Here is a 109,359-nt window from a genome sequence, read left to right as displayed (position 1 = left end):
GTGGAGCGCTCCACGACGACCACCACCGTCCGCGCCACCAGCGGCGCGGGGTTGCTGTACGGCTTCCACCACGTCGTGCGCAAGGGCGGAGCCGCGTTCACCGGCACGTGGACCGAGGAGGTCGCGCCCCGGCAGTCGATCCGGATGCTCGACCACTGGGACAACGTCGACGTGCACCCCGTGATGGGCCAGGTCGAACGCGGCTACGCGGGCGGTTCCCTGTTCTACGACAACGGCGTGGTCCGCGCCGATCTCAGCCGGGTCGCCGCGTACGCGCGGCTGCTCGGCTCGATCGGGATCAACCGGGTGAGCCTCAACAACGTCAACGTGCACCGCACCGAGGCGCGGCTGCTGACGGACCTGCTGCCCGACGTCGTCCGGCTGGCCGCGGTGTTCCGCCCGCACGGGATCAGGGTGAGCCTGTCGGTGAGCTTCGCCGCGCCGATGACGCTCGGCGGTCTGGGCACGTCCGACCCGCTCGACCCCGAGGTCCGGGACTGGTGGGAGCGCACGACAGCGGCCGTATACGCGGCGATCCCCGACTTCGCGGGCTACGTCGTCAAGGCCGACTCCGAGGGCCAGCCGGGGCCGTTCGCCTACGGCCGCGACCACGCCGACGGGGCGAACCTGCTGGCACGGGCCTTGAAACCGTTCGGTGGCACGGTGTTCTGGCGCGCGTTCGTGTACAACCACCGCCAGGACTGGCGCGACCGCTCCACGGACCGGGCGCGCGCCGCGCACGACCACTTCGCCCCGCTGGACGGCCGCTTCGACGACAACGTGGTCCTCCAGGTGAAGGCCGGACCGCTGGACTTCCAGCCGCGTGAACCGCTGTCGCCGGTGATCGCGTCGATGCCGCGCACCCGGCTGGCGGTCGAGTTCCAGGTGACCCAGGAGTACACGGGGCACCAGAAGCACGTCTGCTACCTCGTGCCGCTGTGGCGCGAGATGCTGGCGTTCCGGCCGGACGAGGACCGCGCGGTCGCCGACATCGCAGGCGGGCGCACGAGCGCGCCGACGGGTGGCGTGGTGGCCGTGTCCAACGTCGGCGACGACCGGTTCTGGACCGGGCACCCGTTGGCGCAGGCCAACCTCTACGGGTTCGGCAGGCTCGCGTGGGACGACCGGCTGACGTCCGAGCAGGTGCTGGACGAGTGGATCGGCCTGACGTTCGCCGATCCGGGCGTCCGGGAAGGCCTGCACCAGGTCATGGACGGCTCCTGGCTCACCTACGAGCGGTACACCGCGCCGCTGGGCGTCGGCTTCATGGTGCGGCCCGGCCACCACTACGGCCCGGACGTCGACGGCTACGAGTACTCCCCCTGGGGCACCTACCACTTCGCCGACCGCGACGGCGTCGGCGTGGACCGCACGCGGGCCACCGGGACCGGTTTCACCGGCCAGTTCCCGGAACCGTGGCGGAACGTCTACGAGTCGCTGGAAACCTGCCCGGACGAACTCCTGCTGTTCTTCCACCACGTCCCGTACGGCCACGTCCTGCGCTCCGGCGCCACGGTCGTCCAGCACATCTACGACACCCACTTCGACGGTAACGACGAGGTGGAGAAAATGGCCGCCACCTGGGCGGGGCAAGAGGGCCGGGTGCCCGCGGCCACGTTCGACCGCGTCACCGACCTGCTCCGCGAGCAACTCCGGTGCGCGGCCGAGTGGCGCGACCAGGTGAACACCTACTTCCGGCGCAAGTCCGGCGTGCCGGACGGGCGGGGTCGGCGGATCTACTGACAGCGCAGCAGGACCACCGCCGCCGGGGCGAGTTCCAGGTCGTCCCCGGCGGCGTGCGCGGTGCCGCGGAGCAGGTCGACGCCGTCGGCCGGGCACGGCACGGTGACCTGGGAACCGCCGTGGTTCAACAGGAACAGGTGCCGCGCGCCCTCCGCCGTGACGCGCTCGGCGACCTCGACGTCCGGCACGTCGGCCAGCGGCCCGGCGAGGCCGTGCTCGTCCAGCACCGACCGCACGACCGCCGCGACGCCGGGGTCGTCGAGCAGGGTCCCCACGTACCAGGCACTTCCGCGCCCCCGTGCCGCACGGGTGACCGCGGGCGTCCCGGCGTAGAAGTCGGCACCGTAGGTCCCGAGCACCTCCGTCGACGGCTCCGGCACGATCACCTCGAACACGTGCCGGGCGTCGTGCTCAACCTCCCCCAGCGCCACCGGGTTCACCACGTCGGGCCGCTGCGCGTCGGTCTCGTCCACCCGCAGCCCGAACAGTCCCGCGAACGGCCCCGGAACGTCGGCCAGGAACGCGTTGTCGTCCTCGTCCACCCGCCCGGACAGCGCCGTGGCCAGAAAGGAGCCACCGCGGTCCACCAGGTCCCACACCCGTTCGGCCAGGTCGTCCTTCACCATGTGCAGCACCGGCGCGACGACCACGTCGTAGCCGCCGAGGTCCGCCGTCACGGGCACCACGTCGAGCGGCACGTTCGCCTGCCACAGCGCACGGTGGTACGCGGCGAGCACGTCGACGTACCGCACGTTGCGGTTCGGCCCGTCAGACATCTCGACGGCCCACCAGCTATCCCAGTCCACCAGCAGCGCGACCCGCGCGGGCGTCCGAGCGCCGAGCACCGCGTCACCGACTCGGGTGAACTCCGCTCCGAGCGCGGCGACCTCGCGGAACACCCGCGTGTCGGTCCGGCCCGCGTGGTCGAGCACGGCGCCGTGGTACTTCTCGCAGGCTCCGCGCGAGTGGCGCATCTGGAAGTACAGGACGGCGTCCGCCCCGTGCGCCACCGACTGCCACGACCACAGCCGCAGCACACCGGGCCGCTTGACGGCGTTGACGTCACGGCTCGCGGTGGTCGACGGCGTCTGCTCCATGACCCAGAAGGGCTTCCCGCCCTTCAGCCCGCGGATCAGCCCGTGCGCCAACGCCATCCGCGCGGCCGTCCGCACGGGGGACGGGTCCTCCGGCGGGTAGTTGTCCCACGACGCGAAGTCCAGGTGCGGGGCCCACCGGTGGTAGTCGACCGGCTGGTACAGCCCCATGAAGTTCGTCGTGACCGGGGTGTCGGCCACGTGCTCGCGGATCGCGGCCTTCTCCGCGACGAACCCGCCGAGCAGCGCGTCGGACATGAACCGCCGGTAGTCCAGGGTGATCCCCTGGAACGCGGTGTGGTTCGGGCCGCGCCAGTGCTCGGACAGCGCGTTCGGCGGCGGGACCTGCTCCCAGTCGGTGAACGTGTGCGACCAGAAGGTCGTGTTCCACGCGTGGTTGAGCCGGTCGAGGCCGCCGTAGCGCTTCCGCAGCCAGTCGTGGAAGGCGGCGCCGCACGCGGGGCACCAGCACGCGCCGCCGTACTCGTTGCCGACGTGCCACGCCACGACCGCCGGGTTGTCCCCGTACCGCCGCGCGAGCCGCCCGGCCAGCGCCACCGACAGCCTGCGGAAGTCCGGATCGGACGGGCACGCGTTGTGCCGCTGGCCGTAGACGTGCCTGCGGCCCTCGAAGTCCACCCGGCACGCGTTCGGGTAGGCGTGCGCCAACCAGGGCGGCATCGCGCCCGTGGGCGTGGCGAGCACGATCCGCCTGCCCTCGGCCGCCGCGCGCTCCACGACCGCGTCCAGCACGTCGAAGTCGTAGCGGTCCTCCGCTGGTTGCAGGTGGGCCCACGCGAACACGCCGACGGTGAGCGTGTCGATGCCCGCCAGCTCGAACGCCTCGTAGTCCCGGTCCCACACCTCCTCCGGCCACTGCTCGGGGTTGTAGTCACCGCCGTAGGCGATCCGCTTCATCCGGTGAACCTCTCGGTGGCGTCGCGCAGCACCGGTTCCGCGGTGCGCAGCAGGAGGTACGTGAAGGGGGAGGCGAGCAGCACGAGGACCCAGTCCGACGTGAGCACCACGATCCCGGCCGCCGCCACGAGCAGCGACAACGTGCCGAGCGCGGCGGCGGGACGGGCTCCGAGGTAGTGGCCCGCCAGCCGGACGAGGTCGCGCGTCCGCAACGACAGCGCGGAGGACAGGACGAGCGCCTGCGCCGACCACAGCAGGATTCCCAGCGCCACCAAGACCAGGAGCAGCCCGTGCGCGGCGGGAACGCCCGCCGCGTCCAGGTTCGCCAGCGTGAAGCCGACCACCGTCAGCGCCACCAGCGTCGGCACCCACCACCGCAGCACGTCGAGCCAGTTGAGCCGGTAGCCGCGCCGGAAGTGCCTGGCCGGGGCCAGGTCCCGGTCGGTGAGGAACACCCGCCAGGCGAAGACCGCCGCCGACAGCGCGGGCGCCACCGGCACGAAGCAGAGGCCGATCAGCGGCGCGTTCCCCTCCCCTCCCGCCAGGAGCACGACCGCCGCCAGCGCCGGGGCCGTCGTGACCACCACCAGCACCTCGATGACGAGCGCCCAGTACACGACGGCCGCCGCGCGGGCCAGGAAGCCCGCGCCGATCTCGGCCGCCGGATCGGGTGCGGGCCTCACCGCTCGTGCTCCGCGACGAGCCGGTCGTCGGAGGCGCCGAGCAGCCGCCGGTCGTCCAGGCCGGTGTGCTCCTGCGGGCGCACCGGCAGCACCTCGACGAACGTGACCTCGTGCCGGGCCAGGGAGAGGCGCAGCTCGACCCGTCCGGCCTCGACCGCGACCGACCGGTGTTCCACCGCCGGGCGGGCGCAGTCGCGCAGCACGTCGAACGTCCTGGTGTCCGGCGAGGCCGGTCTGCCCAGTTCCCGCCACGCGGCGAAGGCGTTGCCGTCGTGCTCGTTCACCCGCTCCCGGCGGACGAACGCGCGCGGACCGCGCAGCGCGAAGGACACCCGGACCTCGTGCCGCTCCCCCGCGTCCGGGCCGTCCGTGCCGCCGACCGGCTGCCACGCCAGCACCGTGACCCGGCCGTCGCCGTCCACGCAGACCAGGTGGTCGTCGCCGCGCGCGAGCACCCAGGCGCCCATCCGGGCCAGGAACGCGTACAGGTGGTAGGTCGGCTTGGGCACCTGGCGGTGGGTCAGCAGGCCGAACCCGCCGTGGAACACCGAGGTGGGCACGTTGTCCTCCTCGAACACGTCGCAGAACGTCCAGTAGGAGTAGGAGTCCGCGAGGTCGAGGCCGCCGACGAGGACGGGCGCCAGGTAGGCGGCGTTGTAGGCCGTGTCGTGGATCGGGTTGTCCGGCCGGTAGGAGGTGTTGAACTCGGTGATGTGCACCGGGAGCCCGGCGAGCCGCGTGCCCGCCAGGTGCTTGCGGGGAGCGTCGAACTGGTCGAGCAACGCGTGCGGCGCGTCCAGCGTCTGGTAGGTGCCGAACGGGATCTGCTGCGCCGGACCGGACGCGTAGGCGTGCCTGCTGACGAAGTCGACCGGCACGTCCCGGCGGGACACGAAGTCGGCGAACGGCGCCCACCAGTCGTCGGCGCCGGGCGACAGCGCGGGACCGCCGACCTGGAGGCCCGCGTCGACGTCCTTGACGGCCCGCGCGGTGGTCTCGTAGAGCCGGAAGTACGCGTCCTGGTCCGCGTCCTTCCAGAAGTTCACCAGGTTCGGCTCGTTCCACACCTCGACGGGCCACGTCCGCACCTCGTCGACGCCGTAGCGGTCGACGAGGTGCAGCAGGACGGCCCGCACCAGCGCGGCCCACTCGGCGTGGTCGCGGGGCGGGGTGATGTTGCCCTTCCACCAGAAGACGGTGTCCTCGCCGGAGGCGAGCGCCGTCGGCATGAAGCCCAGCTCCACGAACGGCCGGATGCCCAGCTCCAGGTAGGTGTCGAACACCTGGTCCAGGTACGTGAACGAGTAGCGCACACCACCGTCCACAGCGGACTTCCGGTGCACGCCCATGTCGTCGGACAGCAGCCCGTGACCGCGGATGTGGCGGAAGCCGATGTCGCGCCGGACGAGCGCCAGCGACTCCCGGTAGTCCGACCGCAGGGCGAGGTTGATCCTCCCGGTGCCCACGCAGTGGCGCCAGGAGTCGGACAGGGGTTTCACGACGGCACTCCTCTGCCTCGGTGCGGTGCGGGCCGGCCGCGGGGACGACCGGCCCGCCGCGGTCAGCCGTTCTTCTGCTTGTACCGCTCGTGCGCGGCGTTGACGAGCTGCGTGTACTGGCCCATCCCCTTGCCGTCCATCTCCTGCACGTAGGCGTCCCACGTGGACAGGTCGCGGTCACCGAGGATGAACTGGAGCGTCGCCTGCTTCATGGAGTCCTTGAGCGGCGTCTCCCAGAGCGTCGCCTGTTCGCGCTCCTCGTCGCTGAACGGGGCGGGTGGCCCCAGCGACAGGCTCTTCTTCCCGGAGATGGCCTTCTGGAAGGCGATCTCCTCCTCGGTGAACATCGACTGGAGCAGTTCGGTGCTGCCCCCGTAGGCGAACACCCCGCCCTGGAAGCCGAAGTCCCTCTGCAACTTCTTCGGGGCGTCGGGGTTCATGCCGCCGAAGCCGATGTCGGCCTTGAGGGCGCGCTTGCCCGACGCGTCCTTGTCGTACGTGGTGCCCTTGACGCCCCACTTGACGAACTCGGCGCCCTCGTCGGAGTACCAGAGCCAGTCGATGAACTGCATCATCGAGACGAACCTGTCGCTCTCCGCGGCCTTCGCGGAGATCATCAGCCCGTTCTCCAGCCGGGACACGCGCAGCACGTCACCCTTGGGACCGGCGGGGACCGGGATCTTCGCGACGGTCGCGCCGGGGATGCCCTTGATGGCCGGGCGGTAGTCGTTGACGATCGTCTGCGCGTTGCTGCTGATCGCGTAGGACTTGCCGGTGGCGAACTTCTGGATCGCGGGCTCGTCCTTCTGCGTGAAGCTCTCGGGGTCCATCAGGCCTTCGGCGACGAGCTTGTGGAAGAACTCGACGAGCTTCTTGTACTCCGGGCTCGTGCCGGTGTACTGGAACTTCTTCGTGCTCTCGTCGAACTGCGCCTGCTCGTAGCCCCAGCCGGCGGTGGTGCCGAACGACTGCGCGGCCACGTTGAGGATGCTGTTGCCCTCGAACCGGTCCGACAGCGGGTAGACGTCCGGGTGCGCGGCCTTGAGCGCCTTGAGGACGCCGTACACCTCGTCCCACGTCTTCGGCGTGGCCAGGCCGAGCCTGGTCAGCTCATCGGTGCGGAACGCGAGGGTGTAGTCCTGCCAGCGCTCCTCGTGCACACCGGGCAGCAGGTAGAACTTGCCGTCCTCCTGGCGCAGCGTGTCGAACTCGGGTTGCAGCTTCCACTTCTCGATCTTGGCCTTCAGGTTCGGCATCAGGTCGAGGTAGTCGCTCACCGCGAGGATCGCGCCGGAGGCGACGAAGGCGTCCTCCTGGTTGGGGTAGGTCTTGGCGATGATCTCCGGCGCGTCCCCCGCGCCGACGACCAGGCTGCGCTTCTGCTCGTAGTCGCTCGACGGCACGATCGTCGGCGTGACCTTCACGCCGGTCCGGCTCGCGATCTCCGACCACAGCAGCCAGTCGTTCTTCACCGGGTAGTTCGGGTGGTCGCTGTAGAGCACGCGGAACTCCACCGGCTGGGTGGCCTTGAACTGGTCACCCGCCTTGAAGTCCGTCATCGCGCCGACCTTCTTGCCCTCCAGGTCGACCCCGCCCGCCGTGCCCTCCTCCTCGCCGCACGCGGTCAAGCCGACCACGAGGCAGGCGGCCGTGAGCGCCGTCAGCACTCGGTTCCACTTCGTTCGCATCGAACTCTCCTCAGGGTGTGACGTCGTCGTCGACGTCCGGAGTGCGAGCTACTGCTTGACCGCGCCGAGCATCACGCCCGACACGAAGTACCGTTGGATGAAGGGGTAGATCGCGAGGACGGGCAGCACCGTGAGCACCATCGTCACGGCCTTGATGTTGGAGTTGACCTGCGCGACGTCGCCCTGCTCGCTGCCCATGGACGCGGCGGTGGTGGCGCCCGCGACCATGTTCCGCAGGTAGACGGTCACCGGGAACAGGTCCGAGCGGTCGAAGTAGAGGAACGCGGAGAACCACGAGTTCCAGTTCGCCACCGCGTAGAACAGGACCATCGTGGCGATCACGGCCTTGGACAGGGGGAGCACGATCCGGAACAGGACGCCGTAGGTGTTGAGGCCGTCGACGGTCGCGGCCTCCTCCAGTTCCTTCGGCAGCCCTTCGAAGAAGGCCTTCATCACCAGCAGGTTGAACACGCTGATCGCGTTGGGCAGCACGACCGCCCAGAGCGTGTTCTTCATGCCCAGCTCGGAGATCAGCACGTAGTTCGGGATCAGGCCGCCGTTGAAGAACATCGTGAACACCGCGATGCCGACGAGCGTGCCGCGTCCCTTCAGGTGGTGCTTGGACAGCACGTACGCGTAGGTCGTCGTCAGCACGAGCGAGATCGCCGTGGCCGTCACCGTGTAGACGACCGTGTTGAGGTAGCTGTTCCAGAACGCCGAGTCCGAGGCGATGATCTCGTAGGTCTTCACGTTGAACCCCTGCGGCAGCAGGTTCACCCGGCCGGTGCGGATCGCCTGCTCGTCGCTGAAGGACTGCGCCACGATGTTGACGAACGGGTAGAGCGTGAGGGCCACGACGACGAGCAGGACGAAGACGTTGACCGCGCGGAAGACCCGGTAGCTCCGCGTGTCCCCGATGCGCGGGGGTCGGACGACCGCGGGCTTCTGCTGGCGTTCGGTGATCACCACAGGCTCGTCCCCACGGTGCGGCGCGAGATCGCGTTGGCGGACAGGACCAGCGCCAGGCCGATGACCGACTCGAACAGGCCGATCGCGGCGGCGTAGCTGAAGTTGTTCGACACCAGGCCGACCCGGTACAGGTACGTGGAGAGCACGTCCGCCGTCGGGTAGGTCAGCGGGTTGTACAGCAGCAGGACCTTCTCGAAGCCCACGGCCATGAACGTGCCGATGTTGAGGATCAGCAGCGTCACCATGGTCGGCCGGATGCCGGGGAGGGTGATGTGCCAGGTCTGCTTCCACCGGTTGGCGCCGTCGATCCGGGCCGCCTCGTAGAGCTGGTCGTCGATGGTCGTCAGCGCGGCCAGGTAGAGGATCGTGCCCCACCCGACGGTCTGCCAGACCTCCGAGGAGACGTAGATCGTGCGGAACCAGTCCGCCCCCTGCATGAAGGCGATCGGTTCACCGCCGAACGCCCCGATGATCTGGTTGACCGTGCCGTCGATCGAGGTCAGTTGCAGCACCATCCCGGCGACGATCACCAGCGACAGGAAGTGCGGCAGGTACGACACCGTCTGCACGAACTGCTTGAACACGCGGGTGCGGACCTCGTTGAGCAGCAGCGCCAGCACGATCGGCAGCGGGAAGCAGAACAGCAGCGTCAGCGCGCCCAGGACGACCGTGTTGCCGAACACCTGCCAGAACGTGGGGTCGTTGAGGAAGATCTTGACGTAGCGCAGGCCCACCCACGTCTCGCCGAAGAGGTTCCCACCCGGCACGAACCGGCGGAAGGCGATCACGTTGCCGAGCATCGGCAGGTAGCGGAACACCAGGAAGAACAGCAGCGGCAGGAGGGCGAGCGAGTAGAGCTGCCAGTCCCGCCGCACCGCGTTGCGCCAGGTGCGCCGCACCCGCTTCGGCGTTCGGTCCTTCGTGGACGGTGCGGGTCGGGTGGCGGGCTCCTTCGTGTCGGTGATCACGCGACCACGACCTCCTGCTCGACCGCGGTCACGACCACCGCGGTGGTCCAGCGCCGGGTGTGGTCGACCTCGCGCAGGGACCCGGTGAGCACCAGGTCCACCTCCGCGTGCGCGTCGGCGCTGGACCGGGACACCAGCAGCCGCACCGCTCCCGGCTCGACGACCCGCCGCCCGTCCCGTCCGGTGAACGCCGTGACGTCGGCGGGGACCCGGAACGAGACCCGCGCGGCGCCTCCCGGTTCGAGCGGCACCCTGGTGTAGCCGACGAGCCGCACGACCGGCCGGGTGACCTGGGCGACGGGGTCGTGCAGGTAGAGCTGCACGACGTCGGCGCCCGCCCGGTCACCGGGGTTGCGCACGTCGAGTTCGACCTCGACGTCGCCGTCCACGGTCCAGGTGGAGCCGGACACCCGCGGCGGCGACCAGGTGAACGTGCCGTAGCCGAGCCCGTGGCCGAAGGGGAACACCGGTGTGGGGTCGACGGTCGACACCTCGGAGCGTCGACCGAGCGGCGCGGACAGGTACGTGCCCGGCTGCCCGGAGGGGTCCGCCGGGATGCCGACGGGCAGCCTGCCCGATGGCGACACCACGCCGGTCAGCACGTCGGCGACGGCCTGACCGCCGAGCTGTCCGGGGAAGAAGGTCTGCACGACCGCGGCGACCTCGCCCGCCAGGTCGCCGATCGCGTACGGCCTGCCGGTGATCAGCACCAGCACCACGGGCGTCCCCGTCGCCGCGACGGCCCGCACGAGGTCGGCCTGCGCGCCGGGCAGGACGAGGGAGGTCGCGTCGCACCCCTCACCCGACGTGCCTCCCCCGAACAGGCCTGCCAGGTCGCCGACGGCCACGACGCAGACGTCCGCTTCCCGTGCCACCGCGACGGCTTCGCCGAAGTCCGCCTCGTCCGACCTCACCTCGCAGCCCCGCGCGTGCGTCACGGTGCCGACCGCTTCGCGCAGCGCCGACAGCACGGTCGGGACCTCCAGGCCGAGCGGGGAGTCCGGGTGGCGCACGCCGATGTGCGCCGGGAACGAATAGCAGCCCAGCAGCCCCACCGGGTCGTCGGCGAGCGGTCCGACGACCGCCACCCGCGCCCCCGCCCGCAACGGCAGCACGTGGTCGTCGTTCGCCAGCAGCACCACGGATTCCCGAGCCAGCCGCAGCGCGACCTCGCGGGACCGCGGCGTGTCCAACTCCACCTCGTCGACGTTGTCCGGCAGGGCGGACCAGTCCGGGTCCAGCAGGCCCAGGTCGACCTTCTGCGCGAGCACGCGCCGCACCGCCCGGTCGACCAGCGCCTCGTCCACGTCACCGCGTTCGACGGCTCGGAGCAGCGGTTCGCCGAAGCAGCGGACCGTCGGCAGTTCGACGTCGACGCCCGCGGTGAGCGCGAGCCCGGCCGCGTCCGCCTCGTCGGCGGCGACCCCGTGCAGCGTCTGGAGGAACTTGACCGAGAAGTAGTCGGACACCACCGTTCCGGAGAACCCCCAGGTGTCGCGCAGCAACCCGGTGAGCAGGTCGCCGTCGGCGGCCGTGGGAACGCCGTCGACCTCGCTGTAGGAGTTCATGACCGACCGCGCGCGACCGTCGCGCACGGCCATCTCGAACGGCGGCAGCACGACGTCCGCGAGTTCCCGCGCGCCGATCGCCACCGGTGCCAGGTTGCGGCCCGCGCGGGACGCCGAGTACCCGGCGAAGTGCTTGAGCGTGGCGACGATCCCCGCGCCCTCCAAGCCGTGGACGTACGCCGTGCCAACGGTTCCTACGAGGTAGGGGTCCTCGCCGATCGTCTCCTCGGTGCGCCCCCAGCGGTAGTCGCGCGTGACGTCGAGGACCGGCGCCAGCCCCTGGTGCACGCCGACCGAGCGCATGGACTCGCCGATGAGGCCCGCCATCTCCGCCACCAGCGCGGGGTCGAAGGACGCGCCCCAGGACAGCGGCGCCGGGTACGTCGTCGCCCGCCAGGCGGCGAACCCGGTCAGGCACTCCTCGTGCACCAGCGCGGGAATCCCGAACCGGCTCGCGGCCACGACCTGCCGCTGTGCCAGCGCCAACAACCGGGCTCCCGCGGCGGGCTCCACCGGCCGGGTGCCGAACGGGCGGGTGAGCTGGCCGAGGCCGAGTGCGACGACGTCCGGCCACGGCACGGGTTCGCCGGTCAGGTCCGACTGGTGCGGCGCCACGGCTCCACCGGACGGGTCGGCCCCCACCCACACCCCGACGAGCTGGGCGAGCTTCTCGCCCAGGGTCATCGCGGCGACGAGCGCGTCCACCCGGTCCGCGGCCGGACGGTGAACGTCCTGCCACACGGGTGTCTCGCCGTCGGCGCCCCCGGTCGTCCTGTCCGTCATCGACCAGGCACCTCCGATCACGTCGTCGTGAAAGTCGAAAGTATCGAGATCAACACCGATACTTAGGTCCGGTGAGGAGACCGTAGGGGGCTGAACGAAGAGCGTCAACAGCTCACCTGGACTAATCGACGCAGCGCCCGACCCGACTATCAGCGCAGCTCTGTTCATATATGTGACCAGGTACCACGCTAAAGATCGCTGGCCTTGGACCGCTTTTACGTTTACGCTCCAGCACCGAAACTTTAGGCCGACGCCGAGGTGCCGAGATCGACGCAGGACAAGGGGTCAGCATGAGCACGCCGCTCGGAACAGGCACCAGCCCGTCGGACGCCGACAACCCCCAGCCCGCCTCCATCGCGTCCATCGCCGCGGAGGCGGGTGTCTCGATCCCCACCGTCTCCAAGGTCCTCAACGGCAGACCGGACGTCGCGGCGGACACGAGGGCGCGCGTCGAGAGCGTCATCGAGCAGCGGCGCTACCGCCGCAGACGGGCCCGCGAGTCGTCCCGGCCCGCGCTCATCGACCTGGTGTTCCACGAGATGCACTCGGCGTGGGCCACCGAGATCATCCGCGGCGTGGAGCAGGCGGCGGCGGCCGAGCGCGCGGCCGTCGTGCTGTCCGAACTGGGAGGCGAACACCGCCCGCGCCGCGAGTGGTTCGACGACCTGCTCACCAGGCGCCCGCTCGGGGTCATCCTCGTGCTGGCGGGCCTGGACGAGGAGCAGCGCAACCAGCTCACCACCCGCACCATCCCGTTCGTCGTGCTGGACACGGCGGGCGAACCGCAGCCGGGCGTCCCCACCGTCGGTTCGGCCAACTGGTCCGGCGGTCTGGCAGCCACCCGCCACCTGATCTCGTTGGGCCACAGCAGGATCGCGGTCATCTCCGGCCCCACGACGATGATGTGCAGCAGGGCGAGGGTCGACGGCTACCGCAGCGCGCTGGACGAGGCGGCCCTCCCGGTCGACCCGGACCTGGTGCGGCACGGCGACTTCTACGTCCACGGCGGGTACGACCACGGCCTGGCGCTGCTGAGCCGCCCGGACCGCCCCACCGCCATCTTCGCGGGCTCGGACTTCCAGGCGCTCGGCGTCATGCGGGCGGCCCGCGAACTCGGCCTCTCCATCCCCGGCGACCTGTCCATCGTCGGCTACGACGACCTGGAGGTCACGGAGTGGATCGGCCCGCCGCTGACCACGGTCCGCCAACCGCTGCGCGACATGGCGACCACCGCGGCCGAGATGGTCTTCACCCTCGCCAGGGGTGAGCGCCCGCGCAACGAGCGCATCGACCTGGCCACCGAGCTGATCGTCCGCGAGAGCACCGCTCCCCCACCATCCTAAGAGGACGAGACGTGGCACTCTTCGACCTTCCCCTGCCAGAGCTGGAGAAGTACCGGCCCACGACTAGGAAACCGCCGGACTTCGACCACTTCTGGACCACCACGCTCGCCGAGGCCGCCAAGCACGACACGCTGGTGGAGGTGACCCCGACGCCCACCGGCCTGGCACTGGTCGACACGTGGGACGTGACCTTCACCGGTTTCGGGGGTCACCCCGTCAAGGCCTGGTACTCCAGGCCCTCCGGCACCGCGGGCCGTCCCCTCCCCGCCGTGGTCGAGTACACCGGCTACGGGCGGGGCCGCGGCCTGCCGATCGAGCGCCTCCTCTGGCCCGCCGCGGGTTACGCCCACCTGCTCGTGGACACCCGCGGCCAGGGCGGCCAGTACGGCAGCGGCGGCGACACCCCGGACCCGGTCGGCTCGGGCCCGTCCGCTCCGGGCTTCCTCACCCGCGGCATCACCAACCCCGGCACGGCCTACCTGCGCCGGCTGCTCACCGACGCGGCCCGCGCGGTGGACGCCGCCGCGGCGCTCCCCGACGTGGACGACACCCGGATCGCCGTGGTGGGCAACAGCCAGGGCGGCGGGCTGGCGATAGCCGCGGCGGGGCTGAACCCCGCGGTGAGCGCCCTGCTCGCCAGTTCCCCGCTGCTGTGCCACGTCGAGCGCAACATCACCATCACCGACGCCCACCCGTACGCCGAGGTCGTGCAGTACCTGGCGGTGCACCGGAATTCGACCGCCGCCGTCCTCAACGCGCTGTCCTACTTCGACGCCGTCAACTTCGCCCCGCGCACCACGGCCCCGGCCCTCTTCGCCACCGGCCTGCGCGACACCATCTGCCCGCCGTCCGGTGTCTTCGCCGCCTTCAACTCGTTGAGCACCGAGGACAAGACCATCGACGTCTACCCGTTCAACCACCACGAGGGCGGCGAAGCCCACCACAACGCCCACCAGCTCGCCTGGCTGCACGACCGCTTCGGCACGTGACCCCAGCCGCCCGGTCACCCGGACGGCCGGGACCCGGCTAGCGCCAGAACGTGTCGCCGACGGCGGCCCGGACGCGGTCCGCCTTGGTGTCCCGCACCGCGCTCCTCGCGCCGGCGGCGAAACCGTCGGCCGGGACGGCGGGACGCGGTTCGTCCGCGCACTCCGACCGCGACGGCGGCAGCACGCCGTGGATCAGGTAGTCGTCGACCTTCTCGGTGACGCACCGGTTCGTGCCGTAGTGCCCGTGCACGCCGCTGTCGCGGACGGAGATCAACTGGTTGCCGAGCTTCGCGGCCATCGCGGGCCCGCTGTCGTACTGGGTGGCGGGATCGCCGTCGGCCTGGATCACCAGGCCCGTGGGATACCCGTCGCGCCGCAACGGGACCAGCTTCTCCGGCGGGGTGAACGAGCGGAACGTGCAGTTGTCCGGCGCCGCGCCGATCACGCCGCTGCCGTTGCCGTCCGAGTACGGGTAGCGCTCGCGGAACGTCCGCATGTCCCGGTGGTAGGTGGCGAGGTCGGTCGGCCAGTCGGCTTCGCAGGTGACCGTGTCGTACACACCGTCGTCGACCTTGACGATGCCCTGTTCCTGGACCAGACCGACCGCGGTGCTCGCGTCGGCCGACACCGCGGTGCCCTCCTCAGCCGCCCGGCGGACCTCGGCGACCACCTCGGCGGTCACGTCCCAGACGGAGCGCGGTTGTGTCGCCCTGGCCAGGAACTGGTCCAGGACGGTGCGGTCGAAGGCCCTGGGCCAGTAGGTGGGCCAGTTCTCCGGCCGCTCCAGGGTGAGCGGGACCGATCGCGTGGCCAGCCGGGCGGCCAGCGCCTCGGTGGTCGCCAGCACCTCCGCCAGGGTCTTGCCCAGGTGGTAGGTGTCGTCCCGCCGCGCGACCCAGGTGGCCCACTGCTCGACGTTGAACCGGGCGGCGACCGACTGCTGCTTGCCCTGTTCCCGCCAGAGCCAGTCCGGGTGCACCGACGAGTCCAGCACGCTGCGGTTCAACCGCCGGGGGAAAAGGCTGCCGTACACCGCTCCGAGGTAGGTGCCGTACGAGTACCCCACGTAGTTGATCTTCGATTCACCCAGCACGGCGCGGATGACGTCCATGTCCCTCGCCGTGTTGGCCGTGTTGATGAACGGGCGGATGCCACCTCCCGCACGACGGCACGCGTCCTCGTGGGCACGGGCGTACTCGGTGTACGCCGCGAACTCCTCGTCTGTGGGCCGGGTGGTGCGCGGCCGCGTGTCGGGGATCCGCTCGCACTTGAGCGCGCTGGACCGGCCGACTCCGCGCGGGTCGAACCCGATCACGTCGAAGTGCTTCGCGAGTTCCGACCCGCGCGTCTGGAGGGGCATGGAGAGCCCGCCCCCGCCGGGACCGCCGGGGTTGAGCAGCACGACCCCCTTGCGCAGCGCGGGATCCGCCGCCTTGATCCGGCTGATCCCGATGCTGAGGCTGCCGTCGCCCGGACGGCGGTAGTCCAGCGGGACGATCACGGTCGCGCACTCCGCCTGCCCCCACTGGCCCTGCCAGGGGTCGAAGACGATGCCCTCGTCCGGTTCCTCGGACGGGTCGAGCGGCGGGCGTTCGGCGCACGCGCGCCACTCGACCCGCTGGTCGGTGAAACCGGCGATCCCGTCGCGAGCGGCGGTGGCGGTGGGGACCACCCCGGCCACCAGCCCGCCGCCGAGCGCGGCCACCACCCCGGCGGTGAACCACCTTCGCCTGTCCCTGCTGGACATTCTCACTCCCTTGTGCCGAATCTGTTGGGGGAAGGGGATTTCACGAGCTCAGCGCGGCCGTCGGCGGTGTTCTCGCCGCCCGGATCGCGGGGTAGAACCCTGCCACGGCGCCGATCACGAGCGTCGACGCGACCGCGGCGGCGATCGTCACCGCGGGCAGGGTGAACGGCCAGTCGTTGACCAGGGCCATCACCCCCGTCACGGCGGTGCCGAGAGCGCACCCGAACACGCCGCCGAGCGCCGAGAGCAGCAGGGCTTCGCCGAGGAACTGCACCAGGACGTGCCACCGCGTCGCGCCGAGCGCTCTTCGCAGCCCGATCTCGCGCCGCCGTTCGAGCACCGAGATGACCATCGTGTTCGCCACGCCGATCCCGCCGACGAGCAGCGCGATCGACCCGAGCCCGACCAGTAGGCCGGTGAAGGCCTGGTTCGCGGCGTTGCGGGCGGCGAGCGCGTCGGACGGCCGCGAGACCTCGACGTCGCTCGGGGACTGCGGGGTGATGGTCGGGCCGAGCAGCGAGCGGACCCGGTCCACCGCCGCGTCGTCCGAGCGCTCGTAGACCGTGGTCGGACTCCCGTCGAAGCCGAACAGCTCCTTCGCGACCGGGCCGCCGATCAGGGCGGCCCGGTCGAGGTCCGGGGCGAGCGGCACGGGGTCGAGGATGCCGACGACCGTGAAGTAGTTGCTCCCCAACCAGATCTGCGTTCCGGGGGAGACCACGCCGAGGCGTTCGGCGGCGGCGTGCCCGAGGACGACCGCGGGGAAGCCGGAGGTCGCGGGGTTCAGCCAGTCGCCGCTCCGCACGCTGCCCGACACCACGCGCAGCAGCGCGTCGTCCGCGACCGTGGTCGTGATCCCGCCCGTCGCGTCGGGGTCCGACAGCGGGCTGCGGAACACCGGGACGGACAGCACGGCGATGCTGCTCACCGACTGGACGCCGTCGATCCTGCCGATCTTCCCGACCGCGTCGGCGGGCAGGGTCGTGGCCTTCCCCAGCAGGCTCTTGCCCGGCGTCGCGGTCAGCAGGTTGGTGCCGAGCCGGTCGAGTTCGTCGTTCAGCCGCGCCTGGCTCGACGCCGAGATCCCGACGACGGCGATCATCGCGGCGATGCCGATCGCGATGCCGAGCGCCGACAGGACCGCGCGCGTCGGCCGCGCGCGGAGCCCGGTCGTGCCGAGTCGGAGCACGTCGCGGCCGAGCAGCCGCGAGCGGGCGCGCGGCGGTGCGAGCGCCGTGCTCATGCCGCCACCCCCGGCTCCGCGAAGTCGTCGACCACGCGGCCGTCCCTGATCGAGATCCGCCTGGGCAGCGTCTCGGCCAGCTCGACGTCGTGGGTGATGACGACGACGGTCGTGCCCTGCCGGTTCAGCTCGTGGAGGAGTTCGACGACGGCGGCGCCCGACGCCGAGTCGAGGTTGCCGGTCGGCTCGTCGGCCAGGAGCAGCGGCGGGTCGCCGACGACGGCGCGCGCGATGGCGACCCGCTGGCGTTCACCGCCCGACAACTGGTTCGGCCGGTGGCCGAGGCGGTGCGAGAGGCCGACACGACCCAGCGCGGTGACCGCCCGGCGGCGGCGTTCGGCGCGCGGGACCCCCGTGTAGAGGAGCCCGTCCGCCACGTTGTCGACGGCGGTCACGCCTTCGGCGAGGTGGAACTGCTGGAACACGAACCCGATCCGGTGCGCCCGCAGCGCCGACAGGGCGCGGTCGTCCAGGTCGGCCACGGCCAGCCCGTCGATGCGCGCGACGCCCCCGGTCGGGCGGTCGAGCGTGCCGATGATGTTCAGCAGCGTCGACTTGCCGGACCCGCTCGGTCCGACGATGGCGACGAGCTCGCCCCGCTCCACCGTGAGCGTGACACCCGCGCACGCGAGCACCGGCGGCTCGCCGTAGGAGCGCTGGACGTCCTCGAGCGAGATGATCGCGTTCATCGCTTCGGCACCACCACTCGCTGACCGGCCTCCAGGCCGTCACCGGAGACCTCGACCCGGCCGCCCGCGAACAACCCGGTCTTCACGGCGACCTTCCGCGTCGTGCCGTCGGCCTGGACGACCTCGACCCCGAACTCGTCCGGGCTGATCGCGAGCAGCGCGCCGACCGGGACGGACAGGACGTCCTCCCGCCGCGCGCTCGGCACGCTGACGGTGACCGACGCCTCCTGGAGCGACCCGGCCGCCGCCGGGTCGTCGAGCGTGACGACGACCGGGATGACCGTCTCCTTCTGCTCCCCCGCGCCGGGCTTCTCGGTGGGCGTCCCGACGGAGGAGAAGGTCCCGGTGGTCCTGGTGCCGCCGGGCAGGTTCAGGCCGACCTTCGCCCCGACGACCGCGAGCTGCTGGTTGGCGAGCTTGAGCGTCGCGTCGACGATCCGGGTCGTGGCCGTCGTGGCGAACAGCTCGCCCCCCTGGCCCGTCTGGTCGCCCACCTTCGCCTTGACCGTGCCGATCCGGAGGTCGCCGCCGGAGAACAGCACCGAACCGAGCGGAAGGCGGCCGGTGACGGCGAGACCGTTCGCCTTCTGCCACCGCTGGATCGCGTCGGTGGTGAACCAGGAGAACTCCTGGTCCGGCGGCTTGGTGAAGAAACCCAGGTCACGCAGGCTCTCCTCGAGCTGCTGCACGTCGGGTCCCTTGTCCATCCCGGACTCGAAGTCGCGCCACGCGGGCATCCCGCCGCGCAGCAGGAAGACCGGGACGTTGTCGACGGCGTACAGCTCGCCGCCGAACGTCACGACCGCGCCCGGCGTCGGCAGCCCGGTGACCACCCCGCCGCGGCCGGACTGGATCGTGCGCGCGTCGGCGAACCGCAGGGTGCCGGACGTGCTCGTGCTGCTTTCGAGGTCACCCCTCGAGACCTCGTCGGTGGCACCTCGGAAGGTCTGCGCGGTGTCGTCCCCACGGTCGCCCGCGCCGACCGTGGCGACGATCGCGACCCCCGATCCGACGGCGGCGACGACCACGGCCGCGGCGAGGCCGACGACGAGGCGACGTCGTGAGCGCCGGGGTTGGTCCGGCGTCCCGACTTCCGGCGGGTGCTCGGCCACGTCGGACATCACTTGAGCCCCGTGCGGCCCACGACGCCGTTGGGCGCGCAGGTCGTCAGCACCTCTTCGGGCGCGTTCTGCGGGATGTCCATGGGCGCGTTCGCCGAGGGGTCCTTCACGTCGACGCCGTGCTCGCGCAGGCACTTCGCGATCTTGAGCTGGTCGGCCAGCAGTTCCTCGTCGGACTTCCCCTTGTCGCCGCCCTCGCGAGGGGGCGGGTTGCCGACCTTCTCCCGGCACTTCTCCGCCGCCTCGGTGAACGCGGTCATGTCACCGCCGTTGTCGACCTTGAGGCCGCCGTCGGCGCCGGGGTCGGGCATGTTCACGCCCTGCTCGCGCATGCAGCCGGACAGCGCGAGCTGGAACTCCTCGAACGACTCGTACTGCCGCTTCCCCTCGGACGTGGACGAGCTGGTCGTCGGTTTCGCGGCGGTGTCGGCCGTTCCGCACGCCCCCAGCAGCGAGACGAGCAGGGGGACGGCCGCGACGGCGGCGAGGGTCGAGGTCCAGTTCCTGGCCATGTGGACGCTCCTTCGGTGTCGGACCGCGGCGGTAGTGCCGCGGACGCCGAGCAGTCGACCAACCGGCCCGTTCCCGTGACGTTCAGGAAATCGTTTATGAATCCCGAACAGGCGGTGTGGTTGCCTGGGGCGTCCCGGAACAGGCAGAGGAGCACCCGCATGCGCGTCCTGATCGTCGAAGACGAGCCGTACCTCGCCGACGCGATCCGCATCGGACTCCGCCGTGAGACCATCGCCGCCGACGTCGTCCACGACGGCACGACGGCGCTGGAGTCCATCGCCGTCAACGACTACGACGTCGTCGTGCTCGACCGCGACCTGCCCGGTGTGCACGGCGACGAGGTCTGCAAGATCATCGCCGCCGACCACCCGCTGGTGCGCGTGCTCATGCTCACCGCCGCCCGCACCCTCGGCGACCGCGTGGGCGGCTTCGAACTCGGCGCCGACGACTACCTGATGAAACCGTTCGAGTTCCCGGAACTCGTCGCCAGGCTGCGCGCGCTCGAACGCCGCACGCAGCCCGCACGACCGCCCGTGCTGGAGTCGAACGGCGTCAGGCTGGACGCGTTCCGCCGCGAGGTCTACCGCGAGGGCAGGCTGGTCCGGCTGAGCAGGAAGGAGTTCGCCGTGCTCCAGGTACTCATGAACGCCGAGGGCGGGGTGCTGAGCGCGGAGGTGCTGCTGGAGAAGGCGTGGGACGCGAACGCCGACCCGTTCACCAACACGACGCGGGTCACCATCTCGAACCTCCGCAAGCGCTTGGGCGAACCGTGGGTCATCCAGACCGTCCCCGGTTCCGGCTACCGGTTCGGGGCCTGACGTGCGCCGCTCGGGGGACCGCAGGCTGCCGATCCGCGTCCGGCTGACGTTGAGCTACGCGGGCATGGTCACCGGCTGCGGCGCGGTCTTCGTCCTGGTCGTCTACCTCTTCATGCGCTTCGTGCCGAGCTACCTGATCGCCAAGGACCCGGTGGTGCTGGACCCGTCGCAGATGGGCAGGACCAGCCCCGTCAAACCCGACGGGATCGCGATCACGAACCCGACCGAGTTCCTGGACGTGCTGCTGGTCATCTCGGTGGTCGGGCTGGTGCTGCTCGCGGCCGTCAGCGGGGTCGTCGGCTGGGTCGTCGCGGGTCGGATCATCAAACCGCTCGCGGTCATCAACGCCGCCGCCACCCGCGCCGCGACCGGCGACCTCGACCACCGGGTGGGGCTGGAGGGTCCGAGGGACGAGATCCGCGACCTCTCCGACACGTTCGACCGCATGCTGGTGTCCCTGCAACGCGCGTTCGCGACGCACCGCCGCTTCGCCGCGAACGCGTCGCACGAGCTGCGCACCCCGTTGGCCACCACGAAGACGATGATCGACGTCACCCTGGCCAACCCGGACGCGGACGCGGGCGAACTCCGCGCGCTGGCCGAACGCGTGCGGGAGGTGAACCAGGCGAGCATCGAGACGGTGAACGCGCTCCTCGACCTCGCGGACGTGGACAGCGGAACGCTCGCGCGCAGACCGGTCGACCTCGCACCGATCGCCGCCGCCGTCGTGCGGGAACTCTCGGCCGAGGCCAGGTCCGGCGGCATCGACCTGTCCGCCCCGACCGGCACGACGACCGCCGTGGGCGACCCCGTGCTGATCCGCCAGGCCATCTCAAACCTCGCCCGCAACGCCGTGCGCCACAACAGGTCCGGCGGCAACGCGAACGTACGGCTCTCCGCCCACAACGGATCGGCGCGCGTCACCGTCACCAACACCGGCCCACCCGTGTCCCCCGCGGCCCTGGAATCGCTCACCGAACCGTTCGTCCGAGGAGCGGGCCGCGCCCTCACCCGCGGATCGGGCCACGGACTGGGCCTGGCGATCGTCTCCGGCGTGGCACTCGCCCACGACGGCGCACTACGCCTCCACCCCAACCCGACCGGCGGCCTGACCGTCCACCTCGATCTCCCACACGCCGCCGCGGCGGGCTAGGGATGCCTACCCGGCCGAGCGCGGCAACGGGTACTTCAGCTCGCTGCTGTCCACAGTGGGCCTGATGCGGCCGCAGGGGAACACGCGGAAGCCCCCCACCGTCACGAGCTGATGACCGCCTCCTCGGCCGAGGCATTGCCAGGGTACCTACTGGCTTCGTTCCGCTTCGAGCAGGCGCCGCTCCACCATGCTTGCCTGGGGCATGTCGATCTCCTGAAAGATGCGCGCCGCCGCGTGCCAGAGAGATCGCGCCCCTACGAGGTCGCCGCTGCCTTGACAAGCCTGCGCGAGAATGTCCAGCGCCACCGCCTCCCAACGCGGAGACCCCAACTCCTGGAACGCTTCCAATCCGACCTGCGCGGTGCGAGAAGCGTCCGCATGGCTCCCGCGGCGCAGGTGGTACTGGGCAAGGCTCATGCGCGCGGTTGCCAGGAACACCTGCTGCCGCAGTTCTTCGGCACCTGCCGCGCTCCGGTCGATCCAGGTCTTCGCTTCGTCGAGGTCACCGTGCCGAGCTTGGCCCCACGCGATCGCGTCCACGACGAGCGCCACGCAGAAGCGGTCGCGGAGTTCGGTGAACATCCGCAGCGCGCTTTCGAAAGCCTTCATGGCCTGGTCGAGGTGACCTTCGTCGGCGTGCAACTCGCCGATGTTCCAAAGCGTCAACGCGAACTTCCGGACATCGCCGATGTGCTCGAACACCGCCGTCGCCACTTGGAAACGCTCCAGCGCGAGTTCTCTGCGTCCGCAGATCGAATGCACGATACCGATGTGCCGGGCCGTGTTCGCGTCCCACATCGTGTCGCCGAGTTCGCGGAAGATCTCGCCGCACTCGCCGAAGCACTCCATCGCGTCGGCCCATCGCGATTTGAGGTGGTAGACGTCACCGAGGCTGACAAGGGTGATCGCCGTCTGCCTACGATGCCCATGCGCACGGAGCACTGGCAAGGCTTCCAGGAACGCTGTGACAGCGGCATCCCATCTGGCCTGTGTTCGGTAGACACCTCCGATCGTGGACAACGCGTACGCCTCGCCGAGCTCGTCGCCCAGATCGACGTAGAGCCCCTTCGCCTCAACCATGTGCCGGAGAGCGCCGGTCCTGTCTCCCAGGAAACGGTGAGCCTCACCAAGCCGGAGCAACGTCGCGGCGCAGAGCCCAAACTCACCCTCCTGCCGGAAGATCTCGACACTCTCGAGCAGATCCGCCTTGGCTGCCTGGCGTCGTCCCGTGTACATCCTCAGGTCACCTCGGCGGCGCAACATGATCGCTTCCGCCCTGCCGTTGCCCGCACACCTCGCCGCGGCCAAGCCCGGCTCGACCACGCGTTCCCACTCCGCCCACAGGCTCGAAATCTCGAGCAGCGGGATCAACACCTCGCACAGTCGCCACGTCTGTTCCCACAGCTCGAACCGCGCGGCCAACTCCACCGCGTCAACGAGGTTGAGGACCTCCTCCGCGAACCACTTCGCCGGATCGCTCCGCACCGCCTGAAGCGCGTGGGTATCCGCGCTTGCCCCGACATGGTGACGAACGACCTCGGTGGCGTCGGTGGGCTCGTAAGCCTCCAGGGCGTTCGCGGTGAGTTCGACGTAGTCGCGGATCAACCGTTCGACCGCACAGGCCTGGTCTTCGAAGGTGTCCTCCGCGGCCGAGACATCTCTCGCATACGCGCGCACGAGATCATGGAAGCGGTAGCGGAACCGTCCGTCAGTGCTTTCCGCCACGACTTCGAGCAAGTGAGCCGCATCGAGGAGGTCTACGGTCGCCTCGGATTCGTCGGGTGAGATCGCGAGGAGCGGTGCGACCACCCAGTCCGCGAAGTCGTCAGCGCCGATCAACCCGAGAAGGCGGAACGCGCGCTGTTCCCGATCGCCGATGCTGTTCCGATAGCTGAGGCTGAAACACGCACGCACGTCGAGGTCCCCGACCGCGAGCGCACCAAGTCGTCGTGTCTCGTCTCGGAGGAGATCGCCGAGACGGCGCAGCGGCCACCTCGGTTTCGCCGCCAAGCGCGCTCCGCAGATCCTGAGCGCCAACGGGAGTCCGCCGCACAACTCGACAAGCGACCTGGCCTCCGGCAACTCTGCGGCTACTCGTTCAGCGCCAACGAGCTGGCCGAGCAGATCGACGCCTTCCGATTCGCTCATGAAGTCCAGCGGTATCTTCCGGGTGCTCTCCAGAGCGGCCAGGGACGAGCGGCTGGTGACCACGGCGACCGCGTGGGGAGCACCCGGAAGCAGCGGTAGCACCTGGGCCTCGTTCGCCGCGTTGTCGAGCAGAATGATCATTCGTTTGCCCGCGATCCGGGTGCGGTAGAGTGCCGCGCGCTCGTCCAGTCCCAACGGGATCGACTGACCGTCCACGTGCAGAGCCCGGAGGAACTCGCCGAGCACGTCCTCCGGTGCCCGCACCTGGTCCGCGTGGTCGACACCGCGCAGGTTCACGTAGAGCTGGCCGTCGGGAAAGCGGTCTTGAACCAGGTGTGCGACGTGGATCGCGAGCGCGGTCTTCCCGATGCCGCCCTGACCGGTGACCGTCGAGATGACGATCGCCCTGGATTCACCGGTCAACGCCTGCTCGATGAACGAGCACAACCTCTCGACATCGGCGCCGCGTCCGGTGAACCCGTCGATGTCGTGCGGGAGTTGTCGAGGAACGGTGACGACGCCGTGGTCGTGGAAGTGCAAACCGCCCGCGATCGACTTCGCTTGCACCAAGATCCCGTGCACATCGCCGTGCACGAGATTGACCCCGTCGTGCGACGAATCATCATCGAGCATCGGCCGATTATCACCACTCAGGAGCACGCTCCGGCCCATGCCGACCCACCAGTACCCGAACGGCCGATCTTCGGCCCGCCTACCCGGCCGAGCGGAACGTGGTGCGGTAGACGCTCGGCGCCACGCCCAGCGACGCGCTCATCTGCGCCCGCAGCGCGGCACCCGTGCCGAAACCCGAGTGCCGTGCCACCTGGTCGATCGACAGGTCGCTCGTCTCCAGCAGGTGCCTCGCCCGCTCGACCCGCTGCTGGGTGATCCACTTGCCGGGGCTCACGCCGGTCTCCTCGCGGAACCGCCGGGTGAACGTGCGCACGCTCATCCGCGCGTGACCGGCCAGCGCGCGCAGGTCCAGGGGCTCGTCCAGGTGTCCCAGCACCCACGCGCGGGCGGCGGCCGTGGAGTTGTCGGTCGCCTCGGGGATCGGGCGCACGATGTACTGGGACTGGCCGCCGGGCCGCCACGGCGGCACGACGCAGCGCCGTGCGGCCATGTTCGCGACACCGCTGCCGTGGTCGTCGCGCACGACCTGGAGGCACAGGTCGACGCCCGCGCCGACGCCCGCCGACGTGAGGACCTCGCCATCGTCGACGAACAGCACGTCCGGGTCGAGGTCGACGTTCGGGAACAGCCGTCGGAAGGTGTCCGCGTGCGCCCAGTGCGTGGTGGCCCGGCGGCCGTCCAGCAGCCCCGTCGCGGCCAGCACGAACGCGCCCGTGCAGACCGACATGACCCGCGTCCCCCGCCGCGCCGCCTCCAGCAGGGCCGCGCGCACCGGTTCGTCCAGCGTCCCGTCGACCATCACCCGCGTGCCGTAGTGGACTCCCGCCACGAGCACCGTGTCCGCCTCGGCCACCAGTTCCAAGCCGTGCTCCGGGGTGAGGGTGAACCCGGCGGCGCTGCGCACCGGCTGACCGCCGGGGGTGCAGACCCGCACCTCGTAGAGCCGCTGCTCCTGCTGGTCGCGAGCCGCCTGGAAGATCTGCGTCGGCGTGCCGAGGTCGAACGCGATCACCCCGTCCAACGCGAGCACGGCGATCAGGTGTGGTCGGGTCATGGCCCGATCCTTGCACAGTATGGCCTTCGAGCCACTTACCCGAACCGCAGCCGCGGAGCACGCTTGCGCGGTGATTCGCAACAGGCAGCAGCTATGGCCCTGGATGATCGCGGGCATCGGTTTCGTCGCGCTCGTGGGCGCGGCGGGCTTCCGGGCCACGCCGGGCGCGCTGGTGGAGCCCCTCCAGCGGGAGTTCGGCTGGTCGACCGGGACCATCGGCTTCGCGATGTCGGTCAACCTCGCGCTCTACGGCGTCACGGCGCCGTTCGCCGCCGCGCTGATGGAGCGCTTCGGCGTCCGCCGGGTGACGGCCTGCGCCATGGCGCTGATCGCGCTCGGCAGCGGTCTGACGATCTTCATGACGCAGGCGTGGCAGCTCGTGATGCTGTGGGGCGTGCTGGTCGGCTTGGGCGCGGGCTCGATCTCGCTCGGCTTCGTGGCCACGATCGGCACCCGCTGGTTCGTCAAGCGCCAAGGCCTCGTGACCGGCGTCCTCTCCGCGGGTGGCGCGACCGGCTCCATGGTCTTCCTGCCGCTGGTGGCGTCGATCAGCGAGTCCGACGGCGGCTGGAAGACCGCCGCCCTCCTGGTGTCCGGGGCGTCGCTGGTCACGGTTCCGCTGGTGTGGCTGTTCTTCCGCGAGCACCCGGCCGACCTCGGCATCCCGCCGTACGGCGCGGACGAGGTCGTGCCCGCTCCCCCGGTCACCGGCAACGCCGCGCGGCTCGCCGTCGACGGCCTCAAGAGCGCCGCCAGGACCAAGCCGTTCTGGTTCCTCGCACTCGGCTTCGCCATCTGCGGCGCCACCACCAACGGCCTGGTGGCCACGCACTTCATCCCCGCGGCGCACGACCACGGGATGCCCACCGTGCACGCGGCCGGCCTGCTCGCCCTGATCGGCGTCTTCGACCTCATCGGCACGATCCTGTCCGGCTGGCTCACCGACCGCGTCGACTCGCGGATCCTGCTGGCGGTCTACTACGCGCTGCGCGGTGCCTCGCTCCTGGTCCTGCCGTCCCTGTTCGGCGAGGCGATCACCGGCTTCATGATCATCTTCGTCGTCTTCTACGGCATGGACTTCATCGCCACGGTGCCGCCGACCGTCGCGCTGTGCCGCGAGCACTTCGGCCTGTCGACGGGCATCGTGTTCGGCTGGGTCTTCGCCTCGCACCAGATCGGCGCCGCCTTCGCCGCCACCCTCGCGGGCATCACCCGCGACAGCTTCGGCGACTACGCACCGGCCTGGTACGTGGCGGGTTTCCTCAGCATCGGCGCGGCACTCCTCTCCACGAGGATCAAGCGCCCGTCCGCCGAACCCCGCGCCGAGGCCACCGTCACGGCCTGACCCCGCGCACCCCCTGCGGCCGACCGGCACGGGCGGAGAACCTCAGGTTCGCGTCCTCGACGGGAGTTCGCCGCAGGAGCTTGACGTCTGCGTGGTAGTCCCTGGACGTCAGCCAGGGCGTCCGGTCGCCCTGGCGCGGCAACTGGTCGATCGCGCGCTGGACGTAACCCGAGGCGAGGTCGAGGAACGGCCGTTTCGGCATGGCCGCGTCGGGCACCGCAGGCACGCAGACGTCGTGCCCCCGCTCGTCCATGTGCGCCAGCAGGCGGCAGAAGTGCTCGCACAGGAGGCCGACCTTGAGCGTCCACGACGACGCGGTGTAGCCGACCGCGAAGGCCAGGTTGGGCACACCGGACAGCATCATCCCCTTGTACGCCACCGTGTCCGCCAGCACGACCGGCACGTCGTCGACCGTGACGCCGATCCCGCCGAACGGCCGCACGGTCAACCCGGTCGCCGTGACGACCACGTCCGCCGCGAGCTCGCGGCCGGAGTCCAGCAGCACGGCCGATTCGGTGAACCCGGCGATCCGGTCGGTCACCACCGACGCGTCACCCGCGCGGATCGCCTTGAACAGGTCGCCGTCGGGTGCCAGGCACAGGCGTTGGTCCCACGGGTCGTACGGCGGGTTGAAGTGCTCGTCGACCGGATAGCCCGCGGGGAGTTGCTTGGCGTTGATCCGGCGGATCAGCCTGCGGGCGAAACGGGGGAACCTCTGGCACACCCACCAGATCCCGCGCTGCTGGGCGATGTTCTTGCGCCGGATGACCCGGTAGGCGCGTTCCTCGCCGAGCAGCGCGCGCATCCTGTTGCCGATGGCGTCCTTCGACGGCACCGGGAGGATGTAGCTCGGGGTGCGCTGGAGCATCGTGACGTGCGCGGCGGTGGCGGCGAGGGCCGGGACCACGGTGACGGCGGTGGCACCGCTGCCGACCACGACCACGCGCTTCCCGGCCCAGTCCAGGTCCTCCGGCCAGTGCTGCGGGTGCACCACGGGTCCGGCGAAGTTCTCCCGGCCGGGGAGGACCGGCGAAAAGCCCTGGTCGTAACGGAAGTAGCCCGTGGCGAAGAACAACCAGGACGCCGTGAACGCGACCACGTCACCGACGTCGGCGCGCTCGACCTCCACGGTCCACCTCGCGTCCGCGCTCGACCACGCCACCCCGAGCACCCGGTGCCGGAAGCGCACCCGTTGGTCGATGCCGTGCTCCGCAGCCGTTTCCCGCAGGTAGTCGAGGATCTTGTCGGCACCCGCGATGGCCTGCTCGTCCCGCCACGGCTTGAACTCGTAGCCGAAGGTGTGCAGGTCGGAGTCGGACCGGATTCCGGGGTAGCGGAACAGGTCCCACGTCCCGCCCGTGGCCGTGCGCGCCTCGAGGATCGCGTAGTCGCGGTCCGGGTGTTCGCGCTGGAGGTAGTAGGCCGCACCGATCCCGGAGATCCCGGCGCCGATGATCAGGACGTCGAGGTGTTCGGACTCGACGGGTGCAGTGGTCATGAGGGCGACTCCCCGGCCTGGCGGACGAACCCGACGGATCCATCGTGTTCGGCCGCCACAGCGCGGGCAAGAGCACGCCCACCAGACCAACCTGACGGACGACTCCGAGGAGTCCTTACCGAACTCCCGCCAGGTTCCGGGCCGCGTCGCGCAGCGAGTCGTCGATCGGCCTCGGCTTGAGCCCGAACGCCTCCGTGGACGCCGAGGAGTCGAGCACGAACGGCCGGGAGAACTGGTACTCCGTGGTGCGCAACTCCTTCACCATCGGCGAGAACAGGCCGATCGCGCGCAGGACCGGGGTCGGGATCGTGGCCAGCTTCGGCGCGCCGACGCCCGCCACGGCGGTGAACCGGGTGGCGAGTTGGCGCACCGTCAACGGCGGTTCGGTGGGCACGGGCCACGCCCTGCCCCACGCGCGCTCGTCGGTGGCGACGGTGGTCAGGAGGGTCGCGACGTCGTTGATCGACGTCCAGCTATGGGGCACGTCCAGCGGGGCGGGCGACCACGCCCTCTTCCCGGCGAGCAGCGGCTTGCCGAGCGCGACGGAGAAGATCGAGTTGGCCTCCACGTAGTCGCTGCCCCGGACCTCGACGGCCCGGATCCGACCCGCGTCGTGGGCGGCGAGCGCGTCGCGCCACATGTCCGCCTTCAGCTTCAGCTTCGGGTGGGTCGCGGCGAGCGGCGTGGACTCGGTGATCGGACCGTCCACCTCGCCGTACCCGTAGAGGCTGCCGGTCATCACGAGCACCGCGCCGGACCGTTCAGCGGCGGTGAGCAGCGCGGACGCGACCGGCGGCCAGTCGGTGAGCCAGCGGTGGTAGGCCGGGTTGACGCAGTTGTAGAGCGCGACCGTGCCCTCGGCCAGAGTGCTGAGCCGCGCCACGTCCCCCGCGTCGGCGGCCACCCGTTCGATGTTCGGGTGCTCGGGCCCACCGCCCGAGCGACTGACCACCCGGACCCGCTCACCACGCGCGGCGAGCAGCGAAGCGGCAGTGGACCCGACCGGTCCGGCACCGACGACCACGTGCAACGACATCAGGATCCTCCTCGGGAAAGAGCAGTGCTCTCCAAGTAGAGCACACTTTCCGAGAACAGTGCTCTCTTTTTTGTGCAACACTCTCGTCATGTCAGCAGGCTCCCTCCGCGCCCGCGTCCGGGCCGAGATGACCGAGGAGATCAAGGCGACCGCCCGCCGCCACCTGGCGACGGACGGCGCGAACCTCTCCCTCCGCGCCGTGGCCAGGGACATGGGCATGGTGTCGTCCGCCCTGTACCGCTACTTCCCCAGCCGCGACGCCCTGCTGACCGCGCTGATCCTCGACGCCTACAACGCGCTGGGCACCGCGGCCGAAGCGGGCGACACCGCGGTCACCGACCGCACGGCCCTGCGCGCCCGCTGGCTGTCGATCTGCCACGCCGTCCGCGCCTGGGCACTGGCGAACCCCTCCGAGTACGCACTGCTCTTCGGCAGCCCAGTCCCCGAGTACCACGCCCCGGAAGCCACCACCGCCGCCGCGTCCAGGACCCCGCTGACCCTCATCACCGTCCTCAAGGACAGCGTCGACGCGGGCTTCTCCACCCCCACCGACCACCTGCCCCCCACCGTCCACGCCGACATGGCCCGCCTGCGAGCGGGCACCGCACCCGGCATCCCGGAAGAACTCCTGGCCCGCGGCAGCATGGGCTGGATCCAGTTGTTCGGCGCCGTGAGCTTCGAACTCTTCGGCCAGCTCAACAACGTCGTCGAAGCCCGCGAGGCCTACTTCGAGTACCAGATGCGCCACGTGGCCACGACCATCGGCATCCCGGAGTAGCCCGCGCGGCAGCACCGTTCAACGACGACTTCGGCCGGGCCACCGCGATCACCGCAATTCGGCGGTCCGGCGCGGAGTTTCGCAACCTACACCACTTCACCATTTCTCAAGGCTGAAAAATAAGCCTCATTACCCAACCCCACCGACCCCAAACCGAAAAGATAGCCCTCACTCCGCGCGTCACCACACCGATCCCACCACTCACTCGACGTCGTGAACCAACACGCCCCCACCAGCGCGGCAAGCACTCAGGGCGAGAAAACCCCTTGACCATTCGGATGACGGAACGCGACACCGCAACCTGCACGAGTGACGTTTCGGTTGAAAAACTTTCCCCCGGCAATCGGCTGTTAGTTTCACGGATGACGACCGGCTTCCCTCATGGAGGAAAGATGAAACGGTGTACGACCGTCCTTTTCGGCACGGTGACGGCGATAGCGCTGCTGATGTCAACCAGTCCCGCGGCGGGTGCCGCGACAGGCGAAGTCGTGGTCTACACCGCCGAAATCGTTCCGCTGGACGTCTACGAGCACCCGCGGGGCTGTTACGCGATACCCGTGGGGGCGCACGTGCTCACCAATCGCACCAACCTGCCGGTGCTGGTCTACGGGACGCCGGGGTGTTTCGGCTTTCCCGTCCTGACCGTCGAGGAGAACTGGGGATCGCACGTCCCCCCTGCCGCGGCGAGCTTCAGCGTCTGACGGCGGCCGTGACCACAGGAAGGGCGCCCGTGCCCGTCGATCTCGTCGTCATCGGAGTGGGGTACGTCGGCCTGCCGCTCGCGGTCGCCGCCGCCGCCTCGGGCCTGTCGGTGATCGGCTACGACACGTCACCGGCGGTGCGGGAGCACGTGGCGCGGGGCAGACCGCACGTGCCGGACGTGAACGGCGCGCAGTTGCGGGCGTTGTGCGCCGCCGGGCTCGCGGTGACCGGTGACCCCTCGGTGATCGCGGGGGCGGAGACGGTCGTGATCTGCGTGCCCACCGGCCTCGGGCCCGACGGTGGTCCGGACCTCTCGGCGGTGCGCGACGCGGCGGCCGCCGTGTCCGACCACCTGCGTCCGGGCACGCTGGTCGTCCTGGAGTCCACCAGCTTCCCCGGCACGACCGACGACGTGGTGCGGCCGATCCTGGAGCGCGGCGGACTTGTTGCGGGAGAGGACTTCTCGCTCGCGTACTCGCCGGAACGGGTCGACCCCGGCAACCGGCGGTACGGCATCGGCAACACCCCCAAGGTCGTCGGCGGGCACACACCGTTGTGCGCCAAGCAGTGCGTCGCGTTCTACAGCCGCTTCGTGGACACCGTGGTCGTGGCGCGGGGCACGCGCGAGGCCGAGATGGCGAAGCTGCTGGAGAACACCTACCGCTTCGTGAACATCGCGCTGGTCAACGAGATCGCCGTGTTCTGCGACCAGCTCGGCGTGGACGTCTGGGACGTGCTGCACTGCGCGGGCACCAAACCGTTCGGCTTCGCCCCGTTCACGCCCGGCCCCGGAGTGGGCGGGCACTGCATCCCGATCGACCCGCGCTACCTGCTGGACAAGGCGCGCCGCACCGGGGGGCGGCTGGGCGTCGTCGAAGCGGCGCACCAGGTGCACGCGGCCATGCCGTCCTACGTGGTGCGGCGGACGGCCCGGCTGCTCGCGAGCGCGGGCCTCGAACTCCCCGGGTCCACGGTGCTGCTCCTCGGCGTGGCGTACAAGGCGGACGTGCCGGACACGCGCGAGTCGACGACGCTGCGGATCGCCGCCGAGCTGACCGCGCTCGGCGCGCGCGTCCGCTACCACGACCCGGTGACCGGCGCCGTGCCCGAACTCGGACCACCGGTGTCCGACCTCGACTCCGCCCTGCGCGACGCGGACGTGACCGTCCTGCTCGTCGCGCACGGCGGGTACGACCTGGGCCTCCTGGCCAGGAACGCCCGGCTCCTCCTCGACGTCACGGGTCGCGTGCCGGGGGAGGAAGTCCAGCGCCTGTAGTACCCCGCGGTCGGGGGTGGAGCCCCGGCCGCGGTCCTGTGACACCCATCCTCATGCCGAAGGAGAACGCCGAGATGACCACTGCTGTCAAGAACGAGCGCCTGGAACTCCGCTTCGACAAGTGGGACAGTGACCGCAACGGCCTCATCGAGCGGTCGGACCTGGAGGCGGAGGCCCACCGGATCCTGGCCGCGTTCGACGAGTCGCCGTCCACCCCGCAGGGGCGCGCGCTGCTGGACTCGTTCACCGGCACCTACGAGTACCTCGCCGAACGGGCCGGGGTCGGCCGAGCAGGCGGTCTGGACCGCCAGCAGTTCATCCAGGTCATCGAGGCGGAGGTGTTCCAAGGTGGTGACGCCGGGTTCGGGCGCGTGGTGCGGCCGATGATCCAGGCGATCCTCAACGTCTGCGACACCGACGGCGACGGCGAGGTCAACCCGACCGAGTTCGCCAAGTGGCTGAAGGCCGTCGGGGTGAACAAGTCCAAGGCCGACGAGTCGTTCCGCATGATCGACACCAACGGCAACGGCTCCCTGACCGTGGACGAACTGGTCGCGGCGGTCAAGGCCTACCACTTCGGCACGCTGGACGTGCCGCTGATGGGCTGACGACCCGCGAACGGGCCCCGGAGCACTCCTCCGGGGCCCGTTCCGTCAGCGCGCGACGCCCACGGCCGACAACGGCCCGCGCGCGGCCACGCCGGGCGCCTGGACGAACCGCACGGTGCGCTCGGGGTGCATCCCGACCTCGGGCCCGGTGCGCGGACTCGGCGTGGAGATGAGGATGTTGTAGTGGTTGGGGTGGTGGCACGCGTCGAACCCCAGCACGGTGCCGATCATCTCGCCGTCCACCCACACCTCGTCGCCGCGGTCGACCACACCGGCGTCGTCGATCTCGACGAAGCCCAGGAACCCCACCCGGTCGATGCGCTCCGCGGTCGCCGGGTGGTCGGTGGTGACCAGCTCGTGCACCTCGCCCCGGCGGACGCAACGGCTGGTGAACGGCTCCAGGCGCATGCCCCGGTCGTCGCGGCGGTGCACGAGCACCTTGACCACCCGGCTGTGCACGGGCCGCTTCGGTCCGTCCTCGATCACGTGTTCTCCCTTCGGTAGGCCTCGTCCACCAGTGCCAGCGCGGCCAAGCCGCCGTCGGCCCGCGCACCGCCGGCGGCGACGGCGCGCGCGAAGTCCCGGAGCACGCCCTCGTACTCGTGCCACAGCGAACCCTTGAACCCGTCGTGCCCGGCGAGCATGTCGGCGCGCAGTTCGCGGCCGTCGACGAGGCGCGCGGTGACGTCCTTCACCTCGCCGGGGTAGGACCAGTCCAGCTCCACCCGAACCGCCGTCGCCGTCCCGCGCGCGGTGAGCACGGCGTGCCGGTCGACCCCGGCCGCGTCCCGCTCGACGCGCGCCCCGCACAGGCGCAGCGGACCGACGAACAGGCGCGCCACGTCGAGCGCGTTGGGGCCGTTGTCGGCCACGCACCCGCCGCCGGAGCGCGCGGCGTCGAGGTACCAGCGGTCGGTCCCGACGTGGTCCTCGATGCGTTCGAAGTACCGCACGGTCAACGACTCCAGCGGACGACCGTCTACTTCGGACATCAGGGTGAGGACGTTGTCGTTGTACCGCCGGTGGAACGCGGTGAACAGCACCACGTCACGCTCGCGTGCCACCCGCACCAGCTCCTGGCCGCGCGCCAGGTCGATGTCCAGGGGCTTCTCCACGCACACCGGCAGCCCCGCCTCGACCGCGTCGCGGCAGATCGCCGCGTGCGCGTCGTTCGGCGCGGTCACGACCACGGCGTCCACCAGACCGGCGTCCAGCATCGCCCGGTGGTCCGGGAACTCCGGGACCCCGTGACCCGCGCGAGCCTCGGGGCGCGGATCGCACACGGCCGCCAGTTCGACGCCGTCGAGCCGGTCGATCGCGGCGAGGTAGAAGCGGGAGATGACACCGAGCCCGACCACGCCGAGGCGGATCACCCGGTGGCCCGCAGGGTCGACGAGCGCAGCTCCTCGTACAGGTCGACGGGCAGCGGCACGCCGTGCGCACGCCGCCACGCCGCCCGCTCACCCTCGGGCCAGCCGGGGTAGACGACCGGGCGGCGCGGGTCGGCGGGCGGGCAGCCCAGCAGCGCGGAGAACAACGCGCCCGCGTCGTCGGCGAACCCCGGCCGCAGCCGCGCGGGCGCGACGGCGAGCGCCATGACGCCGATGTCGTCGTCGGTGTCACCGGCCGACACCGGCCCCAGCGCGGCACCGGACACCAAGGCCGACAGCACTTCCACCAGCAGTCCCAGCCCGAAACCCTTGTAGGCGCCGGTTTCCGGGGTGCTGCCCAGCCACAGCAGGTGCCCCTCGCCCCGGTCGTAGTCGGCCGGGTCGGTGACCGGCGTGCCGTCGGCGGCGGCCAACCAGCCGACGGGGATCGGCTCGTCCGCCCGCGCCGCGGCCCGGATCCTGCCGGTGGGCACCACGGTCGTGGACATGTCCAGCACGAACGGGTGCCGGTCACCCGCGGGGCAGGCCAGCGCCAGTGGGTTGGTGCCCAGCACCTTCGCCAGGCCACCCGGTGGGCGGGCGATGGTCTGGCCGCCGCAGTTGGACGTGACGAGCCCGATGACGCCCCGGTCGGCGGCGCGGGCCGCGTGGAACCCCGCGCACCCGATGTGCGTGGCGCCGCGCAACGACACCACCCCGACGCCGTACCGCTCGGCGCGCGACACGGCGAGGTCCATCGCCTGGGAGGCCGACCACAGGCCGAGGGTGCGGTGGGCGTCGGCCAGCACGCACGCGCCCAGGTCGGTGAGGACCTCCATGTCGGCCGCCGGGTCGGCGCGGCCGGACTCCAGCAGCGGCAGGTACAGGCGGGTCAGGTTGACCAGGCCGTGCGAGGTGACGCCGGTCAGGTCCCCGTGCACGAGGGCACGGGCCGCGGTGTCGGCTCGGTCGCGCGGGACACCTCGGTCGGCGAACACCCCCGCCACGGTCGACACCAGCTCGGGGTAGGGCACGACGACGTTCATCATCCTCCGTAACGGGCGAAGCGCGTGACCAGGTCTCGCACCACCGCCGAGAACCGGTCCAGTTCCTCGACGTGGGCGTGTTCACCGCGCGCGTGGGCGTTGTTGGCCTCCAGCGATCCCGGTCCCAGCACGGCGGTGCGGGCGCCCGGCACGTCGGTCATCCAGATGGCGTCGCAGGTGAACCCCGGCTCGTCGGCGGGCCACGGCGGCACGAGCCCGGCCAGGTCCGGCACGTCGTGGTCGCGCAGCGCGGGAAGGCCGCGCTTGCGCCACTCCAGCGCCGTGATCGCGGGAGCGTCGACAGCCGTGCGGTGGAACGGTTGTACGCCGCGGAAGCGTTCGGCGAACGCCGCCAAACCCTCGCGAAGCTCCACCTCCAGCGCCGCCGTCAGGACCGCGGCCGACTCGGCGCTGCCGTAGGACAGGTTCAGCAGCAGCTCCCCCGAGCCGTAGACGCGGTTGTGCATCCGGCCCGTGTGCAGGCCCGCCACGCAGACCCTGCCGTCCGGGACGCGCCCGGCGAGCCCGGACGCGAGGTGCTGGGCCAGGAAACCGAGCAGGACCGTCGCGTTGTGCCCGGCGTGCGGCTCGTCGTCGATCGCGTCCTCGCCGCGCACGACGACGGCCGCCGTCATGGCGGCGGTGCAGCGCGGCAGGTACCGCAGGCCCGTCGGCTCGCAGAACACGTTGAGCGCGCCGCGGAAACCCGCCTCCACCAGCGGCCGGGTGCCGAAGACGCCCATCGCGCCGCCCTCCTCGCCGGAGACGGCCTGCACGAGCACGCTGACGTCGCGCCCCACCGCCGGGTCGCGCGCCGCTTCCCGCAGACCCGCGAGCAGCGCCACGGCGGGCCCCTTGGCGTCGATCGCGCCCCGGCCGTGGAACCGGACCCCGTCGAACCCGACCGGCTCGACCGGCGCGACCGTGTCCAGGTGCACGTTGAACATCACGGTCGGCTCAGCCCGACCCAGCCGCAGCACCAGGCTCGGCTGGCACTCCAGGAAACCGGGGTCGCGCCGCACCGCCTCCCGCACGACGGCGGGCACGTCGGCCCGCAGCACCGATTCCGGCGACGCGGGCCCCAGGTGCGCGGTGCTCATGCCGAACGCTTGCGCGGCCTCGGCGAAGGCGTGCACGGCGTCCCACAGCCGCACGTCTCCGTCGGTCTCCAACGGGCCCGCGGTGGGCGTGCGCAGGAGTTCCAGCAGCAGGGCCCGGTCCGGGGCGATCACCGCAGCAGCCCGGCCATCGCCCGCCCCGCGCGCACGAACGCCTCCGCCGCACCGTCCGCCAACAGGCCCGAGCGGTGCGGCTGGAGCGCCACGTGCGGCTCCAGCGACCACGCCCCGGTGTACCCGACCGAGCGCAGCAGCCGCACGCAGTCGCGCACGCGCGCCTCGCCAGTGCCGGGATCGACGAACGCGGCGCCGCGGGCGTCCTTGACGTGCACGTGCGCCACGTGGGGCGCGACGCGCCGCAGCACCGCGTAGCCGTCGTACCCGTGGGCCACGGGGTTGCCCGTGTCGAACAGCAGCCGCAGCGCGGAGCCGGGCACCGCGTCCACCAGCTCCAGCATCCGGTCGGCGTCCGAGGCGGCCCACCCGGAGCAGTTCTCGTGCAGCAGCACGACTCCCGCGGCTTCGGCGACCGCGGCGAGCGCCACGACGCGGTCGAGCACCCGCGCGCGCCACCGCGACTCGGCCAAGCCGTCGTTGGGGTAGGACATGATCCGCACGTAGCGGGTGCCCAGTACGGCGCACCGCCGGGCCAGCACGGCCAGTTCGGCGAGGTCGTCCTCGAACGGCGCGGTGATCGGCCGGGCCCATCCGCCGATCCGCGACGCCACGCACACCACCCGCACGCCGTGGTCGGCCAGCGTCGAGGCGACCCGTGCGAAGTGGCGGTCGTCCAGGTCGGCGACGGCGAGCCCGTCGACGGTGCGCAGTTCGACGGTCGACCAGCCCAGCTCGGCGAGGACGGCCAACTGCCCGGCCAGGTCCGGGGCCGCCTCGTCGGTGATCCCGGCCAGGACGACGCCGCTGCCGGGCACCGCGGGGCGCGCGGGCGCCACGGCCTCAGACCACATGGACGGCCTCCGGCGCGCGGGCCGCCGGGATCATCGGTTCGGCGCTGATGTTCTTGGCGACCGACAGCAACCGGGCCACGTCGCAGGCGACGGAGAAGCTCTTCGCGTGCTGATCCCGACCGCCCTGGAACAACCGGTAGGCGTGGATCATCCATTCGGTGAGCGAATCGTCGCGCAGCACCTCGTGCTCGCGTTGTCCGGCCACCGTCACGGTCAACTGGGAGTAGGGGTCGTCGGAGCTGATCGCGTAGTTCCCGACCGCCGTGCCGTTCTCGAACCGCATTTCGACGCGCCGCTGCCGCGCCGGGGAAGTAAGGTCCGAGGTGATCTCGGTGCGGGTGCCGTTGGTGTGCCGCAAACCCATTCGGGCACCGCCCATTCGTGGCACCCGTGTCGTGCCCATCACCAGGTCGGAACCGGACGCGTGGGTGACGCGGGCGTTGCCCGCCAGGCGCAGCGCCAGGCCCACGCCGTGCGGCAGCTCCACGTCGAACGCCGTCTGGTGCGACGTCGTGGTCAGCGTGCGCCGGAACCGCGGCTTGTCCTGCACGAGCGTGATCGAGCGCGGGTCGCCCAGGGTCCCGGCCCGCACCAGCGCGACCAGCCGCGTGGTCAGCGAGCTGGTCAGCCACGGCTCGACGACGGCGATCGACAGGCCGTGCCGACGGCGCAGCCCGATCACGCGCGCCAGGTCGTCGGTGTCGACGGCCAGCGGTTTCTCCACCACCATCCGCCGGAAACCCAGTCCCGCGAGCGCGGCGACCACCTCGGAACGGCTCCCCGGCGGCGTGCACACGTGCACCACGGTCCGCGCGGGGTCCACCTCCGCCGCAGCGGCCTCCAGGCTCGTCCGCACGAGCAACCCCGGCCGTTCGGGCGGCGTCCGCCACGGGTCGCACCCCACGACCGGCTCGTCGTCGAACAGGTGCGGCGCGGAGGCCCGAGCGCCCCCCAGCACCGGTAGGTGCAGTTGCGCGCCTGCCCGCCCCAGCCCCACCACGAGTGTCCGCACCACTGATCCCCGCCCGTCGCTGGTGAACACAGCCGACAACGTCCAAAAGCGGACCAATTCGATGTTTCACGGTTCGGCCGACGCCTGTCAACGGCGCACGCTCACAGTTGACCAAGAAGAGTGAAAGTCACTCCGATTGATAATCGGTTCGCGCCGCCGACCTACGATCGCCTCGAAGTTCCGACAGCGGAGGTGGGCGTTGGCCGTTCCATTCTTCACGCAATCGTCGACGTTCTCGGAATTGTGGCCGGAAACGAGACGGCACATTGTCGACGTGCTGGACCGGGGCAAGTATTCGCACGGCCACAAGGTCGTCGAATTGGAAGAGGCACTAGCCGCGTACACCGGCGCGAAGCACGTGGTGGGCGTGAACAGCGGCACCGACGCGCTGGTGCTCCTGCTGCGCGCGTGCGGCCTGCGCCCAGGTGACGAGGTGGTGGTGCCCGCGTTCTCGTTCGTGGCGTCCGCCTCCGCCGTGGTGCTCGCGGGCGGTCGTCCGGTGTTCGCCGACATCGAGCCGGACGGCTACGGCATCGACCCGGCCGCGCTCGCGGCCGTGGCCACCGAGCGCACCCGGTTCGTGATGCCGGTGCACCTGTTCTGCCAGCCCGCGGACATGACCGGGGTGGGCGAGACGGCCCGCGGGCTGGGTCTGGCCGTGGTGGAGGACAGCGCCGAGGCGATCGGGATGCGGTACGGCGGCACGCACGCGGGGCTGCTCGGCGCGGGCGGGGTGCTGTCGTTCTTCCCCACCAAGACCCTCGGCGCGCTGGGCGACGCGGGCGCGGTCCTCACCGACGACCCGGTCGTCGCCGAGACCGTCGCCGCCCTGCGCCACCACGGGCGGTTCGGTCCCACCGCCGCCCACTTCCCCGCGATCAACACCACCACCGGCGCGGTCGGCGTCAACAGCAAGATGGACGACCTGCAAGCGGCCGTCCTGCTGGCCAAGCTCGACCGCCTGGACGCGGACGTCGAGCGCCGCGCCGTCCTCGCCCACCGCTACACCGAGCTGCTCGCCGACGTGCCGGGCGTGCGGAAGCTGCCCTCGGTGCTGCCGCGCCGCGCCGACGTGCGCGGCGTGTTCTACGTGTACGCGATCGAGGTCGACCGGCGGGACGAACTGGCCGCGCACCTGGCGGCGCGCGGCGTGGGGACCGAGACGTACTACCCGACACCCCTGCACCTGCAACCGTGCTTCGCCGACCTGGGGCACCGGCCGGGTGACTTCCCCCGCGCCGAGGCCGCCTGCCGGGACGCGCTCGCGCTGCCGCTCTACCCGGACCTGCGCGAGGCCGACGTCGCACTGGTGTGCCAGGGGATCCGCGACTTCTACCGGTTCGCGGAGGCGGCGTGACCATCCCGTTCTTCCCACCGGACCTGTTCGAGGACGACCGCGAGACGCTGCTGGACGTGGTCCGGGAGGTGGCGCTCGACCCCGAGCAGCGGTTCATCCTCGGGCACCGCACCGAACGCTTCGAAACCGCCGTCCGCGACTCCGTCGGCGCGGTCGACGCCATCGCCTGCTCCAGCGGCACCTCGGCGTTGACGCTCGTGCTGCGCGCCATGGGCGTGGGCCCCGGCGACGAGGTCGTCGTCCCCGCCTACGGCTGCGCGCCGCTCGCGGCCGCGCCCGCGCTGCTCGGCGCCACACCGGTGTTCGCCGACGTCGACCCGTGGACGATGGTCGTCGACCCGGTCGAGGTGGAGAAGTCCGTCACCGAACGCACCAAGGTCGTCCTGCCCGCGCACATGTTCTCCGTGATGGCCGACATGCCCGCGCTGCGCGCCATCACCGCCGACGTCGGCGCGCGGCTGCTGGAGGACTCCGCCGTCGCACAGGGCGGTGTGCTCGGCGGTCGGGCCGCGGGCACCTGGGGCGACGCGGGTGTCTACTCGTTCGTCCAGGTCAAGACGTTCGGGATGCCCGGCGAGGGCGGCATGGTCGTGACGAACGACCCGGAGCTGGGGCGGGTCGTGCGGATGCTGCGCAACCACGGCCAGGACGGCCGCACCCGGTTCCTGCACCACCGGGTCGGCGTGAACAGCCGCTTCGACGAGGTCATGGCGGCGTTCCAGCTCCGCCGCCTGCCGGGGTTGCCCGCGCGCCTGGAACGGCGGGCCCGCATCGGCGAGTACTACACCGAGTGCTTCACCGACCTGCCCGGCGTCGTGCCGCCGCCACCCGGCCGTGACGGGCGCTGCTTCTACGTGTACTCCCTGCTCGCCGAACGCCGTGACGCGCTGCGCGAGCACCTCGAGTCCCGCGGCGTCGGCTCCCACGTGTACTACCCCGCGCCCCTGCCGCACCAGGCGGCGTTCCGCACCACCGGGCGCGACTGGCCCGCCGCCGAACGCGCCTGCGCGCGGCAGCTCGCCATCCCGATCCACCCCCACCTGACCGACGCCCAAGTCGAGCACATCGCCGACGAGGTGTGCCTGTTCGCCCGGACCTGACACGGAGACGCCATGCAGCGCACCACGTCCGTCGCCACCCGCCGCGCCTACGTCCGGCTGGCCAAGCTCGACATCGTCGACTACTACTTCGGCGTCCTGGTCGTCTGGACGCTGCTGCCCACCGCGCTGCGCCTCGACGGCGGTGTCCTCGCCACCACGGGTCTGTTCCTGCTCGGCGAGGTGTTCGTCATCGCCGCCATGGTGGCGCTGGACGACCTCACCGGCTTCCGCGACGGCAGCGACATCGCCAACTACGCCCCCGACGACCCGAACCGGCGCCGCTACCGCAAACCGCTCGTCGCCGGGACGCTGACCGAGGCCCAGGTGCTGCGGTTCGCGTGGATCACCGGGCTCATCGGCGCCCTGCTGTGGATCGCGGCCATCGCCACCGCGCCACACGCTCCACTGTGGACCGTCGCGGTGATCGGCGTGACCTACTTCTTCGCCGTGCAGTACTCGTGGGGCGTCAAGCTCAGCTACCGCGGGTTCCAGGAGTTCTTCCTCGCCGCACTGGGCTGGGCGCTCGTGCTGGCACCCTACGGACTGGCCACGGGCTCGATCGACGGCAACGTCGTCGTGCAGGCGCTGGTCTTCGGCCTCGGGCCGCTGCTGTTCGGCGTCTACTCCAACACCAACGACGTCAAGGGCGACCGCGAGGTGGGCAGGCTCACCGTCGCCGCGCTCGCCACACCGCGCGGCAACATGCTCTTCATCCTCGCGCTCACGGCCGTGGAGGCGGTGCTGATCGTCGGCGGACCGCTGCTGGGCACGGTGTGGTGGTTCCCGATAGCCCTGCTGCCGACGCTTTTGCTGCGCGTCCGCCAAGTGCGCGTCGCCTTCGGCAAGGGCGACATCCTGCGCGCCCGCCTCCTGGGCATCCGCGTCCACCGCGTCACCGTGGTGGCGCTGGTCGTGGTGAACCTGCTGTGAACGCCGAAGAGGAGGACGTCGTCGTCGGTGCCGGCGTCGCCGGACTGGCCGCCGCGCACGCACTGCGGCTCGCCGGACGTTCGGTGCGCGTGCTGGAGGTGGCCGACGCCGTGGGCGGCCGGATGAGGACGTTGCGCACCAAGGGTTTCCTCGTCGACACCGGGGCCGAGCAGGTGCCCGAACGCGGCTACCCCGCCACGTGGGGCCTGCTCGGGCACCTGGGCGTGGACCGGTCCGCCGTGCCCCGCATCGGCCGCCACCTCGCCGTGTGGCGCGGCGGCCGGGCACGACCGGGCCTCGCCCACCCACTCGGGCTGCTCACCGGGGCGGGCCTGGGACCGCGCGCCCGACTGGACCTGCTGCGGGTGTCGCGCGTGCGCCCGGACTTCGACCACCCGGAACGCGCCGCACTCGGCACGGTCGCCGAGTTCGCCGGGGCCTTCCACCCCGACGTGCTGGACTACCTCTGCCAGCCGGTCGTGTCCGGGTTCTTCGGCTGGCGACCCGAACGGTCGGCCGCGGCGCCGCTGCTCGCACTGCTCGCGGCCGTCGGTCCGGCAAGCACCTGGCGCACCTACCGCGACGGCATGGACACCCTGGCGCGCGTCTTGGCCGCGTCCCTGGACGTCACCACCGGCGTCCGCGTCGACGGCGTGGTGTCCGAGCCCGATTCGGTCCGCGTGCTCTGCGGTGGCGGCGAGATCCGCGCGCGGAGGGTGGTGCTCGCCGTGCCCGCGCCGGTCGCCCGCGCCCTGCACCTCAACGCTCCCGCCCACGACGCGGAGTTCCTCGCCGCCTCCACGTTCACCCCCGTGGTCAAGGCCCACCTCATGCTGTCCACCCGCCCGACGTCGCGCAGCTACGCGATCGTCGTCCCCGCCGCGGAGGACCGGGTGGTGTCCACGCTGATCCTCGACCACGTCAAGCACCCAGGACGGGCGCCCACCGGACGGGGCCTGGTCACCGTGATGGCCAACCCCGCCGTCGCGCCCGACCTGCTAGACGCCACCGACGACGAGGTCGTCGACGTCCTGTCCGGCGCGGCCCAGCGGTTCTTCCCCGGCCTGCGCGCGACCACGACCGGCGCACTGGTCACCCGGTTCCGCCACGGCCTGCCCGAGGCCACCCCGCGCGCGCTGGCCCTGCGCGCCGCCTTCGCCACCCGGCCCGTCGGCGCGGTCGAGTACGCCGGGGACTGGACCGGGCTCGTGCCGTGCGGCGAGGCGGCCGTGCGCTCCGGGCAGCAGGCCGCCGCCCGCCTGCTCGCCACCACCCCCGCCAGGAGGGAACACGCATGAGGCCGCACGACATGGGCACCCTGTTCCACGAGGTCGCCGCCCGCCGCACCCACACCACCGTCGTGCTCGACCGGCCCTTCGACATAGCGCCCGACCGCGGTACCCGGTTCACCGTGCCGCAACTCGCCGACCTCGTGGAGGAGGCCGCGGGCTGGCTGCACGCCGCCGGGGCCTGCCCAGGGGAGCGGGTCGCGGTGGTCAAGCGCAACCACTACGACTACGACCTGCTGGCGTGCGCGGCGATCCGGCTCGGCGCCGTGCCCGCGCTGCTGTCGGGCCACCTGTCCGACGACGCGCTGGAGACGCTGCTCAAGCGATTGGAGCCCGCGGTCCTCGTCACCGACCGACCCGTTCCGGCGCACCACGCCCGCCGCGTGCTGTCCCTCGACGTGCCCGGCGAGGGTGAACTGACGCTCGACGACGTGCGCGGCACCCGTGCCCCCGCACCCCGGCGCAGGCACGACGACGACCCGCTGGTCGTCAACCACACCTCCGGCACCACGGGCACCCCCAAACTGGTCGTCCACACCACGAGCACCATCGTCAACCGGCTCGCCCGGTTCGAGGCGCTGCGCATCCCGGTCGTGGGCACCCGCCGTGACGACGTCGTCGCCAACGCCTCCTCCTACTCGCACGGCCGCACCTTCTGCTGGACCGGCAGCGTGTTCTGCCTCGCACCCCGCAAGATCGTGCTGCTGTCGGACCCCGCCTCGGCGGGAGAGGTGCTCACCGCCCACCCGCCGACCACCGTCGAGGCCCTGCCCTCCGCCTACGTGCGGTGGCGCCCCTTGGCGCACCAGGCGGACAACCCCTTCCGCAACGTTCGCCTGTTCGTCAGCACGTACGACGCCGTGCACCCGCCCGTGGTGCGCGCCCTGCTCCATGCGTCGCGCCGCCGCCGTCCACTGTGGATGCAGGGGTGGGGGCAGACCGAGACCGGGCCGCTGACGTTCCGCTTCCTCACCCGCGCCGCCGTCGACCGCGCCAACCACGCCCGCGACCTCGGCCGCCCACTGCCGGGCAGGACGAGGCTCCAGGTCGTGGACCCCGTGACGTTCCAGCCCGTGCCGCGCGGACGGCCGGGGCTCGTGCTGGCCAGGACCGGAGCCCGTTGCACCGCGTACGTGGGCGAGCAGGACCGTTGGCACGACAAGGAAACCGGCGGCTGGTGGAACACCGGGGACCTCGGGGTCCTCACCCGCGGCGGGACCGTGCTGCTGCTCGACCGCGAGGTCGACACCGTGCCAGGCCTGAGCTGCCTGAAGACGGAGGACGTGATCGAGAACCGGCTGCCCGAGGTGCTGGAGTGCATCGTCCTCGGGGCTCCCGGCAGCCCGCCGCTCCCGGTCGTCGTCACCGCCGACGGGCACCTCGACCCGCTGCGTTGGCGGTCCGCCATCACCGACCTGCCCGTGCTGGCACCCCCGCACGTGACGACCTGGGACGAACTCCCGCGCACCGGCACCGGCAAGGTGCGCCGCCTCGAACTGCTCACCCGCCTCATCGGCCACGCCGACACCCACGGAACCGGACGGTGGACATGACCACGACCCGCGAGGGCTACGTCTTCGACAACCAGAGCCTGCACGCCACCGAGCAGCACCGCTGCCTGGCCGCCGCGTACGACCCGATCACGCTCGCCCGCCTGGAGAGCACCGGCGTCGGCGCGGGGTGGCGGTGCCTGGAGGTCGGCGCGGGCGGCGGCAGCGTGGCCCGCTGGCTCGCCGACCGCGGCGCGTCGGTGCTGGCCACCGACATCAAGCCCGAGCACATCCCGCCCGCCGAGGGTTTGACGGTGCTGCGGCACGACGTCGTCCACGACCCGCTGCCCGCGGCCGAGTTCGACCTCGTCCACGCCCGCCTCGTGCTGCTGCACCTGCCCGAGCGCGAACAGGTGCTGCGCAAGCTCGTCCGCTCCCTCAAACCCGGCGGCGTCCTGCAACTGGACGAGTTCGACCTCGACTACGGACCGGTGCTGCTGGCCGCTCATCCCGAACACGCCACCGCCTACAAGGAGTTCCTGGCCGCCAAGGAGCGCATGTTCGACGCGGCGGGCGCGGACCGCCGCTGGGGCCGCCGCGCCGCCGCGTCGATGGTCGCCGCGGGCCTGGTGGACGTGGACCCGGTTCCGGTGGTGCGGCAGTGGAACGCCGACTCCCCCGGCCTGCGCCTGCTGGCCCACCACACCCACCATCTGCGCGACAAGCTCCTCGCCGCGGGCCTGACCGACACCGGCCTCCGAACCGCCCGCGCCGCGATGACGCACCCCGCTTTCCGCGCCACGTCCTGCGTCTTCTACACCGTCCAGGGCAGGCGCCCCGCATGACCGCCGTCCACGCGCCGACCTGGAGCGGCCCCGTCGACCTCCCGCTGCTCGGGGAACCCGACGTGCAGGCGGCGTGCGGACTGATGCACGTCCACGGCCGTCACCTGGGCCGTCCCGCGCCGCTCGGGATGGACTACGCCCGCGCCGTCGCCGCCGAACTGTCCGCGATCGGGGAGTTCGCCGTCGAACTGGGGCGCACCCGTGGCGTCCCGCTCGCCGGGTGCACCACGTCCGTCGCGCAGGCCGCCCTGCTCTCGATCTCGCAGTACCTCGCCGCCGCGACCGCAGACGAACCCGACGAGTGGCTGCCAGGCGCGGGACCGCCGTTCCGGTCATCCGACGGCGCGGTGTTCGAGGTGGAAGCCCTCGATCCCGGCCCGTGGTCACGGTTCTGGGCCGCGCTGGACGTCCCGGCGCGGGCCGTGGAACGGGGCTGGCGCCCCTTCCTGCACCGCTTCGCCACGGCAACCTGCCCGCTGCCAAACGATTTCGCCGACGCCGCGGCCCGAACCCCGTTCTCCGCCCTGGAAACCACCGCCCGACAGGCGGGCATGACGGTGGTCGTCCGGTCGGGGCGGGTGCTGGACAGCCTGCCCGCCTACCGGATCTCACCCCGTGGACCGGACTGGAGCACCAGCGCCGAGGTCGCACCGGACGGGGAGTTACCGCTGTCCGGGATCGTCGTGCTGGAGTCGTGCAGGCGCGTGCAGGGGCCGCTCGTGGGGCACCTGTTGGGCCTGCTAGGCGCGACCGTCGTGCGCATCGAGCCGCCCGGCGGCGACCCGCTGCGGTGGGTACCGCCGATGGCGGGCGACACGTCCGCCCGGTTCCTCGCCCTGAACCGGGGCAAGTCCGTGGTCGAGATCGACCTGCGCACCGGCCGGGACGAGGTGCTCGACCTCGCCGCGGCGGCGGACGTCTTCGTGCACAACTGGGCGCCGGGCAAAGCCGTCCGCTGGGGCCTGCGGGCCGAGGACTTCCCGTCCGGTCTGGTGTACGCGCACGCCTCCGGGTGGGGCGACGAACTCGGTCCGGAACCGCCGCTGGGCACCGACTTCGTCGTGCAGGCCCACGCGGGCGTGCCCGCCTCGTTGATGACCGTCGTAGATGTGTTCGGCGGCGTGGTCGCCACGCATGCCGTGGTGGACGCGCTGCTGCGCCGTGAACGGAGCGGACGCGGGCAGTCCGTGGCGTCGTCGCTGCTGTCCGCGGCCTCCCGGCTCAACGCACTCACCCGGCACCACGACACGTCCGCGCCCACCGTGCCGGTGTGCACCGACCTCGCGGCGCTGGCGCGCGACCCGCGGTTCGCGCGAGCCCTGATCCGCGACCGGTGCGCGCTGCCCGCCTCTCCCTGGGAGTTCTTCCGATGACGTGGATCTCGCGCAACGGGATCGTGATCACCGACCGGGTGCCGCAGGAGGCGAGGCGCGCCTGGGTCCGCGCCGGCCACTGCCCTGACCGCGACCTGCACTCGCTGTTCCGCGACCGGGTGCGCGACCATCCCGACCGTCCCGCCGTCGTCGACGACCGCGGAACCATTACGTACGCCGAACTGGACGCGCGGGTGCGTGGCCTGGCGGGCGCGCTGGCCGCCCGGCCCGGCGACGTCGTCGGCGTGCGCGTGCCCAACGGCCGCGACGCCGTGGTCGCCGAACTCGCCGTCGCCGCGTGCGGCGCGGTCGCCCTGCCGTTCACCGGCGGTCGGGCCGACGCCCTGAACCTGCTCACCCGCGCCCGAGCCGCGTCGGTGATCACCGACGACGACCTGCCGTGGCCAACCGTGCCACCCCGAGCCCGCGCCGAGGGCTGGCACCCGGTCACCGTCGACCCGGAGTCCCCCGCAAGGCTGCTGGTCTCCTCCGGCTCGGAAGCCGAACCGAAGCTGGTCGCCTACTCCCACAACGCTTTCGCCGGCGGCCGCGGCAACTACCTGCGAGCCGTCCACCAAGACACCCCGGTGTGGCGCGACCTGGTACTCGTACCACTGGCCTCGGCCTACGGCTCGTTCGGCGCCACCATCACCCTGTGCCGCTTCGGCGGAACACTGTTGCTGCACAACAGGTTCGACACCATCGACGCCCTCAGGACCATCACCGAACACCGCCCCACCCACGTGTTCGGCGTACCCACCATGCTGCGCCGCCTGGCCGACCACGCCCCCGACTTCGACACCTCGTCATTACGAGCCGTAGTGTCCAGCGGCGACGTACTACCGGAACACACCCTGCACCAATGCCGAGACCGATTCGGCGTGGACGTAATCAACGTCTACGGCTCCTCCGACGGCGTCAACTGCCACACCACCACACCAGAACACGGCGCAGGCCACCCGGACCCGGCCGTGACCGACATCCGCATCGTCGACGACGAAATCTGCGCCCTGGGCCCCATGACCCCGCTGGACCACATCGGCGGCGGCCCACCACGACTCCCCGGCGGCTGGATCCGCACCGGCGACCAAGGCCGCATGGACGACAACGGCACCCTGCACGTCCTGCGCCGCATCAAACGAGTAATCATCCGCGGCGGCCAAACCATCAGCCCAGCAGAAGTCGAATCCGCCCTGACCACCCACCCCGCCATCGCCGACGCGGCCTGCGTCCCCCTACCAGACCACGACCTGGGCCAACGCCTGTGCGCCTGCATCACCCTCCACCCAAACCACCCACCCCCCAACCTGACCGCACTGACCACATTCCTACTGACCACCCACGACTTCACCCCACACAAACTCCCAGAACACCTACTCGTCCTCCCTCAACTCCCCTTGTCCCACACCGGCAAGGTCTGCCTACGCACCCTCACCAACATCGCCACCACACGACTGACATGAACGCACGCCTGGCGCCGCGGCACCTCGCACGCGCTACGGGCGCGGAGTTCTGGAGCTGGATGGCATGACGTGGGCGGTGGCCACACGACAGCTACGAGTACCTCCCGCAGACACCGACCTCCTGTTCTACGCAACCAGACACGACCACCGTCGCCGCCCTGTTCACGGAGCCCACGGGTAGCTCGCTGTGTCCTCGTCGAACGCGTCGTTCAACTCCGTATCGGTAACCCGATCATCGGGCCGCAGCGAACTCGTCTCCCCGAGCCCCGCAACGTTGAGCACACTCCACACCGCCTGCACCACCGCCGCGTAGCGCGCGTTGGACAGGTCAGCGGGCAGCCGAACTTCCAGGCGCCGGCTGTCGTTCATGCCGCCAGAATGCAGACGAGAAGCGCACAGCGCCAGTCCCCAACTACGGGCTCTTTCACAGGTCAATTGACCCTGGGTCCCCCCTCGTGGCAGATCGAGCACCACGACAACAAGCGTATGGGCACGATGTGGGCGGCCATCACGCCGTAGCGGGCCACGCACAACCAGACCTCGTGGAAATCGATCACGTACGCAACGGAGTCGATCAAGTGGGCGAACCTACAGAGCACCCCGACAACACCCGCCATGACCCACCCGCAGTCACGGGAAGGTTCATGTCCGGGTCTGGACCTTCTCTCTCCTCAAGACGTCCACAGCAGGCTCGAACACCCGACCAACGTGGTCGCTCCGCGCGGAGGGCCGAGCAGGTGAGGTTCGCCCAAGCCGGTTCACGCCAATGGGTGACATTCCTGCGCCGCTCCGGCGAATCACTCGTTCGAGGTAACCGACCACCAATCCAGCTCACCGAGCTCAACATCCGCCGACGGCCGCACGATAGGCGAATCGATTCCAGTGCCCACCCCGCTGCCGTCGACCGCGCGCACGAACCGTTCGAAGATCCGTTCCTGATCAACTTTGCCGATCCCACGACTGGTGACCTCGACAAACAGCACGACGCGACCGTCCACGCCCCACAGGACTGTCACTTTCCGTAGCAGCGCCCTCACCAGCAGGAATGTGAGCATCAACACTCCCCCGTGACTCTACCGTGTTCATTTCGTAACGTGGCGCGCTGTGTGAGCATGCCCTGTCCCCAACGCAAGGTGTTCCCGAATGTCGGGCCGACATAGAACGACGCAGACAGCCAGCCGGAAGCTGCCTATCGCAGTCGCCGCCACCCTCACTGTGGGCTTGGCCGCCACCTTCTGGACCGTCCGCGTTCTAAACCAGCCGGTCGATCCAGCCGGAGCAGCCGCCCACCTGGCCGCCCCGTCGACCTCCGTCAGCCAGGACCTGCGACCCGCCACCACAACAACCTCCGCGCCGCCATCCTCGCAACCTCCGCTGACCACCACAGCGCCTCCGGTAACCACGACCCCGCCGCCAGAGACCACGACAGCACCCGAAACCACCACACCGCCCCCCGCACCGCCCTGTCCGACCACCCTGGACGGAGTCAAACCACATGCGGCGCAGGTAGGTCACCACCTAGCAGGCAAGTTCGGCGTCGACGACATCGGCGGCGCCACCGGCCGCGGCGGCTCCGGCGAACACCCCCTCGGCCTAGCACTGGACTTCATGGTCGACACCACCACCGGCAACACCTTGGCCGACTACGTGCTCGCCAACCGCCAGGCGTTCGGCGTCACCTACGTGATCTGGCGCCAGCGCTACAACGACGGCAGCGGCTGGTCACCGATGGAGGACCGAGGCAGTCCCACGGCCAACCACATGGACCACGTACACGTGTCGTTCCAGCCGACCGCGACCGTCAACGTCACCTGCTGATCTCTTCAAGCGGCACGCCCCCAACAGCAACGGCCCATTGACGCTCGCACCTGGCAGGTGCGCTGGCGCAACGAATGCCAGCGCACTGAAGAGGCGGTGACGCGCCTCGGCTCCTTTGGTGTCACTACCGGCGTGCGAGCGCTTCAACGCAGGTAGTGGTCTACGCGGGGCAGGACAGGGGCGAGGGCTTCGAGGGTGGATTCGGGGTCGCGGAGTATTTCGGGCAGTTGGTCGTCGAGATGGGTACGGGTGCCGTCGGACCTAGTGGAACGGTAGTACTCGTGCAGACCGATGATCTCAATGCGTAATCGTTGACTGGGCGCGTATTCGCGCTTGGGATGTAGCTACGGAATTGAGCCACGCTGGTGCGGCATCGACGCAAAACTCTGGGGCAGCTCACTCCTTCTTCACTCCTCCTGCGGCTCTGTTGATGTTGAAAACAAGCCCTGGGAGTGATCATGCAAAGATCGTTATTCATGCACGAAGAGGCCCGCCGAACTGGGCTTTTACCCAGAATCAGCGGGTTGATTCAGACCGTCGGGACGACAGGATTCGAACCTGCGACCCCTTGACCCCCAGCGTCGACCTCAAAGCTCGCTGACCTGCGGAAACGTTGATGCTGCAGCGCAGTAGACGTCAGCTCAACGTTGTACGACTCCACTCGGGAACGATCGGCGCTCCGAATCCGCTCCTTCTCCTTCTGCCACCACCCGTGCATCCAAGTCGACGACCACACGTGACGATCCACCATGCTCGATACCGGGGTCGACCTCCACGACATTCAGATCGCCGCGCGCCACGCCGACCCCAGAACCACCCCGCGCTACGACCGAGCCCGCAAAACCTCAACCGCCACCCCGACTACATCCTCACCGCCACCTGAACCATCACCACGCGGTCATGCCGAATGGCGTTCGGGTAGACGGAGTGTCATGCGGGCTCGGCTTGGAGGGTTTCGGTCACGGGACGGCGGCCGCCGATGCAGGCGGGAACGGTGGTGAGCACCGCCACCGCGAACACGGTCCCCACCACCAAGGTGAGCAGTTGCCAGAGCGATGGCAGCACAGCCCGGTCGCCGTCGCCGCCGGTGATCGCGTTGATGGCAGCGAACAACGCGAAGCCCCCTGGGAGACCCAGGACGGCGCCGGCGAACGCGGGCAGCACCTGCGCGACCGCCAGTGCCGTGCTCATTTCACCGGGGGTCGCGCCGAGCGCGCGCGTAAGTGCCGAGGAGTGCCGGTTGTCGAGCACGGTCGCCCAGGTGATGACGATGGCGTTGACCGCCGCCAGGGCGAGCAGGACGCCCATCCAGACGCCGAGCACGTGCCGCAGCACGATCACCTGAGCCTCGCTGTACGCGCCGGTGCCCGGCTGGTCGCCGAGGAAGGTGTTGAGCGCCAGGAGGACGTAGATCCCGCTGACCGTGACCCCGATGCTGACCACGCCCAGTACGACGCGTCGTGGCTGGCGGGCGGTCAGCCGCAGGGTGAGCAGCAGCGGGACGGGCAGTCGCGTCGAGACGGCGATCAGCCAACCGGTGCGGCGGGGTGGGCGTGCCGCGTTGGCCAGTGCGCTGACGGTACTGGAGCGGGCGCCGCGCACAGCGGGAACCGCGGTCGCCACCACGGCGACTCCGAGGGCGACGGCGGTCACGAGACCGATGGTGGACCACGTCAACGACGGTGTTCCCGCACTGCCGACGAGGCCCGCGCTCGACTCGGTGAGCAGTGGGGCGGTCAGCGCACCGATCACCAACCCGGCCGCTGCCGCGATGAGGGCCACGAGGAGGTATTCCGCGAGCAGCACGGCAGCGACCAGGCCCGGTGTGCCTCCGACTGCTTTGAGGAGTCCGACGCGTCGGGTCTGATCAGCCATCCGTCCGCCGACCAGCACCGAGAGACTGGCGATGGCGAGCAGGCCGAGCAGCCACGCGCCTATCAGCAGCAGGATCTGGGAATCCTTGGCCAGGTCCGTGGCCTCGGCGAGGATGTCCTGCCAGGTCTGCATGATCAGGGCGCCGCTGTTCGCGGCGACGAATGCCTGGGTGTCGCCGGGGTCGGCCAGCTTCAGGTTCGTCACGTACGACATCGGGCCCTGTGTCAGGGCAAGGCTTCGCACTTCTGCCTGAGTGAGCCAGACCAGTCCGGGGTTGTGCAACAACCGCGCGGGAAGGTTTCGGCCCTGCGGGATGGCGCCGTTGACGCATCCGGTCGTGACGATGCACGACGCCGCCGGATGGGGCGGCATGGCGGCGGTGACCGCGACGCCGGCGACCGTGAACGACTTGCCGCCCAGGGTGACCGGATCACCGACGTTCACATCGAGCGCGTCCGCGAAGGCGGCTTCGAGCACCACTTGGCCGCCGCTGACCCAGCTGCCTTGCGTCACCTCGGGCTGATCGACCGCCGCGATGGTGGCGTCGCGCCCTTCGACCTGCACGTCCGACGTCCGACCTGCTGCCTGGAGCCGCCCGGCGATCACGGGATACGGTCCGCTGTGCGCGGTGACGCCGGACGCCGTGGCCAGTTCTTCCAGCAGGGCGAGATCGGTGGGCCGAGCGACGTGGGCGACCACGTCGGGTCCGTTGGTCGCCGCCCTGGTGCTCTCGTACGGGTCGCTGGCCGCCTCACGGAGAACCAGTCCCAGGGTCAGCGTCGTGGTGGCCGCCAGGATGGCGATCATCAGGAGCGCGGCCTCGGTGCGGCGCTGCCGGAGGTCCCGCAGGGCCAAGCGGACCACGAGGAGGATTCGTCCCATTCCGGTCAGTCCTCCAGTCCGACGAGCGCGCCCAGCTTTCCGTTGGTGCCTCCGGTCAGTCGGGTCTCATCGATGAGCACGCCGTCACGCATGGAGAACATCCGGTCCGCGGTAGCCGCGATCCGTGCGTCGTGGGTGACGATGACCAGCGTCTGCCCGTACTCGTGCAGCTCGTCGAAGAGCTGGAGAACGTCCAGGGTGGCGGCGCTGTCCAGGTTTCCGGTCGGTTCATCGGCGAGGACGACCAGCGGTTCGTTGCTCAACGCCCTGGCGACCGCTACCCGTTGCCGCTGACCGCCGGAGAGCGCGGAGGGCAGGAACTTGGATCGACCGGCGAGTCCGAGTTGATCCAGCAGTTCCTCCGCACGTCGCCGAGCGGTCCGCGGCGAGCATCCGGCCAGCAGCGCCGACAGTTCGACGTTCTCCACCGCGGTGAGCTCCTCCATCAAGTGGAAGGACTGGAAGACATAGCTGACGTCGGTGCGCCGCATCCGAGCCAGGGCCTTCTCGCTGAGGTTGTCGATGCGCCGGCCGTTCAGCAGCACCTCGCCGCCCGAGGGGCGATCCAGCCCGCCGAGCAGGTGCAGCAGCGTCGACTTCCCGCAGCCGCTGGGCCCCATGATCGCCACGGTCTCTCCCGCGCGGATGTCGAGGTCGACCCCGTCGACGGCGCGCACCAGCCCTTCCCCCTTGCCGTATTCCTTCCGCAACGCGCGGGCGTGAAGCACGGGCGGGTCGGCGGTCTCGCTCACGAACCACTCCTTCGGTGGGTCCAGTTCTGCTCACATGCCTCGAGCCATCGCAGGTCCGCTTGGAGACGAAGCACGATGCCCTCCAGCAACAACGCCGCGTTCGAGCGGGCCGACTCGGCCATGGCGGCGCGTTGGGCGTCCCGCAGTCGCCGCAGCAACTCGCGGCGCTGCGTGTCGACGACCGTGAGCGGGTCGGCCAGTCCGGCTGATGCGGCGGCGACCAGCTTGAGATGGAACTCCGCGAGGTCGGGTTTCGGCCAGCTCACCTCGGCGATCCACTCGGCGACTCGCTGTTGACCATCGGGGGTGAGCCCGTACGCCTTGCGATCCGACCGGTCGGCGCCATCGGCGGGCACCTCCACCGCCACCAGACCAGCCTTTTCCAGCCGGGTCAGCGTGACGTAGATGTGCCCGGCGTTCATCGCGTCTCCGAGCGGGCCGAGCGCTTCGCGTAGCCGCGCGCGCAGTTGATAGCCGTGCGACGGCTCCTTGGCCAGCATCGCCAGGACCACTTCCTGCCTCATCGGCTCCTCCATATAACCGTTAGCCCCAACATCTAACCGTTATCCCCCTCGGTGTCAAACACACCAGGTACGCGCGGCATGAACTGCCGCGGCCGACTACCTGACGCTTGGCACGATCAGCGCTCACGAATTTCCGCAGGTAGGAGCGGTTTTCACTCATGTCGGTCCGCAGGGAGACGCTCGCGTAATTCCCCACCGGGAGGGTGGGCGTGTCGGTCGGGTCGGGTCGTCGCGAAGGAGCACGCTTCACGGGTTCACACCAGATGGCCGGGGAGTGGGGTTGACGAGGAGAACGTTCGACGTGACGGATGTGACCGAGATCCTGGTCCACTGGTACGCCGGTCGTTCGCAGAGAAGTCGCTACGGACAGCCGGTAGCCCATGCCCTACCCCTGGAGCGGAGCTCCTCGGAGCTGAACGCCAGCGCTACGACGACGGTCTTCGACTTCCGCTTCGAACCGCCCACGGGTAGTGGGCTCAACGCCGTGGTGCAGCAGAACGTGCAACGTCGAGACCGTCATCATCGCCGGCAAGATCCGCAAGTGGCGAGGATCCCTGCTCGACGCCGACCTCGTCCGCCTGCGCGGTGAGCTCGAGCGGTCACGCGATCACCTGTTCCGCGCGGCGGACGTCCAGCAGAACCTGTTCGGCTACAGCTGACGCCGGTCTGCGGGCCCGGTTACCGCACCGTCCACGCCTCCGCCGACCCCCTCGCGTCGGCCCGCAAGGTGGGGACGTCGCGCTCTTGGTTTGCGAGTCGGCGCTACCGGACGAGCTCGTCCTCGACGAATGCGGGCTTCGCCAGCGTGATCGCCGGGATGGTTGCGACGAGGTGACTGCGAGCGGGAACAGCAACGCGACGCCCTGGGCGAAGCCGCCGAGTGTCCTGTGGTGGATCGCGAAAACGGCCCGAGTTGCCGCTTTCGGCGAGCCGCGGACCGTCCTCGTGGTTTTCCAGCGTCAGCCCGTGCAGTGTCATCGTGGCACTCGGGCGCAGGCGGCCCGCGCCCCACGGCCGGGGATTCGTCGCTGGCTGCCGACGGCGCAAAGCTGGGGCCGCGAGATCACCGCGGTGGTGATCCACCACAACCCGTTCCGCCCAGCCGCCGGCGCGAATGACGTCGCCAGCGCCCAGGACGCGGTCGCCGACCGCAAAAACGGTGGCCGCGGGGCCGTGCGCGGTGACCACGCCGGCGAACTCCCCATCTGAGGACGACCCATTCGTCTGGCTCCGCGCCGTATGCCCTCCTAATCGGGGCTTCACCAGGGTTGACGCCGATAGCGGGGAACTCGCCGAGGAGGATACGACCTCCCTCAGCCCTGCGGCGTCACCGGCGTGGGGTGCCGTTCGTGGAGCAGGTCGAGGAACGCCCGTGTGGCGGCGCTGGGGTGGCGTGCCGCGACGGTGGCGACCGTCAACCGCCAGCACAGGTCCGCGTCGGCGACTTGGACGACGTGCAGGCCGCTCGAGTCGGGCACCAGGCGGTCGGCGAGGAACGCGATGCCCAGGCCGGCCCGGACGAAGTCGACCGCCGTCGCCACGTTGGCGACCTCCACCGTGACCTCGCGCTCGACGCCCGCGGCAGCGAACGCCTGATCTACGACGGTGCGGCTGCCGAACCCGACGGGGGTGTCCACGAACGGGAACTCGGCCAGCCGGGCGAGCGTCGCCCGGTGCTCGCCCGCGAGGGGGTGGGAACCGGGCACGTAGACGGCCAGCTCCGCGGTGGCCAGCAGCCGGGTGTCGAGGTCGGAGGGCCGCGGGCCGGGCAGGGCCAGGAACGCGACGTCTAGCCCACCCTCGCGCAGGTGCTGGGCCAGGCCGGCCGAGCCCGTCATGGCGGCCCGCAGGCGAACCGTGACGCCGGGGTGCTCCGCGTGCAGCTCCGCCAGGAGCCCAGGCAGGTCGACGACGTCGATCGCGGTCAGCGTGCCGACCGTCACGGTGCCGTGCAGGGCCCCCTGGACCTGGTGGACCGCGTCCTTGGCGGCCCGCGCGGCGTCGAGGGTGTCCTGGGCCCGCGGCTGGAACGCCTTCCCGGCCGCCGTGAGCGTGACGTGCCGGCCGCTGCGGTCGAACAGCTCCGATCCCAGCTCCCGTTCCAGGGCCCGGACTGTCGCGGACACCCCGGACTGGACGACGTGCAGCCGCGCCGCCGCCCTGGTGAAGCTCCCGGTGTCGGCGACCGCGAGGAAGTGTTCGAGGTGACGCAGTTCCACGGGGCGATTATCACTCACCATGCTGACGATCATCAGCAGACATCGTTGGACGTGCTGACCGAACTCCGGTGCACTGGACTCATGCGTGACAACGACACCCCGCAGTACACGGAACTCCCTGCCCGCGCGCGGCAGGCGATCGAAGACTTTCTGCCGCCCGACGCCCTCGTGGCCGAGCACCTGCAGCGCTACGCCGACGTGCAGCCCCGCCCCGCGGACCACGAAGGCGACACCGAGGTGCTCGACGGGGTCGCGTTCCACCACCACTTCGCCGAGGTCCCCGGCGACCAGGAAACGGTCCGCTGGCACTACGTCGAGACCGGGACCGGCGACCCGGTGGTGTTCCTGCACGGCATGCCCGACTCGTGGTTCCTGTGGCACCACCAGATGGCGGCGCTGGCCGGCTCCCACCGCTGCATCGCCGTGGACCTCAAAGGCTACGGGCAGTCGGAGAAGGGCAGGGGCGACTACCGGCAGGCGGGCGTGGCCCGGCAGCTGGTCGACCTGCTCGACGCGCTCGGCATCGACCGGTTCGCGCTGGTCACCCACGACCGCGGCACCGTGGTGGGCGACCACGTGGCGGCCGCCCAGCCGACGCGGGTCCGCCACTACGTCCGCGGCGAGCAGCACCTGCACCACTTCCACCCGGCGCTCTCCCCGCACGACGACCTCGTCGCGGAAGCCCCGTGGACCGGGATGCTGGCGGATCCCGGTCAGTTCGTGATCCGCGCCCATGCCATGGTCGGCGGCCTGCCGGTCACCGAAGCGGACCTGCGCCGCGTCATCCAGGAGTTCTCCTACCCTGGGATCGACCGTGCCGTCCCGCGCTACGCCATGGCGTCCACCTTCCGCAAGGAGTGGCTCGAGCGGCGCCGGGAACTGATCCCGCGCTGGCGGAGCCCGATCACCCTGCTCCAGGGCTGGGACTCGCGCACGCAGCCCCGCGAGTTCTTCGCCGACGCCGCCGTGCACATCCCGCACGCGGCCGGCGTCGACGTGCGCTACGTGACCGGCGGGCACTTCTGGCCGCTGGAAAGCCCGGACGAGACGACCGGCGTACTGCGCGAGGTGCTGGGCCGGTAGCCCAGGGCGTCATCCCTTCACACCGGTATGTGCACCAGCCCCTCGATGACCTGCCGCTGCGCCAGCACGAACACCACCAGGACCGGCACCGCCGTCATCCTGGCCGCGGCCAGCTGCACGTTCCACACCGGACCGCCGTGGCTATCGACAAACTGTCAGCGCCTGCGGCAGCACCACCTGCCAGAGGTGTCGGCCGTGACCACCGCGGCGACGATCTGGGTGGTCGCGTCGCTCGCCGTCAGGCTCGTCCTGGGGCCCGCGCGATCGCCCACTCACATCGCATGAATTCGTCGCACTTTCCGGCGAGGTCGCACACTGGACCTTTTCGGAACGGCGTCTCGTTAGCCGTTGTTACGGCGCTGGTTGGGCGGAACACGAAGCCCGCCTTGGTTACGGTGTCGGTTTTTGACGGCACGGCGTGGTGAGCCTCAGGCGGTTCGCCCTTTCCGACACCAGGTGGTTGCTGGTGCAGCGCGTCGCACTTCTACGGAACCGTTCGTGTGGCTCTGCCACGTGGTTCCGGTGGCCCGCCTCGCGAACTCACCCACACCGGTGCGGGTGAGGAATCTGACCGACGGCACCCTGCGCGCTACCCTCACCGGCCACTGACATCCGTTGCTATCGGCCCAATATCGCCAGTGAAGCTCTCGTCTACGATCTTGTCCGAACGTTGGGAGGAAGCTGTCATCGAAACCGCCGAATTGCTCATCGCGGCCGCGCGCACTCTCACTGCCGAAGCCGCCCAAGCCGAGCGGGACAGGCGGCTCACCGAGACGGGCTTGACCGCAGTCCGCGCGTCGGGTGCCTTCGCACTGAGCGCTCCGCGTGATTGCGGCGGTGTGGACGCGGACCTCACGACGAGGGTCCGGGTGTTGGCCGAGCTCGGCCGGACATGTCCGTCCACGGCCTGGGTCGTCGCGACGACCGCCGAGACGAAGATCGCGCTCCAGACCGTACTCTCGGGCCGGGTGCGCTCGGAGGTCTTCGACGACCCGGACGCGGTGATGTGCGCGGCCGGGCCGGGCCGCTGTGGTGCCCGGCGGCCTGCGAGTCAGCGGGCGCTGGAGCTACGCCTCGGGATGTGAGCACGCCACATGGGCGTTGCTCGTCGTCCAAGTGCACGATGGCGACCGTCCCGTGCGGCCCGCGGTGGTGGTCGTGCCGACGGACCGCTTGTCGATCGAGCGCGATTGGCAGGTAGCCGGTATCTGCGCTACGGGCAGCCACAACCTGGTCGGCGCGGATGTCATGGTCCCGGATTCCCACGTGCTCGACATGGCCCGCATGGCGGCAGGATCATCGGGCATCGCGATCGCCGTGAACCTGTTCGCCACACTGCTCGGAGCGGCGCGTGGTGCGCTCGACGTGGTGGCCGAGGTACTGGAGCGACGTCGGCCTCCGGGACCCGGCTACGGCAGCCTGGCGGAGTTCCCCGGTGCTCAGCAGTACTTCGCCGAGTCCGCCCATCGGGTGACTCCGCCGAACACCGCATGCTTCGGATCGCCGAGACGGTCACCCGACTGCGGCCTGGTGAGCCACTTGCCCCAGCCGACCACTCGCGCCTGCGGATGGACCTGCTCTCCGCCACGCGAGAATGCCGTCACGCCTTCGACGATCTGCTCGACCTGCACGGCGTGACCGGCTTCACCACGACGAACCCGTTGCAGCGGCTCTGGTGGGACTTCGCCGTGGGCTCGCGTCACGTTCAGTTCACCTCCTACGTCGTGGCACAAAACTACGGACGCCTTCTGCTCGGCGTCGGCGAGGCAGTCCCAGGTTCTGCGTAAGGGTTCCAGCCCTCGGACTGCTCACGTACGCGGTGCGCCTGAACCACTCGACGTTCCGAGTCCGCTCGATTCAGGGCCATCCCACCTGACGAAGGGGATCGAACGTCGTCAGTGTCCTGCGGGGCGAGGTCGGGGTGGAAGTGGGTGAGGTGCTGCTCGCCGCGCACGTAGTGCCGGATCGTTCAGGATGGCCGGTAACGATGTGGTCTCTCGGCACCGCACCTCGGTCATGGGTGCCGAGCGTGAACGTCTCAAGCCCCAGCTCGTCGAACAACGCCACGAGCTGGGCCGCAGCTCTTGAGGTCGACGGGCGGAGCTTCGGTACCCGTCAGCCAGCGCGGCCATCTGCTGGTGCCACAGGAACTTCGACGTCGCCTTCCTGCTCTGCGGCACGCTGTGGCACCTCGCCGAGCTGTGCGAGTCGCTCGGTGACGAGCTCCGGTGCGAATTCGGCCCGGCTCGGCCAGCACCGCCGCCCTCATCACATCGGCGATCACGGCCATTGGCACCCCTCGATTCCCGTCGTGACGAGTGCCAGTGTCGATCCGCCGGTCTCGGGGTGTCCAAGACCAATCACCGTCGCGCTCGATAGCCGCTGTCTATAGCCGACCACACAGGACACCAGAGGGAGTCAAGTACAAAACACCGTTCGATGATCTCCGCTGGGGTGGGTCTGCGCTCCGGTTGCTTGGCCAGGCACGCCTGCACGAGATCGCGCAACTGCTCCGGCACACCGGCCAGGTCGGGCGGTTCGTGCACCACGCGGTACTGCACCGACTCGGCGGGCCTTCACCGAACGGCGGCTGCCCGGTGGAAGCGAAGGCGACCACCCCACCGAGCGCGAAAACGTCTGCGGGTGACCTGGCCGGCAGCCCGCGCACCTGTTCAGGGTCGATGAAGCCGGGCGTGCCCAGGCTTGCTCCTGCGTGCGTGAGCTGTGTGCCGTCCCACGCGTGTGCGATGCCGAAGTCGATCACCCTGTGGGATGTCAGAACTCTGCACTGGCATGCTGAGCTGTGACGATCGCGCACGCTGGACCTCCAGGGCATGATCGTGAGGTGTGGCGTTACGACTGCTGTACCTGATTTTCGTCCGACTCGGCAACTGGCTGGTTCTACTCGGCCGGTCCTCTGCGGCCAAGGACGTGGAGTGGCTGGTACTGCGGCACGAGGTCGCCGTGCTGCGCCGGACCAACCCTCGTCCGCGGTTGGACTGGGCCGATCGCGCTGTGCTAGCCGCGCTGGTTCGCCGACTCCCCCGACTGCTGCGTGAGCACCGGTTGGTGACACCGGGAGCCATCCTGCGATGGCACCGAGGCCTGGTCGCGAGGAAATGGACCTACCCGAACCGCATCGGACGCCCTCAGATCGACGACACCATCGTGGCGTTGATCGAGCGCATGGCGCGGGAGAACACCGGCTGGGGCTACCGCCGGATCCACGGCGAGTTGCTCAAACTCGGCCACCGGGTAGCCGACTCGACCGTACGGCGCGTGCTCAAGCGCCTGCGAATTCCACCCGCTCCCCGGCGCGACACCGATACCTCCTGGCGAAGGTTCCTCCGTGCCCAGGCATCCGGCATGTTGGCCTGCGACTTCTTCCACGTCGACTGCGCCCTCACCCTCAAACGCGTCTACGAGTTCTTCGTGATGGAGGTCGCCACCCAATACGTCCACGTCGTCGGCACCACCACGAACGGGCCGCACCGCGGGCGCACCGCAGGCCGCCGGTGTGGGCGGGTGAATGAAGCCGGTGCGAGCCGGGTTCGTGCGAAAGCACTCCCACGACCGCCCTCACACGCGGAGGTACGCGGACGTTCTCCCGAACCGGGCCGTCACCGGAAGTGCCGGCGACGGCCCTGGCCGGCTCAGACCTGCGCGTATCCACCGTCGATGAACCACTCGGCACCGTTGACGAACGTGGCCTTGTCCGACGCCAGAAGCGTCGCCACCTCGGCGATCTCGTCCGGGTCGCCGATGCGTCCGATCGGAATGGCGTCGGTCAGCTGCGCCAGCCGGTCTTCCGCGCCTGCCGGATCACCCGCGGCCATCACGCTGAGCAGACTGCGGGTCAGCGTGGCTCCCGGGCTGAGCACGTTGACGCGGAAATCGTGCTCCTTGGTGTTCAAAGTCCAGCTGCGCACGAAGTTGCGAAGAGCAGCCTTGGTGGCACCGTAGACCTCGAGGCCGTGGTCCGGACGGTGGGACGAGGTCGACCCGATCAGGATCACCGACGCCCCGGACGACAGGAGCGGCATCGCTTTCTGCACACCGAAGACGACCCCTTTGACGTTGGTGGCGAACACCGCGTCGAAATGTTCCTCGGTGATCTGTCCCAGCGTGGCAGTCGTCGCCAGAGCGGCATTGGCGACCAGCACGTCGATCCGGCCGGCACGTTTCGCGACGGCTTCGTACAACCTGTCGATCGACGCCAGGTCGCTCACGTCGCATTCCACACCGACGGCCTGGAAGCCGATTTCCGCGGCGACCTCTTCCGCTTGCGCCTGCCGACGCCCGGTCACGAACACCGTGGCGCCCTCTCTGCTGAACCGGCGGGCGATCGCCAAGCCGATTCCACTCGTGGCGCCGGTGACCACCGCCACTTTACCCGCGAGTTGACCACTCATTGTTCTCCTACCTTCGAGCCGCCCGTGGCGCACGGTCAACGGGCGGCCTTGTGTCCGATGGTCCGCATCGCCGGCGGAAACCACCGAAATGAACCTGCCGAATCCCCGGCTAGGGCAGCAGCAACAGCTTTCCCGTGGTCGCGCGCGACTCGAGGTCGCGGTGCGCCTGGGAAGCCGCGGTCAGCGGATACCGGCCGCCGATCCGGACGGTCAGCTCACCCTTCTCGACAAGTGCGAACAACTCGGCCGAGTACTTCCGCAGCTTCTCCGGTGTGTTGATGTGGTCGGGAAGAGTGCCGTAGGTGAGACGAGTGCTGCGCGGGATCTCGTTCATGGCAATGGTCGGAACGTCCCCGATGAGAGGGCCGTAGAAGACCATGGTGCCGTGCGTGCGCAGCACGTCCAGCGATGCCTGGAAGGTGGGGCCGCCCGCGCCGTCGAAAACAACGTGCACTCCTGCGCCATCGGTGAGTTCCCGGACCGGACCGACGAAGGCGTCGCCCGTGGAGACCACGACGTGGTCGGCACCGGCCGCGGTGGCGATCTCGACCTTTTCGGGTCGGGACACCACACCGATCACGGTGCCACCGCGTGCCTTGATGAGCTGGATGAGCATCAGACCGACGCCACCCGCGGCGGCGTGCACGACCGCGATGTCGCCGGGCTGCACCGGGTGGCACACGGTGGCGTGGTGGTGGGCGGTCAGGCCTTGCAGCAGCAGAGCGGCGGCCGTCTCGTCGTCGATGGCGTCCGGGACCGGCACGACGAGATCGACTGGGACGGCGACCTGCTCCGCATAACTGCCGTGGGCGTCGATCGTCAAGAACGCGACACGGTCGCCCACCGCGAACTCGCTGACGCCCTCACCCAATTCCGACACGACACCAGAGGCTTCCATTCCGGGAACCTCGGCCAAGGCGCCACGGCGGATACCGATGTCGAAGAAGTTGACACCCACCGCGCGGACATCGACGAGAACTTCTCCCGGCGCCGGACTGGGAGTGGGCCGCTCCCGCAGCTTCAGCACCTCGGGACCGCCAGCTTCACTGATCAGCATTTCCTTCATGCGAATCACCGTAAGCAAGACAAAATGTACCAGCAAGTACAAAAAATTCGGCGCTCCGATTTTCGGAGCATGCCTGATGGAGGACTCGCGGAGTCCTCGCGAAGATTGCCGGTCTCAACGGATCAGGCAGGCCGGAGTTCAGGAAAAAGGGCGCAGGATTGGACCGAGAACCATGTCCAGGGCGATTTCGAGGTGATCCGCGGAACCAGTGGAGAGCAGGACACTGACACCACCCTGGATGACCGTGACCACCGCGGCGGCCAAGCGGTCGGCATCGATGCGCGGGTCGGCCTCACCGGCCGCCTGCGTCGCCTCGACACCGGCTCGGACAGCGTCCTGCCATCGTCGGATCAGCTGTCGTGCGACGGCCTGGGCCGCCGGGCTGTACCGGCCCACGTCGGCGATCAGCACCCCCAGCGGGCAATGCAGGCCCTGAGTGCGACAGGTCTCGACGACGACGTCGCGCCACTGCCGCCACGCCTGTCGCGAGGTGAGCTGACTGAGATACGGCTCCTGGTCGTCGAAGACGTTGCGGGCCTCGAGCTCCGTGACCGCGAGCAGGAGCTGTTCCCGCCCGCGGGGGAAGTAGTGGAACATCTGGCTCTTGCCGGTCCCACTCCGGCGGCACACGTCGTCGAGCGTGGTGACGACCGTGCCGCGCTCCCGGATCTCGGCAGCGGCGGCCTCGACGATCCGCTGACGGGTGGCCGCGCCCTTCGCGGTCTTCGTCATCGTCGAACCTGCGCGAGCTCCCTGGTTCCGCTGCCCACGAGTCTGCAGATGCCCAGCACCTCCCCGGCGCGGACGTCGAACGAGATCGGCGTGGTCAGCTCGTGGGTGATCAGGTCGCGGACGACGAGGTGCGGGTCGCCTCCCCCGCGCCGGAACCGGTCCTCCGCCCCGGGACGCTGCCCGGTCGCCATGGTCTCGGCACCGACGATGTTCTTGACCAGCGCCTCGTGGGACAGCTCCGCCATCGGAGCCGTGAGCACCTTCTTCCCGTTGCGCAGCACGGTGACCCGGTCGACCAGCCCGGTCAGCTCGTCCAGCCGGTGCGTGACGTAGATGAACGCCACCCCGCTGCGACGCATGCCGCGCAGCGACGTCGCGAGCCGCTCCACGTCCGGTTTGGGAAGACTGGCGCTGACCTCGTCCAAGACGACGATGCCGGGCTCCAAGGCCAGGGCGCGAGCCACGGCACACAACACCTGCTCGTCTTTGGACAGCGACCCGACCAGCCGCTCCGGGGAGAAGTCCGCGCCCACCGCGCCGAGCACACGAGCGACCCGTTCCGCCGTCGCACGCCGGCGAACCAGCCCGAACCGCTGCTCGAAACCGAGGTGCAGAGCGACGTTGTCCGCGACGCTGAGGTCCTCGACCAGCCCGAGGTCCTGGTGCACGAAGGCGATGCCGGCCGTCCGGGCCGCCTCGGGGTCGTGCCCGGGAGGGAGCCGCCGCCCGCGCACCTCGATGACCCCCGAGTCCAGGCGGTGGACTCCGGCAAGAATCTTGATGAGCGTCGACTTGCCCGCCCCGTTCACCCCGAGCAGAGCGTGGATCTCCCCCTGCTCGACGTCGAAGGAGACGCCGCGCAGGACCTCGCTGTGCCCGAAGCTCTTCGTCAGCTCCGTAAACCTCAGGGCCGGTCGCTCGCCCGCTCTCATCGGACCGTCCTGTCGAAGATCTGCTGGTTTCCCCGCTGCCAGTGCTCGACCTGGCGGATCTTGGTGATCTGCCAGCCCTCGTCGAGCCGGAGGTGGTACTCGTAGTAGCCCACCTGCTGGTGGAACTCCCCGTCGGCCGAGTCCTTGAGGTAGTGGGTCGCGTTGAGACTCGACCACGCCACCGCATTCCCCCCGTCGACGGAGATCTGGTGGTTGGCACTGAGGTGCTGGGTGGCGCTGTAGGACTCGAAAACCCGCCGTACCATGCACACCAGGTCGGCTCTTGTGAACACGACCCACCCATCGGTCCTGATGAGGTCGCACTCGACCTCGTCGGCGAAGCAGGACGCGAAGTCGTCCCACCGGTGCCGATCGATGCTCACGGCGTACTTGCAGAGCACGTCCACGATCGCGAACCGGTCCTCGATCGCGGTGAGCCGCTGTTGAAGGGACTTCTCCGACACGTTCCACACCTCCGTCGCCGACTGTCGGGTCCTCCGCGAGCCGGGCACGGCCGCGGCCCTGAGCCTGGTGTCCCAGTTCCACGTCGTCGTCCAGTCGAGACGAATGTTAGGTTGGGCACACAGGTGAGTCAATAACTCTACGACTGAGTCGAAAACACGGCTCGCGGAGTGCGCGCGCCTGCCGCCTCCGGCTTCACCTGCGTCAACCGGTAGCCGTCGCCGTCCGCGACCACGTAGCCGGCGCCGGCGCCGGTGAAGTGAGTGCCCAGCACGAGCAGATCGGTTCCCGCGCACGACTCGAGGAAGGCCCGCCGGTTCCCGGCCGACGCCTCGGCGTCCCAGTCACCCTGCGAGCTCCAGCCGGGGCGCGCGATCTGGATCGGGTGGTGGATGAAGTCACCGGTGATGAACGCCGACTGCCCGCCCGAGTCGAGCCGCACGCTGTGGTGAGCCGACGTGTGACCCGGCGTCGACACGTACCGCACTCCCGTCGCGACCTCGGCGTTCGCCGGGACGAGCTCGAGCAGACCGGCGTCGATCACCGGCTGGAACGTCTCCTCCTGGATCAGCTTCGTCTGTTCCGACAGGCTCGTGGCATCGGCCAGGAACGCCCGCGCGATGCGGTCCTCGCCGACATCCACGGCGACACCAGAGCCGTCATCCTCCGAAGCGGTCATCAAGCCGGTGTGGCGCTCGTACTCGTCCCGCACCAGCACCAGCCGCGCGTTCGGGAAGGTGGGGATCCAGCGGCCTTCCCCGTTCCGCATCGAGCACCACCCGACGTGGTCGAGGTGCAGGTGGGTGCACAGGACGGCGTCGATGTCCTCGCGCCCGTACCCCGCCTCCTCGAGCCTCTCGAGGAACCGGGTGTCCAACCCGCCGAACGACGGTTGCATGGGGTAGCTCTTGCCGTTGCCACAGCCAGCGTCGACGAGGACGACCTGCTCACCGGTGTCGACCACGTACGAGTGGATGTCCCACAGCGTCTGACCCGCTTCGTTGGCGTAGTCCGGGTACATCCAGTCGAACCCGCGGACGACCTCGGGCGTCGCCTCGGCGATCAGCCCGTCGAGGAGGCCGACTTGGATCGGCAGCTCGTGGACCTCGGTGATCTTGAAGTTCCCAATGTGCCACGTACGCACGACCGCACCTCGATCCAGTCATCTTTGACTAAGTCGTCAGATTATCAACACCATGTTCGGAACGCGTCAAGGTTCGCATCCGCGGCAGCTTCACGCAGCTCGAACGCCGATCCTCCACCGGCGGCAGTTCCCGAGGCCCTCGACCACCGCCGCCCCACGTCCCTGCGACTCCGGGCGCAGGCGAGGTCCCGACGTCACCGGCCACCACGACAGCCCTGCCGACGATCTCATCGACGGTCCGTCCGGCAGCCGACCGGTCCGTGGCTTGGCTGACGGCGACCGCAGCACCTGCGGCAGCGAGCGATGAGGAGATACCGCGGCCGATTCCCGTCGTTGCGGGCGTATGGCTTGATGACGGTGCTACGCCTGCCGACTGTCCTGATCGGATCGCCGGCAGACGTGACACCGACGAGGACGGGCCGGACGTCGGTCGACTTCGTGCACTCGATGACGATGGAGGCCTCGTAACGCCTCCTGTCGCGGATTGATCCACACCGGACAGTGAGCAGCGGGACCCGCCTGTCCGGCTCACCGGGCAGCGGCCGGCTACCCGGCATGGCCCGCGGCCGCCTTCGCCTCGTCGGCCTTGTGAGCGGCGGCGCCAGCGAAGAAGGTGCGCCCGCTCATCATCATGAGAGGTTGGTGCGCGGCCATCAGACGGCTGCGCGCCGGGAAGTCCCGGAACTCGGGGTCGAGCTGGAACTCGGCCGCCAGCGACCACCAGGTGACGGGCACGATGCCCGACATGACCATGCGCTGGATCGCCGTCTCGTGTGCCTGCACACTGGTTGTGGCGGTGGCGTCGGCCACCACGTAGACCTCGTAGCCGGCACGCAGCGCGGCGAGCGAGGTCTGCAGGACGCACCCGTCGGTGGCGATACCGCCGATGATCAGCCGCTTCCGCCCGGTGTCGCGGACCGCTCGGGCGAAGCCCTCGTCGAGGAACGCGTTGAACGCCTCCGCGCCGGGCGATCGTGCCGAGCCGGGGAAAGAAGTTGGGCTGGTGGATCGCGCAGACCGTGCCGTTCACGACCATCGCGTGGCTATCGCAGCAAGCGGCTGTCAAAGCCGCCTTCCAGCAACCGGTCATAGGCCTCGGTGACTCCGACGGGGACGTGCTGGTCGGTGGCGAAGCCGAGCTTCGGATACTCCACGACGCGCTGTAGGTCACCGACGAGCATGTCGATGACGAGCTTCTCGTCGCCGATGCTGCGCACGTAGTCGGCCAGCGCCAGTTCCTCGGAAGCGCACACGACGTCGACCTCGGGCCACACCGCGCCGCACGTGGCGAACGCGCGTCGCTGCATGTACGGCTTGCTCACCACAAGCACCGTGGTGGGCACGATGCCGTGCTTGTCCAGTAGTAGGCAGGACAGGCGGATGTTGTCGCCGGTGTTGGCCGCGTCCGGCTCGACCAGGATGGCGTCGTCGGGTACGCCGAGTTGGAGTGCGCGTTCCCGGTAGTGCACGGCCTCGCCACGGGGGAAGCGGGCCGCGCTGGTGGGACTGGTCGCGCCGGTGAACACCAGCAGCGGGAACAGGCCGTCGTGGTAGAGCTTCGCGGCGTGCTCGGCGACGCCGAGGTCATGGCTGCCCAACCCGATGGCAACATCGCAAGCGTTGAGTTCGTGGCCCATCTGGTGGTAGTTCCAGATCAGGTGGGCATCGGCGCGGTTCTGATCGGTGATCGCGGTGTTCGCGGTCGTCACTAGCGGGTCGCTCCTGTGTTCATCGGGATTGGCGCTGGAAGGCGCCCTGGATGGTGGTGATGCTGGCGAGTTGGTGGGACAAACCGTAGCGAGCGGCCCTGTGCGAAGCCTCGGACAGCATGGCCAGGCCAAGGTCAGCGGTATGGCGGTCGGACAGCAGGATGTGGGCATGGGCGGTGTCCAGCCGGACCAGCTGCATCGGCGTGTCGACCAGGGCGGCGTTGCGGGCCGTGTCGATGTGGCGCAGCGCGGCGCCGAGATCGCCGATGCCGCGGTGGGCCAGGGCGAGCTTCTGCTGGGCCACCGCCCAGTCCTCGGGTTCGTCGAGGTCGTCGAACCCACGAGCCGCGGTGGTCATCGCGGTCACCGCGTGGGTATCGCCGTTGTTCTTCTTGCTCAGTGCTGTGCCCACCCACAGTCGGGCTCGGGTGCGGTCTCGATCGCCCAGCCGCTGGTCAGACGCCAGGAGGTCGTAGCGCTGGGCCGCGTGGTCCAGGTGCCCGGACATCTCCTCGACGACGACTTGGGCGAGTTCGACCTTGGGCCACGCGACGTGGGCTGCCCAAGGTCAGAAACAGCCGGTGGGCCTCGCGATAGCTCGTCCCGGCGGAGTGCGCCCCGTGGAGTTTGCCCTGGTCTCGGTGGATGTCGCCGAGAACGACCAGTGTGCGGGCGTAGAGCTGCAACCCGTGCCGGTCGAGGTCGGATGGGCTATAGCGGAGCAGCCAGCGTTGGGCGAGGCGGGCGGCGAACTCGAACTTCTGCTGCGCGACGCAGGCGGCCGCGCGGGTAAGGTCGTCGGTCCAGGTGTCGCGGTCCCACTCGTCGGCCGGATCGTGGATGGCGATCCCGGTGGTGGCGACGTGTTCGTCGACCAAGCGCTGGAATCGGTGCCGCGCGTCGGGTTCGGCGCGGGTGAGTGCGGTGTCGAGGATGGCTTGGGTTCGCGGTAGCGGTGAGGTGCTGTCGGTCAGCGCCGCCCACTTGGAGACCGTTCGGGCCGATACGCCGAGGTAGTCGGCGAAGTCCCGCACGCTCATCCGCAGCGCACGTCGCAGCAGCAGGGCTTCACGCCCCGTCCACTGACCCAACGCCCACATCCTTCCTCCCGTGCTCATGCAATCACGGGTGGTCAGCGGAGTGCGACGCAAGTACCACGCAAGTGCGACACCGGTTCATTCCCGGCTCGCGGCCCACCCACCAGGCTGATGAACACGAACACCGGCCGATTGCGGGCCACGAAGCCGGTGGTGGTGCCGGACGAGAACCAGATCGCCCGGCACCACCACCTTCCACTCCCCCGAGGGATCCACCGGCCCGTTCCACATGCCATCTGCCCTCGCGGTCCTTCGGGATCGCATCAGAACCGAGGAGCGACATGACGTCCACGCTGACGAGCCCTGCCGCCGAGACGCTGATCTCGACGGACCTCCACAGCCGCCTGACCAGGCAGTTGATCACCGAGCACGACGGCATGACCGGCGACGAGGCCACTCGGATCGTCGACCAGGCCGTGGCATTCCTGAAGACGTGCATCGACAACCCCGGCAAACACCTGCGGCCGAGCAGGAAGGTCGACCTCGGATGGCACCAGTTCATCCTGAACACCGTCGACTACGCCGAGTTCTGCCGGCGCGAAGCCGGTTACTTCATCCACCACGTACCGGACGAGTCCACCTCTCCGCGCGGCGGGTCCGCCGAGACGACGAGGGCCTTGGCCCCTACGGTGGAGGCGATGAGGGCCTCCGGGTTCGAGGTCGACGCCGAGCTGTGGCGGGCGGCGTCGGGCCAGTGCACCCAGTGCCACAACGGGTGCACCAACTGCGGCCAGGGCGACGGTGGCCAGTAGCTCGGAACGAGGAGACAGATGACGGTCCGTCGTGACTGGAACGAACTACCCGAGGGCGCCAAACACGCGGTGCAGTGCGCCATCGGAAAGGTGGTGAAGGCGGTCTCGACGCCCGGCGGCCGCAACTCCGAGCTGTCGGAGACGCTGTGGACCGACAACGGGCCCGTCTTCTGCAAAGGAATATCGACAGACTCGCCGATCTCCTACATGCACCGCAACGAGATCACCGTAAGTCCACACCTTCCTGCCGAACTTGCCCCGCGCCTGCTGTGGCACTTCGAGACGGACAGTTGGCTGCTACTCGGATTCGAGCACGTAGCCGGACAGCACGCCGACCTGGCGCCGGACTCGTCACATCTGCCGCTGGTGGCGGAGGCGGTGCGACAGATCAACAGCGCCACCCCGCCATCCCCTGCCGCAGGCGCGCGGCGGATGTCTGATCAGTGGTCTCGGGCACTGAAGCGGGAGAGCGAGTTCGACACATCGGCCAGCAGCGACCCCTGGATCGCTGCGCACGCCCCACTCCTGGATGAGTTGGCAGACCGTGCACCGTCCTACATGGAGGGTTCCACGCTCATCCACTCCGACCTCAACCCCACCAACTTCGTCGTCTCCGATCGCGCGCGGGTCGTCGACTGGGCGTGGTGGCAGACCGGAGCAGCATGGTTCGACCCGGCCTACCTGGTCATCCGACTCACGGCCGAAGGCCTCACCCCGGAGTCCGCGGAGAACTGGGCGCAACAGTTCGACGCGTTCGCAGCGGCCCCTCCTGACGCGATCACCGCGTTCGCCGCTTCCGCTGTTCGCCTGTGGGAGCGACGGTTCGCCCACACCGCGGCTACCGAAGCCGCCCGCCGATGGGTGCGGTATCGAATGAACTGACAGACACGGAATGCCGGCGACGACGCGTACAGCAAGCCCGCTCGGCTGGCGACCTTGCGCCTGCCGAAAACCTCATCCGCGCAGGTGACAGACGGGCCGCCGAGACCATGCGCCGTTGCAGTCGTGATCACGCTGCTGCCGATGAGCACGGCATGATGACCAGCCATGCTGCTTCGGCTGGCCTATCTCAGCGTGACCAACGCGTTCGCCCTACTGCGCCTACTACCCACGAGCGACCGGAACAAGGACGTCGACTGGACAAGACCCGGCCGCAGTTCTTCCCCACCGATCGGGCGTTCCTCGCGGCACTGCTGCACCGACTCCCGACGACAGTACTTCGACAGTTCCAGTTGCCGGTACGCCCGGAAACGGTACTGCGCTGGCATCGAGACCTGCTCGCGCGCCGCCACGCCGCCAGATCTCGCCCCAAGCGTCCCTGCCGACCACGGACCATACGCTCGATCGGTGTCCTGGTATTGCGCCTGGCACGGGAAACCCCACCTGGGGCTACCGCCGCATCCACGGCGAACTGCTCGTGCTCGGCATCAAGATCGCCGCGTCCACGGTGTCGCAGACCCTCAAGGACGCCGGGGTCGACCCGGCGCCCGACCGCACGTCCACCCTGGGCCGACTTCCTCCACTCCCAGGCCGAAGCCCTGCTGGCCTGCGACTTCTTCGAAGTCCCGACCTTGAGCGGCACCCGCCTGTACGTGCTCGCGTCATCGAACACAGCAGCCGCCAAATCCGCGACCAAGGCGCCACCGCGCACCCGACCGCAGCGTGGGTCGCCCAAGCAGCGAAGAACCTCGTCATGGACCTCGACGACGCAGGCAGCTCCGTGCGGTTCCTGATCCGCGACCGCGACGGAAAGTTCCCCGCCCTGTTCGATGCAGTTCTCGCCGACGCGGGCAGCCAGATCGCCCTCAGCGGTATCCGAATACCGCGGATGAACTCGATCATGGAACGCTGGATCCAGAGCCGCCGCAACGAACTCCTCGATCGCACCCTCTTCTGGAACCAACGACACCTGCTTCATGCGCTGCGGAAGTATGAACAGTTCTACAACGCGCACCGGCTTCACCAAGGCATCACCAACGCACGACCACTGCACCCGCTGCCACTAGCGATCACTGATCAAGCCCGGATCATCAACATGGATGTCCGCCGCCGACAACGGTTGGGTGGCATCGTCAACGAGTGTCACCACGCAGCCTGACCAGCACGGACGTAGTTTTCGGCAAGCACAGGGCTCGGACCAGCCCCTGTTGGTAGGCGATGACAACGAGTTGCGCGCGATCGCGTGCCCCGACCTTCGACATCGCCCGGTGGATGTGCGTGCGCACGGTCAAAGGGCTCACGAACAACCGCTCACCGATCTCCTGGTTCGACAGGCCGTGCGCGGCCAACGCGGTCATCTCGCGCTCGCGGTCGGTCAGGGCCGCGAGCAACCCCTGGGGCACGTCGCTGATGTCGCCGTCACCGGACAGGAAGCGGTCGATCAGCGCGCGGGTGGCGGCGGGCGAGAGCAGCGCTTCCCCTGCCACGACGGTTCGAATCCCGTCCAGCAGACCCTCCGGTGTGACGTCCTTGCCGAGGAATCCGCTCGCCCCGGCCTTGAGCGCACGGGCCACGTGTTCGTCGGTTTCGAAGGTGGTCAGAATCAGCACGCGGATACCCACGAGGTCATTGGCGGAGCAAATCTGCTGTGTCGCGGCCAAGCCGTCGAGGACTGGCATTCGGATGTCCATCAGGACCACGTCCGGACGGTGGCGCCGAGCGAGATCGATCGCTTCCTCGCCGTTCGAAGCCTCGGCGACGACCGTCATGTCGTCGCAGGAGTCGATCAGCATGCGGAACGTCGAGCGGAGCAGCGCCTGGTCGTCGGCGAGGAGGATGCGGATCATCGGGGCACCTGGTGTTCCCGCGTCGCAGCTCACGGCGCGCGCTTGTCGGGCGAAGTCGTCCCCTGCCCCGGTTTCCCGATGAGGAGCTTGCTGCTGCGCCGGAACGCCCACACGACGACCACGGCTACCGTCATCGACATCGGTGTGCCCATGGCGATGCGGGCGAAGCCCAGGCCGTTGGTGCTGTCGGCGAGGTAGAGCCACTGCTGGACGCCGAACCGCGCGCCGAGCACCACGGCCGCTGCCAGCGTGGCGACGAAATGCGCCCGCAGGACGCCGCGGTCCTCCCTCCAGGGGTTGTTCCGGCCGTGGGTGAAGTTCCAGATCACCCCGGTGACAGGACGACGGATCAGGAGTGAGAGCGCGGCGATCAGGAACCCGACGAAATAGGCCCAGATCCCAACGACGAAGTAGTTCTTCGCCGAGCCGGTCACGGCGACGAGTCCCGCGGCGAACGCGATGCCGACCAGGCTTCCCAGCGCCGCCAGGGGACGCTCGCCTTTCAGCAGCCGGAACACCACGAGCCCGAGCCCGACCACGACGGAGATGACGATCGTCGCGGTCAGCGGAAGGAGCGCGTTGGCCGTGACGAAGACGACGACCGGGATCGTCGCGTAGAGGAACCCCTTTCCCTTTGTTTTGCCGAACCGGCCGGTCGCCTCCTCGGGCACGACCGGATCGCCGTGGGACGGAGAAGCACCGGATATGGCTTCCCTTCGCTTGAGCTGGTCGTTGATGGGCTCTGTCACGATCACTTCCTCCTGCGATCAGGGCGGTGCGCCAAGAGCACTGCTCGTGTCACGACCTCGTAGTTGGATGGCGGTAGGCCATCGTTTCGGCGAGTGCGAGCGCTTCGTCGAAGTTCGCTCCTCGGGCGATCAGCCGCCGGTACCTCATGATGTGGCGCTGTCCGTTGAGGGTGAGTGCCCCGCTCAGCTCGTCGCCGCGGCGGTAGAGGGCCACGAATCGCTCGCCCGTCAGGTCCCCGGACACCACGACGTGTTCGTCGCCGTCCGCGATACCGGCGAACTGGATGCGCGAGCCGTACCAGTCGGACCAGAAGTAGGGGACGGTCCGGTACGGCTCGACCACGGCTGGGAACAGGGCGTTCCGCGCTGCCCGTGCTCCCTGCTCGGCGGCGTTGGACCAGTGCTCGACCCGCATCGACGTGCCGAAGCGGGGGTTGTGCCACCGGGCGACGTCGCCCGCCGCGTAGACGTCGGCGCCGCCGGCTCGCAGGTGTTCGTCGCAGACGACCCCGTCATCGATGGGCAATCCGCTGCCGGCAAGCCACTCGGTGGCTGGGGTCGCCCCGATCCCCGCTACGACGAGGTCGGCCTCGATCGATGTGCCGTCCGCCAGGCGGACGCGCTCGACACGTCCGGTCCCCTCGATCGCGGTGACCTCCTGCCCGCAGATCAGCGTGGTGCCGTTCCGCTCGTGCAGAGAGGCCAGTGCCGGTCCGAGGTCCGGTCCGACGGATCGGACCATGGGCGCGGGCAGCGCCTCGACGATCGTGGTGCGCAGGCCGCGCTCGCGCGCCGCCGACGCGACCTCCGAGCCGATGAAGCCCGCTCCGATGACGACCGTCCGAGCGCCGTCGTCCAGGGCGCGGCGCACCGAACGGGCGTCGTCGAGGGTGCGCAGGACGTGCACGCCCGCCAGACCGCTCGTGCCCCGCAGCTCACGAGCGCGCACACCGGTCGCGATGATCAGTGCGCTATAGGAGATCTGCCGTTCGCGCGTGTGCACGACACGGGCATCGAGATCGAGACCTGTCGCGGGCTCGCCGAGCAGCACGTCGACGCCGTAGTCGTCGGCGAACTCGGAACGGCCGCAGAGCGGGACGTGGTCGATCGGCGCCCCCGCGGACAGGAACTCCTTGCTCAGCGGAGGCCGGTCGTAGGGAAGGTGGACTTCCTCTCCGACCAGGGTGATCCGGCCGTCGAACCCGGCCTTGCGGGCGGACTCAACCGCCCGGAGGCCCGCGAGCGAGGCACCGACCACGACGAGCGCGCCGCGGCCGGGACTGTCCATTTGTGACGACACCCCGGTCACGCCTCGAACTGCAGTGCCTGGGTCGGGCAGCCCTCGACAGCCGCGGCCACGTCGGCCTCGGCGGAGGACGGCACCTCGGCGTGCAAGACGACCAGGTCGCCGTTGTCGTCCACTTCGAACACGTCGGGCGCGAGGGACTCGCAGATCCCGATTCCGGTGCACTTGGCCCGGTCGAGCACGATCCTCATCACAGCGCCGCCTCCTGCACCGCCGGGCTGAGGCGGACGTGCATCCGCTTGACGCCGGGCACCATGTTCGACCGCATGCGGACCACCTCGCCGTCAAGTTCCATGCCGGAGAACCGGGACAGCAACTCCTCGAAGAACACCCGCGCCTCCAACCTGGCCAGCGACAGGCCCAGGCAGGCGTGCTCGCCCGTGCCGAACGCGAGGTGCGGGTTGGGATTGCGGGTGACGATGAACTCCTCGGCATCAGCGCCGAAGACGTCCTCGTCGCGGTTCGCGGCGCCGTAGAGCAGGACGACCGTCTGCCCCTTCTTGATGAGCTTGTCCCGGAAGGGGACGTCCTCGGTCGCGATGCGGGTCATGTGGGTGACCGGGGTGATCCAGCGCAGCATCTCCTCCACCGCGCTGGGGATCAGGGCGGGATCGTCCACGAGCTTCTGCCGCTGATCGGGGTGGTTGATCAGCGCCAGCGTGCCCAGGGCGATCAGGTTGCGGGTGGTCTCGTTCCCGGCGAGCAGCAGCAGGCGGAGGAAGTTGACGATCTCGTCGTCGGCGAGCTTCTCACCGTCCACTTCGGCGTCCAGCAGGATCGAGACGAGGTCGTTGGTGCGGCTCGACTCGCGGAGTTCGATCAGGTGCTGGAAGTAGTGGCTGACCGCGCCGAACGCCTCTTGGGTCGTCATGGCGATGTCCGGGTCGGCCGCGCCGATCACCGCGTCGGACCAGGTGCGGAAGTCCTCCCAGTCCTGGTGCGGCGCGCCGATCATCTCGGCGATGATCCTGGTCGGCACCGGCGCGACGATCCCCTCGGCGAATTCGAGGCTGACGCCCGCCTCGACGCGATCGAGCGCACCTCGGACGATGTCGCGGATGCCGGGCTCCAGCAGGGTGATCTGGCGCGGCGTGAAACCCTTGGACACCAGCCTGCGCAGGGCGCCGTGCCGCGGCGGGTCGGTGGTGATGAGCATCTTGCTCACGCCGCCGGACGGACGGTTCGGGTCTTGCATGTTCACACCCTGGGCGGAGGAGAACAAGTGTGGCCGCGCGCCGATCCACTTGATGTCCTCGTAGCGCGTGATCGCCCAGGAACCGCCGTTGGCGTTGTTCCAGTGCACCGGGGACCGGTGGCGCAGCGCCCGGTAAGCGGGCGCCGGATCCCCCAGGTAGAACTCGGGTGATCCCAGGTCGTAATCCATGTCCGCTCCCTCCGTGAGGCCCCCTCCCGGCGGCCCAATATGCAGCAGACTACACGTAATTTATGCGACGATCTACACCTAATCCGCGATACTGGATCGCGGTCGTCACAGGGAGTGCCGCTGTGGGACCGACCTCTTCACCGAAGTTGCTGGTAGCCGTGCTCGCGCTTACCGGAATCACCGTGTCGTTGCAGCAGACCGTCGTCATCCCTCTCCTACCCGCTCTGCCGCGGTTGCTCGACACCTCGGCGGCCGACGCCTCGTGGGCGGTCACGGCCACGCTCCTGGCCGGCGCGGTGGCGGCACCGGTCGTCGGGCGGCTCGCCGACATGTGGGGCAAGCGGCGCCTGCTCCTCATCTGCCTGGCGGCGCTCGTCGCCGGTTCGGCGGTCACGGCGCTGAGCAGCTCGTTGGCGCCACTGCTGGTCGGACGCGCACTGCAAGGACTGGCCACCGGCGTCGTGCCGCTGGGCATCAGCCTCATGCGGGACCACCTGCCCAAGCCGCGCCTCGCGTCGGCCACCGCCATGATGAGCGCGTCGCTGGGCGTCGGAGCGTCCCTGGGGTTGCCTCTGTCGGCACTGCTCGTGCAGTACGCGAACTGGCGCTTGCTGTTCTGGGTTTCCGCGGGTTTGGCGGCACTGGCCGCGCTGCTCGTGTCGACCCTCGTCGCGGAGTCGCGACAGCGGACCGGCGGGCGGTTCGACGCCCTGGGAGCGGCACTGCTCGCGGCGGCACTGGTGTGCCTGCTCCTGACGATCTCGAAGGGCGGCCTCTGGGGTTGGACGAGCCTCACCGTCGTCCTGCTGACCGGGTCGGCGGTCGTCCTGCTGGTGGCGTTCGGCACCAGGGAGTTGCACGCCCGTCAGCCCCTGATCGACCTGCGCGCCAACCGGGCCCGGCAGGTGGCGCTCACCAACGCGTCCTCTGCGGTCTTCGCCGGCTCGATGCTCATGAGCCCGTTGGCCTTCACCCAGCTGTTGCAGATGCCGGTGGACACCGGTTACGGACTCGGGCAGACGATCATCATCGCGGGCCTCCTCCAAGCGCCGGGTGGGTTGTGCATGATGGCGATGTCCCCGCTGTCGGCGCGCATCACCCGGACCGCGGGCCCCCGGCGCACGCTGATGGTCGGCACCCTCGTCGTCGCCGCCGGTTACGGCTTCGCCGCACTGGCCCACTCGCACCTCTGGCAGGTGCTGCTCTGCACCATGGTGGTCGGCGCCGGGATCGGTCTGGGGTACGGCGCCGTGCCCTCGCTGATCATGGCGGCCGTCCCCGTTGCGCAGACCGCGGCTGCCAACGGCCTCAACAACCTCTGCCGCGCGCTGGGCACCTCCACCGCGAGCGCGGTCACCGGTCTGCTGCTGGTCGCCTCGACCACGTCCGTGGGCACCCTGACCGTCCCGTCGGAGACCGCGATCGTCGCCATCCTCCTGCTCGGCGCGGGCGCCGCCCTGATCGCGCTGCTGATCTCCGCCTTCATCCCGAGGCACGCCGTCGAACAGAGCCCCGCGGTGGCCGCGACGACGCCCGCCACGACGTCGACCTGATGGACGGGCTAGTCGCGGAACTCCTCGGCGCCACGGCGGGCGAACCTGATCAGCATCTCCCCGAACATCTCCCGCTCCTGCGGAGTCCAGTCGGCGAAGACCCGCCGGATCCGTTGCCGGTTTTTGGTGCGCATGGCGTTGAGGTGATCCGCGGCCATCGGCGTGAGGCTCACCACGAGCGCGCGACGGTCACGCTCATCCGGCTGACGGTCGATCAGACCGCGCTGCGCCAGCTCGTCGAGGTGGCGCGTCACGGTCGTGCGGTCCAAGCCCAAGGAGACCGCGAGAGCCGAAACCCGCTGCGGCCCGTCGCGGTGCAACACCATCAGCGGCTGGATCGTGCCCCGGCCCAGGTGCTCGGAGAAGCTGGCGGCCAGGTCCTCGAAGTAGGTGTTCGAGGCGCGCGTCAGCAAGGTGATCGCCTCGATGACCCGGTCTTCCAGCCGTTGTCGTTGCGCCATCGCTCCATCCTGGACTCGCCGCGCCCGCATCGGGCTCGGCGTGAGTCTACTGCCGTCCCTACTGCGATCTCCGTATGCGGTGCCTGCATCCGAACGACGACGGGAGCGGGGTCCGGCCGGGAAGCTTCGAGCCACGTTCGAAGGAAGTGGAGTGTCTTGTCATGGCTGGATTGCTGAGTCGTCTTGGCCGGTTCTCGTTTCGCCATCGGTGGCTGGTCGTCGTCGTGTGGTTGTTGGCGCTGAGTGGTTCCGTGCTGCTGGCCGTCAAGTCGGAGGGGCCCGTCAACACCAGGCCGACAATGCCGGGAATCGAGTCCCAGCAGGCGTTCGACCTCATCGAGGAGCGGTTCCCCGGTGTGGCCGCGGACGGTGCGTCGGCCACCATCGTGTTCGTCGCCCCGCCGTGGAGGTCGGTGACGGACGCGGAGAGCCAGCGGACCATCGAGGCGGCGCTGGCGTCGGTCTCCGGCGGTCCTCAGGTGTCACGGGTCACGCCGCCGTCCGCGGGCGGGAGCATCAGCGCGGACGGTTCCACCGGTTTCGCGTCGGTGACCTATGCGGTGCCGTCGCCCGACGTGACCGATGAGTCGCGTGCCGCGCTGGGCAAGGCGGTGGACCTGGCCCGAGCCGGGGGGCTGACCGCGGAGATGTCCGGCTCGGCGCTCAAGACCGGTACCAAGATGAGCGCCATGGAACTCATCGGGGTCGCGATCGCGGCGCTGGTGCTGCTGATGACGTTCGGTTCGCTGGTGGCGGCAGGCCTGTCGCTGATGACGGCGATCATCGGGGTGGCCATCTCGTTCCTGTGCGTCTGGGCGGCAGCCGGGCCGATGGGGATGATGATCACCAGCGGGATGCTCGCGCTGATGCTGGGGCTGGCGGTCGGCATCGACTACGCGATGTTCGTCGTCTCGCGCTACCGGGAGGAACGCCACGGCCCGGACGACGCCGAGCGGGCGGCCGGTCGCGCGGTCGGAACGGCGGGCTCGGCGGTGGTGTTCGCCGGGATGACCGTGGTGATCGCGCTGGCCGGTCTGTCGGTCGTGGGCATCCCGATGCTGGCGAAGATGGGCATGGCCGCCGCGGGCGCTGTGCTGGTGGCCGTGCTGGTGGCGCTCACCCTGGTGCCCGCCCTGCTGGGTTTCGCCCCGGACCGGGTCCTGGGACGGGCGCGGCACCACGTCGGCGTGCCCACTCCCAAGCGCTGGTCGCCCGCCCAGGCGTGGATGGGCCTAGTCCTGCGCAGGCCGCTCCTCATCACCCTGGCCGGTGTCGGCCTGCTGGCCGTGATCGCGGTTCCCGCACTGTCCCTGCAGCTCGGCACGCCGGGGGACGCGGCGCTGCCCACCACGGCCACCCAACGGCAGGCGTACGACCTGCGGGCCGCCGCGTTCGGGGCCGGGTTCAACGGCCCGCTGACGGTCGTGGTCGACGCTCGCGGCGCCGCTGACCCGAAGACCGCGGTGGCGCTCGTCGCGGAGAGCGTCAAGGCGACCAGCGGCGTGGTGTCGGTGTCGAAGCCGAACTTCAACCAGGCGGGTGACACGGCCATCTTCAGCGCCGTGCCGTCGACCGGCCCGACCGACGAGCGCACCAAGGACCTGGTCGAGTCGCTGCGCGCCGATCGCCCCCTCGTGGAGGCGGACAACCTGGTGACCTACGAGATCACCGGCACCACCGCGCTGGACATCGACATGGCGCAGAAGACGCAGGCGGCGCTGCTGCCGTACATCGCGATCGTGGTCGGCCTGGCCCTGCTGCTCCTGCTCGTCGTGTTCCGGTCGGTCTGGGTCCCGGTCAAGGCCGCACTCGGCTTCCTGCTGTCGCTGTTCGCCTCGCTCGGGGTGATCGTCGCGGTGTTCCAGTGGGGATGGGCGGCCGACCTGCTCGGCGTCGAGCAGGTCGGACCGGTCATGAGCCTGATGCCGATCCTGCTGGTGGGCATCGTGTTCGGGCTGGCCATGGACTACGAGGTCTTCCTGGTCTCGCGGATGCGCGAGGCGCACACGCACGGCAAGCCCGCCCACGAGGCGATCGTCACCGGCTTCCGGCAGAGCTCCAAGGTCGTGGTGGCCGCCGCGGTGATCATGGTCGCGGTCTTCGGCGGGTTCGCGGCCGCCCACGAACCACTGATCAAGATGGTCGGCCTCGGGCTCGCGACCGCGGTCTTCTTCGACGCCTTCGTGGTCCGGCTCACGCTGGTCCCCGCCGTGCTGCGACTGTTGGGCGAGCGGGCCTGGTGGCTGCCCCGATGGCTCGACCGGGTGCTGCCCCACGTCGACGTCGAGGGCGAGGCGCTGAACCACGAACGGCCGGGACCCGAGCCCGACCGAACGCCCGTCCACGCGCTGAGCGGGCGTTGACCATCCGAGTGGAGTCGAACCGATGAACGTGGTGATCGCGTTGGTCGCGTTCCTGTTCGCCGCCCTCGGTGCCAGCCTCGGCACCGAGGGCATCTTCCGGCCGACAGAGGTCCTGCCCGGCGCGATGCTCAGCCTGGCCGCGAGCGTCGCCCTGTTCGCCGCCGCCCGACATCCGCGCGTGGCGACCGTGATCGCCGTCGGCTGCGAGACCGTCGCCTGTGCGGCCGACTACCTGCCGACGCCGTTGCTGCTGGCCCCGCTGATCGGGTGCCTGTACCGGCTGACGGTGTCAGCCGGTCCAAGGGCGACCGCCTGGTGGACCGGGTTCGCCGTCGGCGCGGTCATCCTGGGCGGAATGGCGAGCGACACCACACCCACGGGCGGGTCGTTGATCCTGCGGACCGTCGGTGTCGCCCTGTGGCTGCTGCCCGCGGTGTTCGCCGGACGGATGACCCATGCCCAACGGGCGTACCTGCGGATGGTCCAGGCCCGTGCCGAGGACGCCGAGCGCGGCCGCGACGACGAGATCCGCCACCGGATCAGCGAGGAACGCCTGCGCATCGCCCGTGAGCTGCACGACGTCGTCGCGCACCACCTCACCGTCGCCAACGCGCAGGTCGGGACCGCGGCCCACCTGATGGCCGAGCGTCCCGAGCAGGCCCGCCAATTGCTCACCAGGCTGAACAGCTCCACGGCGGCGGCGCTGCGGGAACTCAAGGCGACCGTCGGGCTGCTCCGCGACTCCGACGACGATCCTCCCGCGTGCACCACACCTGCGCCGAGCCTCGACCAGCTCCCCGAGTTGGTCGAGGCCTGCCGGTCAGCCGGGATCGACGTCGCCGTGCGCGTCGCCGGCCCACCCCGGCCGCTGCCTCCACTGGTCGAGCTGACCGCGTTCCGCATCGTCCAGGAAGCCCTGACCAACGTCACCAAGCACGCGGTCGGCCCCGTCGTCACGATCACCCTGACCTACGCCGAGGACGCCTTCTTCGCCCGCATGGTGAACACCGGTGCCCGCCCCGTCTCGGCGGGATCGGCGGGATACGGGTTGATCGGCATGCGAGAACGCGCGCACGCAGTCGGCGGATGGGTGTCCGCAGGCCCGGCCGACCACGATCTGTACGCGGTCTTCCTCACCATCCCACTGGCCACCTGGCAGGAACACCAGGTACCCCGGTGATCCACTGCTGCTCCTGGACCGACGCCATGCCCACCCGGCGGCAGTGGGTGGGCATGGCCGCGTGCGCAGGCGACGTGGACGGCGGCGGTGTGGTTGTGGAAGTCCAGCCTGCGTGTGCCGCTGGGACTCCGCAGCCGTCGGTTCGTCCGGTGTCGGCGGAGAAGGGCCCTGGCAAGGGATGACCTTCATCCTGCGTGGCGCGAAGGTCAAGAAGTCGTCGCGAACGACAGTAATGGGCCACCTCCGGAAGTGGAAAACCTGTGGCCGAGCCCGGTAAGCCCCAGCGTGACATCGACTCGACACCACGCCCAGGTTCGTTCGTGGTGTCGCTCCCGACGACGCAGCGGCCGCCGGTCCGTTCGCGGCCGGCAAGTCGATAGCGCGCCCCAATCGCTCGTCACTCGTCGTTTCCGGTGCGGCGCTGCGGGTAACCCGCCGGGATGAAACGGATCAACGTCGGCCTCGTGGCCGACCCGGCCTCACCCACCGAGATCGCGCGCCGGCTCAGCGGCCTGGACCCGCCGACAGGCCAGGACCACGACGCCTGGGACGTCGACATCGTGAGCGAACCGTTCACCACCGGTTCCGAGGACGTCGACACCGCGATGGCACGGCTGCGGGACCGGGGTCACCAGCAGGAGTGGGACCTCGTCATCGGCTTGACCGAGCTTCCACTTCGCGACGACGACGGCCGATACCTGCTGGTCGAGACCGACCCGCAGCGACGCACGGCCATGCTGTCGCTCCCCGCGCTCGGCGGACTCCGCATGCACGCCCGTGCCCGTAACGCGGTGCGCACACTCATCAGCGGCATGGCCGACTCCACCTCGCAGCACCAGCACCGCGTACCACTCTCCCACCGCGGTGGCCGCCAGCGGTTGCTCCTGGGCATGGTCCTCGCCAACCGTCCGTGGCTCCTCGTGCCAGGACTGAAATCCGCGCTCGTCGCGGCACTGACGACCGGAGCCATCGCCACGATCAACTCCACGGTGTGGCTATTGGCAGGCTCGATGTCGGGGTGGCGCCTCATGGTCGCGTCGATCGCCTCCATCGCACTCGTCGTCGCCTGGCTCGTGATCGACGGCCAACTGTGGGATCGCCCCGACGACGACTCCACCGAGGCCAAGGAGAGATCCCGTCTCTACAACACCTCGACGTTGCTGACCCTGGCCACCGGCGTGATCATCTGCTATCTCGCGCTCTACGCCGTGAACCTGCTCTGGGCGCTGTTCGTCCTCGACCCCGCCGTGATGGGCAACTACCTCCACACATCGCTCGACTACGGCGACCTGTTCGTGCTGGCCTGGTTCGTCGCGTCGGCGGCGACCGTCGGCGGCGCTCTCGGCACCGGCCTGGAATCCGACGAAGCGATCCGCGCGGCCGCGTACTCGAAGCGCGAAGAGGAACGCCGTGACCGCCTCGCACACGACCGGACCTAAGCGACCGGACCGTGCCTCAAGCGGGTGTGGTGAAGCGCCATCGGCAGTTCCCCGTATACTCCATCCGAACTCGTCCACGACACCGGTCGTCAACGACTCGATCTGAAACGTGTGGCCGCCTTCGACGCCACAGAATTGGCCGGTCAGCCACGCAGATCCAGTTGGCTGCCAGAAAGCTGTGTCGGCGCGACACAGACGTAGGCGGCCTTCCCCTCGTAGCCGGGCAGCCCGGCTGCTTCGGCGCTACTGCGACGTTGATCAGAGATCACCTGCGCCCTGCCGTACACAGTCACCGAGTGCCCGCTCTGCGCGCCATCGACAAGGTCATCGGCCTGCAACGCGACGAAGTCGAATCCGGCCGGCAAAAGCCTGGTCGCGGTGCTCTGGTCAAGACTGATCATGATCACTTTGTTGCGCACCACAAACCGCACGGGCTGAGCCACTGGCAAACCAGCTGAGGTGTACAACAGCCGCACCAGGCTGACGCGGTCCAGCAAGTTCCAACACTCAGTCTTGGTGAGCTCGTGCACAGCCATCACCACGTATCACGCTTCCACTTGTCTGATTTTGGTGGACGCCGAGGTCGGCGAATGGTCCCTTGCATGCCAGGCGGGTCAAGATCCACGATTTCAGTGAACCGTCGCTGTCTGTCTGGCACTATCCGCCTGACGACTCGTCGCTATCCGCGTGCGACGCTTTCAAGTCCCCGGCAGGCTGTGGACCTGAGGTGTCACTTCCGGAGCTTCTCCCGGCACTCCTGCCGGCGGTAACCGTGTGCGGCTTGGCGCACTGCCCAGAGGATGCGGCATCGAGATGATCACGTCGCCATCGAATACGTCCAGGTCGTAGGAGCGCAGTGCGTGCGCCGAACGCCTGTTCACCCCAGACCAGCGTTCAATCGTGCCCGAAGAGCGTGCGTTCATCTCGAACTTCACGCCGTCGAACGTCGCACTCATCACCACCCCTGCAGCACCTGCCACGCGCGAGTCGCGACGTGGAGGTTCAATCGAGTTTCCACCCATGTCCGCGTCTCGAGTGTTGTGGTAATCGATCAGGCCGCCCAGCCACTCCGACACGAACGACATGACTTCGGCGCGGCTCTCGCCCGTGTCGAGGATCCCACCGATGGCGACCACGCCCGTGTCAGTGCTCAGTTCGTGCACCACCGCTCGGAACAGCGCCTCCCCGGCCGGGCGGACGCGGACGCGCATGGCCACGAGACTGGCACGCCGGGAGCACCAGGAGGACGTGGAGATTGGACAGCTGGGCGCGAGCCCAGCTGATCAGGTCTCCGGCTCCGACAGCCACGCCTCCCCCGCGTAATCGCTGGTCCGTCACGCAGCCTGGTGCCGATGGCGTCGTACTGCCGGGTCCAATGCGGAGGGCGGGTTTCGTCCTCGCAGGGCGACGCGACACCCGCGTGTCTTCGTCAGGGTGAATGCAATGCACGTCCCCCGGAACACAAGATCCAGAAGGGGAAGAGCTCAGATGACATTGATGCGTTTCGACCCGTACCGCGAACTCGACCGACTCTCCGAGCACGCAGTCCTCACGTCACGCGCAGTGCCGATGGAGGCGTTCCGCCGCGGTGACCGGTGCATCGTCGCACTCGACCTACCGGGTGTGGACAGCAATGACGTCGACGTGACCGTGGAACGCAACGTGGTCATGGTCAAGGTCAGGCGCGCCTCGCTGCGGCAGGAGGACGACGAGGTGCTGATCGACGAACGGCCGCACGGGGAGTTCATCCGGCAGCTCTTCCTCGGCGACATGCTCGCCGCCGGTGATGTGACCGCCGAGTTCGACCGCGGCGTGCTCGTGCTGACCATTCCGATCGCCGAGTCGAGCAAGCCTCGCATGATCAAAATTTCCGAGCAAACGGCCGTCAAGGCCTGAGGGGCAGCCATGACCACATATCACTCGAGTGCGCATGCGCGCGGTGACACCGAAGGTGACATCGCGCCGAGTGCGTCGCAGCGGCGCACGATCGCGTCGTTCACCGCCTACCGCGACGCCGAACGCGCCGTCGACCACCTCGCGGACAACGAGTTCCCAGTCGACCGGACCGCGATCATCGGCGTCGACGTCCGCATGGTCGAGCAGGTCGTCGGCCGGATGAACTGGGGCCGCGCACTGCTGAACGGTGCCACCGCAGGCGCCGTTCCCGGCCTGCTGTTCGGCTGGGTCTTCGGACTGTTCGACCTTCTCAACCCGCTCGTCGCCGCGGTCGCGCTCGCTTTGTACGGCCTGCTGTTCGGCGCGGTCATCGGCGCGGTCATCGGCGTGATCTTCTACGCGATGCAGCGTGGCAGGCGCGACTTCAGCTCCGTGACCATGATGGTGCCGAGCCGGTACGACCTCGTCGTGGACGAGGAGATCGCCGACGAGGCGCAGCGGCTGCTCGCAGGCATGACCCCCGCGGGGGGTGCGTCGTAATGGCCACAGCGGTGGGAATCGACCTGGGCACGACGAACTCCGCGATCGCGGTCGTGGAGGGCGGCCAGCCCACTGTAATCGCGAGCGCTGAGGGATCCAGGACCACGCCGTCCGTCGTGGCGTTCACCGAGAGCGGCGAACGCCTGGTAGGCCAGCTGGCGAGGCGCCAGGCCGTGCTGAACCCGCACGGCACGATCTACTCGGCCAAGCGCTTCATCGGCCGTCGGTTCGAGGAGGTAGGCGAGGAGACGAGGTCGGTCACGTTCGACGTCGTTCCCGGACCGAACGATTCGGTGCGCTTCAAGGTGCGCGACAAGCTCCACGCGCCGGAGGAGATCAGCGCACAGGTACTGCGCAAGCTGGTCGACGACGCGAGCAAGTACCTCGGTGAGAAGGTGCGCGAGGCGGTGATCACCGTACCCGCGTACTTCAACGACTCGCAGCGTCAGGCGACCAAGGACGCGGGCAAGATCGCGGGACTCGAGGTCCTGCGGATCATCAACGAACCGACGGCGGCCGCACTGGCGTACGGCTTGGACAGGAAGGGACACGAGACGGTGCTCGTGTTCGACCTGGGCGGCGGCACGTTCGACGTGTCCTTGCTGGACGTCGGCGACGGCGTGGTCGAGGTGCGATCCACCTCCGGTGACACCCACCTCGGTGGCGACGACTTCGACCGCAGGCTCGTCGACCACCTGGCCGACAAGTTCGAGAACGACACGGGAATCGACCTGCGGAACGACGCCCAGGCGCTGCAGCGGCTGTCCGAGGCGGCGGAGAAGGCGAAGGTCGAGCTCAGCTCGGTCACGCAGACCCAGGTGAGCCTGCCGTTCATCACCGCCGACTCCGGCGGCCCCAAGCACCTGACCGAGACCGTCACGCGGTCGACGTTCGAGCAGATCACGGCCGACCTGGTGGAGCGCTGCCTCGGCCCGGTCGAGCAGGCCATGGCCGACGGCAAGGTGTCCGCGAACGACATCGACGAGGTCATCCTCGTCGGTGGATCGACCAGGATCCCGGCCGTGCAGAAGCTCGTCCGCCGCCTGACCGGCGGCAAGGACCCGAACATGAGCGTCAACCCGGACGAGGTCGTGGCACTCGGTGCCGCCGTCCAGGCCGGTGTGCTCAAGGGCGAGGTCAAGGACGTGCTGCTGCTCGACGTGACCCCGCTGTCCTTGGGCGTGGAGACCCGCGGCGGGGTGATGACCAGGATCATCGAGCGGAACACGACGATCCCGGCCCGCCGCTCCGAGGTGTTCTCCACCGCCGAGGACAACCAGCCCGCGGTGGACGTCGTGGTGCTGCAGGGCGAACGGGAACGCGCGGCCGACAACCGGGTGCTGGGCCGGTTCCAGCTCAGCGGGATCAGGCCCGCTCCGCGTGGTGAACCGCAGGTCGAGGTCATCTTCGACATCGACGCCAACGGCATCCTCGAAGTGACCGCCCGTGACAAGGACACGGGCGCGGAGCAGGGCATCACCATCAGCGAGAGCTCGAACCTGGACACATCCGAGATCGAGCGGATGGTGACCGACGCCGAGGCGAACCAGGCGGAGGACCAGCGGCTGCGCGAGGCCGTGGACTCCCGCAACACCCTCGACTCGATCGCCTACCAGGTCGAGAAGGCCCTGTCCGACCTCGCCGACAACGCGCCGGCGCACGAGAAGGCCCGCGCCGAGATGCTGGTCTCCGAGACCCGCGAGGCGTTGCGGAACGAGGTGCCGGTGGAGCGCGTGCGGGAGCTGACCGACGAGCTCACCCAGGTGCTGAACGGCCTGATGGCGGCACGGTCGTCCGCGCCACCGCCCTCCTCCGGCGGGAGCTCGGCCGCGGCTTCGGACGACGACGTCATCGACGCGGACTTCGACCGGGTCTGATCGCGATGACCACCCAGGGGAACGCCGCGAACTCCGCGGCCGAGACCGGGGCCGGCGCACCCCCTCCTGCGCCGGCCCCGGACCGGGACGTCGCCGAGCTGGAGGACCGCTGGCTGCGCGCCATGGCCGAGCTCGACAACGTGCGCAAACGGCACAACCGCGAGCTGGAACGTCAGCTCACGACCGAGCGCGCGCGGGTGGCGTCGGCCTGGCTGCCGGTGCTCGACAACCTGGAGCTCGCGCTCGGGCACGCCTCCGACGACGCGTTCGCCGAAGGCGTGCGGGCGACCCTCGACCAGGCCGTCGAGGTGCTCGCCCGGCTCGGCTATCCGCGCCAGGACGCCACCGGCGTGCCGTTCGACCCGGCTGTGCACGAGGTCGTGACGGTGCTGGACGACCCGGAAGCGCCACCGAACACAGTCGTGCGCGTGCTGCGGCCCGGCTATGGCGATCTGCGTCCCGCCGCCGTCGCGGTGGCGCGCGCACGGGAGTGAGACGACGTGGCCACAGACTTCTACGAGGCGCTCGGCGTGCCACGCGGAGCGAGCACCGAGGAGATCCAGCGCGTCTACCGCAAGCTCGCGCGGCAGTACCACCCGGACGTCAACCGCGACCCCGACGCCGAGGACCGGTTCAAGGAGATCAGCGAGGCCTACGAGGTCCTGTCGGACACGGAGCGACGCAAGCGGTACGACCAGTTCGGCGCGGACTTCCGCCGCGTCCCGGAGGACTACGACGAAGGCGCTCCTCGGGGGCGCACGGTGTACACGAGCGGGCCGAGCTACGGCGGGTTCGAGGACTTCGACTTCGAGGACCTGTTCGGCGGGGTCTTCCGGCGCGGTGGCCGCGGCGGTCCGATTCCGGGTGCCGACCAGGAGGCCGAGCTGGCGCTCTCGGTCGAGGACGCCTACCGGGGCGGCCACCGCAGGCTCACGATCGGCGACCGCACGCTGGACGTGACGGTTCCGCCCGGCGTGGTGGACGGTCAGCGCATCCGCTTGTCCGGCCAGGGTGGGCACGGATCCGTCGGCGGCGCGTCCGGTGACCTGTTCCTGGTGGTCCGGATCGCGTCGCACCCCCGGTACCGGCTGGAAGGCCGCGACATCATCGTGGACCTGCCGGTCGCGCCGTGGGAGGCGGCACTCGGCGCCACCGTGCCGATCATGACGCCGGGCGGTGAGGCGAAGGTCCGCGTGGTGGCGGGCTCGTCGAGCGGACGACGGCTGCGGCTGCGCGGTGAAGGCATGCCGAACCCGCGCGGCAAGGCCGGTGACCTCTACGCGGTCGTGAAGGTCATGGTGCCGAAATCTCCCGGCAAGCGGGAACGGGAGCTCTTCGAGGAACTCGCCGCGGTCTCCGACTTCAACCCGAGAGGCACGTGATGTACGTCCTGACGAAACCGGCCGAACTCAGCGTCGACCGCGTGTCCATCCACACCGGACTCCACCCGGACATGGTGCGCCGGTTCGCGGCGCTCGGGCTGGTCGAGTGCGCGGTGGACGATGGCGGGCGGCTGTGGTTCCCGCCGGGCACCGTGGCCCGCGTCGCGCGGATCCAGCGACTGCGCGGCGGGCTCTCGCTCAACTACAACGCGGTCGGGCTCGTGCTGGACCTGCTCGACCGGATCCGAGTCCTGGAAGCACAACTGCGCGGGAGTGATCGACCATGGACATGAACCGGCTGACGCAGAAGTCCCAGGAGGCGCTGCAGTCCGCCCAGGAGGTCGCCCAGCGGCTCGGGCACACCGAGACCGACGGCGAACACCTCCTGCTGGCACTGGTCGAGCAGCCCGATGGCTTGGTGCCGCGCCTGCTCACCCAGGCGGACGTGAACGTGCGGGCGCTGGCGGAAGACGTGCGGACCGCACTCTCCCGCCGTCCCAAGGTGACCGGACCGGGTGTCCAACCAGGGCAGATCAGCGTCACCCGCCGCCTGCTCGGCCTCCTCGACGCCGCGGAACGGGAAGCCAAGCGGCTCAAGGACGAGTACGTCAGCGTCGAGCACCTGCTGCTCGCGCTGGCGGAGGAGGGCAACACCACGAAAACGGGCCAAGTCCTGGCGCGGCACGGCATCACGCGGGACCGGTTCCTGGAGAGCCTGACCAGGATCCGCGGCAACCAACGCGTGCGGAGCGCAACGCCCGAGGGGACCTACGAGGCCCTGGAGAAGTACGGCCGCGACCTCGTGGACGACGCTCGGACCGGCGACCTCGACCCGGTGATCGGCCGGGACGCGGAGATCCGCCGGGTGGTCCAGATCCTCTCCCGCAAGACGAAGAACAACCCGGTGCTGATCGGCGAGCCCGGCGTCGGCAAGACCGCGATCGTCGAGGGGCTCGCGCAGCGGATCGTGCGCGGCGACGTGCCGGAAGGTCTCAAGGACAAGACGGTCTTCTCCCTCGACATGGGCTCCCTGGTGGCGGGCGCCAAGTACCGCGGCGAGTTCGAGGAGCGGCTCAAGGCCGTGCTCGCCGAGGTGAAGGCCGCCGAGGGCCGGGTCCTGCTGTTCGTGGACGAGCTGCACACCGTCGTGGGCGCGGGTGCAGCCGAAGGGTCGATGGACGCGGGCAACATGCTCAAGCCGATGCTCGCGCGCGGTGAGTTGCACATGATCGGTGCCACCACGCTCGACGAGTACCGCAAGCACATCGAGTCCGACGCCGCGCTGGAGCGGCGGTTCCAGACCGTGGTCGTGGCCGAGCCGTCGCCGGAGGACGCGATCTCGATCCTGCGCGGCCTGCGGGAACGCCTCGAGGTCTACCACGGTGTCAAGATCCAGGACGCCGCGATCGTGTCCGCCGTGGTGCTGTCCCAGCGCTACATCACCGACCGGTTCCTGCCGGACAAGGCGATCGACCTGGTGGACGAGGCGTGCGCGCGGCTGCGCACCGAGATCGACTCGATGCCCGCCGAACTGGACGAGACGTCGCGGCGCGTGACCCGGCTGGAGATCGAGGAGGCCGCGCTGGCCAAGGAAACCGATCAGGCCAGCGAACAGCGACTGGCCGCACTGCGCAAGGAGCTCGCCGACCTCCGCACCGAACTCGACGCCATGACCGCGCAGTGGGAGGCGGAGCGGCAGGCCATCCGGCGCGTCCAGGACCTGCGCGGTGAGCTGGAACGCGTGCGCCGCGAAGCGGAAGAGGCCGAACGCGCCTACGACCTCAACCGGGCCGCGGAGCTGCGCTACGGCACGCTCGCCGCACTGGGAGGCCAGCTCGCGTCCGAGGAGGAGCGCCTCGCCGGTAAACAGGGTGCACACCGGCTGCTCAAGGAAGTGGTCACCGAGGACGAGATCGCGGAGATAGTCGCGGCGTGGACCGGTATCCCGGTGTCGAGGCTCCAGGAGGGCGAGCGGGAGAAGTTGCTGAAGCTGGACCAGATCCTGCACGAGCGGGTGATCGGCCAGAACGACGCGGTGCAACTGGTCGCCGACGCGATCATCCGAGCGCGAGCCGGCGTGAAGGACCCCCGCAGGCCGATCGGGTCGTTCATCTTCATGGGCCCCACCGGGGTCGGCAAGACCGAGCTGGCGAAGACGCTGGCGGCGGCACTGTTCGACAGCGAGGACAACATGGTGCGCCTCGACATGAGCGAGTACCAGGAGAAGCACACGGTCTCACGTCTCGTCGGCGCGCCTCCCGGCTACGTCGGCTACGACGAGGGCGGCCAGCTCACGGAAGCGGTGCGGCGCAAGCCCTACTCCGTCGTGCTGCTGGACGAGATGGAGAAGGCGCACCCGGACGTGTTCAACACGTTCCTCCAGGTGCTCGACGACGGCCGGATCACCGACGCGCAAGGCCGCACGGTCGACTTCCGCAACACCGTGATCATCATGACGTCCAACATCGGCTCGGAGTACCTGCTGGACGGCGTCACCCCCGACGGGGAGATCAAACCGGACGCGCGCGGGGCAGTGCTGGCGTCACTGCGCGACCACTTCCGGCCCGAGTTCCTCAACCGAGTCGATGACATCGTGCTGTTCACGCCACTGCGGCTGGAGCAGATCGAACGCATCGTGGACCTGCAGTTCGCCGAGCTGCGCGCCCGTCTGGCCGAACGCCGGATCGGCGTCGAGCTCACCGCGCCGGCCTGCGAGTTCATCGCCAGGCGTGGCTTCGACCCCGTCTACGGTGCGCGACCGCTGCGCCGCTACATCGCGCACGAGGTCGAAACGCGCGTGGCACGGGCGCTGATCGCGGGTGAGGTGCCGGAGGGCGCGACGATCCGGGTGGACGTGGTCGACGGCGAGCTGTCCGTGATCACGTCCGGTGAGAGCAGGGCCGCCGCATGAGGACGACCAGCATCGAGTGCTCGAACTGCGGCAAGACCAACCGCGTACCCGTGGCCGCACAGGGCAAGCCGAAGTGCGGCAACTGCGGCAGGCCACTGCCGTGGATCGTCGACGCGCTCGACGACGATTTCGCCGAGGTGGCCGAGCAGGCGGGTGTTCCCGTGCTGGTGGACATGTGGGCGACGTGGTGCGGGCCGTGCCGGATGGTCAGCCCGGTGCTGGACCTGCTCGCGCACGAGCGGGCGGGCGACCTCAAGCTCGTGCGGGTGGACGTGGACCGCGCACCTCGCCTGTCGGAGCGGTTCGACGTGCGTTCGATACCCACGCTGATGATCCTGCGCGACGGTGAGGTTGTCGCGCGGCAACCCGGCGCGGTGCCGGCACCCCAGCTGCGCGCCTGGCTTGACGAGGCTCTCGTTCCGGAGGTGAGGACATGATCAGCCGATCTCTGCTGCGACAACTGCCCGCGCGCGTCACCACGGGCGCGTACGTGCTCAACTCGGGACTCGGCAAGCTGCACGCCGATCGGCAGACCGCCGAGTCGTTGCAAGGCTTCGCCGCGACCACGTACCCGGTGCTGGGCAAGCTGGACGCCCAGCGGTTCACGAGGCTGCTCGCGGCCGGGGAGATCGCGACCGGCGTGGCGCTGCTCGTTCCACTGGTGCCCGCGGTCATCGCCGGTGCCGCGCTCGCCGGGTTCGCCGGCGGGTTGCTGGGGCTCTACCTGAAGACACCGGGGATGCGACGGGAACGCAGCCTGCGACCGACCGAACAGGGCATCTCGCTGGCGAAGGACGTGTGGTTGCTGGGGATCGGTCTGTCGCTGGTGCTCGACGACGTGACGCGGGAGGACCGATGACCACGGTCGTGGATGAACACCTCGCACTCGTGAGCAACGTCGTGCCGCAGACCCCTCAAGGCTGCCGGGAGTGCCTCATCGCGGGCACCCCCTGGGTCCATCTGCGACTGTGCCTCACCTGTGGGCACGTCGGCTGCTGCGACTCCTCGCCGATGAAGCACGCGCGCAGGCACGCTTTCGACATCGGCCACCCGATCGTGCGTTCCATGGAACCCGGCGAGAACTGGCGGTGGTGCTATGTCCATCAAGCTTTCGTCTGACGAGCTTTCACCAGGGCTGCGGGAAACACCAGACGAGCACGGTGCTTTCCCCCGCCTCGACGGCTACCAGATCGACCAGGTAGCGCGGTACGGGACACGGCGTCCGACACGAGAGGCAGAGGTGCTGTACGCCGAGGGCGACCGCGGCCACGACTTCTTCGTGATCGTCAGCGGTGTTGTGCAGGCGCTGGAGCACGGCGAGGTCGTGCGGGTGCACGGGCCTGGCCGGTTCCTCGGCGAACTCGGTCTGCTGGAAGGGCAGCCGTCGTTCGTGACGACCGTCGTCGCACAGCCGGGCGAGGTCGTCCAGCTGTCCGCGGACCGGCTGAGCGAACTGGTGCGCGGCGACTCCGTGCTGGGCGACCTGGTCCTGCGCGCGTACCTGATGCGCCGGGCGGTGCTGATCGGCAGGGGTAGCGGACTGCAGATCGTCGGCTCGTGCTTCTCACCGGACACCAAACGGCTGCTGGAGTTCGCCGCGCGCAACCGGATCCCGCACCGGTTGGTCGACACGGACACGGACACCGACGCCGAGGAACTGCTGCGCCGGTTCGGCGTCACCATCGACGAGACCCCCGTGGTGGTGGTTCCCGGCGGTGAGGCGCTGCGCAACCCGAGCAACCGGGAACTGGCTCAGGTGCTGGGTCTGCACGCGTCGTCTCCCCCGAACGACATGACCGACCTGCTCGTGGTCGGCGCGGGCCCCGGCGGCCTCGCGGCCGTCGTGTACGGCGCGGCGGACGGGCTCGACGTGGTGGCCGTCGACTCGATCGCGGCAGGCGGCCAGGCCGGCACGACGTCGCGGATCGAGAACTACCTGGGTTTCCCGGCAGGCATCTCCGGCCCGGAACTCGCCGAACGCGCGGTGCTGCAGGCGGAGAAGTTCGGCGTGCCGGTGAACGTGTCGGTGGAGGCGGTCACGTTCTCCCCGCGCGACGGGCACTACGTGGTGGGCTTCGACAACTCGTCACAGGTCCGGACGCGATCGCTGGTGATCGCGACGGGCGCGCGCTACCGCAGGCTCGCCCTGCCCCGGCTCGCCGACTTCGAGGCGACCAGCGTGCACTACGCCGCCACGATCCACGAAGCCCGTACGTGCCAGGCGAACCCGGTCGCGATCGTGGGTGGGGGCAACTCGGCGGGCCAGGCGGCCGTGTTCCTCGCCGACCGGGTGCCCGGCGTCCACCTGGTGGTGCGCGACGCCGACCTGAACAAGAACATGTCCCGCTACCTGGTCGACCGCGTGATGCGGCATCCGCGGATCGAGGTGCTGCTGTGCACCGAGATCGTGGAGTTGCTGGGCGACAAGGAGATCGAGGGCTTGGTCGTCGAGAACAACCAGACCCGCCACCGGCGCACGCTGCCGGTGCGGGCGTTGTTCGTGTTCATCGGCGCGACCCCGTGCACCGCCTGGCTCTCCTCGCTGATCGCGCTCGACGAGGACGGTTTCGTCCGGACCGGTGAGCACGTCACGACCAACGACGTCTGGTGGCACAGGGGAAGGAGACCGTTCCCGCTGGAGACGAACCGGCCGGGCGTGTTCGCGATCGGCGACGTGCGCAGCGGTTCGATCAAACGAGTCGGCTCCGCGGTCGGCGAGGGCGCGATGGTGGTCCGGCTCGTCCACGAACACCTCTCGTTCGGAGCGAGGACATGACCTGGCGGCGACTGTTCCTGGCAGGCCTGGCGCTGTGGATGCTCACCGCGGGTGTCACCTACCTGACCAGCAACCCCATCCTGATCCCCACGCTGGTGCTGCTGGGCAGCTTCCTCGTACCGGTGACTTTCGTGACGTGGGCGTTCGAGCGCCGAGACTCCGGCGAGATCACCGCGGAGCTGGTGTTGCGCACGTTCGTGGTCGGCGGTGTGCTCGGAGTGCTGGGCGCGTCCGCGCTCGAGGCCTACCTGCTGAACCCGTCGGTGTGGATGTACGTCGGTGTGGGCCTGATCGAGGAAGCCGTGAAACTCGGCGCGCTGGCGCTGCTGACCAGGCACCTCGCGGTGAAATCCGTGCGGGACGGGATGATCCTCGGCGCGTCGGTCGGATTCGGTTTCTCCGCCTTCGAGTCCGCCGGGTACGCGCTCACCTCGTTGTTCACCGCCTCCGGGCTGTCCCTGTCGAACCTGGTGACGACCGAGCTGCTGCGCGGACTGCTGGCACCGGTCGGGCACGGCCTGTGGACGGCGATACTCGGCGGCACGCTCTTCGCGTGGAGCACCCGGCGCCACTTCGTGCTGACGTGGCGGCTGGTGTTCGCCTTCCTCGGGGTGTCCCTGCTGCACGCTCTGTGGGACTCGATGTCGATGATCGCGGTACTCGTCACCTTGGCGCTGACGGGCGAGCCGTGGCAGTACGAGGTCCTGCTGCGCGGCGCCGTTCCCGAGCCGACGCCGACCCAGGTCACCGCCTACACCGCGGCCACCTGGCTGGGTCTGGCGCTGATCTCCGTCGTCGGCCTGCTGTGGCTTTGGTCGTTGGTCCGCCGATCGCACCGCGAGACACGCACGCCGTCACGCGTCTACCGCGTCCGAACAGGCCCGCTCGTCGGCTCGATCTGAGCGACTTCGCGCGTAGTTCGAGCGCCGACTCCCGTCACATCGACGTCATGCCCGCCGCGTAGGCCGAGCCCGACCCGTTCCAGATCGAGCCGTTCCACCAGACGACCGGAATGTTGGACATGGTGAGACGGTCCACGAGCTCCGGGTCCACCGGCCCGGAGAAGACAACGGTCGTGCCGGGCTTGTGGAGTTCGCTCACTTCGACACCGGTGAGGCAGTGGGGTACGACAACGACCGTGTGCACACCGCCGGCCGACTCGGCCGTGAAATCGAGGCCGCCGTGCTCGCGCAGCATGACGAACCCACGGTCCTCGAGGAACCTGCCATACCTGTCCGAAGCCTCCGCAGCGCTCAGTGCGTCCATTCAGCACCCTCCGTGATGATCCCTCGTCGACACCAACAGCAGAACACGTCAAACTTCTGGGTTACGTCGCAAGCGTCCCCCTTCAGGCATCCTGTGAGTCGTGGAAAGACTGCTCAACCATCCGGTGACCCGTGCGACTCGGATCGACGAGGCGGAGGACTCGGTCACCCGAGTGTTCCTGCCGCACCAGATCTCGCCCACAAGCCGCGAAACACGGCTCGACATGCGGCTGAACGCGGTCCGGCTCGGCTCGCTCACAGCCGCCTACCTCGCGTACGGCCAAGAGGTCGACATGCGCACGACCGACGCGGTCGCCTACCACTTCGACATGCCGGTGGAGGGATGTGCGCAGTCGTCGTTCGGACGCAAGTCAGTGGATGCCGGTACCGCCGAGACTGTCGCGTACCCACCGGGTCGGCCCGCGTCGATCAAGTGGAGCGCCGACTGCGCGCAACTGTGCCTCATGGTGGAGCGGGTGGCGCTGGAACAACGGCTCTCGGCCATGCTCGGGCACCAGGTGAACCGGATCGGGTTCGCGACGGCACCGCAGCGGGGCGTACTGGACGTGCTCGCCCCGTTCCTGCGGGAGTTCGAGGGGCCGGAACTGCTGCGCCGCCACCCCCTAGCGGCACGCACGCTGGAACAACTCGTGTTGGACGGCCTCCTGCTCACCCTGCGGCACGATCACCACCAGGACCTGGCGACATCGCGCCGCATTCCACGGGGGCCAGTACGCCAAGCCGTGGAGCTGCTGGAGGAACGACCGCATGAGCCGTCGACCACTACCTCCCTGGCGGCGGCGGTCGCGGTGTCGGCGCGAGCACTGCAGGCCGGGTTCCAGTTGCACACCGGGGCGTCGCCGACAGGGTATCTGCGTGATGTGAGACTGGGCCGGGTGCACAACGACCTCACAGCGGCGACGCCGGGCCTGACCGTCACCGACGCCGCCACCTCCTGGGGATTCGTCCATTTGGGACGGTTCGCGGGCGCGTACCGACAGCGGTTCGGGGAGGCTCCGTCCGAGACGCTCAGAAGAAGCCGCAAACACCAGTGACCCCAAGGGGGCACTGCTCCCGGTGACGAACACGTCAACGTCGCGGGCGACCGCCGACCGGATGTCCCGCGTATCGAGTCCGCCCTCGCACGATTCAAGATCCACACATCCAGTGAAGCGCCTCTGCCTGCCTGGCACTATCCGCCTGACGAATCGTCTTCATCCGCCTCGGAGGTCCCCGACGCACGGTTTCGTAGCTGTGCATCCGTCATCCAACGGTGTTCGCCCGACTGTTGTCCGCAGGGGGCAGCCGGAGGACATCACCACCAGTAGTTGTCCTGGGGTGTGTAGGACTCCTCCAGCGCGCTGATCTCCTCGGCGGTGAGCGCGAGGTCCAGGGCCGCGACGGCGTCCGACAGGTGGTTCGGCTTCGTCGCGCCCACGATCGGGCAGGACACGACCGGCTTGGACAGCAGCCACGCCAGCGCGACCTGCGCCATCGGGACCCCGCGGGCTTCGGCGACCTGCTGGACGGCGTCCACGACCGGCTGGTCGGCGGCCCGGTCGAAGGCCTTGGCCACGGTGTCCGACGACGACCGCGCGGTCTGTTCGCCCCACGGTCGCGCCGCCCTGCCCTTGGCCAGCGGTGAGTACGGGGTCAGGCCGACGCCCTGGTCGAGGCACATCGGGATCATGTCCCGCTCCTCTTCCCGCTTGAGCACGTTGTACTGGTCTTGCATCGCGGAGAACGCCGTCCACCCGTTCACCACGGCGACGTGCTGCATCTTGGCGAACTGCCAGGCCCACATCGACGACGCGCCGAGGTAGCGGACCTTGCCCGCCCTGACCAGGCCGTCCAGGGTGGCCATGGTTTCCGCGACGGGCGTCTCGGGGTCGAAGCGGTGGACGTAGTAGACGTCGACGTGGTCGGTGCCCAGCCGCCGCAGCGAGGCGTCGACCTGTTCGAGGATCGCCTTGCGGGACAGGCCGCTGCCGCCGGGGCCGTCGTGCATCCGCCCGCTGACCTTGGTGGCGAGCACGACATCCTCGCGGCGGGAGAACGTGGTGATCGCCCGCCCGACCAGTTCCTCCGAGGTGCCGCCCTGGTAGACGTTCGCGGTGTCCCAGAACGTGACGCCCAGTTCGACGGCCTGCCGGAAGAACGGGGCCGCGCCGTCCTCGTCCAAGGTCCACCGGTGCAGTCCGGCGGCCGGGTCGCCGTAGCTCATGCAGCCCAGCCCGATCCGGCTCACCTTCAGACCGGTGTCGCCCAACCGTGCGTACTCCACGTCATCGCCTCCGGTTGATGGCGCAGTCAAAAGCAAGTCGGGGCGCGGCTTACTGCTGCTGCCGCACTCGACGTGCGAGACCAGCCTGGCCGATCACCCGAACCGATCGATTATCGGGTCAACGTTTTGTGGCACGTCACTAGAGGAGTTCTCCGAGCAGGCTATCGGGTAGCGGTTCGTCCGCTTCCTGAAGTCGACCGAGTCGATCGGTGTCGGTGATGAGACCGGCGGTAGGAAGATCCGAACCAGAGCGCCCAGCGATCCGCTCCCGGCCCGCACGGCGGACTCGGCGGCGCGGTGGCCGCACTTCCCCCGCCTCCTGCGCCCCGGATACCGGAATGAGCGACCGGCGCAGGCTTGGTTGATCTTGTAAGTCGTGGTTGGCCCGCCTGAGCCTGACCGAATGTTCGCCACGCCAGACGTAGGTCGCAGGCTGCGGTGCTCAGTGCGACGAAAAGGTGACCAGCCCAATCCTGCTCCACGACATGGCTCCCGGTGGTGCTGAAGCAAAGGTGGGCCGTCGGTCGGGCACGGGCCCGACCGACGGCAACGGACCGGCCCTCAGGGGTGCAGCACGACCTTGGTCCACCCCTTTTCCCGTCGGTCGAAGTTGCGGTATGCCTCGGGTGCCCTGTCGAGTGGTAGTTCGTGGGAGACGATGAAGCCCGGGTGTGCCCTTCCGCCCGCGATCAGATCCCGCAGTGCGCGGTTGTACTTCTTCACCGGACACTGCCCGGTGCCGATCGTCTGCCCCTTGAACCACATCATCCCGAAGTCCAACGCCAGCTTGCCCTCGGCCTCGAGCTCGCCTGCCCGCTGCTTCTCCCGGCCTCCGGGGTCGCTCGGGACGAACACCCCGACGCAACCGATCTTCCCGGTGAACCGAACAGCGTCGATCAGTGTGTTGAGGGTCAGGGCGCCGTCCTCGTTGCCCTGCGGGTCGTGGGCCTGGTACCCGACGCACTCGCAGCCGTTGTCGGCACCGAGTCCGAGCGTGGCGTCCTTGATGACCTCGACCGGGTCCTGCGCGGAGTCGTCAATCGGGATGGCGCCGATCTTCTCCGCGAGCGCCAACCGGTCCGGGTGCCGGTCCACGACCCATACCCGGCCAGCGCCCTTGAGGATCGCGGAGTAGGCGGCCATCAGCCCGACCGGGCCGCCACCCATGATCACCGTCTGATCACCGGGCTTGACCCCCGCCATCTCGGTGGCGTGGTAACCGGTGGGGAAGATGTCCGCCAGCATCACGTAGTCGGTTTGGCGCTCGGCGGCGTCCTCGCCCAGGCGCAGGGCCATGAAGTCGCCGTACGGCACACGCAGCAGTTCGGCCTGCCCGCCCTGGTAGGGACCCATGTCGGCGAACCCGAAGGCCGCCCCGGCGAAGGACGGTTCGGGCTGCATGGTGAGGCAGTAGTTGGTGAGGCCGCGTTCGCAGTTCTTGCAGAACCCGCAGGAGACGTTGAACGGCAACACGACGTACTCGCCGACCTTCACCTTGCGCACGGCGTCCCCGACCTCGACGACCTCGCCCATGTTCTCGTGGCCGAAGGTCCGCCCGGTCTCGAAACTCGTCCGGCCCTCGTACATGTGCAGGTCGGATCCGCAGATGTTGGTGGTGGTGATGCGGACGAGGATGTCGTTCGGGTCCTCGATCCGGGCGTCCGGCACATCGGTGACGGCGATGTCCTCCGGGCCCTGGTACACGACTGCCTTCATGGCGATCCTTTCCGGTGCGGTCGGTGGTGTTGCACGTCCCGGTCCGCGTTCCATGCTGCGGGTGGGATCAGCGACACCGCTTCAGCCCGGCAGGGCGAAGTCTGGGGCCGCGAGCCGGTCCAGGAGGCGCCTGGCACCGGAACACCGCGGACGCACCTGTCCTCCTTCTCCTCGAACAGGCGGCCGGAGCCGAGATCGAACGGCTCGATGCGCATCTGCACTGCCTGGCGAACTCGCCAGGACCGTCGTGATCGGAGCGGTAGGTGACCTGGGCGAAGGCGGTCCGCCAGCGCTGTCCGGTCCGGCCGGAGTGCCTGCACTCGGCCCAGTTCCACGCGTCGAACGACGGGGTCTGGGGAGGGCTCGACGTGCACGAACGCCGCGAGCTCCGCCGGGGCCGGGCCGGGAGCGCTGAGCAGGGCGCGGGGTGATCCTGGCCCGGCACGCCCAACGACACCCTCCGGATCCGGCCTGACGGGCCGATGCGTGTACCCGCCCGCATCCCCCATGCTCGGTCCCCACAGAGATCGAGAACCAGAGATCGAAGGAACCCGAGGAGAGCGACATGTCGGTAACCGTGGGACTGCTGGTAATGCTGGAGGCGCTGCCGGGCAAGGAGACAAACGTCGAGGAGTTCCTCACGGCCGGTCGCTCACTGGTCGCGGACGAACCGGCCACCGTGGCCTGGTTCGCCCTCAAGCTCGGACCGACGACGTTCGCGATCGTCGACTTCTTCCCCGACGACGCCGGCCGCACGGCCCACCTGCAAGGCAAGGTCGGACAGGCGCTCGGAGCAAGGGCCGACGAGCTCTTCGCGAAGGCGCCCGACATCGCGCAGCTCGACGTCGTCGCGTCGAAGCTGCCGTGAGCAGGGAAGGGCGGTGGTGGGCGGGCGCCCTATCCGTTCAGGATCCGCCAGGCACGGGACGCCACGTGCAGGTTCAACCGGCTCTCGACAGCGCCCAGGTCGTGCCCGGTCAGCTCGCGGATGCGGCCCAGCCGGTAGCGCAGGGTGCTGCGGTGGATGGTCAGTGCGCCCGCGGTGGCGTCGTAGTTGCCGCCGCACTCGTAGTACTGCCACAACGTGGCGACGAGTTCGGACCGGTTCGCTGAGTCGTAGTCGATGAGCGGCCCGAGCCATTCCCTGACGAACTCCCGTACCTCCCCGTCGCCCGCGCCTGCCACGAGCAGCCGGTAGATCCCCAGTTCGTCGAAGGTGGTCGCACCACCGGCCCCTACGGCCGCCCTCCTGACCTCGAGTGCGCGCACGGCCTCGGAGTAGGACCGCGGAAGCTCCGCCGGTTCCGCGCACGGCCGGCCCACACCGATCGACCCGTTAGGCGACCGCACCAGCAACGCCACGGCGTGGTGCAGTTCCGTCCACGGCGGATGCCCACCGACCGGATCCGGTCGCGGCACCAGCAGCACCGCCGCGCCTCGCTGGCGGGTGGTCAGCATGGCCGCTCCCAGCACCTGGGTCGCGGCCCGGCTCAGAGCGGTGACCACCTCCTCGTCATCCACCGGGCCCCACCGCGCGACCACCACCTGGTGCGGTTGATGCAGGTCGTGCCCGATGGCCGCCGCGCGTGCCCAAGCGCTCTCGTTGTCGACCCCGTTGAGCAGGTCGTCGACGAGATCCCGGCGCAACCGCACCTCGGCGTCGGCCATTGCCCGCTGATGGGCCAGCTCCACGGCCAGCACGACCGCGCCGTGCTCAAGGGCGAAGATGTCCCGCTCCTGGGCCTGGTTACCGGGATCGACCACACTGAGCACGCCCAGCACCTCGTCACGTGGCTGGGCGACCGCCACGATCCGATCGCGGTGCCGCACGGCCCGCCCGCTGCGCCCGACCCTGGTCAGCAGGTCGGCTCTGATCCGCGGTTGCGGCCCCGGGTAGGTATGCGGGCGACCCGGCCCGGCCCAGGCGAGAAGATTGCCGAAGCGGTCCTCGACCACGACGGCCAACCCGGTGAGGTCGTGCACCGCGTCGGCGATCCCGGCCGTACCGCCTCTGTGGGCCGCCACGCGGGTGAGGACCTCGTGGATCCGCTGACGCTGCTGCAGGTCCGCCACGGCGCCCTGAAGCTGCTCGTTGGTCGACTCGAGCCGTGTGTTGAGCTCACCCAACTCCATGGCGCTGGCCCGCTCCCTGCGGTGCAGGCCCGCGCTGACCAGGGCCGCTCCGGTCAGCTGGGCCAGCGTCGTCAACAGGAATCGCCGGTCGGGCGAGGGCTCCTGATCGGCCGAGACGACCAGGTAGCCGGTGTGCCCGCCAAGCGCCCGCATCGGAAAGGCGCAAGACCAGGCGACTCCGGGTATCTCGACGGTGCCGTCCGCGCCGGCGAGCTCGATCAGCGGGGTGATGAGGCGGCTGTCACCGTCCGAACTGTGCATCCCGGCCTCATCCACCCGGTACGAGCCCTGCGCGCGGAATGGACCCAGAGCGCCGACCGAGCTGACCGCCAGCCGCAGGATGTCCTGCTCCTCGGTTCGATCGAACATGACCATCGCAAGCGCGAACATGCTGGAGACGTTCGACATCTGGGAGCGAAGCGCGACCAGATGCTCTCGATCGTCCATCACGGCTCCCCAACCGAACGGCTGACGCGGCCCCGGCTGGCCAGCGGCCATGTGCGGCACACTACTCGGCTGCGGTCGATTGGAATGTCTTCAGCGGCTCGCTGGTACGAATAACCGGGTTCCATCAGCATGGCCGCATGTCCCGTCCGGAGCGGTGATCCGTCATTGTGCTCGGGTCCGCCGTCCGGGGCGGTCCGGTCACTCGAACGGTACCGAAAGCGACAGCGTGACCCGGCCAGGGCTGCGCTCGACCACGATGGCGGACCGGGCCTCGTGCGTGTTCGTCCTCGCGGTCCGGCTCGCCAGCCGCAGCCGCTGCGGGTTCGGCTGCGGGGCGGTCCCGCCGGGCGCTCCGCTGCGGGCGATGTGGCACATCAACCGTCCCGGCTCCTCCCAGAGGTCGAACGTGCCGTCGCTGCCCATCACGACGGTCGCAGCCTCCAGCGCCACGCTGTGGCCGAACCGTTCGGCCACGTCCTGCGCCACCCAGCGGGTGGCCAGCGCACGGGCCAGCGTGATGAGGACATCGAGCGCGGTCCCGTCGATCCGGGCATGGGCCCAGAACGGCTGGTGGCTCGTGTCGTCGCCGAGGGAATCATCAACGGGGCGCGGCGGCATCGCCGATCAGCTCGTTCGCTTCGGCAGCCGAGAAGTGCTCACTCTCCATGAAGTACGGGTTGGTCAGGACCACACCGTTCATCCACACCCTCGGGTGCGCTCGCACGATCGGGACGATCACGTCGCCGTCGAACCTGTCCAGGTCGTACATGCACCCGGTCACCTGGGGGTGGCGGCGGGCCCAAAGGGTGAACCGGGTTTCGTAGCGGGCCAGGTCCATGACAAAGCCGGGAGCATCGACGAGCGGCTTGGCCCAGCTCATGTCCGCGATGATTCGCGCATAGGCCACGCCGTCGCGCTCGTAGGTCGTTGTTCCCCAGTCTTCCCAGAACTCCAGCATCCGGTCGGACACGAACTCTCCGCCGCGCACATGGCTTCCATCCGGACCGATGAACTCGAGCCGACCCAGGCCTTCGAATGTCACACCCGCTGCGGCCTGCTCGGTGCGATCGGACACCGCCGTCGCGATCCTTCGGGCGTTGTCAGGCGCGATCATGCAGTAGCACCGGTCACCGGCGCGGACGCCTTCGGCGAGGAAGGCCACCATCAGCTCGTCCCGCTGTTCGTCACCTCGGTACAGGAGACACATGTGATCATGTGTGCGCACCGGCAAGCCACCGATGGTGGCGGATTGCTCGACAGTGGACCTGTCGTGACCGGATGCCACGGGCACCGACCTCCTTGGTCTACTACATCGGTGCAGAAAGTTGTAGTCGTTCAGCTCCGGCCGCGCATCGGCCCGGCAGGCCCAAATTACCGGGTCGGGCAACCATCGGCGCGCCGAAGTCTGCGGCACGAAGCCATCTCAGGTTCGCCCCTGGATCGTCGTTGACGTCCTCATGTGTCCTCGGAGATCGAGCGGAGCCAGCCCGATTCACGCCGCTGAGTCGAAGCACGAGACGGACCGACCCCGTGATGCCGACCCGATGACGGTATTCGGCCAGATCGACTCGCGGCTCGCACAGCTCGGCATCAGCGGTATGCGACGCGCCCGTACAGCACGAAGAGCTGACGCTGACAAGTGTGATGTGGTGCGGGTGGTCAAGCGGTCATCCGCGTCAAAGGCTGCCGGTACCACCACAGGGTTGAGGCAGGAATCGCCGCTCACACCGTTCCCGATGCGGCCTTGACGCTCTCGGCGTGATCTCGACCAGCACGACCAGACAACGCACTACCAAGCGGCGGCATCCGGATTCAGTGCGCCAACATGTGAACTTTTCGGTAGAACACACCTACAACGGACCAAGATCAGGCCGTCCACAGGCCGTCACAGGTCCAAAACGACCGGTTCCAGCCGGATGCGACCGGACTGAACCAGCAGGTCAGCGGCCTGATGTCACGAGTCGCCGCAGGTCAGAATCACGCCTGGTCACAACACCATGTTAGGACGCTAGGTCCGCAGGTCGCGGAACGAGCGGTGATGTCCACCGGAACCGGGTGGCTCACCACTTCGTCCTGGGTGCTCACGTCGACCAACAGGTCAGGCTGCCCGGCAAACTCCGTCATCGCCTGGTCTCCTGTCAGGAAGTGACTGCGACCGGACCCGCTGCCGCTGAAGTCGGAACGGTCCGCACAATCTTGTTGGCGCGCAACAATCTCAGACCGTTAGCGATGATCATCAACGCATACACCTCGTTGACGAAAACGCCTTGGGTGAGGGTGAACGCACCGGTCAGTGCGGCTGCCACCATGACGACGATCGCCGTCAGTGACAGCACAATGTTCTGGTTGATGATCCGGCGGGATCGTCGCGCAAGTGCTACCGCGTAGGGGAGTTTGGTCAGATCATCGGCCATCAGCGCGATGTCCGCGGTCTCCAGTGCGACATCCGTGCCCACCGCGCCCATGACCACCGCGACATCGGCCGTAGCCAGGGCGGGCGCGCCGTTGACACCGTCGCCAACCATCGCGACCGTGCCTGCTTGGTCGCGGATCGACTTGATAGCGGCGCTCTTCTCCTCCGGCATGAGTTGGGTTCGCACGTTGGTGATGCCGAGTCGTCCCGCGATGGCATCGGCGATCTTCTGGCGGTCACCAGTGAGCATCGTGGTGTGGGTGATGCCGAGGTCGCGCAGTCATTGGATCGCGATCGTTGCGTCAGGGCAGAGTTCGTCGGCGACTCCGAGCAGGCCGATCTTCTGACGATCGGCGGTGACCACGACCGGGGTGGCTCTAGCAGACTCGATCGCGGCCAACGCGTCGACCGCCTCTTGGTCGTCGCCTAGGTCGCTCGCCCTTCCGACGGCGATGACACGACCTCCGCAGTGGCTTGTGCTCCTAGGCCTGCGATCACCTGGACGTCCGCTGCGGGGCGGACGGCGAGATCGCGGGCTCGGGCGGCTCTCGCGATCGCTTCAGCGATGGGATGGGTTGCCGCGGCCTCGACCGCGGCGGTGAGCCGCAGGAGTTCGTTCGCGTCGGTTCCGTGCAGCGGGTGGACCTCGACGAGAACTGGACGTCCGAGGGTGAGAGTGCCGGTCTTGTCGAACGCGACGGCTTTCAGCCGTGCCAGGCTTTCCAGGTAGGTGCCGCCCTTGATCAGCACTCCGTCACGGGCGGAGCGGGTCACCGCGGACACGACGCTCACCGGGACGGACAAAGACCAGTGCGCAGGAGCAGGACACGATCAGCACGACCAACACGCGGTAGAACGCCTCAGCGAAGGTGAGTCCGAACGTCAACGGTCCGAGCACGGTCATCAGTATGGCTACGGCGATCATGAACGGTGTGTAGCAGCCCGCGAACTTGTCGGCTAAGCACTGAGCCGCTCCCCTGTTCTGCTGTGCTTCCTCGACCTCGCGGATCACCCGTGCGAGCACGGTGTCCTCGAACGCCTTCTCCACCCGGACGCGCAAGGCGGCGTGGCCTGAGGGTGCCGCCGTAGACGGTCTCGCCGCGAGCGGCTTCCACGGGCATCGACTCGCCGGTGATGGCGGAGGCATCGACCCATGAAGTCGCGTCGGTCACGGTGCCATCGGTGGGTAGCCGAGAACCCGGCCGGACCAGCACGATGTCGTGCCGCAACCAATGCGTGGACACTCCCAATCAGCACGGCGCAGACAGTCCGGTCGCGGGTCTCTGCGGCTGCACGCAAGGCCGATCTCCAGCTAGACCGCGGCAAGACCTCCGGATCCATCCCCGGACTCCTTATAACGCGGCTCCTCGCCGAAGAACTCTCGCCAGCCCTTCGCCGTCTTCAAGCGCCGGACCAGCTTGTTCACGAACGCCTTCGTGTACCCGTAGTCCTTATGCATCTCGTCGTACAAACAGTAACGCTCATCTGTGCGCTCAGGGTGCTCCGAACCAACGCACGGCCTCACTTCGAGTTTTTGCCAGGCCTTGATGAAGTGAGCGCGGTGGAAGATGAAAGGAAGTTCGGCAGCGACCTCCTGGACCACGCGGTTGGGCTTCATGAGTTCCAGGTTGACCACGCCGCGGCGCTGCTCACGAACAACGACCAAGCCCTTTCTGCCGAGCGTCTCCACTGCACTTTTTTGATCTTCGGTCATGTCGTCGTACCTGGTGAACTGCACCGCCAAGGCTTCCGGGTCACGAGGTACCAGCTCGTTCACGAGCCGGAGTCGCAGCTCGTAGCGCCGGTCGTTGACGATCTCGTCCGCCAGGCCCGAGTGGTACTCGGCCATGAACGTCTTCAGCTGTGCCGGCAGTGCGGCTCTCAGCCGGAGAAGCGTCGCCTCGCCGGGGTCAGTGAAGCTGCCGATGAACACCGGGAACCGCAAGCTGGTCGCTAAGGTCGCCTGCGGTCCGAACTGCGCCACGAGCTCTTCCTCGTAGTTGAGCAGGTGCGCTTGAGCGAACCCGCCGAGAGCAGCCTGCAGGCTCAGTTGCGACCGTGAGGCATACCGGTGCTCGATCTTGTTGCGCAGCGCGATGAAGAATTCGACGTTGCTTCGCACCGGATCGGTTCGTGGCCAGCGTTCCGCAGCGCACCGAGCCAACTCCCAGCATTTCGGTTCACCGTCCACTTTCTCCAGACGCCTTGGTAGATCGCGTCTCCAGTAGCGGAAGTCGATGTCGTCGCGGGCGAAGACGGCGTGCAGTAGGTAAAGGTAGGCAAGGTGCATGTGCACGACGAAACCTTCGAAGGCACGGGCCTCAGCAGGGTCGTTGTAGAGCCTGGCGGCCAAGAATGCCTCGGATCTTGAGGCGTCGATCATGGCCCAGAACTTCTTCGGTCGAGGCATCCATGCCTCCCTCGCTCCGCGCTGCCTGTGCTTGATTAGCGCCGATTGGCGCCAACGCGTTACTCCACACGCGAAGGAGGCCAGTGGTTGCACCCGATCGGGTCAAGGCAGGCGTCTTGTAACTGCATGACTGAAGGCTTAGCTCAGCGGTCCGCGCCGAAGCAGCGAGACCCCCTCTTGTCACTGGCGAAGGGCCCGTTCTCTCAAGAGACACCTTCATGTTCTCTCACGGTGACATCACTGCTTGAACAGGCAACGCTGAAGGCCGCGAAATACAGTCACTCGCAACTTGCTCCAGCGATTAGTCTCGGCCGATGCTCAAAGACGTTGACGAGTCGGAGGCACGTGACGTCCGCGCCCTGCTCACCACACTGGACGAGATCAAGCCGTGGCTGAAGGCAATAACGTCCGAAGAGCCGTCGCGCGCGTGGGAGGTCCGCCCCCACAGTCCCCTGGCCACCGATGACAGGCGCACACATCCGTACCGAGTGAGCCACCGGGCTTGGATGGCGATGTCGACCGCAGTCGACTTCCTTCACTGCCTGCAACGCAGCCTGGCTCAGGAATTCGACAACCGCGTCGACGTCCGACTGCACTCCTACGCACAGATGGGTCTGATCCGTGGCGCCGTGGAGAACGCTTGCTGCTCGGCCCTCCCCGACGAGAACGAGTGCTCAACCGGCTGGCGCTCGAATGGCAAGAACTGAAACCGGCCTACCGGCTTCGCGAACTGACGGGGAACTCTCCTCCACGAACCATCGAGCAACGCCAACAACAACTGATCGAGTTGCTGCTGGCAGCCGAGCAAGAGCACGCCAGCGATGTCGACCAACGCATCGCTGTCGACGCGCGGGCTGCGACCAAAGCCCTGCGAGGCTTCGACTACGTGACCATGGTGAAGAGAGCAGGTGACTTGACCCCCGGTGTCGGGGCAGACCTGAGCGAAACCACGTGGCGCATGTGCAGCGCCTTCGCCCACGGCGATTCGAGCGCCACGACCGGCCTCCTCTCCAAAGACGTCGTCGAGCAGTCCGCACCAGGCATCAAGCTCGTTCGCACATCGATTGAGGTCGGCCTCATGGTCAGCGCGTCCATGATCGCCACCAAGCTCACCGCCAACGCCTTCCGGCTACTCGAACACCGTCGATATTCTCCGTTTCACTGAACTCGAACATCGTTGACGTCGCACTGCGATGCCAACCAACCCGGACACCCTTCGCCAAGCTGTCGCCGCCCTGCTCACCCCGCTGGGATTCGAACCTGCGCACCCGTTAGGTGGCCAGAACGTTGGCGCAGATGAGGTTCGTTCACGTCGGTTCACGCCAACGGGTGACATTTTCGGCGCTGTTGCGGCGGATCACCCGTTCGGGGTGACCACATTTGCCCGCTGGCAAAATTCTGGAGCGGCTCGCTCCTTCTTCGCTCCTTCTGCGGCCCTGTTGATGTTGAAAACAGGGCCTGCAAGCGATCATGCGAAGATCGTTATTAGCGCACGAAAAAGCCCGCTGACCTGGGCTATTACCCAGAATCAGCGGGCTGATTCAGACCGTCGGGACGACAGGATTCGAACCTGCGACCCCTTGACCCCCAGTGCCGCCCGATTAAGTGCGCGACCTGCGAAAACACTGGACCCGCAGGTCGCGGCGGTGCCGTTGGAAGCTGTTGAGTACAGTTCCGTGCCGTTGCCGCGCCTTGAATTCTCCCATTTGACTCCCACTCCCGTATAAAACCGGCGATTACCCACAGGCACCATGCTCGTCGAGCATCACCACATCGATGACAGGTGCCACCACCATCGTCAACACACTCAAAGCCCTTAAACGGGGCTTGGTCTCAAGTGGTGGACGCGTCACTGGCTCCGAGCAGCAATTCGTCCAACTTGTAGCGTGGCGACTTCCAGCCGAGTGTCTGCCGCGGACGGTCGTTGAGCTCCGCCGCCACCGCGTCCAACTCGGCCTGGGAATACCCCGACAGATCGGTTTCCTTCGGAAAATACTGGCGAAGAAGACCATTGGTGTTCTCATTGGCCCCCCGCTGCCACGGCGACCGGGGATCACAAAAATAGACCGGCATCCCGGACCTCACCGTGAACTTCTCATGCGAGGACAACTCCTTCCCCTGATCCCAGGTGAGACTGTCGCGCAGAAACCGGGGCAGCGTCTCCATCTTGGCCGCCAACAAATACGCCACTCGTTCCGCGGACCGGTCGTACGGGATCCGGACCAACATGACGAACCGGGTCTGCCGTTCGACCAGCGTCGCGATCTGGGATTTACACCCCTTGCCCAGAATCAGGTCGCCCTCCCAGAAACCGGGAACGGCGCGATCATCGGCCTCCTTCGGCCGTTCGCTGATGCTGACCATCCCGGCGATCCGCCCCCTGGCCGCCACCGGACGCGGCGGGACGATCCGCCGCGTCCGGCCGGTCCGCAACGCCAGGCTCAGCTGAGTGCGCAACTCGCCTTTCGCCTGGAGGAACAGCGCCTGATAGATCGTTTCATGGGACACGCGCATACTCATATCGCCGGGGAAAAGATCGGTGAGACTACCGCTGATCTGCTGCGGGGACCACTTCTTGCCGAGGCCTTCGTTCACGGCGTCATGAAGTGCCCTGTTCGCTTCCAACTTCCGCGGCTTCGGTCGTTTCCGGCAGGCAGCGGA

General features: G+C 69.4%; 106 protein-coding genes and 2 pseudogenes. 50 read left to right on the top strand and 58 right to left on the bottom strand.

All coding sequences use genetic code 11. The annotated features are described in order from the left end of the window. Positions 1–1,743 (top strand): alpha-glucuronidase (locus NZH93_RS20390; protein ID WP_259624732.1); only part of this gene is annotated, 1,743 nt, incomplete at its 5' end. On the opposite strand, the gene NZH93_RS20385 is transcribed toward NZH93_RS20390, so the two are convergent. From NZH93_RS20385 to NZH93_RS20355, 7 genes are all read right to left on the bottom strand, one after another. Continuing rightward, complete coding sequence (locus NZH93_RS20385) at positions 1,737–3,755, bottom strand: beta-galactosidase (RefSeq protein ID WP_259624731.1); 2,019 nt, start codon at positions 3,753–3,755, stop codon at positions 1,737–1,739. The two genes, NZH93_RS20390 and NZH93_RS20385, sit on opposite strands and share 7 nt — an antisense overlap. After that, positions 3,752–4,438 (bottom strand): glycosyl transferase, encoded by a 687-nt coding sequence (locus NZH93_RS20380; RefSeq protein ID WP_259624730.1) that lies wholly within the window; start codon positions 4,436–4,438, stop codon positions 3,752–3,754. The genes NZH93_RS20385 and NZH93_RS20380 overlap by 4 nt, the downstream gene beginning before the upstream one ends. Next, complete coding sequence (locus NZH93_RS20375; RefSeq protein WP_259624729.1) at positions 4,435–5,937, bottom strand: GH39 family glycosyl hydrolase; 1,503 nt, start codon at positions 5,935–5,937, stop codon at positions 4,435–4,437. The genes NZH93_RS20380 and NZH93_RS20375 overlap by 4 nt, the downstream gene beginning before the upstream one ends. A 62-nt stretch (positions 5,938–5,999) precedes the next feature. Beyond that, positions 6,000–7,625 carry an ABC transporter substrate-binding protein gene (locus NZH93_RS20370; protein WP_259624728.1) on the bottom strand — a complete coding sequence of 542 codons (1,626 nt, stop codon included), beginning with the start codon at positions 7,623–7,625 and terminating at the stop codon, positions 6,000–6,002. 48 nt (positions 7,626–7,673) lie between these two features. Next, complete coding sequence (locus NZH93_RS50745; protein ID WP_259624727.1) at positions 7,674–8,591, bottom strand: carbohydrate ABC transporter permease; 918 nt, start codon at positions 8,589–8,591, stop codon at positions 7,674–7,676. Further along, positions 8,588–9,562 (bottom strand): ABC transporter permease, encoded by a 975-nt coding sequence (locus NZH93_RS20360; protein ID WP_259624726.1) that lies wholly within the window; start codon positions 9,560–9,562, stop codon positions 8,588–8,590. Before NZH93_RS20360 ends, NZH93_RS50745 begins: the two co-directional genes overlap by 4 nt. Next, on the bottom strand, positions 9,559–11,913 hold the full coding sequence (locus NZH93_RS20355) for a beta-xylosidase/alpha-l-arabinosidase (protein WP_259624725.1): 2,355 nt from the start codon (positions 11,911–11,913) through the stop codon (positions 9,559–9,561). The genes NZH93_RS20360 and NZH93_RS20355 overlap by 4 nt, the downstream gene beginning before the upstream one ends. Positions 11,914–12,203: 290 nt before the next feature. On the opposite strand from NZH93_RS20355, the gene NZH93_RS20350 reads away from it, so the two are divergent. Next, positions 12,204–13,256, top strand: a complete 1,053-nt coding sequence (locus NZH93_RS20350) for a LacI family DNA-binding transcriptional regulator (protein ID WP_259624724.1) — start codon at positions 12,204–12,206, stop codon at positions 13,254–13,256. An 11-nt stretch (positions 13,257–13,267) separates the two neighbouring features. Then, complete coding sequence (locus NZH93_RS20345) at positions 13,268–14,245, top strand: acetylxylan esterase (RefSeq protein ID WP_259624723.1); 978 nt, start codon at positions 13,268–13,270, stop codon at positions 14,243–14,245. Between the two features lie 37 nt (positions 14,246–14,282). Here the strand turns inward: NZH93_RS20345 and NZH93_RS20340 are convergent, their stop codons facing one another. Genes NZH93_RS20340 through NZH93_RS20320 form a run of 5 tightly spaced genes read right to left on the bottom strand, consistent with a single transcriptional unit; the run spans position 14,283 to position 19,557 of the window. Next, positions 14,283–15,992 (bottom strand): alpha/beta fold hydrolase, encoded by a 1,710-nt coding sequence (locus tag NZH93_RS20340; protein WP_259624722.1) that lies wholly within the window; start codon positions 15,990–15,992, stop codon positions 14,283–14,285. 40 nt (positions 15,993–16,032) lie between these two features. Further along, positions 16,033–17,235: an ABC transporter permease gene (locus NZH93_RS20335; protein ID WP_259624721.1), complete on the bottom strand. Its 1,203-nt coding sequence runs from the start codon at positions 17,233–17,235 to the stop codon at positions 16,033–16,035. Next, positions 17,232–17,924 (bottom strand): ABC transporter ATP-binding protein, encoded by a 693-nt coding sequence (locus NZH93_RS20330; RefSeq protein WP_259624720.1) that lies wholly within the window; start codon positions 17,922–17,924, stop codon positions 17,232–17,234. Before NZH93_RS20330 ends, NZH93_RS20335 begins: the two co-directional genes overlap by 4 nt. After that, positions 17,921–19,045, bottom strand: a complete 1,125-nt coding sequence (locus NZH93_RS20325; protein ID WP_259624719.1) for a peptidoglycan-binding protein — start codon at positions 19,043–19,045, stop codon at positions 17,921–17,923. The genes NZH93_RS20330 and NZH93_RS20325 overlap by 4 nt, the downstream gene beginning before the upstream one ends. Next, on the bottom strand, positions 19,045–19,557 hold the full coding sequence (locus NZH93_RS20320; RefSeq protein WP_259624718.1) for a hypothetical protein: 513 nt from the start codon (positions 19,555–19,557) through the stop codon (positions 19,045–19,047). Before NZH93_RS20320 ends, NZH93_RS20325 begins: the two co-directional genes overlap by 1 nt. A gap of 159 nt (positions 19,558–19,716) precedes the next feature. On the opposite strand from NZH93_RS20320, the gene NZH93_RS20315 reads away from it, so the two are divergent. Then, positions 19,717–20,376: a response regulator transcription factor gene (locus NZH93_RS20315; protein WP_259624717.1), complete on the top strand. Its 660-nt coding sequence runs from the start codon at positions 19,717–19,719 to the stop codon at positions 20,374–20,376. 1 nt (position 20,377) lies between these two features. Beyond that, on the top strand, positions 20,378–21,529 hold the full coding sequence (locus NZH93_RS20310; RefSeq protein ID WP_259624716.1) for a sensor histidine kinase: 1,152 nt from the start codon (positions 20,378–20,380) through the stop codon (positions 21,527–21,529). A gap of 147 nt (positions 21,530–21,676) precedes the next feature. Here the strand turns inward: NZH93_RS20310 and NZH93_RS20305 are convergent, their stop codons facing one another. Then, entirely contained in the window at positions 21,677–24,310 is a 2,634-nt protein-coding gene (locus NZH93_RS20305) for an ATP-binding protein (RefSeq protein ID WP_259624715.1), read from the bottom strand. Positions 24,311–24,389: 79 nt separating this feature from the next. Further along, on the bottom strand, positions 24,390–25,364 hold the full coding sequence (locus NZH93_RS20300; protein WP_259624714.1) for a GlxA family transcriptional regulator: 975 nt from the start codon (positions 25,362–25,364) through the stop codon (positions 24,390–24,392). A 19-nt stretch (positions 25,365–25,383) separates the two neighbouring features. Between NZH93_RS20300 and NZH93_RS20295 the strand changes: the two genes are divergently transcribed. After that, a complete protein-coding gene (locus NZH93_RS20295; protein WP_276023788.1) occupies positions 25,384–26,709 on the top strand; it encodes an MFS transporter in 1,326 nt (441 codons plus the stop codon). On the opposite strand, the gene NZH93_RS20290 is transcribed toward NZH93_RS20295, so the two are convergent. Then, on the bottom strand, positions 26,699–28,207 hold the full coding sequence (locus NZH93_RS20290) for a flavin-containing monooxygenase (RefSeq protein ID WP_259624712.1): 1,509 nt from the start codon (positions 28,205–28,207) through the stop codon (positions 26,699–26,701). The genes NZH93_RS20295 and NZH93_RS20290 overlap by 11 nt on opposite strands. Before the next feature lie 115 nt (positions 28,208–28,322). Further along, positions 28,323–29,243 carry a Rossmann-fold NAD(P)-binding domain-containing protein gene (locus NZH93_RS20285; protein ID WP_259624711.1) on the bottom strand — a complete coding sequence of 307 codons (921 nt, stop codon included), beginning with the start codon at positions 29,241–29,243 and terminating at the stop codon, positions 28,323–28,325. Between the two features lie 88 nt (positions 29,244–29,331). Here NZH93_RS20285 and NZH93_RS20280 point away from each other — a divergent pair, with 88 nt between their 5' ends. The 4 genes from NZH93_RS20280 to NZH93_RS20265 all read left to right on the top strand — a co-directional run bounded on the left by NZH93_RS20280 (position 29,332) and on the right by NZH93_RS20265 (position 32,607). Continuing rightward, positions 29,332–30,021, top strand: coding sequence for a TetR/AcrR family transcriptional regulator (locus tag NZH93_RS20280; protein ID WP_259624710.1), 690 nt, complete (start codon positions 29,332–29,334; stop codon positions 30,019–30,021). Positions 30,022–30,299: 278 nt separating this feature from the next. Then, positions 30,300–30,722, top strand: a complete 423-nt coding sequence (locus NZH93_RS20275) for a hypothetical protein (RefSeq protein WP_259624709.1) — start codon at positions 30,300–30,302, stop codon at positions 30,720–30,722. 29 nt (positions 30,723–30,751) lie between these two features. Then, positions 30,752–31,999: a nucleotide sugar dehydrogenase gene (locus tag NZH93_RS20270; protein WP_259624708.1), complete on the top strand. Its 1,248-nt coding sequence runs from the start codon at positions 30,752–30,754 to the stop codon at positions 31,997–31,999. Between the two features lie 74 nt (positions 32,000–32,073). Further along, positions 32,074–32,607, top strand: a complete 534-nt coding sequence (locus tag NZH93_RS20265; protein WP_259624707.1) for an EF-hand domain-containing protein — start codon at positions 32,074–32,076, stop codon at positions 32,605–32,607. A gap of 45 nt (positions 32,608–32,652) precedes the next feature. Here NZH93_RS20265 and NZH93_RS20260 read toward each other — a convergent pair whose 3' ends face one another. The 6 genes from NZH93_RS20260 to NZH93_RS20235 are packed head-to-tail and all read right to left on the bottom strand — an operon-like array spanning position 32,653 to position 38,121. Beyond that, entirely contained in the window at positions 32,653–33,093 is a 441-nt protein-coding gene (locus NZH93_RS20260) for a DUF6917 domain-containing protein (protein WP_259624706.1), read from the bottom strand. Beyond that, positions 33,090–33,980 (bottom strand): Gfo/Idh/MocA family protein, encoded by an 891-nt coding sequence (locus NZH93_RS20255; protein ID WP_259624705.1) that lies wholly within the window; start codon positions 33,978–33,980, stop codon positions 33,090–33,092. Before NZH93_RS20255 ends, NZH93_RS20260 begins: the two co-directional genes overlap by 4 nt. Beyond that, entirely contained in the window at positions 33,977–35,023 is a 1,047-nt protein-coding gene (locus tag NZH93_RS20250; protein WP_259624704.1) for an Ldh family oxidoreductase, read from the bottom strand. The genes NZH93_RS20255 and NZH93_RS20250 overlap by 4 nt, the downstream gene beginning before the upstream one ends. Continuing rightward, positions 35,023–36,255 carry a M20/M25/M40 family metallo-hydrolase gene (locus tag NZH93_RS20245; protein WP_259624703.1) on the bottom strand — a complete coding sequence of 411 codons (1,233 nt, stop codon included), beginning with the start codon at positions 36,253–36,255 and terminating at the stop codon, positions 35,023–35,025. The genes NZH93_RS20250 and NZH93_RS20245 overlap by 1 nt, the downstream gene beginning before the upstream one ends. Further along, positions 36,252–37,109, bottom strand: coding sequence for a sugar phosphate isomerase/epimerase family protein (locus tag NZH93_RS20240; RefSeq protein WP_259624702.1), 858 nt, complete (start codon positions 37,107–37,109; stop codon positions 36,252–36,254). The genes NZH93_RS20245 and NZH93_RS20240 overlap by 4 nt, the downstream gene beginning before the upstream one ends. Further along, positions 37,099–38,121, bottom strand: a complete 1,023-nt coding sequence (locus NZH93_RS20235) for a Gfo/Idh/MocA family protein (protein WP_259624701.1) — start codon at positions 38,119–38,121, stop codon at positions 37,099–37,101. The genes NZH93_RS20240 and NZH93_RS20235 overlap by 11 nt, the downstream gene beginning before the upstream one ends. A gap of 136 nt (positions 38,122–38,257) precedes the next feature. Between NZH93_RS20235 and NZH93_RS20230 the strand changes: the two genes are divergently transcribed. Genes NZH93_RS20230 through NZH93_RS20195 form a run of 8 tightly spaced genes read left to right on the top strand, consistent with a single transcriptional unit; the run spans position 38,258 to position 47,968 of the window. After that, positions 38,258–39,478 carry a DegT/DnrJ/EryC1/StrS family aminotransferase gene (locus tag NZH93_RS20230; protein WP_308214217.1) on the top strand — a complete coding sequence of 407 codons (1,221 nt, stop codon included), beginning with the start codon at positions 38,258–38,260 and terminating at the stop codon, positions 39,476–39,478. Beyond that, the gene (locus NZH93_RS20225; RefSeq protein WP_259624700.1) at positions 39,475–40,578 is read left to right on the top strand and encodes a DegT/DnrJ/EryC1/StrS family aminotransferase; all 1,104 of its coding nucleotides are present in this window, start codon (positions 39,475–39,477) and stop codon (positions 40,576–40,578) included. The genes NZH93_RS20230 and NZH93_RS20225 overlap by 4 nt, the downstream gene beginning before the upstream one ends. A 12-nt stretch (positions 40,579–40,590) precedes the next feature. Next, positions 40,591–41,508, top strand: a complete 918-nt coding sequence (locus tag NZH93_RS20220) for a UbiA family prenyltransferase (protein WP_259624699.1) — start codon at positions 40,591–40,593, stop codon at positions 41,506–41,508. After that, positions 41,505–42,806 carry an FAD-dependent oxidoreductase gene (locus tag NZH93_RS20215; RefSeq protein WP_259624698.1) on the top strand — a complete coding sequence of 434 codons (1,302 nt, stop codon included), beginning with the start codon at positions 41,505–41,507 and terminating at the stop codon, positions 42,804–42,806. The genes NZH93_RS20220 and NZH93_RS20215 overlap by 4 nt, the downstream gene beginning before the upstream one ends. Further along, the gene (locus NZH93_RS20210) at positions 42,803–44,350 is read left to right on the top strand and encodes a class I adenylate-forming enzyme family protein (RefSeq protein WP_259624697.1); all 1,548 of its coding nucleotides are present in this window, start codon (positions 42,803–42,805) and stop codon (positions 44,348–44,350) included. The genes NZH93_RS20215 and NZH93_RS20210 overlap by 4 nt, the downstream gene beginning before the upstream one ends. Further along, complete coding sequence (locus tag NZH93_RS20205) at positions 44,347–45,132, top strand: class I SAM-dependent methyltransferase (protein ID WP_259624696.1); 786 nt, start codon at positions 44,347–44,349, stop codon at positions 45,130–45,132. Before NZH93_RS20210 ends, NZH93_RS20205 begins: the two co-directional genes overlap by 4 nt. Further along, positions 45,129–46,505, top strand: coding sequence for a CoA transferase (locus NZH93_RS20200; RefSeq protein WP_259624695.1), 1,377 nt, complete (start codon positions 45,129–45,131; stop codon positions 46,503–46,505). The genes NZH93_RS20205 and NZH93_RS20200 overlap by 4 nt, the downstream gene beginning before the upstream one ends. Continuing rightward, positions 46,502–47,968, top strand: coding sequence for a class I adenylate-forming enzyme family protein (locus NZH93_RS20195; RefSeq protein WP_259624694.1), 1,467 nt, complete (start codon positions 46,502–46,504; stop codon positions 47,966–47,968). Before NZH93_RS20200 ends, NZH93_RS20195 begins: the two co-directional genes overlap by 4 nt. 162 nt (positions 47,969–48,130) lie before the next feature. Here the strand turns inward: NZH93_RS20195 and NZH93_RS20190 are convergent, their stop codons facing one another. Both NZH93_RS20190 and NZH93_RS20185 read right to left on the bottom strand, forming a co-directional pair. Next, the gene (locus NZH93_RS20190) at positions 48,131–48,337 is read right to left on the bottom strand and encodes a hypothetical protein (RefSeq protein WP_259624693.1); all 207 of its coding nucleotides are present in this window, start codon (positions 48,335–48,337) and stop codon (positions 48,131–48,133) included. A gap of 428 nt (positions 48,338–48,765) precedes the next feature. Further along, positions 48,766–49,023, bottom strand: coding sequence for a histidine kinase (locus NZH93_RS20185; RefSeq protein ID WP_259624692.1), 258 nt, complete (start codon positions 49,021–49,023; stop codon positions 48,766–48,768). A gap of 88 nt (positions 49,024–49,111) precedes the next feature. Between NZH93_RS20185 and NZH93_RS51475 the strand changes: the two genes are divergently transcribed. Beyond that, positions 49,112–49,786 carry a VldE C-terminal domain-containing protein gene (locus tag NZH93_RS51475; protein ID WP_259624691.1) on the top strand — a complete coding sequence of 225 codons (675 nt, stop codon included), beginning with the start codon at positions 49,112–49,114 and terminating at the stop codon, positions 49,784–49,786. Positions 49,787–50,716: 930 nt separating this feature from the next. Here NZH93_RS51475 and NZH93_RS20175 read toward each other — a convergent pair. Genes NZH93_RS20175 through NZH93_RS20165 form a run of 3 tightly spaced genes read right to left on the bottom strand, consistent with a single transcriptional unit; the run spans position 50,717 to position 53,819 of the window. After that, on the bottom strand, positions 50,717–52,543 hold the full coding sequence (locus NZH93_RS20175) for an FtsX-like permease family protein (protein WP_259624690.1): 1,827 nt from the start codon (positions 52,541–52,543) through the stop codon (positions 50,717–50,719). A gap of 5 nt (positions 52,544–52,548) precedes the next feature. Further along, positions 52,549–53,295, bottom strand: coding sequence for an ABC transporter ATP-binding protein (locus NZH93_RS20170; protein WP_259624689.1), 747 nt, complete (start codon positions 53,293–53,295; stop codon positions 52,549–52,551). After that, on the bottom strand, positions 53,292–53,819 hold the full coding sequence (locus tag NZH93_RS20165; protein WP_259624688.1) for a PadR family transcriptional regulator: 528 nt from the start codon (positions 53,817–53,819) through the stop codon (positions 53,292–53,294). Before NZH93_RS20165 ends, NZH93_RS20170 begins: the two co-directional genes overlap by 4 nt. A 470-nt stretch (positions 53,820–54,289) precedes the next feature. On the opposite strand from NZH93_RS20165, the gene NZH93_RS20160 reads away from it, so the two are divergent. Next, entirely contained in the window at positions 54,290–54,478 is a 189-nt protein-coding gene (locus tag NZH93_RS20160; protein ID WP_259624687.1) for a hypothetical protein, read from the top strand. Between the two features lie 103 nt (positions 54,479–54,581). Here NZH93_RS20160 and NZH93_RS20155 read toward each other — a convergent pair whose 3' ends face one another. Together NZH93_RS20155 and NZH93_RS20150 are read right to left on the bottom strand one after the other, a co-directional pair. Continuing rightward, a complete protein-coding gene (locus NZH93_RS20155) occupies positions 54,582–55,007 on the bottom strand; it encodes a hypothetical protein (RefSeq protein WP_259624686.1) in 426 nt (141 codons plus the stop codon). Positions 55,008–55,132: 125 nt separating this feature from the next. Continuing rightward, positions 55,133–56,038, bottom strand: a complete 906-nt coding sequence (locus NZH93_RS20150) for a LysR family transcriptional regulator (RefSeq protein ID WP_259624685.1) — start codon at positions 56,036–56,038, stop codon at positions 55,133–55,135. Between the two features lie 81 nt (positions 56,039–56,119). Between NZH93_RS20150 and NZH93_RS20145 the strand changes: the two genes are divergently transcribed. From NZH93_RS20145 to NZH93_RS51275, 4 genes are all read left to right on the top strand, one after another. Continuing rightward, the gene (locus NZH93_RS20145) at positions 56,120–57,121 is read left to right on the top strand and encodes an alpha/beta fold hydrolase (protein WP_259624684.1); all 1,002 of its coding nucleotides are present in this window, start codon (positions 56,120–56,122) and stop codon (positions 57,119–57,121) included. A 659-nt stretch (positions 57,122–57,780) separates the two neighbouring features. Continuing rightward, positions 57,781–58,206, top strand: coding sequence for an acyl-CoA dehydrogenase family protein (locus NZH93_RS20140; protein ID WP_259624683.1), 426 nt, complete (start codon positions 57,781–57,783; stop codon positions 58,204–58,206). Between the two features lie 73 nt (positions 58,207–58,279). Continuing rightward, on the top strand, positions 58,280–58,759 hold the full coding sequence (locus tag NZH93_RS20135; protein ID WP_259624682.1) for an acyl-CoA dehydrogenase family protein: 480 nt from the start codon (positions 58,280–58,282) through the stop codon (positions 58,757–58,759). Beyond that, the gene (locus tag NZH93_RS51275; protein ID WP_372506726.1) at positions 58,642–58,908 is read left to right on the top strand and encodes an acyl-CoA dehydrogenase family protein; all 267 of its coding nucleotides are present in this window, start codon (positions 58,642–58,644) and stop codon (positions 58,906–58,908) included. Before NZH93_RS20135 ends, NZH93_RS51275 begins: the two co-directional genes overlap by 118 nt. Positions 58,909–60,774: 1,866 nt before the next feature. Here NZH93_RS51275 and NZH93_RS20130 read toward each other — a convergent pair. From NZH93_RS20130 to NZH93_RS20090, 9 genes and pseudogenes are all read right to left on the bottom strand, one after another. Further along, a complete protein-coding gene (locus NZH93_RS20130; RefSeq protein ID WP_259624681.1) occupies positions 60,775–61,533 on the bottom strand; it encodes an SDR family NAD(P)-dependent oxidoreductase in 759 nt (252 codons plus the stop codon). A gap of 109 nt (positions 61,534–61,642) precedes the next feature. Beyond that, on the bottom strand, positions 61,643–62,599 hold the full coding sequence (locus NZH93_RS20125; protein ID WP_259624680.1) for a quinone oxidoreductase family protein: 957 nt from the start codon (positions 62,597–62,599) through the stop codon (positions 61,643–61,645). Positions 62,600–62,737: 138 nt separating this feature from the next. Continuing rightward, positions 62,738–63,331: a TetR/AcrR family transcriptional regulator gene (locus tag NZH93_RS20120; RefSeq protein ID WP_259624679.1), complete on the bottom strand. Its 594-nt coding sequence runs from the start codon at positions 63,329–63,331 to the stop codon at positions 62,738–62,740. Beyond that, positions 63,328–64,263: an ATP-binding cassette domain-containing protein gene (locus NZH93_RS20115; protein ID WP_259624678.1), complete on the bottom strand. Its 936-nt coding sequence runs from the start codon at positions 64,261–64,263 to the stop codon at positions 63,328–63,330. The genes NZH93_RS20120 and NZH93_RS20115 overlap by 4 nt, the downstream gene beginning before the upstream one ends. Then, the gene (locus NZH93_RS20110; RefSeq protein ID WP_259624677.1) at positions 64,260–64,727 is read right to left on the bottom strand and encodes a nuclear transport factor 2 family protein; all 468 of its coding nucleotides are present in this window, start codon (positions 64,725–64,727) and stop codon (positions 64,260–64,262) included. The genes NZH93_RS20115 and NZH93_RS20110 overlap by 4 nt, the downstream gene beginning before the upstream one ends. Before the next feature lie 137 nt (positions 64,728–64,864). After that, the gene (locus NZH93_RS20105; RefSeq protein WP_259624676.1) at positions 64,865–65,869 is read right to left on the bottom strand and encodes an MBL fold metallo-hydrolase; all 1,005 of its coding nucleotides are present in this window, start codon (positions 65,867–65,869) and stop codon (positions 64,865–64,867) included. Positions 65,870–66,415: 546 nt separating this feature from the next. Then, positions 66,416–66,814: pseudogene (locus tag NZH93_RS20100) on the bottom strand (isochorismatase family protein); the annotation flags it as partial. A gap of 98 nt (positions 66,815–66,912) precedes the next feature. Beyond that, positions 66,913–67,578 (bottom strand): YdcF family protein, encoded by a 666-nt coding sequence (locus NZH93_RS20095; RefSeq protein WP_259624675.1) that lies wholly within the window; start codon positions 67,576–67,578, stop codon positions 66,913–66,915. Positions 67,579–67,597: 19 nt separating this feature from the next. Next, entirely contained in the window at positions 67,598–68,086 is a 489-nt protein-coding gene (locus tag NZH93_RS20090) for a hypothetical protein (RefSeq protein WP_259624674.1), read from the bottom strand. 112 nt (positions 68,087–68,198) lie between these two features. Here NZH93_RS20090 and NZH93_RS20085 point away from each other — a divergent pair, with 112 nt between their 5' ends. From NZH93_RS20085 to NZH93_RS50735, 4 genes are all read left to right on the top strand, one after another. Continuing rightward, the gene (locus NZH93_RS20085) at positions 68,199–68,531 is read left to right on the top strand and encodes a hypothetical protein (RefSeq protein ID WP_259624673.1); all 333 of its coding nucleotides are present in this window, start codon (positions 68,199–68,201) and stop codon (positions 68,529–68,531) included. 425 nt (positions 68,532–68,956) lie between these two features. Continuing rightward, positions 68,957–69,427 carry a glycine-rich domain-containing protein gene (locus NZH93_RS20080; RefSeq protein ID WP_259624672.1) on the top strand — a complete coding sequence of 157 codons (471 nt, stop codon included), beginning with the start codon at positions 68,957–68,959 and terminating at the stop codon, positions 69,425–69,427. An 18-nt stretch (positions 69,428–69,445) separates the two neighbouring features. Beyond that, a complete protein-coding gene (locus tag NZH93_RS20075) occupies positions 69,446–70,309 on the top strand; it encodes a phosphotransferase (protein ID WP_259624671.1) in 864 nt (287 codons plus the stop codon). A 535-nt stretch (positions 70,310–70,844) separates the two neighbouring features. Continuing rightward, positions 70,845–71,525, top strand: a complete 681-nt coding sequence (locus NZH93_RS50735; RefSeq protein ID WP_259624670.1) for an integrase core domain-containing protein — start codon at positions 70,845–70,847, stop codon at positions 71,523–71,525. On the opposite strand, the gene NZH93_RS20065 is transcribed toward NZH93_RS50735, so the two are convergent. From NZH93_RS20065 to NZH93_RS20045, 5 genes are read right to left on the bottom strand one after another with little or no spacing between them, the layout of a single operon-like run. Further along, positions 71,500–72,213 (bottom strand): response regulator transcription factor, encoded by a 714-nt coding sequence (locus tag NZH93_RS20065; RefSeq protein WP_259624669.1) that lies wholly within the window; start codon positions 72,211–72,213, stop codon positions 71,500–71,502. The two genes, NZH93_RS50735 and NZH93_RS20065, sit on opposite strands and share 26 nt — an antisense overlap. A 29-nt stretch (positions 72,214–72,242) precedes the next feature. After that, entirely contained in the window at positions 72,243–72,962 is a 720-nt protein-coding gene (locus NZH93_RS20060) for a DUF3159 domain-containing protein (protein WP_259624668.1), read from the bottom strand. Between the two features lie 49 nt (positions 72,963–73,011). Then, positions 73,012–74,250, bottom strand: a complete 1,239-nt coding sequence (locus tag NZH93_RS20055) for an NAD(P)/FAD-dependent oxidoreductase (protein WP_259624667.1) — start codon at positions 74,248–74,250, stop codon at positions 73,012–73,014. Between the two features lie 17 nt (positions 74,251–74,267). Then, positions 74,268–74,459, bottom strand: a complete 192-nt coding sequence (locus NZH93_RS20050; RefSeq protein WP_259624666.1) for a ferredoxin — start codon at positions 74,457–74,459, stop codon at positions 74,268–74,270. Then, positions 74,459–75,652, bottom strand: coding sequence for a cytochrome P450 (locus NZH93_RS20045; protein ID WP_259624665.1), 1,194 nt, complete (start codon positions 75,650–75,652; stop codon positions 74,459–74,461). Before NZH93_RS20045 ends, NZH93_RS20050 begins: the two co-directional genes overlap by 1 nt. Positions 75,653–75,834: 182 nt before the next feature. On the opposite strand from NZH93_RS20045, the gene NZH93_RS20040 reads away from it, so the two are divergent. Then, complete coding sequence (locus tag NZH93_RS20040) at positions 75,835–77,205, top strand: MFS transporter (protein WP_372506716.1); 1,371 nt, start codon at positions 75,835–75,837, stop codon at positions 77,203–77,205. Between the two features lie 8 nt (positions 77,206–77,213). Here the strand turns inward: NZH93_RS20040 and NZH93_RS20035 are convergent, their stop codons facing one another. Continuing rightward, entirely contained in the window at positions 77,214–77,666 is a 453-nt protein-coding gene (locus tag NZH93_RS20035; RefSeq protein ID WP_259624663.1) for a MarR family winged helix-turn-helix transcriptional regulator, read from the bottom strand. Between the two features lie 161 nt (positions 77,667–77,827). On the opposite strand from NZH93_RS20035, the gene NZH93_RS20030 reads away from it, so the two are divergent. From NZH93_RS20030 to NZH93_RS20020, 3 genes are all read left to right on the top strand, one after another. After that, the gene (locus NZH93_RS20030) at positions 77,828–80,029 is read left to right on the top strand and encodes an MMPL family transporter (protein ID WP_259624662.1); all 2,202 of its coding nucleotides are present in this window, start codon (positions 77,828–77,830) and stop codon (positions 80,027–80,029) included. Positions 80,030–80,051: 22 nt separating this feature from the next. After that, on the top strand, positions 80,052–81,209 hold the full coding sequence (locus NZH93_RS20025) for a sensor histidine kinase (RefSeq protein WP_259624661.1): 1,158 nt from the start codon (positions 80,052–80,054) through the stop codon (positions 81,207–81,209). A 440-nt stretch (positions 81,210–81,649) separates the two neighbouring features. Further along, entirely contained in the window at positions 81,650–82,648 is a 999-nt protein-coding gene (locus NZH93_RS20020) for a hypothetical protein (RefSeq protein WP_259624660.1), read from the top strand. Between the two features lie 143 nt (positions 82,649–82,791). Here NZH93_RS20020 and NZH93_RS20015 read toward each other — a convergent pair whose 3' ends face one another. Both NZH93_RS20015 and NZH93_RS20010 read right to left on the bottom strand, forming a co-directional pair. After that, a complete protein-coding gene (locus tag NZH93_RS20015; protein ID WP_259624659.1) occupies positions 82,792–83,178 on the bottom strand; it encodes a pyridoxamine 5'-phosphate oxidase family protein in 387 nt (128 codons plus the stop codon). A 168-nt stretch (positions 83,179–83,346) separates the two neighbouring features. Beyond that, on the bottom strand, positions 83,347–83,859 hold the full coding sequence (locus tag NZH93_RS20010) for a hypothetical protein (protein ID WP_259624658.1): 513 nt from the start codon (positions 83,857–83,859) through the stop codon (positions 83,347–83,349). Between the two features lie 277 nt (positions 83,860–84,136). On the opposite strand from NZH93_RS20010, the gene NZH93_RS20005 reads away from it, so the two are divergent. Genes NZH93_RS20005 through NZH93_RS19950 form a run of 12 tightly spaced genes read left to right on the top strand, consistent with a single transcriptional unit; the run spans position 84,137 to position 94,932 of the window. Next, positions 84,137–84,544 (top strand): Hsp20/alpha crystallin family protein, encoded by a 408-nt coding sequence (locus tag NZH93_RS20005; protein WP_259624657.1) that lies wholly within the window; start codon positions 84,137–84,139, stop codon positions 84,542–84,544. Between the two features lie 9 nt (positions 84,545–84,553). Next, on the top strand, positions 84,554–85,084 hold the full coding sequence (locus tag NZH93_RS20000) for a YflT domain-containing protein (protein WP_259624656.1): 531 nt from the start codon (positions 84,554–84,556) through the stop codon (positions 85,082–85,084). Further along, a complete protein-coding gene (dnaK, locus tag NZH93_RS19995) occupies positions 85,084–86,961 on the top strand; it encodes a molecular chaperone DnaK (RefSeq protein WP_259624655.1) in 1,878 nt (625 codons plus the stop codon). Before NZH93_RS20000 ends, dnaK begins: the two co-directional genes overlap by 1 nt. A 5-nt stretch (positions 86,962–86,966) precedes the next feature. Continuing rightward, the gene (locus tag NZH93_RS19990; RefSeq protein WP_259624654.1) at positions 86,967–87,455 is read left to right on the top strand and encodes a nucleotide exchange factor GrpE; all 489 of its coding nucleotides are present in this window, start codon (positions 86,967–86,969) and stop codon (positions 87,453–87,455) included. A 6-nt stretch (positions 87,456–87,461) separates the two neighbouring features. After that, positions 87,462–88,343, top strand: a complete 882-nt coding sequence (locus NZH93_RS19985; protein ID WP_259624653.1) for a DnaJ C-terminal domain-containing protein — start codon at positions 87,462–87,464, stop codon at positions 88,341–88,343. Continuing rightward, entirely contained in the window at positions 88,343–88,636 is a 294-nt protein-coding gene (locus NZH93_RS19980) for a chaperone modulator CbpM (protein WP_259624652.1), read from the top strand. Before NZH93_RS19985 ends, NZH93_RS19980 begins: the two co-directional genes overlap by 1 nt. After that, entirely contained in the window at positions 88,627–91,254 is a 2,628-nt protein-coding gene (clpB, locus tag NZH93_RS19975; protein ID WP_259624651.1) for an ATP-dependent chaperone ClpB, read from the top strand. The genes NZH93_RS19980 and clpB overlap by 10 nt, the downstream gene beginning before the upstream one ends. After that, the gene (trxA, locus tag NZH93_RS19970; RefSeq protein WP_259624650.1) at positions 91,251–91,691 is read left to right on the top strand and encodes a thioredoxin; all 441 of its coding nucleotides are present in this window, start codon (positions 91,251–91,253) and stop codon (positions 91,689–91,691) included. The genes clpB and trxA overlap by 4 nt, the downstream gene beginning before the upstream one ends. Then, positions 91,688–92,113 (top strand): hypothetical protein, encoded by a 426-nt coding sequence (locus NZH93_RS19965; RefSeq protein ID WP_259624649.1) that lies wholly within the window; start codon positions 91,688–91,690, stop codon positions 92,111–92,113. Before trxA ends, NZH93_RS19965 begins: the two co-directional genes overlap by 4 nt. Further along, on the top strand, positions 92,110–92,373 hold the full coding sequence (locus NZH93_RS19960) for a UBP-type zinc finger domain-containing protein (RefSeq protein WP_259624648.1): 264 nt from the start codon (positions 92,110–92,112) through the stop codon (positions 92,371–92,373). Before NZH93_RS19965 ends, NZH93_RS19960 begins: the two co-directional genes overlap by 4 nt. Next, complete coding sequence (locus NZH93_RS19955) at positions 92,351–94,030, top strand: FAD-dependent oxidoreductase (protein ID WP_259624647.1); 1,680 nt, start codon at positions 92,351–92,353, stop codon at positions 94,028–94,030. The genes NZH93_RS19960 and NZH93_RS19955 overlap by 23 nt, the downstream gene beginning before the upstream one ends. Beyond that, positions 94,027–94,932 (top strand): PrsW family intramembrane metalloprotease, encoded by a 906-nt coding sequence (locus NZH93_RS19950; RefSeq protein WP_259624646.1) that lies wholly within the window; start codon positions 94,027–94,029, stop codon positions 94,930–94,932. Before NZH93_RS19955 ends, NZH93_RS19950 begins: the two co-directional genes overlap by 4 nt. 34 nt (positions 94,933–94,966) lie before the next feature. Here the strand turns inward: NZH93_RS19950 and NZH93_RS19945 are convergent, their stop codons facing one another. Beyond that, positions 94,967–95,296: a hypothetical protein gene (locus NZH93_RS19945; RefSeq protein ID WP_259624645.1), complete on the bottom strand. Its 330-nt coding sequence runs from the start codon at positions 95,294–95,296 to the stop codon at positions 94,967–94,969. Between the two features lie 100 nt (positions 95,297–95,396). On the opposite strand from NZH93_RS19945, the gene NZH93_RS19940 reads away from it, so the two are divergent. Further along, positions 95,397–96,350 (top strand): AraC family transcriptional regulator, encoded by a 954-nt coding sequence (locus NZH93_RS19940; protein WP_259624644.1) that lies wholly within the window; start codon positions 95,397–95,399, stop codon positions 96,348–96,350. Between the two features lie 260 nt (positions 96,351–96,610). Here NZH93_RS19940 and NZH93_RS19935 read toward each other — a convergent pair whose 3' ends face one another. Together NZH93_RS19935 and NZH93_RS19930 are read right to left on the bottom strand one after the other, a co-directional pair. After that, complete coding sequence (locus tag NZH93_RS19935; RefSeq protein ID WP_259624643.1) at positions 96,611–97,579, bottom strand: aldo/keto reductase; 969 nt, start codon at positions 97,577–97,579, stop codon at positions 96,611–96,613. Between the two features lie 561 nt (positions 97,580–98,140). Next, positions 98,141–99,295, bottom strand: a complete 1,155-nt coding sequence (locus tag NZH93_RS19930; RefSeq protein ID WP_259624642.1) for a glutathione-independent formaldehyde dehydrogenase — start codon at positions 99,293–99,295, stop codon at positions 98,141–98,143. Positions 99,296–99,558: 263 nt separating this feature from the next. Between NZH93_RS19930 and NZH93_RS19925 the strand changes: the two genes are divergently transcribed. Both NZH93_RS19925 and NZH93_RS19920 read left to right on the top strand, forming a co-directional pair. Next, positions 99,559–99,726 carry a WhiB family transcriptional regulator gene (locus tag NZH93_RS19925; RefSeq protein WP_259624641.1) on the top strand — a complete coding sequence of 56 codons (168 nt, stop codon included), beginning with the start codon at positions 99,559–99,561 and terminating at the stop codon, positions 99,724–99,726. Positions 99,727–99,860: 134 nt separating this feature from the next. Beyond that, positions 99,861–100,163: a putative quinol monooxygenase gene (locus NZH93_RS19920; protein ID WP_259624640.1), complete on the top strand. Its 303-nt coding sequence runs from the start codon at positions 99,861–99,863 to the stop codon at positions 100,161–100,163. A gap of 29 nt (positions 100,164–100,192) precedes the next feature. Here the strand turns inward: NZH93_RS19920 and NZH93_RS19915 are convergent, their stop codons facing one another. The 4 genes from NZH93_RS19915 to NZH93_RS19900 all read right to left on the bottom strand — a co-directional run bounded on the left by NZH93_RS19915 (position 100,193) and on the right by NZH93_RS19900 (position 104,538). After that, positions 100,193–101,875 carry a PucR family transcriptional regulator gene (locus NZH93_RS19915; RefSeq protein ID WP_259624639.1) on the bottom strand — a complete coding sequence of 561 codons (1,683 nt, stop codon included), beginning with the start codon at positions 101,873–101,875 and terminating at the stop codon, positions 100,193–100,195. Between the two features lie 198 nt (positions 101,876–102,073). Next, a complete protein-coding gene (locus NZH93_RS19910; protein WP_259624638.1) occupies positions 102,074–102,493 on the bottom strand; it encodes a hypothetical protein in 420 nt (139 codons plus the stop codon). Continuing rightward, entirely contained in the window at positions 102,474–103,166 is a 693-nt protein-coding gene (locus NZH93_RS19905) for an MEDS domain-containing protein (protein WP_259624637.1), read from the bottom strand. The genes NZH93_RS19910 and NZH93_RS19905 overlap by 20 nt, the downstream gene beginning before the upstream one ends. Positions 103,167–104,013: 847 nt before the next feature. Continuing rightward, positions 104,014–104,538, bottom strand: a complete 525-nt coding sequence (locus NZH93_RS19900; RefSeq protein WP_259624636.1) for an HAD-IC family P-type ATPase — start codon at positions 104,536–104,538, stop codon at positions 104,014–104,016. 6 nt (positions 104,539–104,544) lie between these two features. Here NZH93_RS19900 and NZH93_RS19895 point away from each other — a divergent pair, with 6 nt between their 5' ends. Continuing rightward, positions 104,545–104,718 (top strand): hypothetical protein, encoded by a 174-nt coding sequence (locus NZH93_RS19895; protein WP_259624635.1) that lies wholly within the window; start codon positions 104,545–104,547, stop codon positions 104,716–104,718. Here the strand turns inward: NZH93_RS19895 and NZH93_RS19890 are convergent. From NZH93_RS19890 to NZH93_RS19880, 4 genes and pseudogenes are all read right to left on the bottom strand, one after another. Continuing rightward, positions 104,715–105,071 carry an HAD family hydrolase gene (locus NZH93_RS19890; RefSeq protein ID WP_259624634.1) on the bottom strand — a complete coding sequence of 119 codons (357 nt, stop codon included), beginning with the start codon at positions 105,069–105,071 and terminating at the stop codon, positions 104,715–104,717. The genes NZH93_RS19895 and NZH93_RS19890 overlap by 4 nt on opposite strands. Then, a complete protein-coding gene (locus tag NZH93_RS19885) occupies positions 105,043–105,348 on the bottom strand; it encodes a P-type ATPase actuator domain-containing protein (RefSeq protein ID WP_259624633.1) in 306 nt (101 codons plus the stop codon). The genes NZH93_RS19890 and NZH93_RS19885 overlap by 29 nt, the downstream gene beginning before the upstream one ends. Positions 105,349–105,373: 25 nt before the next feature. After that, a pseudogene (locus tag NZH93_RS51270) lies at positions 105,374–105,502 on the bottom strand (P-type ATPase actuator domain-containing protein); the annotation flags it as partial. 98 nt (positions 105,503–105,600) lie between these two features. Next, entirely contained in the window at positions 105,601–106,698 is a 1,098-nt protein-coding gene (locus NZH93_RS19880) for a DUF3644 domain-containing protein (protein ID WP_259624632.1), read from the bottom strand. Positions 106,699–107,012: 314 nt separating this feature from the next. Between NZH93_RS19880 and NZH93_RS19875 the strand changes: the two genes are divergently transcribed. Together NZH93_RS19875 and NZH93_RS19870 are read left to right on the top strand one after the other, a co-directional pair. Beyond that, positions 107,013–107,405, top strand: a complete 393-nt coding sequence (locus tag NZH93_RS19875) for a hypothetical protein (RefSeq protein WP_259624631.1) — start codon at positions 107,013–107,015, stop codon at positions 107,403–107,405. Next, positions 107,369–107,863 (top strand): hypothetical protein, encoded by a 495-nt coding sequence (locus tag NZH93_RS19870; RefSeq protein WP_259624630.1) that lies wholly within the window; start codon positions 107,369–107,371, stop codon positions 107,861–107,863. Before NZH93_RS19875 ends, NZH93_RS19870 begins: the two co-directional genes overlap by 37 nt. 668 nt (positions 107,864–108,531) lie before the next feature. On the opposite strand, the gene NZH93_RS19865 is transcribed toward NZH93_RS19870, so the two are convergent. After that, the coding region (locus NZH93_RS19865; protein ID WP_259624629.1) for an IS30 family transposase at positions 108,532–109,359 on the bottom strand (828 nt) is incomplete at its 5' end.

Source organism: Umezawaea endophytica (genome assembly GCF_025061645.1).
Classification (GTDB): domain Bacteria; phylum Actinomycetota; class Actinomycetes; order Mycobacteriales; family Pseudonocardiaceae; genus Umezawaea; species Umezawaea endophytica.
The sequence above is the reverse complement of the archived record's forward strand: the minus strand, read 5'-3'. Positions and strand labels throughout refer to the sequence as shown.

Bases quoted from the DNA above. Each gene is read 5' to 3' on its own strand.
- NZH93_RS20385 (WP_259624731.1), bottom strand. From the start codon at position 3,755: ATGAAGCGGATCGCCTACGGCGGTGACTACAACCCCGAGCAGTGGCCG.
- NZH93_RS20370 (WP_259624728.1), bottom strand. From the start codon at position 7,625: ATGCGAACGAAGTGGAACCGAGTGCTGACGGCGCTCACGGCCGCCTGC.
- NZH93_RS20355 (WP_259624725.1), bottom strand. From the start codon at position 11,913: ATGACGGACAGGACGACCGGGGGCGCCGACGGCGAGACACCCGTGTGG.
- NZH93_RS20350 (WP_259624724.1), top strand. From the start codon at position 12,204: ATGAGCACGCCGCTCGGAACAGGCACCAGCCCGTCGGACGCCGACAAC.
- NZH93_RS20340 (WP_259624722.1), bottom strand. From the start codon at position 15,992: ATGTCCAGCAGGGACAGGCGAAGGTGGTTCACCGCCGGGGTGGTGGCC.
- NZH93_RS20335 (WP_259624721.1), bottom strand. From the start codon at position 17,235: ATGAGCACGGCGCTCGCACCGCCGCGCGCCCGCTCGCGGCTGCTCGGC.
- NZH93_RS20330 (WP_259624720.1), bottom strand. From the start codon at position 17,924: ATGAACGCGATCATCTCGCTCGAGGACGTCCAGCGCTCCTACGGCGAG.
- NZH93_RS20325 (WP_259624719.1), bottom strand. From the start codon at position 19,045: ATGTCCGACGTGGCCGAGCACCCGCCGGAAGTCGGGACGCCGGACCAA.
- NZH93_RS20320 (WP_259624718.1), bottom strand. From the start codon at position 19,557: ATGGCCAGGAACTGGACCTCGACCCTCGCCGCCGTCGCGGCCGTCCCC.
- NZH93_RS20315 (WP_259624717.1), top strand. From the start codon at position 19,717: ATGCGCGTCCTGATCGTCGAAGACGAGCCGTACCTCGCCGACGCGATC.
- NZH93_RS20305 (WP_259624715.1), bottom strand. From the start codon at position 24,310: ATGCTCGATGATGATTCGTCGCACGACGGGGTCAATCTCGTGCACGGC.
- NZH93_RS20300 (WP_259624714.1), bottom strand. From the start codon at position 25,364: ATGACCCGACCACACCTGATCGCCGTGCTCGCGTTGGACGGGGTGATC.
- NZH93_RS20295 (WP_276023788.1), top strand. From the start codon at position 25,384: ATGGCCTTCGAGCCACTTACCCGAACCGCAGCCGCGGAGCACGCTTGC.
- NZH93_RS20290 (WP_259624712.1), bottom strand. From the start codon at position 28,207: ATGACCACTGCACCCGTCGAGTCCGAACACCTCGACGTCCTGATCATC.
- NZH93_RS20285 (WP_259624711.1), bottom strand. From the start codon at position 29,243: ATGTCGTTGCACGTGGTCGTCGGTGCCGGACCGGTCGGGTCCACTGCC.
- NZH93_RS20280 (WP_259624710.1), top strand. From the start codon at position 29,332: ATGTCAGCAGGCTCCCTCCGCGCCCGCGTCCGGGCCGAGATGACCGAG.
- NZH93_RS20275 (WP_259624709.1), top strand. From the start codon at position 30,300: ATGACGGAACGCGACACCGCAACCTGCACGAGTGACGTTTCGGTTGAA.
- NZH93_RS20265 (WP_259624707.1), top strand. From the start codon at position 32,074: ATGACCACTGCTGTCAAGAACGAGCGCCTGGAACTCCGCTTCGACAAG.
- NZH93_RS20250 (WP_259624704.1), bottom strand. From the start codon at position 35,023: ATGAACGTCGTCGTGCCCTACCCCGAGCTGGTGTCGACCGTGGCGGGG.
- NZH93_RS20240 (WP_259624702.1), bottom strand. From the start codon at position 37,109: ATGTGGTCTGAGGCCGTGGCGCCCGCGCGCCCCGCGGTGCCCGGCAGC.
- NZH93_RS20220 (WP_259624699.1), top strand. From the start codon at position 40,591: ATGCAGCGCACCACGTCCGTCGCCACCCGCCGCGCCTACGTCCGGCTG.
- NZH93_RS20210 (WP_259624697.1), top strand. From the start codon at position 42,803: ATGAGGCCGCACGACATGGGCACCCTGTTCCACGAGGTCGCCGCCCGC.
- NZH93_RS20205 (WP_259624696.1), top strand. From the start codon at position 44,347: ATGACCACGACCCGCGAGGGCTACGTCTTCGACAACCAGAGCCTGCAC.
- NZH93_RS20200 (WP_259624695.1), top strand. From the start codon at position 45,129: ATGACCGCCGTCCACGCGCCGACCTGGAGCGGCCCCGTCGACCTCCCG.
- NZH93_RS20195 (WP_259624694.1), top strand. From the start codon at position 46,502: ATGACGTGGATCTCGCGCAACGGGATCGTGATCACCGACCGGGTGCCG.
- NZH93_RS20190 (WP_259624693.1), bottom strand. From the start codon at position 48,337: ATGAACGACAGCCGGCGCCTGGAAGTTCGGCTGCCCGCTGACCTGTCC.
- NZH93_RS20185 (WP_259624692.1), bottom strand. From the start codon at position 49,023: ATGCTCACATTCCTGCTGGTGAGGGCGCTGCTACGGAAAGTGACAGTC.
- NZH93_RS51475 (WP_259624691.1), top strand. From the start codon at position 49,112: ATGTCGGGCCGACATAGAACGACGCAGACAGCCAGCCGGAAGCTGCCT.
- NZH93_RS20175 (WP_259624690.1), bottom strand. From the start codon at position 52,543: ATGGGACGAATCCTCCTCGTGGTCCGCTTGGCCCTGCGGGACCTCCGG.
- NZH93_RS20165 (WP_259624688.1), bottom strand. From the start codon at position 53,819: ATGAGGCAGGAAGTGGTCCTGGCGATGCTGGCCAAGGAGCCGTCGCAC.
- NZH93_RS20145 (WP_259624684.1), top strand. From the start codon at position 56,120: ATGCGTGACAACGACACCCCGCAGTACACGGAACTCCCTGCCCGCGCG.
- NZH93_RS20130 (WP_259624681.1), bottom strand. From the start codon at position 61,533: ATGAGTGGTCAACTCGCGGGTAAAGTGGCGGTGGTCACCGGCGCCACG.
- NZH93_RS20125 (WP_259624680.1), bottom strand. From the start codon at position 62,599: ATGAAGGAAATGCTGATCAGTGAAGCTGGCGGTCCCGAGGTGCTGAAG.
- NZH93_RS20120 (WP_259624679.1), bottom strand. From the start codon at position 63,331: ATGACGAAGACCGCGAAGGGCGCGGCCACCCGTCAGCGGATCGTCGAG.
- NZH93_RS20115 (WP_259624678.1), bottom strand. From the start codon at position 64,263: ATGAGAGCGGGCGAGCGACCGGCCCTGAGGTTTACGGAGCTGACGAAG.
- NZH93_RS20090 (WP_259624674.1), bottom strand. From the start codon at position 68,086: ATGTCCGGGCACCTGGACCACGCGGCCCAGCGCTACGACCTCCTGGCG.
- NZH93_RS20080 (WP_259624672.1), top strand. From the start codon at position 68,957: ATGACGTCCACGCTGACGAGCCCTGCCGCCGAGACGCTGATCTCGACG.
- NZH93_RS20075 (WP_259624671.1), top strand. From the start codon at position 69,446: ATGACGGTCCGTCGTGACTGGAACGAACTACCCGAGGGCGCCAAACAC.
- NZH93_RS20065 (WP_259624669.1), bottom strand. From the start codon at position 72,213: ATGATCCGCATCCTCCTCGCCGACGACCAGGCGCTGCTCCGCTCGACG.
- NZH93_RS20055 (WP_259624667.1), bottom strand. From the start codon at position 74,250: ATGGACAGTCCCGGCCGCGGCGCGCTCGTCGTGGTCGGTGCCTCGCTC.
- NZH93_RS20050 (WP_259624666.1), bottom strand. From the start codon at position 74,459: ATGAGGATCGTGCTCGACCGGGCCAAGTGCACCGGAATCGGGATCTGC.
- NZH93_RS20045 (WP_259624665.1), bottom strand. From the start codon at position 75,652: ATGGATTACGACCTGGGATCACCCGAGTTCTACCTGGGGGATCCGGCG.
- NZH93_RS20035 (WP_259624663.1), bottom strand. From the start codon at position 77,666: ATGGCGCAACGACAACGGCTGGAAGACCGGGTCATCGAGGCGATCACC.
- NZH93_RS20030 (WP_259624662.1), top strand. From the start codon at position 77,828: ATGGCTGGATTGCTGAGTCGTCTTGGCCGGTTCTCGTTTCGCCATCGG.
- NZH93_RS20025 (WP_259624661.1), top strand. From the start codon at position 80,052: ATGAACGTGGTGATCGCGTTGGTCGCGTTCCTGTTCGCCGCCCTCGGT.
- NZH93_RS20020 (WP_259624660.1), top strand. From the start codon at position 81,650: ATGAAACGGATCAACGTCGGCCTCGTGGCCGACCCGGCCTCACCCACC.
- NZH93_RS20010 (WP_259624658.1), bottom strand. From the start codon at position 83,859: ATGCGCGTCCGCGTCCGCCCGGCCGGGGAGGCGCTGTTCCGAGCGGTG.
- NZH93_RS20005 (WP_259624657.1), top strand. From the start codon at position 84,137: ATGACATTGATGCGTTTCGACCCGTACCGCGAACTCGACCGACTCTCC.
- NZH93_RS20000 (WP_259624656.1), top strand. From the start codon at position 84,554: ATGACCACATATCACTCGAGTGCGCATGCGCGCGGTGACACCGAAGGT.
- dnaK (WP_259624655.1), top strand. From the start codon at position 85,084: ATGGCCACAGCGGTGGGAATCGACCTGGGCACGACGAACTCCGCGATC.
- NZH93_RS19990 (WP_259624654.1), top strand. From the start codon at position 86,967: ATGACCACCCAGGGGAACGCCGCGAACTCCGCGGCCGAGACCGGGGCC.
- NZH93_RS19980 (WP_259624652.1), top strand. From the start codon at position 88,343: ATGTACGTCCTGACGAAACCGGCCGAACTCAGCGTCGACCGCGTGTCC.
- clpB (WP_259624651.1), top strand. From the start codon at position 88,627: ATGGACATGAACCGGCTGACGCAGAAGTCCCAGGAGGCGCTGCAGTCC.
- trxA (WP_259624650.1), top strand. From the start codon at position 91,251: ATGAGGACGACCAGCATCGAGTGCTCGAACTGCGGCAAGACCAACCGC.
- NZH93_RS19965 (WP_259624649.1), top strand. From the start codon at position 91,688: ATGATCAGCCGATCTCTGCTGCGACAACTGCCCGCGCGCGTCACCACG.
- NZH93_RS19960 (WP_259624648.1), top strand. From the start codon at position 92,110: ATGACCACGGTCGTGGATGAACACCTCGCACTCGTGAGCAACGTCGTG.
- NZH93_RS19955 (WP_259624647.1), top strand. From the start codon at position 92,351: ATGTCCATCAAGCTTTCGTCTGACGAGCTTTCACCAGGGCTGCGGGAA.
- NZH93_RS19950 (WP_259624646.1), top strand. From the start codon at position 94,027: ATGACCTGGCGGCGACTGTTCCTGGCAGGCCTGGCGCTGTGGATGCTC.
- NZH93_RS19945 (WP_259624645.1), bottom strand. From the start codon at position 95,296: ATGGACGCACTGAGCGCTGCGGAGGCTTCGGACAGGTATGGCAGGTTC.
- NZH93_RS19930 (WP_259624642.1), bottom strand. From the start codon at position 99,295: ATGAAGGCAGTCGTGTACCAGGGCCCGGAGGACATCGCCGTCACCGAT.
- NZH93_RS19920 (WP_259624640.1), top strand. From the start codon at position 99,861: ATGTCGGTAACCGTGGGACTGCTGGTAATGCTGGAGGCGCTGCCGGGC.
- NZH93_RS19915 (WP_259624639.1), bottom strand. From the start codon at position 101,875: ATGGACGATCGAGAGCATCTGGTCGCGCTTCGCTCCCAGATGTCGAAC.
- NZH93_RS19910 (WP_259624638.1), bottom strand. From the start codon at position 102,493: ATGCCGCCGCGCCCCGTTGATGATTCCCTCGGCGACGACACGAGCCAC.
- NZH93_RS19900 (WP_259624636.1), bottom strand. From the start codon at position 104,538: ATGCTCACTGGTGACCGCCAGAAGATCGCCGATGCCATCGCGGGACGA.
- NZH93_RS19880 (WP_259624632.1), bottom strand. From the start codon at position 106,698: ATGCCTCGACCGAAGAAGTTCTGGGCCATGATCGACGCCTCAAGATCC.
- NZH93_RS19875 (WP_259624631.1), top strand. From the start codon at position 107,013: ATGCTCAAAGACGTTGACGAGTCGGAGGCACGTGACGTCCGCGCCCTG.